The sequence below is a fragment of the Candidatus Hydrogenedentota bacterium genome (assembly GCA_019637335.1).
Lineage (GTDB): Bacteria > Hydrogenedentota > Hydrogenedentia > Hydrogenedentales > JAEUWI01 > JAEUWI01.
Genome location: JAHBVV010000006.1, coordinates 172,337 through 262,918, shown reverse-complemented (window position 1 = coordinate 262,918; position 90,582 = coordinate 172,337). Strand labels below are relative to the sequence as shown.

The 90,582-nt window shown below is 63.8% G+C and carries 60 protein-coding genes, 1 tRNA gene and 1 pseudogene; 34 read left to right on the top strand and 28 right to left on the bottom strand.

Annotation, left to right across the window (positions count from 1 at the left end):
• The first annotated feature begins 1,471 nt into the window (after positions 1–1,471).
• Positions 1,472–3,124, top strand: a complete 1,653-nt coding sequence (locus tag KF886_09980) for a CehA/McbA family metallohydrolase (GenBank protein ID MBX3177678.1) — start codon at positions 1,472–1,474, stop codon at positions 3,122–3,124.
• Between the two features lie 261 nt (positions 3,125–3,385).
• On the opposite strand, the gene KF886_09975 is transcribed toward KF886_09980, so the two are convergent.
• The gene (locus KF886_09975; GenBank protein ID MBX3177677.1) at positions 3,386–5,008 is read right to left on the bottom strand and encodes a mechanosensitive ion channel family protein; all 1,623 of its coding nucleotides are present in this window, start codon (positions 5,006–5,008) and stop codon (positions 3,386–3,388) included.
• A gap of 174 nt (positions 5,009–5,182) precedes the next feature.
• Between KF886_09975 and KF886_09970 the strand changes: the two genes are divergently transcribed.
• Positions 5,183–5,737, top strand: a complete 555-nt coding sequence (locus tag KF886_09970) for a hypothetical protein (GenBank protein MBX3177676.1) — start codon at positions 5,183–5,185, stop codon at positions 5,735–5,737.
• A gap of 50 nt (positions 5,738–5,787) precedes the next feature.
• On the opposite strand, the gene KF886_09965 is transcribed toward KF886_09970, so the two are convergent.
• The 3 genes from KF886_09965 to KF886_09955 form a co-directional block, all read right to left on the bottom strand.
• On the bottom strand, positions 5,788–8,388 hold the full coding sequence (locus KF886_09965) for a TIGR03960 family B12-binding radical SAM protein (protein MBX3177675.1): 2,601 nt from the start codon (positions 8,386–8,388) through the stop codon (positions 5,788–5,790).
• A 158-nt stretch (positions 8,389–8,546) separates the two neighbouring features.
• The gene (locus KF886_09960; GenBank protein MBX3177674.1) at positions 8,547–8,759 is read right to left on the bottom strand and encodes a hypothetical protein; all 213 of its coding nucleotides are present in this window, start codon (positions 8,757–8,759) and stop codon (positions 8,547–8,549) included.
• Positions 8,760–8,973: 214 nt separating this feature from the next.
• Positions 8,974–9,633, bottom strand: coding sequence for a nucleoside monophosphate kinase (locus KF886_09955; GenBank protein MBX3177673.1), 660 nt, complete (start codon positions 9,631–9,633; stop codon positions 8,974–8,976).
• A gap of 258 nt (positions 9,634–9,891) precedes the next feature.
• On the opposite strand from KF886_09955, the gene KF886_09950 reads away from it, so the two are divergent.
• From KF886_09950 to KF886_09935, 4 genes are all read left to right on the top strand, one after another.
• Complete coding sequence (locus KF886_09950; protein ID MBX3177672.1) at positions 9,892–10,500, top strand: CPBP family intramembrane metalloprotease; 609 nt, start codon at positions 9,892–9,894, stop codon at positions 10,498–10,500.
• Positions 10,497–11,144 (top strand): alpha/beta hydrolase, encoded by a 648-nt coding sequence (locus KF886_09945; protein ID MBX3177671.1) that lies wholly within the window; start codon positions 10,497–10,499, stop codon positions 11,142–11,144. Before KF886_09950 ends, KF886_09945 begins: the two co-directional genes overlap by 4 nt.
• A gap of 55 nt (positions 11,145–11,199) precedes the next feature.
• Positions 11,200–13,146, top strand: a complete 1,947-nt coding sequence (locus tag KF886_09940; protein MBX3177670.1) for a hypothetical protein — start codon at positions 11,200–11,202, stop codon at positions 13,144–13,146.
• A gap of 110 nt (positions 13,147–13,256) precedes the next feature.
• On the top strand, positions 13,257–14,360 hold the full coding sequence (locus tag KF886_09935; protein ID MBX3177669.1) for a hypothetical protein: 1,104 nt from the start codon (positions 13,257–13,259) through the stop codon (positions 14,358–14,360).
• 346 nt (positions 14,361–14,706) lie between these two features.
• Here KF886_09935 and KF886_09930 read toward each other — a convergent pair whose 3' ends face one another.
• Both KF886_09930 and KF886_09925 read right to left on the bottom strand, forming a co-directional pair.
• Positions 14,707–17,085 (bottom strand): hypothetical protein, encoded by a 2,379-nt coding sequence (locus KF886_09930; protein ID MBX3177668.1) that lies wholly within the window; start codon positions 17,083–17,085, stop codon positions 14,707–14,709.
• A 721-nt stretch (positions 17,086–17,806) separates the two neighbouring features.
• Positions 17,807–18,846, bottom strand: a pseudogene (locus KF886_09925) (IS4 family transposase).
• A 464-nt stretch (positions 18,847–19,310) separates the two neighbouring features.
• Between KF886_09925 and KF886_09920 the strand changes: the two are divergent.
• Positions 19,311–20,504 (top strand): hypothetical protein, encoded by a 1,194-nt coding sequence (locus tag KF886_09920; protein ID MBX3177667.1) that lies wholly within the window; start codon positions 19,311–19,313, stop codon positions 20,502–20,504.
• A gap of 88 nt (positions 20,505–20,592) precedes the next feature.
• Positions 20,593–22,419: a hypothetical protein gene (locus KF886_09915; GenBank protein ID MBX3177666.1), complete on the top strand. Its 1,827-nt coding sequence runs from the start codon at positions 20,593–20,595 to the stop codon at positions 22,417–22,419.
• A gap of 639 nt (positions 22,420–23,058) precedes the next feature.
• Here KF886_09915 and KF886_09910 read toward each other — a convergent pair.
• Complete coding sequence (locus tag KF886_09910) at positions 23,059–24,450, bottom strand: RtcB family protein (GenBank protein MBX3177665.1); 1,392 nt, start codon at positions 24,448–24,450, stop codon at positions 23,059–23,061.
• Between the two features lie 209 nt (positions 24,451–24,659).
• Here KF886_09910 and KF886_09905 point away from each other — a divergent pair, with 209 nt between their 5' ends.
• Entirely contained in the window at positions 24,660–25,988 is a 1,329-nt protein-coding gene (locus tag KF886_09905) for a hypothetical protein (GenBank protein MBX3177664.1), read from the top strand.
• A gap of 439 nt (positions 25,989–26,427) precedes the next feature.
• Here the strand turns inward: KF886_09905 and KF886_09900 are convergent, their stop codons facing one another.
• A complete protein-coding gene (locus KF886_09900) occupies positions 26,428–27,078 on the bottom strand; it encodes a hypothetical protein (GenBank protein ID MBX3177663.1) in 651 nt (216 codons plus the stop codon).
• A gap of 177 nt (positions 27,079–27,255) precedes the next feature.
• Complete coding sequence (locus tag KF886_09895; GenBank protein MBX3177662.1) at positions 27,256–27,900, bottom strand: MOSC domain-containing protein; 645 nt, start codon at positions 27,898–27,900, stop codon at positions 27,256–27,258.
• Between the two features lie 75 nt (positions 27,901–27,975).
• On the opposite strand from KF886_09895, the gene KF886_09890 reads away from it, so the two are divergent.
• Together KF886_09890 and KF886_09885 are read left to right on the top strand one after the other, a co-directional pair.
• On the top strand, positions 27,976–29,391 hold the full coding sequence (locus tag KF886_09890; GenBank protein ID MBX3177661.1) for a neutral/alkaline non-lysosomal ceramidase N-terminal domain-containing protein: 1,416 nt from the start codon (positions 27,976–27,978) through the stop codon (positions 29,389–29,391).
• A gap of 804 nt (positions 29,392–30,195) precedes the next feature.
• Complete coding sequence (locus KF886_09885; protein MBX3177660.1) at positions 30,196–30,720, top strand: hypothetical protein; 525 nt, start codon at positions 30,196–30,198, stop codon at positions 30,718–30,720.
• An 8-nt stretch (positions 30,721–30,728) separates the two neighbouring features.
• On the opposite strand, the gene KF886_09880 is transcribed toward KF886_09885, so the two are convergent.
• Together KF886_09880 and KF886_09875 are read right to left on the bottom strand one after the other, a co-directional pair.
• Positions 30,729–32,207, bottom strand: coding sequence for an FHA domain-containing protein (locus KF886_09880; GenBank protein MBX3177659.1), 1,479 nt, complete (start codon positions 32,205–32,207; stop codon positions 30,729–30,731).
• A 137-nt stretch (positions 32,208–32,344) separates the two neighbouring features.
• Positions 32,345–35,080 carry a hypothetical protein gene (locus KF886_09875; protein MBX3177658.1) on the bottom strand — a complete coding sequence of 912 codons (2,736 nt, stop codon included), beginning with the start codon at positions 35,078–35,080 and terminating at the stop codon, positions 32,345–32,347.
• 158 nt (positions 35,081–35,238) lie between these two features.
• Here KF886_09875 and KF886_09870 point away from each other — a divergent pair, with 158 nt between their 5' ends.
• The 4 genes from KF886_09870 (at position 35,239) to KF886_09855 (ending at position 40,401) form a co-directional block, all read left to right on the top strand.
• On the top strand, positions 35,239–35,844 hold the full coding sequence (locus KF886_09870; protein MBX3177657.1) for a hypothetical protein: 606 nt from the start codon (positions 35,239–35,241) through the stop codon (positions 35,842–35,844).
• A gap of 76 nt (positions 35,845–35,920) precedes the next feature.
• Positions 35,921–36,781, top strand: coding sequence for a sugar phosphate isomerase/epimerase (locus KF886_09865; protein MBX3177656.1), 861 nt, complete (start codon positions 35,921–35,923; stop codon positions 36,779–36,781).
• A gap of 28 nt (positions 36,782–36,809) precedes the next feature.
• On the top strand, positions 36,810–37,349 hold the full coding sequence (locus tag KF886_09860) for a hypothetical protein (GenBank protein MBX3177655.1): 540 nt from the start codon (positions 36,810–36,812) through the stop codon (positions 37,347–37,349).
• A 589-nt stretch (positions 37,350–37,938) separates the two neighbouring features.
• Positions 37,939–40,401, top strand: coding sequence for a hypothetical protein (locus KF886_09855; protein ID MBX3177654.1), 2,463 nt, complete (start codon positions 37,939–37,941; stop codon positions 40,399–40,401).
• Positions 40,402–40,852: 451 nt separating this feature from the next.
• Here the strand turns inward: KF886_09855 and KF886_09850 are convergent, their stop codons facing one another.
• Positions 40,853–42,454 (bottom strand): peptide chain release factor 3, encoded by a 1,602-nt coding sequence (locus KF886_09850; protein MBX3177653.1) that lies wholly within the window; start codon positions 42,452–42,454, stop codon positions 40,853–40,855.
• Between the two features lie 288 nt (positions 42,455–42,742).
• Here KF886_09850 and KF886_09845 point away from each other — a divergent pair, with 288 nt between their 5' ends.
• Together KF886_09845 and KF886_09840 are read left to right on the top strand one after the other, a co-directional pair.
• Complete coding sequence (locus tag KF886_09845) at positions 42,743–43,183, top strand: hypothetical protein (protein MBX3177652.1); 441 nt, start codon at positions 42,743–42,745, stop codon at positions 43,181–43,183.
• Positions 43,184–43,523: 340 nt separating this feature from the next.
• A complete protein-coding gene (locus KF886_09840; protein ID MBX3177651.1) occupies positions 43,524–44,270 on the top strand; it encodes a hypothetical protein in 747 nt (248 codons plus the stop codon).
• An 82-nt stretch (positions 44,271–44,352) separates the two neighbouring features.
• Here KF886_09840 and KF886_09835 read toward each other — a convergent pair whose 3' ends face one another.
• On the bottom strand, positions 44,353–45,681 hold the full coding sequence (locus KF886_09835) for a DegT/DnrJ/EryC1/StrS family aminotransferase (GenBank protein MBX3177650.1): 1,329 nt from the start codon (positions 45,679–45,681) through the stop codon (positions 44,353–44,355).
• 568 nt (positions 45,682–46,249) lie between these two features.
• On the opposite strand from KF886_09835, the gene KF886_09830 reads away from it, so the two are divergent.
• Both KF886_09830 and KF886_09825 read left to right on the top strand, forming a co-directional pair.
• Positions 46,250–46,720: an IS3 family transposase gene (locus KF886_09830; protein ID MBX3177649.1), complete on the top strand. Its 471-nt coding sequence runs from the start codon at positions 46,250–46,252 to the stop codon at positions 46,718–46,720.
• A 499-nt stretch (positions 46,721–47,219) separates the two neighbouring features.
• Positions 47,220–47,969: a hypothetical protein gene (locus tag KF886_09825; protein ID MBX3177648.1), complete on the top strand. Its 750-nt coding sequence runs from the start codon at positions 47,220–47,222 to the stop codon at positions 47,967–47,969.
• Positions 47,970–48,045: 76 nt separating this feature from the next.
• Here KF886_09825 and KF886_09820 read toward each other — a convergent pair whose 3' ends face one another.
• The 4 genes from KF886_09820 to KF886_09805 form a co-directional block, all read right to left on the bottom strand.
• Entirely contained in the window at positions 48,046–48,912 is an 867-nt protein-coding gene (locus KF886_09820) for a hypothetical protein (protein ID MBX3177647.1), read from the bottom strand.
• On the bottom strand, positions 48,909–50,348 hold the full coding sequence (locus KF886_09815; protein MBX3177646.1) for a toll/interleukin-1 receptor domain-containing protein: 1,440 nt from the start codon (positions 50,346–50,348) through the stop codon (positions 48,909–48,911). The genes KF886_09820 and KF886_09815 overlap by 4 nt, the downstream gene beginning before the upstream one ends.
• 241 nt (positions 50,349–50,589) lie before the next feature.
• Positions 50,590–53,277 (bottom strand): valine--tRNA ligase, encoded by a 2,688-nt coding sequence (locus tag KF886_09810; GenBank protein MBX3177645.1) that lies wholly within the window; start codon positions 53,275–53,277, stop codon positions 50,590–50,592.
• Positions 53,278–53,450: 173 nt separating this feature from the next.
• Positions 53,451–54,119, bottom strand: coding sequence for a site-2 protease family protein (locus KF886_09805; GenBank protein ID MBX3177644.1), 669 nt, complete (start codon positions 54,117–54,119; stop codon positions 53,451–53,453).
• 373 nt (positions 54,120–54,492) lie between these two features.
• On the opposite strand from KF886_09805, the gene KF886_09800 reads away from it, so the two are divergent.
• Positions 54,493–56,001 (top strand): hypothetical protein, encoded by a 1,509-nt coding sequence (locus tag KF886_09800; GenBank protein ID MBX3177643.1) that lies wholly within the window; start codon positions 54,493–54,495, stop codon positions 55,999–56,001.
• A gap of 1,089 nt (positions 56,002–57,090) precedes the next feature.
• Here KF886_09800 and KF886_09795 read toward each other — a convergent pair.
• From KF886_09795 to KF886_09780, 4 genes are all read right to left on the bottom strand, one after another.
• A complete protein-coding gene (locus tag KF886_09795; GenBank protein ID MBX3177642.1) occupies positions 57,091–59,145 on the bottom strand; it encodes a redoxin domain-containing protein in 2,055 nt (684 codons plus the stop codon).
• Positions 59,146–59,813: 668 nt separating this feature from the next.
• Positions 59,814–61,034, bottom strand: a complete 1,221-nt coding sequence (locus tag KF886_09790) for a type II secretion system F family protein (GenBank protein ID MBX3177641.1) — start codon at positions 61,032–61,034, stop codon at positions 59,814–59,816.
• 515 nt (positions 61,035–61,549) lie between these two features.
• Entirely contained in the window at positions 61,550–61,798 is a 249-nt protein-coding gene (locus KF886_09785) for a hypothetical protein (GenBank protein MBX3177640.1), read from the bottom strand.
• A gap of 115 nt (positions 61,799–61,913) precedes the next feature.
• A complete protein-coding gene (locus tag KF886_09780; protein ID MBX3177639.1) occupies positions 61,914–62,843 on the bottom strand; it encodes a TIGR01777 family oxidoreductase in 930 nt (309 codons plus the stop codon).
• 144 nt (positions 62,844–62,987) lie between these two features.
• Here KF886_09780 and KF886_09775 point away from each other — a divergent pair, with 144 nt between their 5' ends.
• From KF886_09775 to KF886_09760, 4 genes are read left to right on the top strand one after another with little or no spacing between them, the layout of a single operon-like run.
• Positions 62,988–63,458: a MarR family transcriptional regulator gene (locus KF886_09775; protein ID MBX3177638.1), complete on the top strand. Its 471-nt coding sequence runs from the start codon at positions 62,988–62,990 to the stop codon at positions 63,456–63,458.
• Between the two features lie 60 nt (positions 63,459–63,518).
• Positions 63,519–67,076 (top strand): MFS transporter, encoded by a 3,558-nt coding sequence (locus tag KF886_09770; protein MBX3177637.1) that lies wholly within the window; start codon positions 63,519–63,521, stop codon positions 67,074–67,076.
• A complete protein-coding gene (locus KF886_09765; protein ID MBX3177636.1) occupies positions 67,069–68,028 on the top strand; it encodes an alpha/beta fold hydrolase in 960 nt (319 codons plus the stop codon). The genes KF886_09770 and KF886_09765 overlap by 8 nt, the downstream gene beginning before the upstream one ends.
• Positions 67,997–68,434, top strand: coding sequence for a GNAT family N-acetyltransferase (locus KF886_09760; protein ID MBX3177635.1), 438 nt, complete (start codon positions 67,997–67,999; stop codon positions 68,432–68,434). Before KF886_09765 ends, KF886_09760 begins: the two co-directional genes overlap by 32 nt.
• A gap of 160 nt (positions 68,435–68,594) precedes the next feature.
• Here KF886_09760 and KF886_09755 read toward each other — a convergent pair whose 3' ends face one another.
• A complete protein-coding gene (locus KF886_09755) occupies positions 68,595–69,209 on the bottom strand; it encodes a superoxide dismutase (protein ID MBX3177634.1) in 615 nt (204 codons plus the stop codon).
• A gap of 414 nt (positions 69,210–69,623) precedes the next feature.
• On the opposite strand from KF886_09755, the gene KF886_09750 reads away from it, so the two are divergent.
• A complete protein-coding gene (locus KF886_09750; protein MBX3177633.1) occupies positions 69,624–71,030 on the top strand; it encodes an HDOD domain-containing protein in 1,407 nt (468 codons plus the stop codon).
• Between the two features lie 31 nt (positions 71,031–71,061).
• Positions 71,062–71,943, top strand: a complete 882-nt coding sequence (locus tag KF886_09745; GenBank protein ID MBX3177632.1) for a ThuA domain-containing protein — start codon at positions 71,062–71,064, stop codon at positions 71,941–71,943.
• A gap of 247 nt (positions 71,944–72,190) precedes the next feature.
• Here KF886_09745 and KF886_09740 read toward each other — a convergent pair whose 3' ends face one another.
• Together KF886_09740 and KF886_09735 are read right to left on the bottom strand one after the other, a co-directional pair.
• Positions 72,191–73,099, bottom strand: a complete 909-nt coding sequence (locus KF886_09740) for a CHAD domain-containing protein (protein ID MBX3177631.1) — start codon at positions 73,097–73,099, stop codon at positions 72,191–72,193.
• Between the two features lie 46 nt (positions 73,100–73,145).
• Positions 73,146–73,337 (bottom strand): hypothetical protein, encoded by a 192-nt coding sequence (locus KF886_09735; GenBank protein ID MBX3177630.1) that lies wholly within the window; start codon positions 73,335–73,337, stop codon positions 73,146–73,148.
• Positions 73,338–73,511: 174 nt separating this feature from the next.
• Between KF886_09735 and KF886_09730 the strand changes: the two genes are divergently transcribed.
• On the top strand, positions 73,512–74,648 hold the full coding sequence (locus KF886_09730) for a DegT/DnrJ/EryC1/StrS family aminotransferase (GenBank protein MBX3177629.1): 1,137 nt from the start codon (positions 73,512–73,514) through the stop codon (positions 74,646–74,648).
• A 72-nt stretch (positions 74,649–74,720) separates the two neighbouring features.
• On the opposite strand, the gene KF886_09725 is transcribed toward KF886_09730, so the two are convergent.
• Positions 74,721–76,061, bottom strand: a complete 1,341-nt coding sequence (locus KF886_09725) for an HlyC/CorC family transporter (GenBank protein ID MBX3177628.1) — start codon at positions 76,059–76,061, stop codon at positions 74,721–74,723.
• A gap of 168 nt (positions 76,062–76,229) precedes the next feature.
• On the opposite strand from KF886_09725, the gene KF886_09720 reads away from it, so the two are divergent.
• Positions 76,230–76,304: transfer RNA gene (locus KF886_09720), tRNA-Arg, on the top strand.
• A 42-nt stretch (positions 76,305–76,346) separates the two neighbouring features.
• Here KF886_09720 and KF886_09715 read toward each other — a convergent pair.
• Complete coding sequence (locus KF886_09715) at positions 76,347–78,362, bottom strand: hypothetical protein (GenBank protein MBX3177627.1); 2,016 nt, start codon at positions 78,360–78,362, stop codon at positions 76,347–76,349.
• Between the two features lie 216 nt (positions 78,363–78,578).
• On the opposite strand from KF886_09715, the gene ychF reads away from it, so the two are divergent.
• Positions 78,579–79,679, top strand: coding sequence for a redox-regulated ATPase YchF (ychF, locus tag KF886_09710; GenBank protein MBX3177626.1), 1,101 nt, complete (start codon positions 78,579–78,581; stop codon positions 79,677–79,679).
• Positions 79,680–79,689: 10 nt separating this feature from the next.
• On the opposite strand, the gene KF886_09705 is transcribed toward ychF, so the two are convergent.
• Positions 79,690–81,972: a DUF4838 domain-containing protein gene (locus KF886_09705; protein ID MBX3177625.1), complete on the bottom strand. Its 2,283-nt coding sequence runs from the start codon at positions 81,970–81,972 to the stop codon at positions 79,690–79,692.
• Positions 81,973–82,570: 598 nt separating this feature from the next.
• The gene (gene rpoN / locus KF886_09700) at positions 82,571–83,989 is read right to left on the bottom strand and encodes an RNA polymerase factor sigma-54 (GenBank protein MBX3177624.1); all 1,419 of its coding nucleotides are present in this window, start codon (positions 83,987–83,989) and stop codon (positions 82,571–82,573) included.
• Positions 83,990–84,130: 141 nt separating this feature from the next.
• Between rpoN and KF886_09695 the strand changes: the two genes are divergently transcribed.
• The 5 genes from KF886_09695 (at position 84,131) to KF886_09675 (ending at position 90,560) form a co-directional block, all read left to right on the top strand.
• The gene (locus tag KF886_09695) at positions 84,131–84,907 is read left to right on the top strand and encodes an MBL fold metallo-hydrolase (protein ID MBX3177623.1); all 777 of its coding nucleotides are present in this window, start codon (positions 84,131–84,133) and stop codon (positions 84,905–84,907) included.
• Entirely contained in the window at positions 84,904–86,178 is a 1,275-nt protein-coding gene (locus KF886_09690; protein MBX3177622.1) for a helix-turn-helix domain-containing protein, read from the top strand. Before KF886_09695 ends, KF886_09690 begins: the two co-directional genes overlap by 4 nt.
• Complete coding sequence (locus KF886_09685; protein ID MBX3177621.1) at positions 86,175–86,345, top strand: hypothetical protein; 171 nt, start codon at positions 86,175–86,177, stop codon at positions 86,343–86,345. Before KF886_09690 ends, KF886_09685 begins: the two co-directional genes overlap by 4 nt.
• 160 nt (positions 86,346–86,505) lie before the next feature.
• Positions 86,506–88,233 (top strand): hypothetical protein, encoded by a 1,728-nt coding sequence (locus KF886_09680; GenBank protein MBX3177620.1) that lies wholly within the window; start codon positions 86,506–86,508, stop codon positions 88,231–88,233.
• 14 nt (positions 88,234–88,247) lie between these two features.
• Positions 88,248–90,560 carry a beta-galactosidase gene (locus KF886_09675; GenBank protein ID MBX3177619.1) on the top strand — a complete coding sequence of 771 codons (2,313 nt, stop codon included), beginning with the start codon at positions 88,248–88,250 and terminating at the stop codon, positions 90,558–90,560.
• The last annotated feature ends 22 nt before the right edge of the window (positions 90,561–90,582 follow it).

Below are 90,582 nucleotides of genomic sequence, written 5' to 3'. Positions count from 1 at the left end.
ATTGCGCCCCCGGCGCAAGACAACCATGGAGCGCCGGCGGCCCGCCGGCATTGCGCCCCCGGCGCAAGACAACTATGGAGCGCCGGCGGCCCGCCGGCATTGCGCCCCCGGCGCAAGACAACCATGGAGCGCCGGCGGCCCGCCAGCGTTCCATGCACACCGGCTCCATCAGTAAAAACAAATACTGTTCCGCACTTCAGATCGCTAAAGTGTTACCGAAATTCAGGGCCGAAGGCCTGCTTCAAACCAGCCTGGGCCATCGGCCCAGGCCAAGGGATCCAACAGGTGATGAGGGCTGAAGGCCCGCTCCATAGCGCTCGTAATTCATCGGTAATCTCAGAACTGCACCCCGTTTTCCGTGCAAGATCTTCCGGCGCGCCAAGGCACAAGTTGTTGACGGGAATCGTATAGCCGATCGGCTACCTGGACGCCCTATTCGGGCTCACATGCACACGATCACCCCAGCTGCGCTGTCCGCCATCGGTGCATCATCAAGCCTTTCAGGGCGAATCCAAACCGCGCCAGCCCTTCGGGCCGAAGATACCCGCTCAATCCCGCGGTCATCAGTCAATTTCCTTGTGTTCTTTGCGCGCTTTGTGGCTCCAAATCCAATCCCCCGCCCGATCAACTCCGCTACCAGTCCGATTCTGAACAATCCGAACAGGCCGCGTCGGATATAACACGCAACCGCCTGCATACCCTACGAACGAAATTATTCTCTATCCGTGTCATCAGTGTAATCCGTGGGCACAAATCCGGATCACGGACTGCGGCCGCTCCCAAAGCATTCGTGTGCATTGGTGTCCATTCGTGGCTAAAAATTCGCGCCGCCACTCAACCACCCACACCATCCGCACACAAAAACAACCCTTTGCGCTCTTTGCGTTCTCTGCGGTTAAAGCCCTTCTCCATTTCTCTTCGTGCCCTTCGCGCCCTTCGTGGTGATCATCTCTTAAGTTGCGGCCAGAGGCTGCCCTGCGTTCTTTGCGCTCTTTGTGGCTCCCAATTCAATCCGCCGCCCGATCAACTCCGCTACCATTCCGATGCTGAACAGTCCGAACAGGACGCGTCGGATATAACACGCAACCGCCTGCATACCCCTACGACCGAAATTATTTTCTATCCGTGTCATCAGTGCAATCCGTGGGCACAATTCCGGATCACGGACTGCGGCCGCTCCCAAAGCATTCGTGTGCATTGGTGTCCATTCGTGGTCAAAAATTCGCGCCGCCACTCAACCACCCACACCATCCGCACACAAATAATCACCCTTTGCGCTCTTTGCGTTCTCTGCGGTTAAAGCCCTTCTCCATTTCTCTTCGTGCCCTCCGTGCCCTTCGTGGTGATCATTTCTTCCGTTGCGGCCCAAGGCTGCCCTGCGCCATCCGCAAAACCGCCGCAAACCCCTACCAACGCCAACCCCCAATCGGCTACCATGCCTTGGAAACCACCCCAACGACGAGATCGCGCCATGAAATCACGCTTCATCCTGCTCGCCTTCCTCTCTATCGCCGCGCCCCTCACCCGCGCCCACGACGGCGTCCACGGCCCCCTTGAACCCGTCTCCCCCGAGGCCGAAGCCCTCATCCACACCGCCCCCGGCGCGCCCTCCCCGGGCGAACCCCGCATCGCCGACGGCGCCGATACCGCCACGCTGCGCCTGCGCGTTGTGGACGCCGCCACCGGCGACCCCACCTTCTGCCGCGTGAACGTAATCGGGCCCGATGGCCACTACTACGAGCCGGACGCTCATCTCCTGCGCCCGTGGAGCCTGCATCGCCTCGGCAATCGAAAGGAAAAAGGCCCCTTCCGCTACTACGGCTGGTTTTTCTACTGCGACGGCGACGAATCCATCCGCGTTCCCGCCGGAACCGCCACCATCGAGGTCTGGAAAGGCCTCGAATACCGTCCCGTACGGGAAAGCATCACCCTGGAAGCCAGCGCCGCACGCGACGTCACCGTTTCCATCGCCCGCACCCTCGACATGGCCGCCGAAGGCTGGTTTTCCGGCGATCCGCACATCCACCTGAACCGCCGCAACGCCGCCGAGGAAGAGCGCGCGCTCGATCTCGTCGCGGCGGAGGACATCCGCTACGGATTCCTCCTCGGTATGAACGACGCCCGCACCTTTAACGGCGTCCCGGCAGATCAGGAATGGCCGCAATTGCGGGGCATGGGGGAGAGCTCGGAGGTCTGGCGCGGCGCGCACGGCGTCAGCTCGGGCTATGAATACCGAAACTCCACCTTCGGGCATATCCTCCTGCTGATGGCCGATGATCTCGTCTTCAAACATCAGGTCCTGCGGGTCGACGAATGGCCCACCTTCGCGGAAGTGGCGAAGGAGGCCCGCCGCCTCCATGGCGTCGCCTTCCACGCCCACGGCGGCTACGAGAAGGAGATCTACGCCGACTACATCCCCGGCGCCACCGACGGCGTCGAGCTCCTCCAGTTCGCGGTCTACCGGGGCATCGGCCTCGAAGGCTGGCGCCACATTCTCAATGCCGGCTTCCGTTTTCCCGCCATCGGCGCCAGTGACTTCCCCTACTGCCGCGCCCTCGGCGATTGCCGCACCTACGTGCGCCTCGGAGAGGACAAATCCATGCGCGCCTGGATTGACGCCGCGGTCGCCGGCCACAGCTTCTTCACCACCGGCCCCATGCTCGAACTCACCGTGAATGGCGCGGGACCGGGGGAGACCCTAACCGTCGATTCCAGCGTGGCGGAGGTCGCGGTGAGCGTACGCGCGCGTTCCGAAGTCGCCCCAATCCGCGAAATCCAGATCATCGCCAACGGCGCCATCGTCGAGCGATTCGCGGCCAGCCCGGACCGGCTTCCGCAGGACCTGACCCGACAGGTCAGCGTCCCGATCAACGGCTCCACCTGGATCGCCGCCCGCGCCCACGGCGAGCAGGTCGAAGGCCTGCCCGACGCGGAAGCCCACACCAACCCGGTCTACGTCCTGCGCAACGGCGAGCCCATAACGAACGCGGACTCCGTCGCCTGGCTCCTCGACCGCCTGGACGCCCAGATCGCGGTGATAGAAGCGCTGGAGGATTTCCCCCGCAAGCAGGATGTCCTCGCCTACTACCAGGAATGCCGCGCCCTCCTCGCCGCCCGCCTGTAATTCCAACAAAGTAGGATAGCCGTCCCGGCTGTCCACCGCGCCGAAAGGCGCGACAGGCTCGCGAAGCTTCCCGCACGGGAAAAAATGTAGGATAGCCGTCCCGGCTGTCCACCGCGCCGAAAGGCGCGAACGAGCGGAACCCTGGGTAACGCCACCCCGCAACATCGAGCCCTGAAACGGCGACGCTCCTCCCCCATAAGCCGAAAATGGCCGCCCGGACACGCGCCCGGACGGCCACCGATTCATACATTCGCCGCCCCCTCAACCCGTCTCCACCGCCTCCCGCTCCGAATCCACCCGCGCAACCGTCTCGTGGTACACATGCACATCCCGCTGCGGGAACGGGATCGAAATGCCCTGCGCGTCAAACTCCTCCTTCACCTTCCGCGTAATATCCCAATACGTTGGCCAGTAATCCGCCGTCTTCACCCACGGACGCACGATGAAATTCACCGACGAATCCGCCAGCTCGTTCAGCCGGATTACCGGCTCCGGACTCGCCAGCACCGCCGGATGTTCCGCCACGATCCGCTCCAGGATCGCCTGCGCCTGGTTCATATCATCCGCGTACCCAATGCCGAACACCATGTCAATCCGGCGTTGCGTGGTGCCCGTCGCATTCGTGATCACGTCGCCCCAGATCGAATTGTTCGGCACGATCACCTTTTTGTTGTCGCCCGTCGCGATTGTCGTCGAGACCAGGTTCAGTGAAACCACGCTGCCGGATATCCCCGAAACCTCCACCCAATCGCCCACGTCAAACGGCTTGAAATACAGGATCATGATGCCGCTCGCGAAATTGCTCAGCGACCCCTGCAGCGCAAATGCCACCACAAAGCCCGCCGCGCCAATCATCGCCAGAAGCGGAGCCGTGTCAATCTCCAGCGCGGACAGCGCCAGAATCACGCCGATCCCGAATACGATCCGCCGCACCGTGACGGAAAGGAAATCCCGCATCAAGGTCGTAAGCCGGCGGTTCACCCGGAGCGCCCGCAGGGCGAGTCCGCCGGCAATCCGGGATACCATCCACGCCGCCAGAAGGATCAGGATGAACTGCACCAGGTTCCACGCAATGCGCAGCCCGCCCTCCTCCGACGTCAGCCAGCCGATTACCGCCGCGCGCGTCGCGTCCTGGTCGGATACGTCAACGCTGATGCCCGACACCGCGCGGAGGTAGTAGCGCTCCTCGTGCGCCGCGCCGCCTTTTCTTTCCAACTCGTCCAGGACCAGCCGCAAACGCTCCACCAGCGCCGCGCGTTCCGTGCGCAGGGTGGAGATTTCCTTAAGGGCGGCCCCCTTCTCCTCCTGGGCCGCCTCGATCGTCTGCGTGACCGTATCCGCCACCTGGGCGAGGGCGTCGCCGCCCGATTCGGAAGCCCCCCGAATATCCGCGGATATCTCCGGGGCGCCCGCCGACGCTACCGCCCTCTGGATCTTGGCGTCCGCCTCCTCAACTGCGGCGCGCGCCACGTCCGCAGCCGACGCCGGCGCCGCTGTCCCTGCGTTCCCCGCCTTCTCGATGGCCTTCTGGGCATCTGCGACTGCATCCACAACCTCCTTCTTGGCCGCAATTTGTGCGTTTTGTCTGCGTACCGCAATTTCCCGGCCGGAGATTTCCGCCACCTTCGCACGCACCAGCGCCATCCAGGCGTTCTTCTCGCTCGTCAGCTCCGTCACCGTCAACGGCCTGAGTTGCAGCGCCAGCACCTCGGCCGGGATCTGCGGATCGCTCGCCGTGACCGGCTCCGGAAGGTCCGCGCCGGGCTCAATGACCAGACGGTCCTGAGCGCCGGCCGCCAGGGAACCGCACAGCAGTATACACGCGGCAACGGCATACAAGCGCCAGCGGCATCGCGATTGAGGTGATTCAAGGGTCTTTCGCATCGGTTTTCCTTTCGTGCCTCCCGCCCGCTGCTGTCCCGATGGTGACCGTGTTATTCTAACGCCTCATGGACCCAAATGGAAACCCGCGTAATTTATTGCGTGAATCCGCCCGCCACGGATTGCTAGGATACCGGCTGCATTGGAGCCGCCAGCCGCGGCGAGAGGAAGGTTGACGTGAACTACAGCCGCCGTATGTTTGGGGTTGCGACCTTGATGGCCGCCGCCGGCGCCCTGCTGCCCGCCTGCGAATCCACCGGCAGGAAGTCCAAGCCCGCCGCGAAAACGCTCGACCGGCAGGGGGTCCAGACCGTCGCCGTGCTCGCGCATTACCTGTTTCCGCGCGGCTGGGACGAGGCCATGCAGGTCTCCATGGCCCGAAGGATGTATCCCCTTGAGTACCATGGCAATGCCCATCAGGGCAGAGTGCTCATTCAGTCCAAGGTGGAGTTCGACGCCGCCGCCCTCCAGCGGCTGCTCGCCGACGCGCAAAAAGTCGCGCCAGACTTCCGCGCCGGCGCCAGCGATCGCGACACCTTCGACAAGGGCGGATCCGGCGAATCCGGCGTGATGCGCCAGCTTTCCTGGTGGAAACCCGCCAGGCAAAAGGACGCCAAATACTATTTCTGGAGTACAAACTGGGCCGGAGAGCCGGAGGCACGAATCTGGCTCCAGGTTTCCGACGCCGAAAAGGGAAAGCGACTCGTATACATCCGGATCGAATCCGATTAGCGGGGAAACACGCATCCCCGCCCGTTTTTACGCGCCCCGCACACCAATCCTCACGCAAGCGCCCGCGCACGCTCTTCCCGCAACAGCGTGTTCTCCTTCGTCACCTGCGTGTGCTCCGGAGGAAGGCCCAGCAGCGCCATGATATCCTTCGGCTTGGCCAGCCGCCCGTTCTCGTCGCGCGTCGCAAAGGAAAGCACCGCGTGCGCGCCGTCCTGCCGCGTTACCGCGAGCGACTCCAGCATCGGCCGGATATCGATCTCCGCCGTCGTTTTCTCGCGCCGCTTCCAGCCCCGGCCCTTCTTCGGCTTGCGCTGTTTCACCTTGCGCTCGACCAGGATTTCCTCTTGCGCCAGCAACGCCGCCACCCGCTCGCGCAAGTCCGCCGGAGCCGCCACCGTCCGCAGGCTGTACTCAAAGCCGTCCACCAGGCTCATCAAGGACTCGCCGCGAAGCGGAAGCGATTCATACGCGAATACATGCAGGCCCGGCGGAACCCGTTCCTGCAGGCGCGCATACAACGCCTCCTCGTCGACATACTCCTTGAGCATGACGTCCATGTAGTCGCCCCGACTCGCCTCGCCCACCGGGCACGCCGTGGAGAAGGTCACCCGCGGCTGTGCGTGAAATCCCTGTGTGTACGCAATGGGAGCCTTCGCCCGGCGCAGCGCCCGGAACCACGCATCCTTCAACTCCAGGTGGGAGAGAAAGCGCGCCTCGCCGCTCCGCCCGATCCGGAAGCGCACCCGCTGAACCGGATCCGGCTGCTCCGTAAACGCCGGCGTGTAGCCCTCCCACGTCGCCTCTTCCTGCTGGTGACCCGCCTTCTGGCGCTTCAGCATTGTCTTGCACAGTTCGCGCTCGCGATAGATCACGCCACACAAATGGCATTTTCCCGCGCGGCAGTCCTGCGCATACTTCAATTCCATCGCGTTCCGCCAGTCCTTCTGGAACCAGTCCTTCGGAATCAAAATGTCGATGTGGTCCCAGGGCAGCCGCTCGTTCACATCCCGCTCGCGGAACTGCCCCGCCACGTCGTAATCGACATCCGCGACCGCCTTTTCCCACGCCGCGAAATTGACATGCTCCTCCCACGTCTCCAGTCGTGCGCCATTCTTCCACGCCGCCTCGATCAGGTCCGCCGCCCGCCGGTCCGCCCGGCTCAAAAGCCCCTCAATGAACGACGTCTTCGGGTCATGCCGACCGAACTTGATCCCGTGCTGGCCCCGGAACTTCTGAAAAAGGATCTCCTGGCGCCGGTGCGTCTCCTCGATCGAAATCTGCTCCGCCCACTGAAAAGGCGTAAAAGGCTTCGGAATAAACGTCGATACGCCCGTGCGTACCGCCGCGCGGGGATTGATCTGCTTCCCCTCCCGCACCGTGCGGATCGCCAGATCCGCGATCGCCTCCACATCCTCGTCGCGCTCCGTCGGCAGGCCAATCATGAAGTACGTCTTCACATGGTCCCAGCCCCGCCCGTACGCCTCCGCCGACATGTGCAGCAGCTCCTCGTCCGGGATAAACTTGTTGATCACCGCGCGCATCCGGGGCGTCGCCGCCTCCGGCGCAAACGTCAGCCCGCTGCGCCGCACGCCCGCGACCATGTCCGACAATTCCACCGCATAGGAATCCAGCCGGAGCGAGGGCAGCGAAATCGATACGTTGTCCTTGTGCCCGCGCTCCGCCGCCATCTTCACCAGGGTTCGCGGCATCGAAAAATCGCACGTGGAAAGCGAAATCAGCGAAACGGCGTCGAAACCCGTGTTCTCCAGCGTCTGCTCCATGAGCTTGTCGATGTTCTCGATCGAGCGCTCGCGCACCGGCCGCGTCACCATCCCCGCCTGGCAGAAACGGCATCCCTGCGTGCAGCCGCGGAGTACTTCCAGGCCCGCGCCGTCGTGCACCAGCGCCGCGTTTGGAACGATGTAATTCGTCGGGAAAGACGCGCCGTCCATGTCCTTCACCAGGCGCTTCACGATCTTCGGCGCGTCCTCCTTGGGGAGAATCTGTCCGTCCGGCATCGTCTCGAACGGATAGAGCTCGGGTACGTAGACGCCCTCCAGCAGGGCCATCGCCTCAAGCTGTTCCCGGCGGCTCACCCCCTTCAGCCCGCGCATCGTCTCCGCGATCTCCATCATCGCGTCCTCGCCGTCGCCAATCACAAAGAAATCGATAAACGGTGCGATCGGCTCCGGATTAAACACGGCCGGACCGCCCGCGAAAATCAGCGGCATCGAATCGTCGCGCTGCGCGCTGCGGATTGGCAGCCCCGCAAGATCCAGGGCATTGATAATGTTCGTAAAGGTCAGCTCGGACTGAAGCGTGAAGCCGATCATGTCCGCCGAGGTCAGCGGATCCTTCGATTCCAGCATGAACAGCGGCAGCCCGCGCTCCCGAAGGATCGCTTCCATATCCGGCCCCGGCGTGTAGCCCCGCTCCGCCCACACCCAGTCCAACCGGTTCATCTGCGCGTAGAGAATGTGCAGCCCGAGATTGCCCAGCCCCAGCTCATACAGGTCGGGGAAGAAAAAGCAGATGCGGAGTTCCACATCCTCCGGGTTCTTCCGGGTGCTGTTCAACTCGTTGCCGAGATAGCGCGAGGGCTTTTCAACCCGGGCGAGGATTTCGTTGTCCAGAACGTCGCGAAGATTCATGGCGCGGGCGTTAACCTTTTGAAAGTGGGGGAGATTCACGGCTGTTAACGCATAACAGCCGGGATGGGGACGGTATTCCACCGCTGCCCCCACAGTATACCCCGCGCGGGCCGCCAAAGGCCAGCCCGGAGCCGCGCAATACACTGGCGCAAAAGCGCTTAGAAGCTCGATCCCTCGCTCTGCCAGAGCAGCGTCTCTTCCGGATCATACAGCAGCGCGCGCCGGCAGCCCGCCTCTTCCGCTGCTTCCTGAACCTGGATGATCAACTCCTCCTGGTACCAGTCCCGAAGCGGGCGCGCCGGTTGGTACCACATCCTTCGCTGGCTCTCGTCCATGACGTGAATGTGCAGCGATGTGTTTTTCGAACGCACAGCCGTTCTTCCCCTTGATTCGGCGTATCGCCGCGCTCTTCCGCTCCAGTCCTGCGCCCTGGAGCTCCGCCTCGCGGCAACACGTTTTCCTCTCGCGCCCGGCGCGCCGTGGGCACGTCCCGCTTGGGCGCCTCACGCCCTGCATCATAGCAGGAGACGCCCGAAATTACGAGAGAAATCTTCTGGCCGGACGCAACCGGGCGCCCATTTTTCGTCACGCTTCCTGCGCGGGCGCCATGGCCGGAAGGCGCAACTGCGATCGGATCTCCGCCTGGATGTCAAGGGGATCCGCGGCCCCGTTCACCTTGATGACCAGTTCCTTCCGCCGGAACAGATCCAGCAGCGGCGCCGTCTTGTCGTGGTAATCCGCAATCCGCTTGCGAACCGCCGCCTCGTTGTCGTCCTCGCGCGTGATCAGCCTGCCCTTGCAGACATCGCACTGGTCCTCCACCTTGGGCCGGTGCTGGATAAGATTGTAGTCCAGGCCGCACTGGCTGCAAAGGCGCCGCGAAAGTACCCGCTGCATCACCACCTCGTCCGGCACGTCAATATGGATCACCGCGTCGATGTCGTAGCTCTCCAGGAAAAACTGCGCCTGCTTCCGGCTGCGCGGGAATCCATCCAGGATAAATCCGTAGTTCCAGTCATGCTCCTGAAGCCGCTGCCCCACCACGCGCTCCACCACATCGTCCGGAACCAGATTGCCCGCGCTGATTATGCGCCGAACCTGCGCCGCAAGTTTCGTGTGGTTCTGGATGTTCCAGCGAAAGATGTCCCCGACACTGATGTGGACGAGGTTGTAGTCGTGGGCAAGCAGGTTCGCCTGTGTGCCCTTGCCACAACCCTGCACGCCCATAATGACGTACTTATGCATGACAGTTCTTCTATGGTTGTTGCCCCGCCGGGGCAGACAGATTGAAAGGCGGGCGCGATCGGTTCCCGATTGCCCCGAATTCCTGGCGCGCCGGCGGGCGCTCCACCCGCACTTCCGCGAGCGGGGCCGGGGCGCGCAATCGATGGCGTTCGCCCGCCACGTAGACAAACAAACTATGCTATGCTGGGGCCTGCGGAATCAAGTTTTTCACCCGGGAATGACCGCGGCGTCGCGCCGCCGAGGAGACAGCCGATACCCATGGGCCGTTGGGCGCGCACTTCAACTTACCCGCCGCCGGGACGCGCGGGCCTCATAAGGATCACCCTCTACGTCGAGGGCGGGCTGCTCGCCGCCGCCCTGGCCGCCGGCTGGCTCTTTCAGCGCCCCTTCTGGGCCGGATACAGCATGGCCCCGGGCGCGCTGCTCGCCGGTTTGCTCGCCGGTCTCGCCTTTCTGGCCCTGGCCCTCTTCGCCGTCGATGGGCCCTGGCCCATTACGGCGCGCCTCCGCGAGGATATCGACCTCCTCATGCCGCTTTTTCGCAACGCCTCCCTGCCGGAATTGCTCTTGATTTCCGTCCTGGCCGGCGTGGGGGAGGAGGCCCTCTTCCGCGGCGTACTCCAGCCCCTCCTCACGGAGTACATCGGATTGCCCCTCGCCCTCATCCTCGTGTCGCTCCTCTTCGGTCTGCTGCACTGCATTTCCATCCCCTACGTCGTATTCGCCTCCCTGCTCGGCGCCGCGTTTGGCGCGCTATACGCCTCCACCGGCAACATCCTCGTTCCCGCCGTCGCCCACGCCAGCTACGACTTCGCCGCACTCGTCTACGGCGTGTACTGGCGCCGGAACGCCGGATCCGCGCCATGAGCGGCGCGCCGGGAGAAAGCGTCGTGCTCCTGCATGGGCTGGGCCGCAGCCGGGCCTCCCTCTGGCGCCTCAAGAGCCGGATCGCCCGCGCGGGCTTCGATACCTTCAATTTCCCCTACGCCCCAACCTTCCACCGCTTCGACACCATCGTAGGCGACCTGCACGACTACCTCGTGAAACACGTCAAGACGCCTCGCTACCACCTCGTCGGGCACTCGCTCGGCAATATCGTTATCCGCGCCCGCTTCCGCTTCGGCTACCCACACGAACTCGGCCGGATCGTCATGCTCGCGCCACCCAATCACCCCCCCGAACTCGCCCGGCGCCTGCGTGGCTGCCCGCCCTATCGCCTCTGGGCCGGCGATTCCGGACAGCGCCTGGCGTCGGCCGCTTTCTACGAGTCACTTCCCGTGCCCGATGTCCCCTTCGGAGTAATCGCCGGAAACAAGGGCCTCGGCATCGGTTTCGGCGAACCAAACGACGGGATCGTCACCGTCGCCGGCACGCGCCTGCACGGCATGGCGGACCACATCGTGCTCCCGCTCGCGCACACCTTTATCATGAACAGCCGCCGCGTGGCCGCGGAAACGGTTCACTTCCTCCAACACGAAAGCTTTACACTGGATTCTGAGAACGACGAATAAAAAATGGCAATTTACCCGTTCCAAAGGGTATAAAGATGGGCAATATGGAGGTAGTATGGCTGTAGTCGACACGATACGCCGCGGATGGCACCTCGGATTTCAATGCACCCGCATCGTATTTCGAAATAAATCACTCTTGCTCTTTCCGCTGATCCCGTTTTCGGCGGCCATGACCCTCATTATTCTTTTCCGCCTGATACTGGGCACCGACGTGCTCTTCTGGGCCCTCTTCATTATCGATACGCTCCAGCACGCGCGCTTCTTCTTTGTGGGCTACCTCGTGGTCGCCGTCATTTCCGTCTTCTTTTCTTTCGGCCTCGTCGCGGCAACACGCATGTCGATCGACGAACAGGCTTCCGACTTGTCCGTCGGGCTCGGCGCCGCGGCCAAAAACATTCACTGGATCGCTATCTGGGCAGTCTTCGGCTGGACGGTGGGCCCCCTCCTGAGCCTCATGGAACAACACCGCATCACCGCCCACTGGTTGCGCCGCATCACGCGCACAAACTGGTCGCAAATGCGCTATTTCCTGCTCCCCGTGCTCGTCGTCGACCGGCTCGACATTGTCCGAGCCGTGCGCCGCTCCGTGGAAGCCGTGCGCGATCAGTGGGGCGAGGCCGCCGTGCCGCGCACCGGCCTGCTCTGGTTCTTCTGGCTCCTGAATCTGCCCGCGCTCGCATTGGCCGGATACGCCTACTTGCAGGAGGGTCCCTGGCCAAAATCGGTGACCTTCGTCATTCTTCTCTTGGTCTACGGGGCCATCGTGGCGCACCAGTCAATCAGCGCCGTCCTCAGCGTCGTCCTTTACAAGTTCGCCACCGAAGGAAAACCGGTGCCCGGATTCGACGCGGAATACCTCCGAAACGCCTTCGTACAACGAAAGGTGTACGTCTTTGTTAACGAGGCGCCCGAACCCAGGGCAAAGGCCCAACCAGCCCTCTTGCCAGAACCACCACACGAACGCGCGGACGTGCCGGGCGCACACGAAGTGGTTGTCCACGACGATAAAGACCCCTCGGACACGCCGCCCGCGGTGGATGAGCCCGCCGCGGCGGACGGGACAGATCCTGCGGTTGAACCGCCCACAGCGAACAAGCCTGCCACGGCGGACAAGCCTGCCACTGCGGACAAGCCTGCCACTGCGGACAAGCCTGCCACTGCGGACAAGCCTGCCACTGCGGACAAGCCTGCCACTGCGGACAAGACACCCACAGTGGAGAAGCCAGGCACTGCGGACAAGGCGCCCACCGCGGAAAAGACACCCACTGCGGAGAAGCCTGCCGCCGCGAACAAGCCAGCCACTGCGGACAAGCCAGCCACAGCGGACAAGCCTGCCCCTGCGGTCAAGACAGCCCCTGCGGACAAGACAGCCCCTGCGGTCAAGACAGCCCCTGCGGAGAAGCCTGCCACAGTGGACAAGCCTGCCCCTGCGGTCAAGACAGCCCCTGCGGAGAAGCCTGCCACAGTGGACAAGCCAGCCACAGCGGACAAGCCAGCCATCGGCGAAAAGCCAGCCACTGTGGAAAAGCCAGCCACTGTGGAAAAGCCAGCCACTGTGGAAAAGCCAGCCACTGTGGAAAAGCCAGCCACTGTGGAAAAGCCAGCCACTGCGGACAAGGCGCCCACCGCGGCCAAGCCAGCCATCGCCGAAAAGCCAGCCACTACGGCCAAGCCAGCCGCCGCAAACAAGGCGCCCGCCGCGACTAAACCCGTCACTAAGGCCAAGCCAGCCGGCGAGGCCAATGCATCCGCCACGAATAAACCAGCCGCGACGGCCAAGCCAGCCGCCAAGCCAGCTGCTATGAATAAACCGCCGGCCGCGGCCAAGCCACCCGCCGCGGATAGCGCTCCTCGGGGAAGCAGCGGCAAACCGGGCTCCCCAACTGCGCCTCCGGAATCCGAAAAACACAAGTCGCCCCCTCCGGAAAAGGCGGAGCAAGGCGAGAACAAGGCTTCGGAGGTTCCCCCCGCGGAACAGAAGGACCCGGCCCGGCAACCGTAGTCTCTCGGGAGGGGACGCGATCACGCTACGCCCGCCCGGCTCCCAGGTGAATAAAAGCGACGCCCGGCGGTAGAATAGCGGTGCATCGAACCCAACGAAGAGGAGAAACGATGTCCGCCTTCAAGCGTATAAGCCTGGGCTGGAGCCTGGGCTGCAGTAGCCTGCGAATCGTATTTCACGACAAGACCCTGCTCCTGTTCCCCATGATTCCCATTACGGCAGCCCTCGCCGTGATATTGTCCTTCCTCGCCATTATCGGAGCCGACCAGCTCTTCTGGGCCCTCTTCGTCATCCAGTCCGTCAAGCACGTACGCTACCTGGCCATTGGCTACGCCATCGTCGCCATCATCTCGGTCTACTTCGCCATGGGCCTCGTCGCCTGCACCCGGATCACCCTCGAAGAGCGCGATTCCAAACTCGCCGACGGCATGCTCGCCTCGGCGAAAAAATTCCACTGGGTCGTAATCTGGGCCCTGATTTCATGGTCCATCGGGCCGATCCTCAATCTCCTCGACCACCTGCGCTTCACCTCCCAATGGGTGCGCCGCATCCTCAAGACCAATTGGTCGCAATTGAGCTTCTTCCTCCTCCCCATTCTCGTCGTGGACAACGTCAACGTGTTCAGCGCCATCAAACGCTCGATCGAACGGAGCTCAAGTACCTGGGGCCGCGGCTCCGTATCACAGCTCGGCCTCCTCTGGTTCTTCGCCGCCCTCAACCTGCCCACGCTCGCCCTCTTCGCCTACGGGCACATCCTCGAAGGGCCCTGGCCGCGCTGGATGACCATCGTCGTCCTTGCCATGGTGTACTTCACCGTCGTCATCTACCAGACCGCCACCGCGGTCCTGAGCGTCGTGCTCTACAAGTACGCGCTCGACCGCTCCGTCGTTTCCGGCTTCCGCGAAGAATGGCTCAAGGACGCCTTCGTCAAGCCAAAGGTCCACGTGCTGGCGGGTTCCGCCGAGGAATCCCTGGATGATATGCCGCCCCCAGACGGCGTCGAACCCGCGGACGGCGAGCCGAAGGCCGCCCCCAACCCCGAAGACGCCTCGGCCGCTGAAGCATCCGGAGCCCCGGAAGACACTGCCCCGGAAGACACTGCCGCCCCGGATGATTCACCGTCAGCCCAGCCCGAAACGGACCACGAATCCGGCGCCGAAACCACCGACGCCGCCCACCACGATCAACCAGACCCCGGCCCGCGATCCCAGTAAGGAAAAAGCCCCCCCAAATACACCCGCCACACCTCCCCTCCAGAAAAATCACCGCCCAAAGAACGTGGCACAGGCGTCCCGCCTGTGCTCGCGCGCCGGAAGGCGCGCCGTTCAGTTCACCGCGATTCCGTATACGCACCGTCCGTACGCAACGAAACCAAACCGAAGCGCCACCCGGAAACACCGTCGGCTACGCGACAGCCACGGAGTGGCGCCGGAACTTAGCCCAGGGTGAAGCGGCTTCGCGCCCCAGCGCGAAAAAGCGAAACCCTGGGTGACGCGCCCGACTCCAGAATAAAGCCCTGAAAGGGCGACGCAACACCCACCAACACCACCACGCCCGCTCTCACGATCCCGGCTCCAGGCCCAACCGCGCGGCCAACCCCGGCAAGATCTCCGCGAGCTCCTGCTCCAATAACCCAATCTTCGCATCCAGCATCTCCTCCCCATGGCTGAAGATATGATCGCTCCCGAAATAAAAATCCAACCGCACATCGCCCGCCATCACCGGCTGCGCGGCCCGCGCATTCTCCAGTTCATCCTCCAACACCGCCCGCCACCGCGCGTAATCGCGGCCCAGCGCAGCCAGATCCCGATCCGGCGCCTCCAGCGCTGCCCACAACCGATCGCGCAGCTGGCAGCTCTCATAAAAGTTCGCCTCCGTCCGCGCCGTATGGTAGAACCACCGGATCGGCGCGTCCTCCGCGTCGAACATGAGCTTGTGGCGTTCGCCCACCAGCAGCCGCGCCCGGTCCATCGCCTCCACCGCCGCCCGGAGCCGCTTCTCCATCTCCCGGTAAAAACGCCCGAACACCGGCACATTCCCTGTCGGTTTCCGCTCGTACGTCGGCAGCTTCTTGAGCCCTTCCGCGTCCGCAATCTCCGCCAGAAACAGGTAATACCCGTCGAACAGCGCAGGTACCTCCGCCGCCGGATCGGCAATCATCGGGTGCGCCGGACCCAGGTAATACGGGCCCTTATAATAACTCGGAATCTCCGGCGACCACGGAATCGCGTCCGAAACCGCCTTCCACGCCTCGCGCACATGCGGCCCCGCTTCCGGCCCCGCGATGCGCGCCGCAAATCGCTGGAGAAACGTCTCCTGGTCCACGCCCGCGTCCCACCAGAGAAACTTGTTCACTTCCGACGCGCTCGTGCCGAAATTGGATCGGAACGCGGGAAAGACCCAGGCCCCATCCGCCCCGCACGACGCCAGCGCCTCCGCACGCTCCACCCACCGGTCCATACACGGCACGTGCGGCAACCGGGGCGCCTCAAACGCCAGTTCGGGCTCGCTCTTCAGATAGATCGGGATACCAGCCTCCCGGCACGCCGCAATTTGCGCCGCGCAACGCTCGCTCGGACCGATCAGGTCGATGCTGTAGTCCCACAGATGCTTATTGACGCCGTCTTCCTTCTGCACGTACGCATCCTTCTCAATTTCCGTGAAGATGCCCGTGCCCGGCTTCAGTTTCGCGATAAATGCCTCCTGCGTCTTGTCGCGCGACCACACATGCTCCGCGGAATACGGCCACGCGATGATCTCGGCCTCGGGGTTCACCGTACGCGCCGCCTCGGCCATCAGGTTGCAAAGATTGGCCACCACCGTCTCGGCGTCCAGTGCATTGCAGCGCTCGCAGTTCGTCCGGCCCTTCTCCACCCCATACGGCCGCATGTAGCAATGATAAAACCCCTCTCCGCCTATGATGACCACCACCCCATCCAGCCCCGGCGTGCCCTCGAACAGCCCGATCATCGATTCCCGCAGGAACCGCTTCATCAGCGGATGTTCCGTGCACAGCACGAACTCGCCATCCGCCTTCCACGTCCGCGCGCCGCGCAGATCCGGGTGCGCCGCAAAAACCGGATGCTCCTCCGCGTACTTCTGGCGCGCGTCCAGGAAGGCATAGGTCTTCAGGCCCATTTCTTTCGCCGCCGCCACGCCCGCCGCGCCACCCTCCAGCAACCCCGGAACCCGACGCTCCGCCAGCTCCGGAATGGCGTCCGAAGTCGAAAGCGCATGCAGGTTCCCGCCACCCGCGAACACCGCGTTGTACCCCGAGAAGATCAACTCCCGGTAGCTCCCGCCCCGGGGCGTCGCGCCCAGCCGCACCCGGAGGCGCGGCGCCGCCTTGCGCACGCCCTGCGCGACAATCGGAGCGCCTCGGAACCCCATCTCGTCCACCAGCCACACGATTCCATCCCGGAGTCCCGCCGCGTCCACGCCCTCGACCCGAATCTCATCCGCCGCCACACGCACGGTGTAGCTTTCGGCGTTCCCCGGCATGCCGCCGCCCGAAGGGCTCAGGATCAGGCGCTTCTCTCCGCCCGAATCCGCCGCCCCGCCGGGCGCGACCGCCAGCTCCACGCCCATCACCTCGGCAAGAAAGGTCCGCAGATGCCCCGCCATGGCCTCAGTCAGCGGATCCGGGTCCGACGGAATGCAAATGCGCCACGCCGCGGTGATCTCCGTCTCAACCGCACCCGCCTTCGCCTCCGGATCCCGGGAAAAGCGCGAGAAATAGTTCGTCGAGAGCGCCGAATACGGGCTTTTGGCGTAGGCCTCCGCAAATTCCTGGCCCACGCGCCCCGCCAACTCGCCCAGGCTTTCCGCGGCCCCCGACGCGCCCGCCACCAGCAACAGCAGCGCCGGAACCGCCAGGCGCAAAGCGCGGGTCGGCATTCCCATGAGTTTCTTACCGTGGGCATTCAGATAGGCGGCCATAAATCGATCTTCCCGGTTGGCGTTCCATGCCGGCGCGGATCATCCCGAGAGCGCAACAAGCCCGCTCGGGCCCACACCGCCAACGATGGTAGCCCCAAACCCCCACCCGGGACAAGCGCACCCCGCCGCCGCCACGCAGTCCCTGTAGTCCCTGTAGTCCCTGTAGTCGTTTCAGTCCTATTTGTGGCTCATCCGGTTTGAGCGTACGGGATTATTCATAGGCGTTTCTCCGTGCCCGAACTATCCGGGACCGCGAATGTATGCCGGTTGGGGCCTCCGTTGGAGTAATCGTATCGACTGTTCTTTCGGCCCGAAGGGCCAGTGCAGCTCCCAGCCCCGGGCAACGCCCGGGGAATACGGGGGCACCACCTTCCCCGCCCTGAAAGGGCAGCGCAGTGAGCCAGTCCAGCGTTTCCGAAGTTCAACTGCGCTGCCCTTTCAGGGCGTATGAGAAACCCACCGCTCAATCCCTGGGCGTTGCCCCATAAGCGCTAACTTGTTTTATGGAAAATATTGTTCGGTCTGGGCACGCCGCTTGCGCGGCCGCTCGGTCAGGGCGTGTGCGATCTCGCCCCAACGCTCGATTGTATCGCGAAGCGACAGAGTAGGCTCGAGCGCGCACCTGACCCGATGAAACGCGTATGAGAATTCACGCCACCGACTCCTGGGGCGGTTGCGTGACGATTTCGTAGCCCCAGGGGGAAATAGACGCCGCATGAAGCTACAAGTTTTCAGTGATCAATGCGATGAACAGCTTGCCGTAGAGCCTGCCTCGGCGCTTTCATCGTCATTATGAGCAGATGCCCCAGTTTGTGATCTGCTTGAATCGCTTGAAAACAAGCTCGATTTGCCAGCGGATTCGATACTACTCCATCACGACGCTGGGCGGGAACTTTCTTCGGGAAATGTGGTGAAGACGATGATGTGCTCGGCGTACACGAGCGTCTGGGCCCTGAGTTTCTGCCCGTTTTTGCTCTCGCGCCGTCTGAGCTTGCGGTGGGCCTGGCGGATGGCTTCTTCGCTCTTCCTCACCACGCATATCCGTCCGGAGACGGCGTCCTTGCCTTCACACGGGATAAGCACAGGCCAACTCCGCACTTCGCCCGCTTTCTTGAAGCGTTTCAGGTGAGCCAGCAAGTCGAATTTGTTGCCCGCGCGGTCTGTTGCCGGTACATTGTTGGGGTTGAACCGCACCGTAACAAAAGCGCCGCTCGAATTCACGTACTCGATTCCGCTCGCCAGCGAGTAGCCGCGGTCGGCCAGAATAAGGTCGCCGGCATTGACGGGAAAGCGCTGAAAGGTTTCGCCCGTCCCCTCGCCCTTTATGGGGGTTATCTGGAAGTAGTCGCAGCACATCGAAGGGGCCTGGATGCTATAGTGAACGCGCCATATGCTGCCCGTTTTCCCAGGCTCCGCCACGTGGGTTGCGTCGAAAAGCCGGACGGGAGACTGCGCGGCTTGCCCGGGCGTCGTGACGCGTTCGGCCAGCAGCGAAACACACAGTGCGTGCAGCCAGCCCTTGCACTTCTTCAGGCGCTTGAACAGCGCCACATCCGACATGTCCCCAAGCCCGGACTGCCTCGCGCACACCACCGTCTCGCGAAGCGAATAGCCGCATCCAAGGTGAATCAGCAGGGTGCGGAGAAGATTCTCCGCCGACTTGTCCTTGCGCAAACCCTTGAGCGCACCGCTGGTCGCCGCAAGCTCTTGCCAATTCGCCGGAAACAATGTTGTCAATACCTTCCAATCTTCGTCCATCATTGGCCGTCCTCGCTTCCTGATGGGAAGTATAGCACGCGGCCTGCGGCGGATTGCAAACAAGTTAGCGCTTATGGGGCGTTGCCCAGGGCTGAAAACTGCGTTGGCCCTTCGGGCCGAAGGCGTGCGTTGGCATCCGGTTCTGCTGCCGAATACACGGTCTGCACTACAGAGAAGGCCCAAGGAATCCCGTATCCGGTCTTGGCGTCGCCCCCCGAAAATGTGAACCGAGCAATCGACTCCTATTTGACTTCATCGTTGCCGATGTACCTTCAAACCGGATGAGCCCTATTTGTTCTTTCCCCGCGCCTTCCCGCGTGACAGGAAGCCCTTTCTGCGGTATGATTCAGATATAAATCGGGGATCACCCCACAAAATACTTGACAATGCCCGCGCCATCGGGTAGTTTGCTCCCGCCCCCAGGGGCGTCGGGACAGCCGTTGTCAATTTGAGGAAGCGAGCCAATTATGCAGCCCATCTATCGCAGCCAATGCCTGTTTACCCTGCTCGCCGCGCTCCTCTGCGCCGGCGCAGCCCACGCCGAACCCATCGTCCTCGTGCGGCCACACGGCGAAAACGAGCTCTTCGACGCCACCAAAGGAGCCGAATATTATCCGAAAGGCGGCGGGACCACGGAACAATTCATCGCCAGCGGGATCACTTTCAACATCACCTACGAGGATGTGAACCAGGGCTTCACCGACCCCGTGGACGGCCCATCCTTCCGCGCCCGCTTTGAGGATGTCCTCGCCTACGTCGCCGATACCATCAATATCCCCGGCCGCACCCTCGATATCGTCATGGAGCCCAGCCAGTTCGACGGAACCGGAGCCCTCGCAACCGCCGGAACCTTCTATCCCGTGGCCCCCGGATTCCACACCGGCAGCACGCTCCAGCGCCTCAACACCGGCATAAAGCCCTTTCCCGGTTTCCCCGAAATCCAGGTCCAGGTGGACAAGGGCTTCGACTGGAACGTCACCGAGGCCCCGCCCGGGCCCGGCGAGGCCGATTTCTTCTCCGTGCTCCTCCACGAAGTCACCCACGGTCTCGGTTTCACCTCCCTCATCGAACCCGATGGCTCCAGCAGCATCGCGAGCGGCGTCTACACCGTCTACGATTCGCTCCTGTTCGACGCAGTAAGCAGTCTGCGCGTCCTCGGCAATCCCGCCAACCCCACCCTCCAGACCGGCGCGGCAAGCCTCAGTAACGAGGACATCTGGTTCGATGGCCCCAACGCCTTCACCTTCTACGCCCAGGGCTCCCGCCCGCCCATCTTCGCCCCGAATCCCTACCAGCCCGGCAGCAGCATCAGCCACTGGGATATCGACAATCTCGTCGGCCCCGCCGTCATGACCCATGTTATCATCCTCGGCGTCATGCAGCGTGAATACGCCCCCGTGGACGCCGGCGCCCTGATCGATATCGGATACGCCAACGTCGAAGCCGCCGAAGGCGAAGGCGAGGGCGAAGGGGAAGGGGAAGGCGAGGGTGAAGGCGAGGGTGAAGGCGAGGGTGAAGGTGAAGGTGAAGGAGAGTTACCCGGATGCCCGCTCCTGGCTGGCGCCAAGTCGCCCGCCTCCCGGGCCGGGGGAGAAGTGGTATTATTCGCCGGTATGCTTGCCCTCCTCGCGGGATGGCGCGACGCCGCCCGGAAACCATAGCACGCCAATATCGTGTGACCATTTTCATAACTCGGAACAGGGAAGGGGAGGCCCCAACGGCCCCGCTGTAACATTGAGGAATAAACGCTTGTACAAGACAGCCAATTCTCGCATCCGCGCGTATGCCCGCGCATCCGCCCTCGGCCTGGCGCTCGCCTCGGTGGGGCTGATCATACCGGGCCCGGCCCGCGCCGCCGACACCATCTACAAAGTCACGGCCCACTCCATCGAGGCCGTGTCCGCATCCGCCAAAAACGTGCCCGACGGCGCGCCGACCATCGTGCTGACCCCCGACGGCAGCACCTATAACATCTGGTACCTCGATATCATCAACGATACGGGCGCGGGCTTCGACGACCCCGCGATCGGGGCCGATGCCCGAACGCGTCTGCAGGAAATTCTGCTCTACGTCGCCGATGTCCTGAATCAGCCGGGTACCCTCGACATCGTGATCGAAGAATCGCAGACGGACGGCGCAGGGTCCCTCGCCACCGCCGGCACCTACTTTTTCGGAAGCGCCGGTTTCCAGAACGGCACCGCTTTTCACCGCCTGACGACGGGGAACAAGCCCTTTGCGACAGTGGAGGAGCTGTTCGTCACCGTTGATTTCGGTCACAACTGGAACGTCAGCGCGGAGAACGCCACCGGCGGTAATTTCGACCTGGCCTCCGTCCTGCTCCATGAAATTACACACGGACTCGGCATTCTCTCCCTGACCACCGGAAACATGGGAGAGCCCGATCCGGCCGGCGACTCCTTCTCCGTGTGGGATTCCTTACTGGCCACCCAGGCCGGCGCAAACCTCTTCGCCGGCAATCCCCCGGGCTATGTCTTCGGCGTAGACCTCAGCCCGTTCACAAGCAACGCCCTCTTTTTCGCCGGCTCCAACGCCATCGTCGCCTACGATCAGGGCGGCGTCCGACCCGGTATCTACGCGCCAAGCCCCTACGAACCGGGTAGCAGCACCTCCCACTGGGACACCGGAAACATCGTCGGCGGCGCCGTGATGGAGCATGCCTTCCCGCCCGCGAAAACTGTTCGCACATACGCAGATTTCGAGATCGCCGCCCTCGTGGATCTCGGCTGGTCCAACGCGGCAATCCCGGGTGAGGGCGGTGAAGGCGAGGGAGAAGGCGAGGGAGAAGGAGAGGGTGAAGGCGAAGGTGAAGGCGAAGGTGAAGGCGAGGGAGAAGGCGAGGGAGAAGGAGAGGGTGAAGGCGAAGGTGAAGGTGAAGGCGAAGGCGAGGGTGAAGGCGAGGGAGAAGGCGAGGGTGAAGGCGAGGGCGAAGGTGAAGGCGAGGGTGAAGGCGAGGGTGAAGGCGAGGGCGAGGGTGAGGGCGAAGGTGAAGGCGAAGGAGAGGGTGAAGGAGAGGGTGAAGGAGAGGGTGAAGGAGAGGGTGAAGGAGAGGGTGAAGGAGAGGGTGAAGGAGAGGGTGAGTTGGCAATTATTGCCGAAACCTTGATTGCCTTGTTCGTCGACGTGGATGTAGATTTCGACGATCGATTGAGCTTTGCCGAGGCTTCGTTCGCTTTTGCCGGCCTGACCCAGGCGCAGTTTGACGCAATGGATGCGGACAACGACGGTTTCCTCACGGCAGCTGAATTGGCGGATGTCGTGGAGGGAGGCGCTGAAGGTGAGGGCGAAGGCGAAGGAGAAGGAGAAGGAGAAGGAGAGGGTGAAGGAGAGGGTGAAGGTGAGGGAGAAGGCGAGGGTGAAGGCGAAGGCGAGGGCGAAGGCGAGGGCGAAGGCGAGGGAGAGGGCGAAGGCGAGGGAGAAGGCGAGGGTGAAGGCGAGGGCGGCGGCGGATTCCAGTGCAACTTCAAGTCCGTCGGGAAGCGTCTCGGTGACATCTTCCTGCTGGGCCTGGCCATGGTGACGCTCCTCGGCCTCTCCGCCGTCGGTCGCCGCCACTAATCACATCCCAATAACGCAACCGGGCCTGCCTGTCCCCCCGACAGGCAGGCCCGAATCTTTACCGGGGACTGGCTCCCGCGACAAAACGCACCCAAGCCGCGAAAGCGCCCCAGCCACCCCAAAATCGCGGGCGCCGCCAGGGGGACTGGCTCCCGCGACAAGAACCACCCAAGCCGCGAAAGCGCCCCAGCCACCCCCAATTCGCGGGCGCCGCCAGGGGGACTGGCTCCCGCGACAAAAACCACCCAAGCCGCGAAAGCGCCCCAGCCACCCCCAATTCGCGGGCGCCGCCAGGGGGACTGGCTCCCGCGACAAAAACCACCCAAGCCGCGAATGCGCCCCAGCCACCCCCAATTCGCGGGCGCCGCCAGGGGGACTGGCTCCCGCGACAAAAACCACCCAAGCCGCGAAAGCGCCCCAGCTACCCCCAATTCGCGGGTGCCTGTACCCGCAGAAAAAAGCCACGGGCGCCACGTTCAAGCTCCGCGGCTCCGCCGCGAAGGCTTGAGCGTGCGAGTCGCCAGAAGAGCGCCAACCGTCAGGAGCAGTATTTCATCCTTAATGAGTGACGCGAAGCGTCATGAAAGCCTGTACCCGCAGAAAAAAGCCACGGGCGCCCATCCGCCCCCACCCGCACCATCAATCCTCCGCCGGCCCCCCCTGCACCATGCGCACCAGTCGCGGCTGGAAACGCGCCACCGGCTCCACCAGATCCCGCTGCGCGCGCATCACCGCGTCAATGTCCTTATACACCCCCGGAACCTCATCGAGACCTGCCGAGATCAGCGAAACCCCGCGCTCCGCCAGAAAGGCCCGGGCCTCCGCCCACCGCATCGTCCGCTTCGCCTGCTTCCGGCTCATCAAGCGCCCCGCCCCGTGTGCCGCGCTGTGCATCGAATCCGGCTCCCCGAGCCCCCGCACTATATACGCCGTCGTCGCCATCGTCCCCGGAATAATACCGAGCACGCCCGCGCCCGCCGGCGTCGCACCCTTCCGGTGCACAATTAATTCCTCCCCGCCATGCTTTTCCTTCCACGCGAAATTGTGGTGGTTCTCGATGTCCAGCAACGCCTCGGCCCCCAGCGCCTCCCGGATATGCCGGTGGATACACGCATGGTTGGCCGCCGCGTACTCGCCCATCAGGTTCATCGCCGCCCAGTACTCCCGCCCGTCCGCGCTCTTCAGATCGAGCCACGCCAGGTGCTTCAACTCGGGCGGAAGATTCCGGCGCCGGTCCATCGCGCGGCGGCTGTACTCCTGGCACACCGACGCGCCCGTGCCCCGGCTCCCGCTGTGGCTCAGCAGCGCGAGATACGCACCCGCCGGGATGCCCAGCGCGCCGTCGTCAACCGAGAACACCCCAAACTCCACAAAATGGTTCCCGCTCCCGCTCGTGCCCAGTTGCGCCCACGCCTTGTCCCGGTTGCGCGATGTCACCGGCGAAACCGACCAGTCCCGGTCCATCACCGCGTGCTCCCGACGCCGCCTGAACTGTGCGCCCACGCCAAACTCGGTCTCGCGGATCAATACATCCCGCAGCAGCGCCGCGCGGCTCTCCAGGAAGGACGGCGGCAGATCCAGCACGCTCAGCTTCACCCGGCACGCAATGTCCACCCCAACCGCATACGGGACAACCGCGTCCCGCGTCGCCAGCACCCCGCCGATCGGCAGCCCGTAGCCCACGTGCGCGTCCGGCATCAGCGCCCCACGCACCGCCACCGGCAACGCACAGGCATTCCGCATCTGCTGAATCGAATTCTCATCCAGATCCCGCCCCCACTGGCGCCACGGCGCAGGCCCTTCCCGATCGCCAACCTCCTCGGGCGCCGGCCGATAATCCCGCAGCGCCCGCGCCAGCGGACCCGCCCACGGATCGTCGATATACGCCTCGGGGTCCTCCACAATCGATCGGACAAAATCCGGCAACGCGCGCTTCTTCACGCCCTGCGTAGCCGCCGACCGCAACGTCTGCCGGGCAAGCGGAACCAGGTGCTCCGGAATGCCAAGCTCATGTAGCTCTCGCGGTTTCATACAACAACGTCTCCAACCAACAATGCCCATCGGTCATCGCCGTCACGCCTCGCGACAACGGCCCCCGCAATTCCATTCTATCCCAGATTGCCGCCCGCAATCTGATACACTATCGCCACAAACGCCCCCTGAACAGAACCACGGATTAACCTTCCCATGCATACCGCTCAATCCCAACCCCAAGATCCGCCCCAACCGGACCCCGCCCCATGGGGATGATGCTCTCCCTCGCCGAAGCCCTCCCGGCCCTAAAAGATACCGCTACCACCTTCGCCCGAATCGAGAATCCCGAGGGCGTCTTCCCGCCCTGCGAGATCGTGCCGCTCGGCCCCATCTACCCGCGGCTCGACGCCCCGCCCACAGCCATCCTGCTGGATATGGACGGCACCATCACCCAGACCGAACCCCTCTTCCTTCACGGCGTTGAGGAGGTCGTGCGCCGCGTGACCGGCTGGGAATCCCCGGCGGCCTGGGCCGGCCTTGACCCGGCCCGCGACTACCCGAAGATCGTCGGATTCAGCACGCTGCGCAACCTGGAATACCTCTACGGCGCCTGCGCGGACGCGATCCAGCCCGAGCGCTTCTTCCGGGAGGCGCTCCGCGGGCTGGTCTATCTCCACGCGCATGATGCGCCGCGCGAAACGGTGCACTGGCTCGATACCCTCACCACCGCCTACGGACTCGAGGCCTGGCGCGCCTTTGCGGACCGCCCCGGCGATGCCCCGCGCCAGCAACAGCTCATCAACGAGGCCGTCGGCCGCTTCGCCCACATCGGGCGGGACCTGTTCGCCCGCCTCGGCCTGATCATCTTTCACGCGGGCTACATCGAGACCCTGGAAAAAGTGAATAGGGGGGAGGGCGCCGAGGTCTCCCGCGCGATCTACGGCGATCCGTCGGTCCCCGCCATTGCGCCCATGGCCGGCATCCCCCTCCTGTGCGCCCTGGTTAAGGGCTGGCTGCCCGCCGACGCCGCGTCCGGCCTGGCCGAAGCAATCCCCTTCGCCGAAGCGGATACCGATACCCCCGACAGCCGCGCCGCAACCCTGAAAAGCCTCTGCCGCCACTTCGAAACCGCGCCCATCCCCGTCGGCCTCGTCACCTCCTCCGGAACCCACGAGGTGGCCCTCGTCCTCCGCGCGGTCTTCCGCGCCATGACCGACGAAGCCCGGAGCTGGCCGCTTCCGGCGCCCGCGCGGGATCGCATCCTCGAAGGGTTCGCCCACCCGGATCGCCTCTTCGAAACCATGGTCACCTGCGACGACGTGGCCGGAGGCCGCACGAAACCCTTCCGGGATCCCTACTCCCTCGCGCTGAACCGGCTCGGCCTGGACGACATTCGCGCCCGCTACGTCATCGGCTTCGAGGATACCGAAGCAGGCATCATCGCCCAGCGCGGCGCGGGCATCGGCGTTCCCTGCGCCGTGCCCATACCCCACACGCTCCACCACGACTTCACCGCCGCCGCCCACCGCCTCCCGGGCGGCATCCCGCAAGCTATCTTCCAGCACAGCCTCTTCTTCCAACCTCAGACCACATGAGGACGCTGTAAACCCCGCAAAATAGGAGGTTGGGCATCCCGACATGCCACCCGACCAACACCCCGCCAGGCCGTCCACGTGTTCAGTCGCCCCCAAGCCCACGTGCCACGCGATGGCGCCCCAGCGCCTTCGTGTGCCTGGAGCAAGAGGCGCCCAACCAATCCAGCGCTCCCCCACACGAGCGAATTAAGATCCGGCTCACCACAGGAGTTTCGGCATCCTGCCCGACATGCCACCCGACCAACACCCCGCCAGGCCGTCCACGTGTTCCGTCGCCCCCATCCCCACGGGCAAAGAGGTTGGCCTCCCCCCCGAACCAACACCAGCCCTCATCCAACGAGATCCGTCCCAATTACGCCCCAAAATTAAAAAAACCGCGGGCATTCCGCCCGCGGCTCGAATAAACGCGACCCTCTCTACGCCACCACCCCGAAGACAATCACTTCTGATGTCGGTTACGGCACGCCGAACATTCCACATAACGCGCCGTCTTCGCCGATTGAAGCGTCATCCGCGTCGGATTGATGCCCGTCAACATCGGGCAATCCTGATCCAGATGGTATTCATATAGCTGGCGAGAACAATACACAATCGTGCTCCCGGCTATCTCCGATCCACCGCGCACCTCCTGGCTCTCCGGCGTTCCAGCCGCGTCACCCGCATCCTGAAGCCGTGCGCGCTCCTCGCCAGAGTCCCGCGACTCCGCGGAGACACGCTCGCCGGACTCGCCCGATTCCCGACCGGAGCCCTCGCCCTCAGGGCGCGACCCATCAGGATACAAGCGGTTCACCTGCGGCTCATACGGCTCCGTCTGCGGGTTGCGCTCAAAGGGCGCAGTGTCCGTGCGACGGCCCGCGCGGCTGCCCGAACGCGGAGGCGCCGTGCGCTTGACCGAATAGACATTCAGGCGCTCGCCGGGCGGTAGCGTCTGGCTGAAACTCCGCTCCGGTACGGGACGGCGATTGGCCCGCATCCGCTCCCCCTCCATACGGTCATAGCCGCCGCTTGGCACGCCAGCCAGCACGGGATGCGCCAGCAGGATCGTGAACACAAACACCACGGTGAAAAGTAGACTGCGTCCCATTGACATCGCACCACTCCTCTCGTTGCCGCCCCGGCCCCAGGCCCCCGGAACATGGCAAGTTTGTCATCCAACATTATGAATTCTAAGAAGAACGCGCTGTACAAATATATTCTAAGCGGATTTGCTAACGGTGTCAATCGAATTCGACTGTTTTCCTCACGGCAACACCCAAAACCGCTTCAGTTACCCGCCTGCGGCAATTAAATCCTCGAAATCCGCCCTCCACGTTGCCGAAAGTGCCGGGTTTTCAAGAATTCGGTTGATTTCTGCGTGATTTGCCCGATCAAAAAAACGAAGGTCGCTTACCCGCGACACCGATAGCCGCGGATACGCCGACGGCGTCAAGATGATCGGATCTCCCGCGCACAGGGTCCCCTCCGAAAGCACCCGAAAGTAAAAGCCCACGCGGCCGCTCCGCAGGAATTGCTTCGGGAAACCCGGCAGTTTCATCCGAATCCCCAGCTTGAAACACGGCATCCGCGGCTGGCTGACCTCCAGGCGAACCGATCCGATCTCCAGCTGATCGCCGATGCACACCTCCGTTTCCAGCAAACCCTCCGTCGTCAGGTTCTCGCCAAACTGACCCGCCGCAAAGTCATCCCGGCCAAGCGCCGCGCCCCACGTTGCGTAATGCTCCCACGGATACCCGTAGACCGCCTTGTCCGGACCGCCATGGTGCCGCAGATCCGCCTGCTCGTCGCCCGCGATTTGCTCGCGCCCCACCGCCACGGAGCCTTCCACGGGCCGCTTGAAGATGCCCGTGCTCACCAGCTCCCCCTCGTGAAATACCTGCGTCACCCGCGATACGTTGACGGAACGAACTCTCATCGTGCTGGTTTCCCGATAGCCGCGCTTGGTGCGGGCCCGCAATCGTGCTATGCTGGCCCCACGGAGAACAATAACATGCGCACCCTGTCCAGACGCCACTTCGTGCTGCAATCCACCGCGGGAGCCGGTCTTTTCACTGCGGGCGTCCGCGCCTCCGCCGAACCGCGACGAATTCAATCGGACACCGACGATGACGGCGCACTCGAAGCTGGCGCGGCGCTCGCGGACCTGACCCCGCCCCCGGGCATCCCGATGTGGGGATACAGCAACCCCGACCAGATAAGCACCGGCACGCTGGATCCGCTCTTCGCCCGTGCGCTGCTCCTTCGAACAGGCGGCGTTGCGATCGCAATCATCAGCATGGATTTCGGGCGCATGCCCATGCCACCCATCTGCCAGCGCGTGCGCGATCGGGCCCGCGCGTTCGGTGTCGAAGAAGTCATCTTCTCCGCCACCCACACCCACAGCGGCCCGATCATGGAGCTGCCCGATCTCCCGCACAACCAGGGCATGGAATCGGCCCTCGTGGATCTGCTCCAGCGCGCGGCCAATGCGTTGCAGCCGGTTCGCGTCGGCGTGGGCCGTGCGCCTCTCGATATCGCCCACAACCGGCGCGTCGTGCGCGAAGGACAATGCTGGATGCGCTGGCGAAACCTCGATCGCCTGCCCTCCGGCCCGCTCGACCAGGAGCTCACCGCGCTTCACTTCGAATCCCTCGCGGGGGACGCCGTGGCCACCCTCGTGCACTACGCCTGCCACCCCGTTATCCTCGCGTCCGACAACACCCGCTACTCCGCGGACTGGTGCGGCGTGATGGCGCGCGAAGTCCAGGAGGCCACCGGCGCGCCCTGCCTCTTCCTCCAGGGGGCCGCCGGCGACATCAACCCCTACTTCGACAAAATGTCGCTGGCGGAAGGCGCGGAAGAAGCCGTGCACGCCGAAGGCCGCAAAGCCGCCGAAGCGGTGTTCGCCGCGCTGAAAAACCTGGATTGGCGGCCGGCGGATCGTAACCGCATCGCGCACGAGCGCGCCATCGTGGACGCCGGCCTGCGCTACGACTTTACTGACCCCGCCCAGACCGCCATTCTCCGCGAGGCCTACGGCCTCATGTTCGAGAAATACATGGCCGGACTGGGGGAGAGCCTCCCCCTCCCCGTCGACACGCTCCTGCTGCAAGATACCATCGCCCTGACCTTCCACCCAGGCGAGCCCTTCGTCCAATTCCAAATCGATTTCAAGGCGCGCGCCACCGCCCCCTGCAGCCTGCTATGCGGCTACGCAAACGACTTCCACATCTACTTCCCCACCATAGAGGCCGCCATAATCGGCGGCTACGGCGCCTCCAACGCAACCTACGTCGCCGTCGGAACCGGCGAACGCCTCCTCGCCGAATCCCTCACCCAGGTCGGACGCCTCCAGGGAGCCATCGGCCCCCTCAAGGGCCCCGGCGACCTGGCCTCACAGGATTGGACCCCCGACCAGGCGGGATGAACTGCGCCACCGGCGCAAGACAACTAAGGAGCGCCGGCGGCCCGCCAACAGATTGCGCCACCGGCGCAAAACAACTATGGAGCGCCGGCGGCCCGCCGGCATCTTGCGCCACAGGCGCAAGACAACTATCGAGCGCCGGCGGCCCGCCGACATCTTGCGCCACAGGCGCAAGACAACTATGGAGCGCCGGCGGCCCGCCGGCATCTTGCGCCACAGGCGTAAGACCACTATGGAGCGCCGGCGGCCCGCCGGCATCTTGCGCCACAGGCGTAAGACAACTATGGAGCGCCGGCGGCCCGCCGGCATCTTGCGCCACAGGCGCAAGACCACTATGGAGCGCCGGCGGCCCGCCGGCAACTTGCGCCACAGGCGCAAGACCACTATGGAGCGCCGGCGGCCCGCCGGCATCTTGCGCCACAGGCGCAAGACCACTATGGAGCGCCGGCGGCCCGCCGGCATCTTGCGCCACAGGCGTAAGACCACTATGGAGCGCCGACGGCCCGCCGGCATCTTGCGCCACAGGCGTAAGACAACTATGGAGCACCGGCTCCATTAGTAAAAACACATCCTGTCCCGCACTTCAGACCGCTGAAGTGTTACCAATTGGGAAAAAAGGCCGAAGGCGCGCCGTGGAGGACAGCACGTCCTCGAAGCGCCAAAGGCGCATTACATACCAGCCTGGGCCAACGGCCCAGGAATTCCGGGCAATTGACCTCAAAGGGCTGAAAGCCCGTATCATAATCACCGGATATGTAATACTAACCCTGCCTGCCCGCAAGCACCCCCCAAACCCCGGAGAACACCATGCCCCGTAAACCCCTCCTCACCGCGTTATTCACCACGGCCGCATTCCTGCTCGCCGGCTGTCCGGAACTCATTGTGGGAACAAATGTCTCCGGCGAATACACCGGTTCCTGGAGCACCACCGCGGAAGAGGGCGCCGAAGTAGAAACCTGCCCCATGGCCTTCGAACTCGTCCACTACCCCAACGCAAACAGCATCGAAGACGCCACCCTGGTCACCGGCTACGTCACCCTCGACTTCTCGTGCTTCACCATCCTCCATTCCATCCTGCGCTTCCAGAATATCGCCGTCGGAGAAATTCCAGTCGAGGGCTACTCGCTCGCCGGAGGAACCTTCCTCCTCCGCTCCCGCGACCTGATAGGCGGGTGCAACGGCGACCTCTGCATAAGCCTGATCCTCAGCGGCACGGCAATAGACAGCGACGGGGACGGGCGCGCGGATACCCTCTCCGGGGATTGGACAGCCCTGTTTCCGTTTCCAGCAAGCGGATCCTTCTCCGCGGAGCTCGATGCCGAACCCGCCTGAAAATACGCCTAATGCGCTACCGAAACGGTGTTTCGGCCCGCCGCCACCGCCGTTCGCAGCGCGGACTCCATCGCCGAAAGGCAGGCCGCGGGCTCGCTGCCCGGCGGGATGGATGTCAGACCCGCGCTGATCGTAGCTCGAAACGACTCCTCCTTGTAGTGGAAGACAAACGCCTCCACCGTCCGCCGCAGGTCCTCCAGTTTCGAAAACACCGCCTCCGGCGGTTTCTCCTCAAACAACACCGCCACCCGGCCCCCGCCCATGTCCCCCGGAAGATCGTTCCGCTCCAGGTAGCGTTCCAGTAAGTCCCCCAGATCGGTCATCACAATCACGCTCGCGATCTGGCCCCGCGCCTGGACTATCGCCGGCAGATTGTCGATCTCGATCAGGCACGCGCAGAGCGGGGTCGTCCCCTTCTGGAGGAAATTCCCGAGCGCGCGGCTCCACGCGTCCGGAGGCAGCAGCCCCGTGCCCTTCTGGATGCTGTACAGGTGGTGAACATCCTTGTGATACCGCGCCTCGATCTCGTCCAGCAACACAAACTTGAACAGCACATTCCCCAGCATCACCCGATCGCCATGCCGCAGGATCGTCGAGGTCACCGGAATATTGTTGACGTAGGTCCCGTTGCTGCTGTGCAGATCCGTGATGACAAAGGTCTCCTGCCCGTACTCCTCGTTCCGTGTGATCCGAGCGTGTTCCCGCGACACCAGCGGCGATCGCACCGTCGTGTCCGCGTCCGGGGAACGGCCAATCAGGTGCTCCTGACCCGTAAGCTCGATTTCCCGGCCCAGATCCCAGCCGTCCAGGCAGATGAGGCTCGATCGCAGCGGCAACCCCGATTTCACCGGCTTGTGCATTTTGTTGTCGAAGAGCTGGGTTGCCGTGACATCCTCTTCCTCCGCCGGAGGCTCGGGCGTCGGAGCCGGCGGTACGGTCTTCGGGCGGGCAGCGGGCTTCGGCGCGATACCCAGGCTCGCCAGGCTCATCTCCGCGCCGCCGGCCGGCCCGCCCGCCGAAGCCGTGAACAAACGCCGCGCCACCAGCTGAAATTCCGACAGCGAGCAGACAAACGCCTTCAGACGGTACCCCGGACACGCCGCGTGCAGGGCCGCGATGGCCGCGTCGTCAAGCGGGTTCACCATCGCCACGGTCAAATGCGTGCCCAGCACGTCAATCGGAAGCACAAAGTGGCGGCGGCACAAGTCCTGCGGCAGCACATCGAGCGTGCCCTGGTTGATCTGGTAGTCCTGAAGGCTCAAGTGCGGGATCTTGAGCTGCTTCACCAGCAGCGACGTAATATCAGGCTCCTTAACGAACCCCAGCTGGACAAGCGCCTGAATCAGGTTGGGCGTCTCGGGTCCCTGAAGCGCCCGCGCGGCCTCCATCTGCTTCGCGGTTATAACTCCGGTCCGGATCAGCAGGTCGGCCAGACGGTCTGGTGCGGGCGGGCGCCCGCCGGCGGGCTTTTCGGGTGCATCGCTCATAAGAAGCTGGGACTTGGTTTCCTCGTCGTGGGGGGGGCTGCTATTCCAGTCTCGGCCCGCAACGGCCAAGTTTCCAGAATTCTAGCATGATCCGCCCGCGCCGCACGAACGGAAACCCCGCGTTGAGCCGGGCCGCCTTAATCCGGCAACACACCCAGCATCGTGCGCCCTTCCCACCCCGCCTGGGACACCGCGTACTCGCCGCCATCGCGTTCGGATTCCGGGCGGTACACCAATCCGCGAAAGCGCCGCGGGTGCGCCGGCTTCATTTCCGCCAGCTGCGCGACATTCAATGGATTGCTCCGCGCCGCGCCCAACGTGCCGAATCCAAACTGGTCGAAATAGCGGATGCCCTGCTCCACACGCCAGACATCGTAGTAGGAATTGCTCCGGTAGTGCCAGTCAATCACCGTAATGTCCCGCGGCAGGTACTCCGGGGCCTTCAGCGCGTCAAGCGCCAGCGCCGACTGCATCGGATTGAAATGATCCCCCCAAATGTACACCGTGGCCTTCCGGTCCAGCTTCCGCACAATGTCGAAGCCCTTCTGCACCGCGTCCGCCAGGATCAAGTCATTCGGCAGCTCCCGGTCCAGGCAGCGGCTGTCCCGGTTCAGGTAGCCCGCACCCGTGTGGCCCAGGTGCGCGCCGCGCGGTTGAAGGTATTCGAAGATATCTCCGAGCACCCGCTCCGCGATCAGCCACGTCTCCGAATCCGATGGGCACGCCGCCGCGGTCGGAGCCAGCGACCGATCCACAAGATCCGCCGATACCAGGATTTTCTCGCCCGTCTGCACCGGGGCCTGACCCTTGAGTTGGATGACCGGAGGCGACAGGGAGTGGATCTCGTAATCCCGATCCAGCCGGAGAATCTTGTATCCCTTCTCCGTGCGCAGTCGCGGCCGCGTCGTGGCCGCGTTGATCAACCGGTCGTAGGGAAGGTTCAGCCGCCGGAGGCTATCCACTTCAACCGCCAGCTCCTCGTGGTAGACGCCCTCCAGCAGGTTCGGATCGATCCGCGCCGCCAGCGTGTCCGCCCCGAAGGTCTCTACCAACGGGATCGGCTCGATGAAGCGCGCGCGGCAGTACGCATACGCCGACACCAGCATGGGCTGGATCTCGCTGTCCTCCAAATCCGGATACAGCGGCGAAGCCAGAAAAAGCGTGTTGTAGCGAAGCCGCGCCAGGTGATCAACCCAGTCGCGAAAAGCGTCGTCGAACGCGTCGAGCGTGTACACCGCCGCCCGCGTCTCATACAGAGGCGCGTCGATGATCGTGCCCCCCGCCAGCGAACGCTGGTTCGACGCCGAAATCGGCGTCTGTCCGATGAGCTGCAGGAAGGTGTCGAGGCCATAGTAGGCGCCCGCCGCCGTCCGCCCCGCAATGATGGCGCCGCCGCCGTCAAGGCGGATCGCGTATCCCTCGGCGGCCTCGGGAACCAGCTCCAGCAGCGAAGCCGAGTCTTCCGGCAGCGCAAGCGCTTCCCCGCCGGGGACCGCATCCCCGGGTGTCATCGCGATCACGCGCACAACATGCGCCGCCGGACCGGCGTCAAGGGGGCCCGTCAGCTCCGCCCACGACGCCGCAAGAGACGTTTCCAGTCCCTCGGCGAACAGGCCGGGGGCAATTTGCAGCGTCCAGTTGCCGCCGATATCCACCTGCGCGTGACCGCTCGTGCCAAACTGCCGCGGGGCCGGGAAAAGCCGCGCGTACGGCGGAGCGTCCGGCCCAATCGCAATCGAAGTCTCAATCGCCTGGGTAATACCCGTCTTCAGCCGCCGGTAGGCCCGAGGCTCCCCGCCAAAAGCCTGGTGCGCGTCCAGCCGGACGATGCTCGACACCAAATCCGCAATCGCCTCCGCCGGACGGCTCTCCGGCGTGGACGGCTGGCCGGGGGACACGAGCGCCTGCACTTCCGCCCGTAAATCCCCGCGATACAGCATTCCCGGCACAACAATCCGTCCGCGAAAGGGCCAGAGCACCGCCCCCTCAAGCCGGTACTCGTTTTCAGGGTAATCGCTGAACGGCAGGGCGACCGGGTGGCACAGCGGAGCCTCGAAACGCGCCACCGCGTTGCCCTCCAGATCAAACACGGTAATGCGCGCCTCGGGAAGTTCCGCGATATTGCCGATTACCGTCGGATCGCCCAGCGTCAGCGCGAAGCCCGTCTCGTTCAGACGATAATCGAACCGCAGGACCTGGTTGAGGCGGGTGATCACCTCCTTCTTGGCGTGCTCATTGCTCACGGGGCGCATCATGAACCCCCAGCGCCCTTCGCAATTGTCCAGCTTCACCAAAATCTGGTTGCGGCCCGACTGGAGCGGGAGCCGCAGGTAGTGTTCGTCCGGGCGGATGTAACGCCCCGTGTGGTAGCGAAACACCTCCTGCCCGTTCACCCAAATTCGGATACCGTCATTGCTCCCCACGCTAACCAGGCGATCCTCCGCCGCGTCCGCATCGATCCAGCAGACCGCGTAACCCGTCTGATACGCGGCGGGGGAGAGGTAATCGTCGAAATAGATGCGGTCGCCCAGCGCCTGAACCCCCGTCCAGCGCCGGTAGCTATCGTCCGGACCCGGTACCTCCAGCCGCTCCTGCGGCGCGCATCCGGTCTCTCCGCCGATCGGAACCAGGTAGTCCGTGAAGAACCCCGTGCACCCCGCGTCGTGCAGGCACGCCCCAAGCCCCCCATCGTCCACCGGATTCGGAAAAGGCCCGCAGATCAGCCAGTTCCGCAGAAAAACCCCGTCTTCCAGCGCCTCCGCCCGATACGTCCAGGGCGCGCCCCCCGTTTCCGCGCGCGATACCGGCGCCAGGAACAAGGCCCCCGGAAGCGCCAACGCCGCGAGCAGCAATCGAAATGATTTCGTCATCATTGCTTGTAGCGCTGCCCTCGTATGGCCCTGGTTGCGTTCCGAAATTGCCAGCCACTATGATGCCTCACACTCTATAGCGCCTGTGGTCGCCGCGTCAAGCCATCCGCCGGGGACCCCGCGCGCTATATATGCCAATACATGTCCGGGAACCGATTCGCATGATCTTCATTTGCCCCCACTGCGAGGAGCATCTCCAAATCCGCCCCCAGTTTCTCGGGTTTCGCGGCTACTGCAAGAAATGCGGCGGGCGCATCGCACTCATCGGAAGCCGCAATATCCTCACCGCACAGCTCGCCCAGAAGCTCGGCCCGCGGGAATTTCACACCCCGAACCCCGAGCCCGAAGGCCCCGGCTACGTCGGCGGCGGTATCGAGGCCGCCCTCGACGGTATCTCCGACTGGGACGACGAGGTCGTAACCGATTTTGAGGACGCCTCCGAAGCCGAGGCCCCGCCGACCCCCGAACAGATCGCCCGAATCCGCGATCTCGGGGCCACCGAGGCCCAGATCGCCCGTGTCGCCACCAAGGGCGACGCCGTCCGCCTCATCGAAGTCTTGCAGCCGCCGCCGACCCGCGAACAACTCGAAATCCTTCGAGCCTACGGGGTAACCGACGACGAGCTGACGTTTCTTACAACCGCCGGTGTCGCCCAGGCCATGATCGACGAATACGAGTCCGACAACGACGCCTCCGCCGAAGATGAGGAGGAAGAGGATATGGACGCCCTTGAGGACTTCGACGACCTGATGGGCGACAGGCCTTGAACGGGTGCCCCCACGCGCGGGAAACTGGGAGCCAGGCGCCCGGGGAGTCCGCGAAACGGAACAGGAGAGAAAGTCCATGAAGCCATTGAATTACGCCGTCCACGCTTACGCCTGGACCAATAGCTGGAGCAACGACACCCTCGACATCATCGACCGCGCCAATGGGCTCGGTTTCGACCTCGTCGAGGTGCCCCTGATGGAAATCGAAAAAGTCGACGCCGGGGCCATCCGCGATCGCGCCCGGGCGGCGGGAATGAACCTCTGCACCTCCACCGCCTGCGGCGAGGCCACCGACCCCACCGCGGAGGACGGCGCTGTCCGCGCCGCCGCCCTGGACTACCTGAAGCAGTGCATCGCCGCCACGGCGGACATGGGAGCCACCGTGTTCACCGGCGTCACCTATTCCGCCATAGGCGGGAAGATTACGGGACGCCCCGGCGAGGAGTACTGGGACCGCGCCGCCAGCGTCCTGCGGGAGGCCGCCCGGTTCGCGGCCGACCGGGGCGTCATTCTCGGCATCGAAGCCATCAACCGCTACGAAACCTTCCTTATCAACACCGCCGACCAGGCCCTCGCCCTGATGGACCGCATCGGCGAACCCAACGTCCGCGTCCACCTAGACGCCTACCACATGAACATCGAGGAAAACGACTTCTACCACCCCGTCAGGAAAGCCGCCCCCTGGCTCTGTCACGTGCACCTCAGCGAAAGCCACCGCGGAACCCCGGGGACCGGCACCGTCGATTGGGACGCCATCTACCGCGCCCTCGGCGAGTCGGGCTACCAGGGCATCGTCGGGCTCGAATCCTTCGAGAGCGTGTCGCCAGCCATGGCCGCCGCCACCTGTATGTGGCGCTCCCTCGCCGAGTCCAGCGACCAATTGCTCGGAGACGGCCTGCGCTACCTCAAGTCCCTCGAAGCGCGCTATTACACTTGACCGGCGCCCGCCGGGAGAACCCTGGAACATGCTCCAATTCATATGCCCCAATTGCAGGCAGGTGCTGCGCGTAGCCCCCAAATACCTCGGCCAGCGCGGCCAGTGCAACAAATGCGGCCAGAAGATCGCCCTCATCGGGAGCAGCAGCAATCCCGCCCCCCAGATGGCCAGCCGCGTCGAGAATACCGCCCGCGGGCCCGCCGGCGCCCCCGCAACCGAGGCACAGAAGGAGTATCTCCGGCGGCTGGGCGCCAGAGAGTCCGAAATCGTGAGCCTGGATCGCGCCGCGGCGTCTGATCGCATTGATGCGCTGCGCCGCTTCCACCAGACCCAGGCCCCCGCCACCCCCAAACAGATCGCGCACCTCGAACGGCTCGGAGCCTCCGCCGCCCGTATCCAGCAGGTCGTCAGCCAGGCCGACGCCTCCGCCCTCATTGAGGCCCTCCACCTGCGCCCCACCCCCATGCAAATTGATTTGCTCCACAAACTCGGCGCCACCGGAGCCCAAATCGCCCGCCTCAAAAACAAGGCCGAAGCCTCCGAACTCATCGAACAACTCGAAGAATAACCCTGCCCATCCCGGCAATCCAGGCTCTCAGACATTCCCGAGAAAAAGGATCGCGGACATTCCGCGGCAACCTGAGCTCACCCCCAAGAGTTCCCCTACTCCAACAAGACCACCTCGAAAGGAAAGTGGCACAGGCGTCCCGCCTGTGTACCGCGCCGAAGGGCGCAAAGGTAGGATAGCCGTCCCGGCTGTCCAAAGCGCCGAAGGCGCGCCAGGATCGCGGACATTCCGCGTCAAAACAACCGACAAAACTCGAAGCACCCTTCACCCTTCACCCTTCACCCTTCTCACTTCACCCTTCTCCCTTCCCTCGCCACCCGGAACTCGTTCCCACGGTCCCCCGTGGGAATGCATACCGTTCCGCTCAGCGGAACAATCCCCACACAAAACCCAAATCCCCCATAATTTCTCGTTTACAATTCCACCAATTCGGTCCATAATATTAGTAGACAACGTCGCGCGCCCATACGCGCGACCACCGATCCAGGCGGCGCGGGGAAGCCTGGGGCGGGCTGGGGATTCGCCTGCCGCCATGGGGTCTGGGATCCGTTTCTGACTGCTGCGAAGTATCGCAGTCGAGGAGATCGCCATGGCGCCCCGTCCTGCCGCGCACTTCTTCACGCGCGAACACCACCCCCATTTCCATCTCCCCATTTCCCTGCGACACCCGCATCTCGCGCCCTGGCTCGTGCGCCTGCTCGTGATCCTCCTGGCGTTCCTCTTCCTGGCGCTCGTCTGCGGCCCCGCCTACAGCGCCGAGACCGCGCCCCTGCTCCGAAGCGGACACTACACCCAAATCAGCGATGTCGTGGCCAACGATTACCGCATCCTCGATTTCCACATGTCGGGCGACGGCGAGTGGGTCGTCTTTCGGACGCAGCAGAACGCTGAATTGATCCAGACCCTGCGCCTCATGCGCACCGACGGAACCGGCGAAGTCGTACTGTTCTCCGGGCCGGTATTCAACATCCCGCTGCTGTACGCCACATACGGCATTTCCGACGACGGTTCGCGCGTCGTCTACGCCATCGGGGAGAAAGACTACGGGAGGCCTTCCGATACAATCCGCCGCTATGATCGCGCGTCGGGTATGACCGAAGATGTCCTCTCCCAAATCTCTCACACCGCCTACGGAGAGACCAACCTCCTGGACCTCAATCTCTTCACCGCCCGACAGAACTTCGCGCTCTCCGGAAACGGTGAGGTGGCCCTGTTCATTAACCGCTTCGGCCCCTACGGCGGCTCCTCCGACCCCGAAGCACCGCCCGCCTCGGGATTCACGGTCTACGCCGTTGAAATCGATTCGGGAGCCTACACCCCGATGCAGGAAGCCGCGCGTCTACAGGAGATCCCCGGCATCGCGCCAACCGCCGTCGAAGTCACCGCCGCCGGTGGCGTACTCGCCATCGACCACGCCGCGACCGTCGCCCTCATCCCCGTCGGCGGGAATTACCCCTCGGCCAACAACCCCGCAAGCCTGCTGCTAAAAGACCCCCGGACCCCCGCGGGCGACGCGTCCGTCCTGACGAACCTGAACGGGATGAGCTTTCGCGGTCCGAGCATTTCGGACGACGGATCGACCGTCGCCTTCTGCCGCTGGGCCGGGACCGCGCCGGATCCCCAGGGCCTGCTTGTGGCCCCGCTCGATGACATCGACAACCCCATCCTGGTCGACCCCGGCGTGCCCGGGGCGGGCCGCTGGCCCACGAATCCAGACTTGAGCGGCGACGCGACAGCCACCTCGCATCAATTCGACATCGGCGGCGGCAGCAACCCAACCATCCGGTGGGCCGCCGCGGACGGCTCGGGCGTCGTCCCGCTGAGCCTCGCCGGGTTCACGGTGGGCAGCCCGCTATCCGCGATTTCCGCCGACGGCCAGCGCGTGCTCTTCGTCGGCGGGATCCGCCATGGCGCGGACTACCCTCCCGGAGACCTCCTCGTCATGGATTTCGGCGATGGCGCCCCCGCGGTCACCGGCCTGACGGGCGATCCCCGAATTACCCTCATTCGCCAGGAGCGCGCGACCGCGCAGATCGTGGATACCTGGTTCTTCACCGCGACCGGATCCGACATTACCCGGATCTACCCGTACATCTACAGCCCGGTGAACGGCGTGGACCCGGGCGGCGTCGTGGGCCTCACCACGGCGGATTTCGCAATCTTCGACAATGGCGTAGTCCCCGACCTCGTCGCGGGGGATGGCGTCTTCACCGACGGCGGCATATGGGCGCAAGGACCCGCCGCAATCGGCCCCGTCACCGTCCGCGCGACCGTGACCGCTTCCAATGGCGCGGCCGGCTTCGCCGATTTCCAGGCCGCTGTCCGCGAAAACGTAATCCCGATACCGGACTTCACCGCGGAACCACGCGCCGGCGCCGCACCGCTGACCGTGACCTTTCAGAACGCCACCACCGGCGACGTGATTGGCGCCCTGTGGGATTTCGACAATAGCGGCAGCATTGACGCGGAAAACCCCGAAGGCCCCATCACCTTTACCTTCAACAATCCCGGCGAATACGCCAGCCGCATCGTGGTAACCGGGATTCTCGGCGTCTACACCGAAATCAAGGAGGCCTTCATCACCGTCACGGAGGCAGCGGAAGGAGAGGGAGAAGGTGAAGGAGAGGGAGAAGGTGAAGGAGAGGGTGAGGGAGAAGGTGAGGGAGAAGGTGAGGGAGAGGGTGAAGGAGAAGGTGAAGGAGAGGGTGAAGGTGAAGGAGAGGGTGAGGGTGAAGGTGAAGGAGAGACCCTGCCCGAAATCGCGCAGCAACTGCTGGACCATTTCGCAACGGCCGACTTCGATGCTAACGGACTGTTGAACTTCGGCGAGGCCCAGGCCGCGGCAAGCAACCTGACGGCGGCCATGTTCAATCAGATCGACACCAACAACGACGGTCAGCTCTCCCAGGAAGAACTTCGCGCCGCCGCCAATCCGCCCGCGCCCGGCTGCGCCTGTCCACAAGGCCCCACCGGCATCAAGGACCTCCGCCAGCGCGCCAGCGACCTCTTCCTGCTCGGACTTTCCCTCATTACCCTGACACTATGGAGATAAGGGGGACTGGCTCCCGCGAAAAAATAACCTTCGCCGCGAAAGCGTTCCAACCACCTTGAATTCGCGGGTGCCTGTACCCCCAGGGAAATGTGTCCCCAGGGACTGCGGCGCCCCATCACCCCACGTACCAACAGCCCGCACACGACCCAAAGCGACCCCAACCAACGCACGACACAGCCAACCGGCGCGGCTGTCCCGTCGCCGACCGAGCTCCGCGGCTCCGCCGCAAAGGCTTGAGCGTGAGCGACTCCAGTACATCGCCAACAGTCCGGGTCAGTATTTCAGCCTTAACGGGTGACGCGAAGCGTCATGTGTCCCCAGGAATTGCGGCGCCCCATCACCCCACGTACCAACAGCCCGCACACGACCCAAAGCGAGCCGAACCAACGCACAACACTGCCAACCGGCGCGGCTGTCCCGTCGCCGACCAGGCATCCCCCCAAACGTCCCCCTACGCGTCAAACGGCAGTTTCGCCAACGGCACGTCCGCATTCTTCTCCATGAAGTAATTCAGCCCCCAGTTCGTCTCAAACAACAGCACCGCCCGCTCGTGCCCGTCATACGCCCGCTTCACCCCCGGCGGAATCGGGACCTTGTCCAGATCCACCTCCGGATGCACCCACCGCGTCTGGGTCCACGGCGCATGCTGGAGACGCGTCTCCGCGCCATACTCGTCCTGCAGCCGATACTGCACAATCTCGAACTGAAGCGGGCCCGCGGCGCCGATCAACGGAACATTCCGCGCCGCGTCGTGAATCCGGTAGCGCTGATACACCCCCTCCTGCAACAACTGGTCCAGCCCCGTGCGGAAACGCTTCGCCTGAGACGGCTGCGTATTCTCGATATACGTAAAGCACTCCGGCGCAAAGAACGGGATCTCGTCAAACGCTACCCCATTCTCCTCCGCCAGCGTGTCCCCGATCGCGAAAAGATTGTTGCCCACAATCCCCACCACGTCCCCGGCGTACGCTTCCTCAATCGTCTCCCGGTCCTGCCCGAAAATCTTGCTCGCGTTGCCCAGCCGAACCTTCCGCCCCGTGCGCGTGTGGATTACGTTCATGTTCCGCTCGAACTTCCCCGAAACCACCCGGATAAACGCTATGCGATCGCGGTGGTTCGGGTCCATGTTCGCCTGGATCTTGAACACAAACCCCGAAAACGCCTTGTGTTGCGGCGTGATCGCCCCGTTCGTGGCGCTCCGCCGCGGCGCCGGGGGAGCGGAATACTTTAAAAACCCGTCCAGCAACAGCTGCACCCCGAAATTGTTCAGCGCGCTGCCAAAATACACCGGCGTCGTCTTCGCATCCAGCACATCCCGCGGGTCAAACGTCGCGCCCGCGCCCTCCAGCATCTCCACCTCCTCGCGCACCGCCTCGTAAAGCGCCGGGTTCAGCTGCTTGCGCACAAACTCATCGTCCAGGCCCGCCGTCTGCACCGGAGCCCGGTGCGCGCCGCCGCTTGTCCGCTCAAAGATGTGCGCCATCTTCGTCTGCCGGTCCCACACCCCCCGGAACTCCGGCCCATTGCCCAGCGGCCAGTTCACCGGATACGGCGCAATCCCCAACTGCCGCTCCAGCTCGTCCAGCAACTCAAAGGGATCCCGCGCCGGGCGGTCCATCTTGTTGATAAACGTAAAAATGGGCACCCCCCGGTGACGGCACACCTCGAAAAGCTTCAAGGTCTGCGCCTCGATGCCCTTACCCGCGTCAATCACCATAATCGCCGCGTCCACCGCCGTCAGCACCCGGTACGTATCCTCCGAGAAATCCTGGTGACCCGGCGTGTCCAGCAGATTCACCCGGTAGCCGTTGTAATCAAACTGCAGCACCGTCGAGCTGATCGAAATGCCGCGTTTCCGTTCCAGTTCGAGCCAGTCCGACGTCGATTGCCGCTGGTTCTTCCGCGCCGTCACCGATCCCGCCAGGTGCACCGCGCCGCCATACAGCAGGAATTTCTCCGTTATTGTCGTCTTGCCCGCGTCCGGGTGCGACACAATCGCAAAGGTGCGGCGGCGGGCGACTTCATGGGCCAGGGCGCCAGGGGCGGATGACATGGGGCATTCTCCAATGGGGGCATAGCGTGGGGGAGAGGGGAATCAGCACAGACAGCGCGCAGGCGCGCGCCCGAAACTCAAATCGGCGCGGAACCAGCCAGCCAGAGCCCGTCCGGGCGTGGGGCAAGTATAAATCGCGGGTGCTGCATGCCCGAATTGTACTCGCGATACCCCCATCCGGTCAACAACAGACTCGGCCTCCATTTGAAAAACCACACGCAAACGCCGTAAAGTCCTGGAAGGTGGCAAGGGCCTTTCAGCAGTGGCCCTCCTGAGGAGAATCAGGACGTGAGTCTCGATTACAACACATCCCGAACCGTGTCCGGCGTGCGCCGCGGCGCGTGCGCGGCATGGGGCGTTTCGGGCTTCCTGGTGCTCTTCTACATACTTGCGTCGTGCCGGGCCCTGATTCCCGGCCTGTGTGCAACGCAGGCGGCGATGGATGCGCATTGCGGCCCGACCGGGGGGAGCACCCCCGCGCCCGCCGGTATCTGCTGCTACATGCCGCCGGATGACGATGGATCCAGCGCCCCTGCCCCCGATCCCGTCACGCCCGAGCAGTCGCGCTGCGCATTCTGCAACTTGCTTATAGCGAAGACGGATCCGCCGCTCTTCTTCACAGCCCCGCTTCCCGCCCCGGCCCATTTTGCCGGCGCCATACCCGTGGCGGAGCAGTTTGTCGGCGCGTTCTCCCGCGGCGCGGCCCCCAACCGCGCCCCGCCCGCCTGATACCCCTTCATACCTGCATGGGCGCCGATTGCGGGCGCTCCACATTCGCCCGCGCTTGCGCCGCATCCGGGCCGGCATTCCGCCGCGCCCTCCCCCCACCACTGCATATCGGGGCCGATGCCCCGTTTGAAGGAGTACCATGATGCCCAGAAAGGGATTTACCCTGATTGAACTGCTGGTTGTAATCGCCATAATCGGCATACTCGCCGCCATACTGCTGCCCGCGCTATCCCGCGCGCGAGAAGCCGCCCGCCGCGCAAGCTGCCAGAATAACCTCAAGCAAATAGGCCTCGCACTGAAAATGTACGCCGGTGAGAGCCCCGGAGAGCGCTACCCGGCAATGGGCGTGCGCGGCTGCAACGATGATTTGTTGGTCTGGAACGCCATGTTCGACGCGGCGCGGGTATTCCCGGAATACTTGTCGGACTACAACGTGTTGGTGTGCCCGAGCAATGCCGCCGCCACGACCGCCCTGGAACTCTGGGACCAGGGCCATACCAATCACATGATGCACCAGCCCTCCCCGCTCTCCAACAACGGCATCGTGGAACCCTGCGAGGTCGTCACGCACCCGTACTACTACAACGGGTTCGCGATGAGCCAGTCCATGTGCGACGCCGCGGACCTGGCCCACAATATGTCCCACTTCAACGAGGCCGTCGGTATTTTTGCCGGCGAACTGGAACACGAATTCATGCACGGCGGCTTCGATGCCGCCTCGGCCTACGTGGATAAGGATTGGGCCTTCTTCTTCCACGGACACCATGGCGCCATCGGCAATGTGAGCACCGCATTTCGCCTGCGCGAGGGTATCGAGCGATTCTTCATCACCGATATTAACAATCCCGCCGGTTCCGCCCAGGCCCAGTCAGACATCGTCCTCGCCAGCGACACCGTCGCCCCGCATCCCAGACATCTCAACCACGTGCCCGGCGGCGCGAATGTGTTGTATATGGACGGGCACGTCGCCTTCATCCGATGGGCCGGGAACGCCCTCAGCAATGAATTCCCCATGAACGAAGCCGGCTTCGTCCTGCACTTCGGAACCATGGGTATGGCGGGCGGGGGCGGCGGCCACCACCCGTGAAGCGGGAAAGCTGACTTTCGCACAACCGCGGGCCGCCACCGGCGGCCCGCGGTCCCACGCTTCTCCCGATCGCCCCCCGCGATCAGGCCAATTCCTTCCGGTGCGCCCACACCTTCTCGAACGCCTTTACATACTGCTCCACCAATTCCGGCGCATCCTCCGTGAAATACGGCAGCGCCACCGACGTCGCGTTCGCCTGTTTCGATCCCGGCAGCTCTGGAATCTCCGGGAGATGATCCCAGAACTCCGCCTTCCGGTACAGCGGCTGCTCGTGTTGCAGGCGATACGCAAGCGGATCCGCCTGCACCCCCTCCGCCTGCAACGCCGCAATCACCCGCTCCCGCGAAACCCCCGCCTCGCCCTCATCGATAAACAGCATGTTCCACGAATAATGCAGGCGCTTCACATCCTTCCGCCCGCTCGTCTGCTCATAAAGCCCAGGCAACTGCAACAGCCGATCATTGAGCGAACGCACCTGCCGAACCCCCGCCTCGTTCCGCGTCTCCAGATGCTTCAGCTGCGTCCGCGCCAGCACCGCCGCAATCGGGTGCATCCGGAACTTCAGGCCCAGCCCCGTCCCGTTATACTGCGCATACGCGCTCTCCGCCGGCACCCCCGGAACCTGGTAATGCCCGAACGCCGTCGCCCGATCATAGTCCTCCTGCAGCTGGTACGTCCCGATACCCCCCTCGATCGCCGGCAGCGGCTTCGACATCTGGTAGCTGAAAATCCCCATCCGCGCCCACGCGCCCATGTACTTGTCCTTCAGCTTCGCTCCATGCGCGTGCGCCGCATCCTCCAGCAGGATCAGACCCTTCTCCTCGCACCATTCCCCGATAAGATCGATGTCCGCCGGCAGCCCGATCCAGTGCACCGGCAGCACCGCCTTCGTCCGCGGCGTGAGGCGCTTCTTCGCGTCTTCCAGGTCAAAATTCAACGTGCGCGGATTGATATCCACAAACACCGGAACCAGCCCGAACAGCCGCATCGGCACGATCGTCGCAAAAAACGTGTAGCTCGGCACCATAATCTCGCTGCCCGGAGGCAGGTTCAGCGCGAAAAACATCGACGCCAGCACGCTCGTCCCGTTGCAATGCGCCTTCGCGTGCGGCACGCCGATAAAACTCCGCCAGTCCTCCTCCAGCCGGTCAATCGGGTCATAACCCGGCGCCCGCATCAGCTCCAGCACCGCCTGCTCATCCGCCGCGTCATACCGCGGCCAGTGCGCCGCGTCGCTGCTCGAAAGCGTCACCGCCTTCGGCCCCCCATTCAGCGCCAGCGTCTCCAGCGATCCCCGCGCCGCCGGAGCCCCCGCCAGCGTCGCCCCCGCCGCCAGCGCCCCCGAAGCCACCAGAAATGCGCGCCGCGAAGGTTTCAATGCGTTCGATTCGGAAAAATGTCGTGTCGTCATGCGAATTCCCCTTGTACTTCAATTCCCACCAGACAGGGGCCACAACCCGCGGCCCCTCAAATCGATTATAGACCCGAACCACCCACCGCACAAGAACTAAACCAACCACCACCCAACACACCAACCCTCAGAATGATCCAGGCGTGCCAAGCTCAAGCCCATGCAAGGGACGTACCGCCGCACAACACCATCCGCCACCCCAACCAGCATCCGTCCAAAACCAGCCCGTTTCCCCACCCAATCACCCCCAACGCGGGGGTATGTCCCGGCTCGGGTCACCAAGATGCGCCACGTTCCCCACCCCAAGACCCCAGGTGCGCCACGTTCCACAGCCCAAGACCCCCGGCGTGCCACGGTCAAGCCCGACAGGGCTTGCCCGTGCAAGGGACGTACCGCCGCACAACACCATCCACAACCCAAACCACCACCCGTCCAAACCCATCCCGTCTCCCCACCGCATCCACCCCAAACGCGGGGGTATGTCCCGGCCCGGGTAGCCCCAACCACCACAGGCGTGCGACGGTCAAGCCCACCAGGGCTTGCCCGTCTGCGGAATCTCGTCATATCCGTGCCAGACGCGGTGTGGTGCGCCGACATCACGTACATTCCGATGTACAGAGGCTTCATGTACCTCGTGGCGGTCATGGACTGGTTCAGCCGCTACGTGCTGACGTGGGAACTCTCCAACACACTGGAGGCCAGCTTCTGCACGCACGCGCTGGAGCGGGCCCTGGAGGGCGCCTGTCCGGCCATCTTCAACACGGACCAGGGCAGCCAGTTCACGAGCGCGGAATTCACCAGCGCGCTGCTGGAGCGGGATGTGCGCATCAGCATGGACGGGCGCGGCCGGGCGCTGGACAATGTGTTCATCGAGCGGCTCTGGCGAAGCGTAAAGTACGAGGACATCTATCTACGCGAATATGCCGACGGCCGCGCGCTGCACGATGGCCTGTCGGCGTACTTTCAATTCTACAACCACGAACGGCCTCACGCCGGGCTGGGCAAGCGGACGCCGGCCTATGTCTACCACAATGGCTGACCCCATGGAGAAATCGCGCGCTTATTTGGGCCGCTCCGCTCCGGCCTTGCCCTTCGGGCATTCCGCCTTCGGCGGAAACGGCCTCCGCTCCGCGGCCCAAATAAGCGTTCCCCTCGGGGGGCATTGCCCCAACCCCGGGGGGACTGCTACGATGTCCGGAGGTAGACCGTATCTGCCACCGTACTAGGACATCTTAATTTAACCCGGTACCTGTCGAAGGATGGGGGTAAGCTCAGCCGTCCTCAACGCAGATACACTGGCCGCAATGGATGAGCTCAATCAGGGCGGCGGAATGTAGTTTGAGGCAACCGACGATTTCTACCGAGACCTGGGCCTGTGGCCTGTGTACGAAATCAGTAGATCGACACATTTAAAAAGGGATGTTCGACGCTGTAGGTACTCGGGCTGGTCGAAGTAGTGGGACGCTCTAATTCTGCCCATATTGCGCGACGAGCGATGAGTAGCGCCAAAAAGTCAACAGCTCGGAGAATCATAAAAAATGCAGGGAAAGAAGTACCTGGAACTGGTGGATGCATACCGTGCAAGCAGAGGCTTCCAAATCTATACACTCAAGCAAACGATTCAGGTCTCGTTCAGCACTTTCAGAGTAAACTTCGTCGAACTCGAAAGGCTCCTGCAAAAACACTCCAGATTCGACCCGCGATTTCACGGAGTATTAAATCGTGATAAACTCCAAGTGGACTTTATCGAGATTATTCGCCTGCTCCACAACTATTGCGCATCAGTGATGTCACTAGTTGAACACACCCGCCGTGTGGCGAGAGAAATATTGCCTGCGGATGCACTGAAGACCTACCAAAATGAAATAGATCTTCGTTTCAAGCAAAGCCCACTACACTGCTTTCTCCAAGACCTTCGCAACTATTTTCTGCATCATTCCAACCCTCCTGTTGCGCACGTGATACGCTATGCATCCACTGAGAGCGCCGGTGCCGGCATCGAACTTCCAAATAAGTCACTTCTCGAATGGAAAAATTGGAACAAAGCGTCACGAGACTTCATTTTGCAGCAGAATAACGGAATCCTCCTGGAGGTGATCGTTACAAAATACACTGCGAATGTTGATGAGTTCATGCGGTGGCTTGACGACCACATTGAAACCGTATGCAAGCCGGAGCTAGACGAGTTGTGGCAAAAACACGATGAATGGGCCGATTTTTGCAAGAGCGAGGGAATTCCCACGACGCACGCTGAATTCCAAGAGGCTGCCGAGAAGGGAATCCTTTAAGAAATGTACCGAATTTTGGAATTCTGAAGAGACAACTAAGGGAAGCGCCAAATGGGTTGTCAACGATCTTCACAGGCTAATCACTGGCGCTTACGTGAATGTGGAAGCCCTCATCTTCGCTAGCTATCTCGCGAACGAGCGCCTGACAGATGAGGGGATAAGGAACGACACGAATGTCGTGTTTGCTATCCTCACGTTGCACCAAGTTCTCAATCCGTTCACCTTCGACGTCAGTCGGCAGAGAGAAATTATCATGAAGTCGATCCATCAACTCTTTGTCGAACGAACGGACGCTCTTCGTCTTGTTGACCAAGTTTCTCGCAGCGCCACCGGTTGTCTCGAAAGCGTAAATCCGACTGTTGGAACAGACTTCCCTGAATAGCTTTGCTTCTTCTTCTACCCCCTCCATACCACCGATGCAAATCATGGCGATTGGACTCGTCCGCTCAAGCATTTCACGACGCATTCTCGTCAGCGACAGCGTACATTGAGGTTCGCTGCGAAGCTCCGGGTTGAAGCGCTCATTTGCTACAGCCGGTATCCACTGCACTCCGGCAAAGCCTCGACGGAAAAGCTGCCAAGACTCATCCGGGAGATAGCCGCGGAATGCCTCCGACTGAAAGATTTGGATCAACTCAGTTCGCTCTCCATCGTTGTGTCGAACATGAGCTGAATGTTCGTCGCCTTCGGGAGATCGTGACAAGGCATATTCAGCCGCAACTAGCCCCACCAGAGGAGATATCGAGGGATGGCCGCCGAATACGAGGCGGCCGTCTTCTGCCAGCACAGCACGAGTGAGACTGACCACCGCTTCTTCTATTTGTATCTGCGCGTCTTGAATCGTCTGAAACTGATTACTTCGCTCAGACCTTGGGACACTGGCGGAAAGAAACACCGTTTTCCCGCCAAGTCGCCGTGTATCACCAATACCGTGATCGTTCACAGTGCGCCTCCCTTCAGCGCTCTTGCCAGCTCCGCCATCTTCCCCTCGTCAAAACATCGAACACCACTTACATCGCCCAGCCAGTACACCCTCTCCTGATTCGAGGGTTCTTGAGAAGCAAGCGGCCCCACAACCAATCCGCAAGATGAAGTCAAAGAATTGGCTTGCAGATATGTATCATGAAAATCGCGTAACACTGGTGGCCGCGGCGTTAAACTAATCGAATAGTCTCTCTTCGCACTCCCGCCGCCCGTGACGTGAATCACGCCCGTAGGGCCTATACGATAGGTTGTCATACCTTCAAGGGCGAGTGCTTGACACATCGATTCTCTCATAAGTCGCCGTCTCCAGACCAGTTTGCGGCCGTGCTCGACTTTGATTATGCCGACGATATCCTTGAGCGAATTCGGGTCGAGAACTTTCCCGCAGGGTTCCAGTTGAGTTGTACCCAGGCGCAGTCGGGAGCCGTTTTCGATACCTGCTTGATCCTTTCCATCGGGCATCTGGATCGCGTATAACCCGAGACGATGTTTCACGGCGAATTCTATTTCGTAGCGCGTCCACTCTGACTGATCAAACGTTCGAGACTCGAGAACGAGCACCATGCCCTTGTCTGCCAATTCTGTGGTCAGACGGCGCTGAAAATTTAGTGCGGGCGGAACACGAAAGCGGTCCAGGAACACCTCGAAGCCTTCATGCGAAAGGGCATCAAAGAGTTGATCCGCAAGGTCTAGGGTATCGTCACGTCGATAACTTATAAAGATACGATTCTCATCGGTCGTTAAGCCGACCGAAGAAAGCACCGCCGGTACAACCTCCCTTATATCGTGGACATAGTAAACCGCATTGCTAGCAGAAAAACTAGGTCGCAAGTATTTGGAAATGCGGCCTATTACTGCTTTGGGAACAACCGGAAGCGCTACATAGGAATCGTCTCTCCTCATCCAGTGGTCAAAGCGGCTAGCCGAGGGCAGAGTTGCACTACCATCACCGATTAGAACGAGCAGTTTTTTGCAACGGTCGGTGGCGTGCGCGTGGCATTTTTCTGGATTGGGAATTGCGCCACCGCACGGGACATAAGGCGAAGAAACGCTCGGATCCAGATATTGAAGCTCCTCCCAGATGAAATCTCGCAGTTTCAGAGCGTTCCGCAGCGCCCGAGGTGTTCCATCAGTTGCCAAGACTATATAGCATGGATGAATCACCGGGATGCCTGAGAAGCCCTCACATTTGAAACTACCGTCAGATTTTTCAGTCTGGAGAACAATTTGAAGTGAATCATCCTGTGACATTCGACCTTCCATCCCTTCTGCGCGTTTCCTTGAGCTACTGGTTCCATCTTTGAGTTGTCCGTTAAAGAAAAGAACGCCACATGGTCTATGCTTTTCACCGATGAGATCATTGTCAACGACGTTACATCCGTATTCACGCAGCACTGATCGAACTCAACCGACGTCCACCGCAAGTGTCATGGACACTCATAAAATAGTATACTGCAGACAGGCCAAATATACAAGAAGGCACCATATATCGCACTTGACATGCCTCTTCCTCCACTCTTTCGATTGCCATCCAACGCACCACACTTGATTGCCTAAAAAAATGGCCTCGCAACGAGGTTGAAGGAACCGATGCGAGGCCGGGCTTAATTTGTGTTAGGCAAGGATGCCTTACCCCCTACGCCTCGGCGGGCGGCGCCATCCTCGTCTCCGCGCTCGCCAGCGCATTCTCCACCGCGCCCACGCGCACCGTCGCCGCCTCGATCTTCAGCATCCGCTGGATATCCTCCAACGTCGCCTCCAGGCCCGGCTGCGCCTTCTCCACCACGGTAAACGCCACATGCCGCACCGGCGCCGCCATGCTCACGTTGGCGTCGGCCTTCGCCTTGCGCACGGCGTCGGCCGCCGCAATCGTCACGTTGTAGGTGTCCGCGTGCGCCGGCGCGGGAACGCCCTCGAACTCCGCCAGCGACGGCCAGGGGCTCCGGTGAACCGTATTCGCCATGCCCGCGTCGCCCGCGTAGGCCCAGCTCCAGACCTCTTCCGTGATGTACGGCGTAAACGGCGCCAGCAGCCGGATGAGCGCGCGGTGAACCAGCCGCAGCGTCGTGCACGCGGAGAGCCGCCCCGGCGTCAGGCCCTCGTCGTAGGTGCGCTGCTTCGCCAGCTCCAGGTAGTTGTCGCAGAACACGCGCCAGAAATAGTCCTCTACCAGGCTCAGCGCCTGCGCGTAGTCGAACTGCTGGAACGCTCGGGTCGCCTTCTCGATCACCGGGCGTAACTCCGCGATAACCGCGCGGTCGAGCTCCGTGGTGATTTTGTCGGGCGTCATCTCCGCCGCCGGCACATCGGCAAAGCGGCCGATGGCGAACTTGCTCGCATTGAAAACCTTCGTGACCAGCTTCTTGCCCACCTTGAACACCTGCTCGTCGTACGCCGTGTCCACGCCCAGCCGCGCGCGGGCCGCCCAATAGCGCACCGCGTCCGCGCCGAACTCGTCGATAAGCGGCTCCGGCGTCACCACATTGCCCTGGCTCTTGGACATCTTCTTGCGGTCCGGGTCGAGAATCCAGCCGCTCAGCACCACATTCCGCCAGGGCACTTCGCCCTCGTGCAGATACGCCTTCACGATCGTGTAAAACGCCCAGGTCCGGATGATGTCGTGCGCCTGCGGCCGCATGTCCATCGGGAACAGCTTCGCGTGGCGCTCCCCGTCCAGCACCCATTTCGACGCGATCTGCGGCGAAAGCGAGCTCGTCGCCCACGTGTCCAGCACGTCCGGCTCACCGGTGAAGCCGCCGGGCTGATCGCGCTGCTCGGCGGCGAACCCGGCGGGCACATCGGAAAGCGGGTCGATCGGTAACGCGCCGGCGGGGGGGAGGATCCGCTGCTCGTAGCGCACCTCGCCATGCTCGTCAATGCGGTACCACACCGGAATCGGCACCCCGAAAAAGCGCTGGCGGCTCAGGCACCAGTCCTGGTTGAGCCCCTCCACCCAGTGGGTGTACCGCTTCACCATGTACTCCGGGTGCCACTGGATCTTCTGGCCCTGCGCGACGAGCGCGTCCTTCTTGTCCATGATCCGCGTGTACCACTGGCGCGTCGGCACCAGCTCCAGCGGACGATCGCCCTTCTCAAAAAACTTCACCGCGTGCGTGATCGCCTCCGCCGGACGATCAATAACGCCCTCGCGGCCCTCGGCAATCTCCAGAATGATCTTCTGCGCCTGTTTCGTGTACTTCCCCTTCATCTGGCCGTATACCGAATTGGCCGCGTCCGGGTTCAGACTCGGAACCGTCCGCGCCGCGCCCATGCTCACCACCACCTCGCGCCCGTCCTCGAGTTTCTCCAGGTGCGTGGCCTTCTCCGAAGTCTCCTCGCCCGCCTTCACAAACAGCACCGGCAGCAGGTGGCCGTCGCGCCCGATGATCTGGCGCAGCGGCAGCTTGTACGCCTGCCACCACTCCACGTCCGTCTGGTCCCCGAAGGTGCACACCATCACCACCCCCGTGCCCTTTTCCGGGTCGGCCTTCGGGTCCGCCATAATCGGCACGGGAACCTCGAAAAGCGGCGTAATCGCGTTCTTGCCCACGAACTCCCGGTAGCGCGCGTCGTCCGGGTGCACCAGCACCGCCACGCACGCGGGCAGCAGCTCCGGTCGCGTCGTCGCAATCACCAGCTTCGCCTCGCTGCCCTCCACGCCGAAGCGCAGGAAATTGTAGGCGCTCGGGCGCTCCTTGTCTTCCAGTTCCGCCTGCGCGATCGCGGTCTGAAAGTCCACGTCCCACATCACGGGCTTTTCGTCCTGGTAGATCTCGCCCTTTTCCAGCAGATCCAGGAAACTCAGCTGCGAGATGCGCCGCGAGTGCTCGTTGATCGTCGCGTACTCCTGCTCCCAGTCGTAGCTCATCCCCAGCCGCGTCCAGAGCTGTTTGAACGCCTTCTCGTCGTCGACGATGACCTCGTCGCACAGCTCCACGAAATTCTTCCGGCTGATCGGCGTCGGGTCGCCTTTCTTCCCGCGCGCCGCCTTGAAATCCGGGTCGTAGGGGAGGTGCGCCTCGCACTTCACGTTCAGCAGATTCTGCACCCGCCGCTCCGTCGGGAGCCCGTTGTCGTCCCAACCGATCGGGAAGAAGATGTTCTTCCCCATCATCCGCTGAAACCGCACGATGAAGTCCTGGTGCGAATAGCTGAAGAGGTGCCCCACATGCAGCGACCCGCTCACCGTCGGCGGCGGCGTGTCCACCACAAAGGTCTCCTCGCGCGACCGCGCCGGGTCCCACCGGTAGACGCCCTGTTCCGCCCAGGCGTTCAGCCAGCGGGTTTCGGATTCCTCGGGCTGGTATTTCTTCGGCAACTCCATGGAATGGCTCCTGCAATGCTCGGCCGCATGCGCGCTATGATCGAAAAAATGCGCACCCGCGCCCACCGGATTCGCCCGGCGGCCCGCGGTGGGAAGGCGGCAAAACGCCCCCGGCGCGCAATGGTTGGGAAGCCCCGATTATAGCAAACGGGGCGCGAGGATGGGAAACGCGATCAGGCGACCTGCTGGAAATCGAGCCCGTACGTGATGATGAAGAACACCGCGCGCTCCGCGATCGGCATCGCCGTCCGAAGCCACGGCCCGGCGACAAACAGGATCGCGATAATAATCCCGAAAGGCCCGATCCGCTCCATCATCTCCTTGCCCCGCGCCCCCAGGAAGTAATACAGCACGTGATGCCCGTCCAGCGGCGGCAGGGGGATGATGTTGAACAGCGCCAGCACCAGGTTGATCACGATCATCCCGTACAGCAGCGCCAGGATTGCCTCCGCCGCGGGTATCGTGACCCCGCCGAGCTCCAGCATGAAAAAGATCCGGAGCAACACCGCGCAAGTCAGCGCTATTGCAATGTTGGAAAGCGGACCCGCCAGCGCAATAAGCACCGGATCCCGCCGCATGTTGTTCAGGTTGCGCGGGTTAAATGGCACCGGCTTCGCCCACCCGAACAGGTACGGCACATTGGTCATCATCATCAGCAGCGGCAACACCACCGTCCCCAGCGGATCGATGTGCTTGCGCGGATCGATCGACATGCGCCCCAGCAGCCGCGCCGACGGATCGCCACACCAGTTCGCCGTCGCCGCGTGCGCCGCCTCGTGCACGCACAGCGAAAACAGGAGGCAGAAGTACTTCATCAGAACAACGCCGGGTTCTATCTGCATCGGTTACGGAAGTCCTTTCGGCCGCGCGCAAGGGAGAATTCACCCGCAACGACATCGGCGCCAGCGGGGTGGGGGGCGGCCTCAAAATACACAAAAACGCCGCCCGCACGGGTCCCGGAAGTATAGATAAAACCGGCGCAACGTATCAATCAGAGCCGCACGCCCCAATACCCCCCACCACGCAACGCCACTCGCCGACCACGCTTTCCCTGCCGGTCCCTTCAGGTCCTTCAGGTCCCTGCCGTCCCTGAAGTCCCTGCCGTCCCTGAAGTCCCTGCCGTCCCTGTAGTCCCTGCAGTCCCTCGCCGCACCACCCAGATCTTGAAGGCGCGCCCCGCCTCCCGTAAACTTCCCCCGAGAAGGAGCAGTACCCATGGCCATCCCCGCCTTTTCCCGATCCGCGTTCATCGAAGCCCTCGAACCCATCCTCGCGGACGCCGTCGAACACAACAACCCCGCCAACCTCCACGCCGCGCGCGATTTCGCCACCCTCTTCACCGATCCCGACCTCGACCTCTATCGCCCCGACAACATTTTCCAGAACTTCGTCGTCCATTTCCCGCCTTCCAGCTTCGATGTGAACGTCGATCACGTCCGCGAAGAGCTCGTCGGCGACACCGCCCGCATGTCCGCATGCGTCGGAGCCCTCGTCAAGGGCATCGAGCGCGCCCCCGGAACCACGCTGATGGTCGAAATCTTCGAGCAGGAAGAAAACAGCCTCATGATCCCGCGCATGGGCATCGGATTCAGCGGTGCCGGCCGCATACCCGATCGATTTCCGGTCCACGGGGTCTTTTCCATGTCCCTCGACGTCATCAGTGACTGCTGGACCCTCGCCACCTCCGGCGGGCGCATCGATCGCACGGAAAACGGTGTTGAATTCCGGCTCCACGGCATGCGCATGCCCCCCGAGCCCCTCGAAATCGCCGGACAGGTCGCGGCCTGCCTCGGGCGCGCGCCGGATCTCGCCGGCGCCGCCGAAGCCCTCGCCCTCCTGGAGGAGACCGGACCCCGTGACATGGTCGACCTTGATCGTCTCTTCGCCGAGTGCCGCGAAGCGGCGGAGCCGCGCCTGGTTGAATCCAGCGTGACCTGCGCGGTCGCCTTCAGCGATTCTTTTCCCCAGTTGCCCCTCAACCGCGACCGGATGCGCCGCGCTTTCGCAAGCCTCTTCCGCTGGGCCACCGACGCCCTCCCCGAAGGCGGCGCGCTCGATCTGCTCCTGGAATACGACCCCGCCACCCGCGAGGCCACGGGGATGATCGCTATCGGCGCAAAGACCGGCGCCATCGGCTCCTCGCCCAGCGCCGCCGTCTTCTCCCGCGCCATCGCCTTCCACGGCGGCGCCGTGCTCGTCGAGGAAGCGGGGGAGACCTGCACCGCGACCTTCACCCTCGCCGACACCGTCGGCCAGGCCCTCGACGCCTGGATCCCCGGCTGGGAAGTCTTCGGGGAAGAGTCCCGAAAGTACCTGCGCCTCCTGAAGAGCGGCGCCCAGGCGCCCCCGGAAGACTTCATCCTCGGCGGCGTCCTCGAGCAGGAGCTGGAGCGCTGGCTCCTGCCGCGCCTTCAGGATCCCGCCACCGTCAATCTCGTCAACGAAGGCGGATTCAAGAACGACGGCCTCAAGGGGAGCATCAAAGAACGCATGCAAAAGGCGCTGGAACAGGCCGGCCGCGGCAAGCCCAAGAAGGAAATCTGCCAGCCCCACTACGCCGGTGAACTATTCTGGGCCTTTCGCGCCAGCATGCGCCACCGCGCCGCCCTGGGCACGCAGGTCCTCACAGACGACGAACTGCGCGCCCTCGCCGAAGGCCTCCTCCAGAAACCCGTCGACGCCCGCGCCTGCCTCGCCCTCCTCGCCGCCCTCATCGGACGTTGATCGACACGCCGTGGCCAGCCATTCAAGATCGACAAACGAAGTATGCACACCACCCCGGGACCGAGCATCGCATCCGTCCAAAGCAAGTGAGCGCGATGGAGCGCTGGCATCCCTGCCGGCACGGCTCGTCGCTTGCGCCGCGCGATACGAAAGAGACTTCCGGTTCACCCCATCGCCCCGCAGTGACATTTCCTGACGCTACGCGCCATCTACGGCGGTGCCCACACAACGTGCCACGCGATCGCGCCCAAGGCGCGTTCGTGTCCCTGGAGCGCCAGCAACCCCACACCGCCAACACCACCCCGCACGAGCGATTATCCCCACGGCGACCCACAACCGCGACGCCACCCTCCCCGGCCCCCGGCGCAAGTTTGAAACCGCCCCAGCCTATGCTATACTTCCGCCGGTCTCCGGAGCCCGCCCCCGCAAGGCGGCGGGCCCGGTTAATCCGTTGCATCCAATGGGAGAGAGCCATACAGGCGTATTGGGAACAGTGCGCGGGCTTGGGGGAGAACCAATTCCGTTGTTCCCGCCGGAACGGCTCCCCCGGATGCGATCACGCCTCCAGCCGGAGGCGTTTTTTTTGACTCATCGGGTTTGAAGGTATACCGGCAAATATGGCGGCAAATAGGAGTAGTCTGCTCGGTCCACTTTTCCGGGCGTCGCCATAGGCGGATACAAGATTCCCTGAACCTTGTCTGTAGTGCAGACCGTATATTTGGCAGCAGAGCTGGATGCCAATGGATTTTTTCGGCCCGAAGGGCCAACGCAGTTTTCAGCCCCGGGCAACGCCCGGGGTTTGAGCGGTGTGTTTCTTATACGCCCTGAAAGGGCAGCGCAGTTGAACTTCAGAAACGCTGGACTGCCTAACCACTGCGGCTGCCCTTTCAGGGCGGGGAAGATGGTGTCCCCGTGTTCCCTGGGCGTTGCCCAGGGCTGGTAGCTGCACTGGCCCTTCGGGCCGGAAGACCAGTCGATACGATTACTCCAACAGAGGCCCCAACCGGCATACATTGGCGGTTCCGCATAATTCGGGCACGGAGAATCGCCTGTGAATAATCCCGTACGCTCAATCCGGATGAGCCTTTTTCAGACCTCGCCCTCCGCTTTCTCCTCCGTAACCCGCGTCAGCGGACGCCCCTCCACGTACAGCCCGTCGAGCACCACGTCGAGCGCGAAACTCCGCAATGGCGTCGTCAGTTGCACCTTCTGCCCCTCCAGCGACCATTCCCCTTCTATTTGATTGTTTACCACCAGCTTGCCCGCGGGCTCGAAGCGCAGCTCGAAACGCCGCCCGACCCGCCATGTGGTCCCCGCTAGATACTCCGCGGTCAGCGGCTTGCCGTAGCCCGGCCAGCTGTCGGGATTCTCCTCGCGCGGCGCAAAATCCTCCGGGCGGTACGGGTGGCTGTACGTCACGTACCCGATGAACATCTCCTCGTGGGACTGCTCGCCAAAGCGAACTCGCTGGGTCGGATCCGGATTCCGCGGGTTAAACGCCGAATTATCGAACGCGCCCGTGCAATGGATTCGCGCGCCCTCCTTCACCGCAATCGGTTCGCTGAAGTAGTACATCGGCTGCCAGTCAAACTGGTACCACGGCACCGAAAGAAGCGTCTCCTGACGCCCGTCCGCAAATGTCGCGTCAAACCGGAAGCGGCTGCCCCGGTAGTGCATGTGCGGCGACAGGCCCAGCAGGGTGACGTCCTCCCGAAAACGGTACGTCGCCTCCGTGGCAAAATCCCGCGCGTGCGGGGGAATCTCGAAATCCGTTTTCGCCGCCGCCCGGATACGCAACACTTCACGCGGCGGCCCATCATGGAAATACAGCCCCATGCGCGTCTGGTCCACCTCCTCCTTCCCCGTCGAGTTGTAGTGCATCTGGAACACGAACGACGAACCCGCCGGTACAAATTGCGCCGTCCCCTCCGGGAATGGCTGAATATTGCCGCCCGGAAGGTAGCTCGCGAAGAATCCGTCCAGCCCGCCCCGCGCGTCCGGCTCCAGATGCCGGTACCGCGCCGGGTATTGGATAAACACCAGCGCGTGGTGCACCGCCTCCACCGCCGTCGGCAGGACCTCCACCGCCCGCAGCCACCTGTCCTCCGTCAACCCCGACGGCACCGAAATATAGCGATAGTCAAACACCCCGCTCGCCGGCAGCGTCTCCGGCTCGGGCAGCTGCACAACAAGGTCCGGCGTGCCGAGGGTCCAGCTCGCATCCAAGGCCGGAGGCGCATCCGCAAGCGGATCGCGGTCGCCATCCTGGCGCGCGCCCTGCTCGACCCAGGCAAGCAGCGTCCGGCGCTCCTCCACCGTCAGATCGAGCGAATTGTGAAACGACTGGTACTGCGGATCCGCGTGCCACGGCGGCATCCGATGCGTACGGAGCGTCTCGCGTATCATGTCCGACCACCCCCGGACGCGCCGGTAACTGTCCATCGAAAACGGCCCCACCCCGCCAGGCCTGTGGCAAGAAACGCATTTAGACTGAAGAATCGGCGCCACCTGCGCGGCGTAGGAAACAGGCTCCTCCTCCGCAAGAAAATTGATCAGGCAGCCCTTCGTATCGGCGGCCTTCGCCGGAAGGGGAGTGCCCGCCAGGTGCGCCTGCAACACCGCCTCCAGGTAGCGGTTCTCCGCCGTCTCCTTCTGGGTCCCGTAATCAAACCGATCATCCACCGGACCCCGGTAAATCATCTGCCACTTCGACGACGGATCAAGCACAATCACCTCGGCCGTGCGGCGGCTGCCCAGGCTATGCACAATCCGCTGCGTCTCATCCTTCAGCACCGGCATCGTGATGCCATACTCCTGCACCTCCCCGGCAAGATCCGCACGGCTGTCCTGGGAATTCGCATTGATCATGAAGAACTGCACCCCCTGCGGCGCAAAGTCGTCATGAATCCGGTTCAATTCTGGAACGCTTCGCCGGACAATCGGGCACCCAACACCATGGATATACAGCACCACCGCGCGCGCGTCGGCCGTATGGAAAAGCTCAAAAGAGCGATCGTCATGCGCGATCAGGCGGAAGTTCTCTACCGATTCAAGCGCCGGAGGAGCCGGCTCGGCGGGGTGATCCGACGCAACCGCCGACAGGGCGGCGAGCAGACACACGGCGGGAACAGCTATATACTTCATGGTGAGACCTCAGTTGCGGTTTGGGCGTTAGACCCGGCCTCGCGCGCCGCCGGTTTCGCTGCGCCCGTGATTGGGCCGCGCATCCGCCAGCGAACAAGCCCCCTCCCAAAAACCCGGGCTATCAATTCGCGAAGCCACCAGGACCGTGTAAAGGTTCCAGCCATGACACCCTCCGCATGTTCTGAATTTTCAAAGGGAGCCGCGGGTGCCACGTTCAAGCTCCGCGGCTCCGCCGCGAAGGCTTGAGCGTGCAAGACTCCACAAGAGCGCCATCAGTCAGGAGCAGTATTTCATCCTTAACGGGTGACGCAACGCGTCATGCAAGGCTGTACCAGGAAGTCCGCCTCGGGCGGATTAGGCATCCTTGCCTGACCCGCGATGACGACTCGGCATCCCGCGCGCCGCCGCCGCCCATGTCAGGGGGCTCCCGCCATAGCCGACCAGCCCCAAAAAAAGAAGGCCGGACCCATCGGCCCGGCCTTCGAAAGTTGACTGCTCTGAAAAGAAGCGCCCTGGCATTACCACAACCGCCTCATACAAACCAGATCACAGCATCTCTCCCAGGGAAGCGGCAAAGGCTGGGAGCGCAGGCGTCCCCGCCTGCCAGGCGGCGAAGCCGCCGTCAGTTTTCATCCTTAATGGGTGACGCAACGCGTCATGAACGGCTGTCAGGAGACCAGCTGCGACAGCATCAGGATCGGCATGAACAACGCAATCACGATACCGCCCACCACGAGGCCCATCAGGCCGATAAGAATCGGCTCGATAAGGCTCGTGAGGCTGTCCACAAGCGCCTTGACCTCGGCGTCGTAGAAATCCGAGATCTTCTGGAGCATGATTTCCAGCGCGCCCGTCTTCTCGCCCACGCCAATCATCCGGGTCACCATCGACGGAAACACTTCACTCCGCATAAGCGGATCCGCCAGCGTATCGCCGTTCCGGACGCTGTCCGCCGCCTCCCGCACCGCCCGAGCAAACACCTCGTTGCCCGCCGTGCGCTCGGTGATTTCCAGCGCCTGCAGAATCGCCACGCCGCTGCGCGTCAGCGTGCTCAGCGTGCGCGTAAAGCGGCTGATCGCCACCTTCCGCCAGAGCATCCCGAACACCGGCACCCGAAGCCGCGCCTTGTCCAGGTTGTAGCGCCCCGTCTCCGTTTGCGCGTAGGCCTTCAGGCTGAAATGGATCGCCAGCGCCACTGCGACCATCGTCGGGATGGCGTACCATGTCCGCAAAAAGTCACTGATCGCGATAAGGATTCGCGTCGGCGCCGGCAGCGTGCCGCCCATCTGCTCGAAAATCGTCGCGAACTGGGGCACCACGAAGATAATCAACCCCGAAGCGATCAGGACAATCATGCTGAACGCCACCACCGGATACGTCATCGCGGATTTGATGCGGCGCTTCAATTCCTCCGAGGCTTCCAGATAATCCGCCAGCTGCAACAGCACCCCGTCCAGATCGCCGCTCGCCTCGCCCGAACGCACCATGCTCACGTAGAGATCCGGAAACGCGCGCGGATACTTCCGCAGCGCGTCTGAAAATGTCTCGCCCGATTCCACATCCTGCGCGATCGCGTCAATGACCGCACCGAAATTCGGGTCTTCCGTCTGATCCGCCAGAATATCCAGGCCCTGCATCAGCGGCAGGCCCGCGCTGACAATCGTGGAAAGCTGGCGCGTGAATACCAGCAATTCCGCCGTCTTGACGCGCTTGTTCAGCTTCGCGCCCGCGCCGCCAAGGGCGAAGCCACCCTTCTTCTCCGTCAGCTTGTCCGCGATAAGGCCCTTTTGCTGCAACATTTGCGCCGCGGCCTGGCGTGTGGCCGCCGTCAGGGTGCCCGTCTGCTTGGTCCCGTTCTTGGCGCGTGCGGTATAGGCATAGGTCGGCATCCGCGACAATCTCCTCGTTGGGCGGGCCGCCGCCAGGCGGGAACCGCATTGCTTGTGTCCTGCGCGTGACGCTATACGCCACGATAAAAAGAGTATAAGCACTTCTTACGCGGAAGACAAGTGTTTTCTTGGTAAATTCTTTACAACGCCGCCGAAAGAGAAAGCCGGGCGAACGATATTCGCGCCGGCCTCGGATTCTTCCTGACCTGGGTCGCGAAAACAGCGCCCGGGGCTGGTTACCGGCACACCCATCTACGGGATGGCGTACCGCAACCCGGGCTTGGTGGCAGCGTCAACATGGTTACATGTTAGCCTGGCCCCGGGGGCTGCTTCCGTATACCCATTGCCGAGGTAAAAGCAAGCGCAATGCCAAAACAGCCACCGGGGCCAGGCGAATCTGTAAGTAATTCAAAAAATGAGACTTACGATCACGAAGTGAGATTAGGAGAAGGGGAGAGGCATGACAAACTTCTGCCCCGCTGACCAAATCCTGACAACCCGACGGATCGTGGGCGTCAACCGCCCGCGTACCACGACCACATACGGTAGACCACCAACGCCAGGATGGTGCAACACGCAATCCCCAGCACGAACGCCGCAAGCATGCCACGCCAGCCGAATCCCGGACCATAGTCCGGGCCCTTCAGCTTCAGAAAGAAACGCTCCGTCTGCGTTTCCATGGAAGTGCGAAAGGCGCGCATCCAAATCAGCGCGCCGATGATCGCCACGACAAGAATGATTTCCTTGAAGCTTACACTGAGCACCCGGAGCGTCTTCCCCATGTTAAGGCCGAGCGGCCAAGCGACCGCCTGCTATCAGTATACGAAGCCCAATAAGCCGCCGCAACCGCGCCCCCTCGCATTCCCGCCAGACGTTTCGTTACGCCTTCGCCTCCGATCCCGAAAGCAGATCACGCAGCGCCGCCTCGACCTCCGGAAATTTAAATGCGAACCCCGACCCCTCCAGGCGGCTCGGAACCGCGCGCAGGCTCGAAAGAACCAATTCCTCCGCCATCTCCCCGAGCGCAAATTTCAGCGCGGTCTCGGGCACGGGAATAACCGCCGGACGCCGCAGCACCGATCCGAGCGCGCGCGTGAAGTCGCGATTCGTCACCGGATTGGGCGCAAGCGCATTTACGGGACCGGCCAGTTCTGGAGTCTCTATCATGTGAATCAAGGCCCGCACCAAATCCTCCAGATGGATCCAGCTCATCCACATGGCGCCCCGGCCAATCGGCCCGCCCATCCCCATCCGGAAGGGGGGGAGCATCTTGGACAGCGCGCCGCCGCGCTCCGAAAGCACCATGCCGATGCGCGGGTGGACAACCCGGATCCCGGCGTCGGCGGCGGGAGCGGCGGCCGCTTCCCACCCCTGGCAAACCTCCGCCAGAAAGCCCTGGCCCGCGGGCGTATCTTCGGTCACCACGGCATCGCCCTGATCGCCATAGAATCCGATCGCCGAAGCCGAAACAAGTACCCCCGGGCGCTGCGAAAGCCCCGCCAGCCGCTCCGCGAGCAACTGCGTCCCCGCAACCCGGCTATCCCGGATGCGGGCCTTCCGCGCCGCGTTCCAACGCCCCGCCGCGATGGGTTCCCCCGCCAGATGCACCACCGCGTCCACGCCGTCCAACGCCGCGCCGTCCAACTGGTCCCGCGCCGGATCCCACGGTATCGACCCGGCCGGGGCCGACGACGTATCGCGGACCAGCGGGCGAACCGTGTGTCCCGACTTCAACAGTTCCTCACAGAGGGCCCGTCCCACGAGCCCCGTCGATCCGCTCACGACAACCTGCACGGTGCTATCCTCCATGTTTCAATCGCGCCCATGGTAGCACGCCTTTCCGGCGTCTTCCCAAATAAGCCGGACTAACGTTTCGTCGCCGCCACATACCGATTGACTTCTAACAATGATGTGATTTACAATCGCTATACATTCCGTTTGAAGGAGCAGATTATGTCACTCGAAAAAGAGTTGCAACTCGAACGGCCCATGGAGGATATTCGGCACGAAGCCGTGCTCAGCATTATCCGTACCGCCGGGCTGCTTTCCCTCAAGGGAGCCGACTTGTTCCGGGACTTCGGGCTGACCGAGGCGCAGTTCAACGTGCTATTCTCCCTCAAGTATAAGGAAAAACGCTGGACCCAGTCGGACCTGGGAAAGCGCCTCGTGGTGACGCGCGCAAGCGTGACCTCCGTGCTGGACAAGCTAGAAAGCAAGGGCCTGGTTCAGCGCCAGGCGGTCGAAGGCAACCGCCGGATTTACCATGTGGACCTGACTCCCGAAGGGCGAGCATTGATTGACGAGGTGGAGCCGCTTTACCGGAGCAGCATTCAGGCGGTGATGGAGGGCGTGGACGAAGCGGGTTGCCGCGCGATGATCCGCAATCTGGAAAAGGTGCGGGCGCGCTGCGCGCGCGAGGCCTAGCCGCCTCCCCCCGCCAGGCATGGACCGAGAAACAGGCAATGGGTTGGAGGACGTTTTGAAATGACCGACACGCAACAGCCAACCGGCGCGGAGCGCCCCTACCATCCCCGGGGTTTCTGGGCCCTCGTGGTCACCCAGTTTCAAGGCGCCTTCAACGACAACGTCTACCAGTGGGTCATTGTTTTCAGCCTGCTGGCCATCATGTCGGGCGGCGCCGCCGGCGGCGAACTCATGTTCTCCATCCTGGGCTGGGACCTGACCCTCTCGCGCTATGACTACGTTTCGGGCGTCTCCCGTTTCCTGTTCTCCCTGCCCTTCATTATCTTCCCCAGCCTCTTCGGGGCGCTCGCGGATCGGTACAGCAAGGGCCGCGTTTCCACCTGGACCAAGTTCATCGAAGTGGGCATCATGATCGCCGGCGGTATCGCCTTCATGATGGGCAATCCCTTCATTATCTGGGGCATCCTCTTCCTCATGGCCACACAGAGCGCCATGTTCGGCCCGGCGAAATACGGCATCATGCCCGAGATCGTTCCCGAGCAACGCCTCTCCTGGGCGAACGGCATCATTCAAATGGGGACCATCGTCGCCGTGATCCTCGGCGTATGGGCGGCCGGCGAACTCTTCAGCGCCTTTAAAGACGACCTCTACATCGTCTCGATGTTCCTCGTCGCCCTTTCCATTCTCGGGCTCGTCACCTCCTTCTTCATTACCCGCCCGGAACCGGCCAACCCCGCGGCGCGCCTCCCCTTGAACCCGCTCATGCCCTGGGCCGGCATGGGGCGCTATTTCCGCGCGATCTGGTCGGACCGGATCCTTCTCAATGTGGTCATCGGATATGTCTACTTCTGGTTCGCCGGATCCCTCGTACAGCAAAACCTGATCAAATTCGGCGGCGACACCCTGCAACTCGCAGAGAACGCGCAGTCGGCGCTGCTCGCCGCGGTGGGCCTCGGCATCGGCTTTGGCGCCCTCGCCGCCGGATTCCTCTCCCGCGGAAAAATCGAGATGGGCCTCGTGCCGATCGGCGCGCTCGGCATGGCCATCTTCGCGGTGCTCCTGGCCATCCCGCAGGTCCTCGACAGCGAGGCGCTCGCGGCCAGCGCGGCGGCCGGAGCCCGCGCCCATGCGCAGCTCGGCCCATACTTCTACTACATCGCAATCAGCAGCTTCGGGCTCGGCTTCTTCGCCGGAATTTTTGATGTGCCGCTCGCCGCGGCCATTCAGCACCGCGCGCCCAGGGGCGCGGTGGGGGGCGTCATCGCCACCACCAACATGCTCACCTTCGTCGGCATGGCGTTCTCCGGCATCCTGTTCATGCTGCTCGGCCTGGCGGGCCTGTCAACCTACCAGGTTTTCCTCGTCACCGGAGTCCTGTCGCTGGCCATCGGTGTCTACATCGTTTTCCGCCTGCCCCACCTGTGCCTGCGCGCGGGCCTCTGGTTCCTCGCCAATACCGCCTTCCGCGTGCGCGTCGCGGGTCGCGAGCACCTCCCGGATACCGGCGCGGTCCTCTTCACCGGAACCCATATCAGCTTCATCGACTGCCTCGCCTTCTTCGCCGCAACAGACCGCGACATTCACTTTGTAATGCGCGAGGACGTTTACCAGCGGCCCCTGATCGGGCGCCTGGCGCGCATGATGCGCATTATCCCCGTGAAATGCGGCCCCACCGAAGCCGACCAGGCCGCCGTCGCCCAGGCCGTGCGCGACGTGCTGGCGACGGGGGGAGCCGTCTGCGTCAACAACGAGCGCAGGGCGGAACCGGATGGCGCGCTGTTCCCCTGGGCGGACGGATACGCCGCGCTCCTCGAAGGGCTCGACGTAACCGCCATTCCCTTCTACGCGTCGCGCACCTGGCAGTCCCTGTACATCTTTGAGGACGACCGCTTTCAATGGCGTCTGCCCAAGCGCATCCCCTATCCGGTGGATATCCGTTTCGGCGCGCCGCTCCCCGCGGATTGCGGCTCCGAAACCCTGCGGAAATCCCTCCAGGCGCTCGGGAATGCCGTGCATACCGCGCGCCCGCTCCGTTTCCAGAATCTGCACCACGGCTTCGTCAAGATGGCCCGGCGCAACCTCCGTAAAGTGGCCGTGGCGGACGTGCTCTCCGGCCAGCTCAACTACTTCAAGGCGCTCGTCGGCTGCATCGTGTTCGCGCGCAAACTACGCGCGCGCCTGGACGGCCGCGAAATCGTGGGCGTGCTGCTTCCGCCTTCCGTCGGGGGCGTACTCGCCAACACCGCCCTCTCCCTGCTTGGCCGGATCCCGGTCAACCTGAACTACACCGCCAACAACGAAATGATCGCGTCCTGCGCTTCCCAGTGCAATATCTCCCAGGTCCTGACCTCGCGCAAGCTCCTCGAACGCCTCCCGCTCGAAGTGCCCGGGGAAGCCGTCTTCCTGGAGGATATCAAGGAGACCGTTACCGGCAAGGACCGCCTGATCGCCATACTACTCGCCCTCCTCTGCCCGATTCCGGTCCTCGACAAGCTCCTGGGAGCCCCCAGGCGCATGCCGGACGACCTCGCGACTATCATCTTCTCCAGCGGCAGCGAAGGCGACCCCAAGGGCGTCATGCTCACGCACCGCAATATCATGACCAACATCGACGCGGCATTTGAGGTATTTCCAAATCACCGCGATAGCTGCCTCGTCGGTTTCCTGCCGTTTTTCCACTCCTTCGGCTACATGGCCACGCTCTGGCTGCCCCTCATTCACGGGCTGCGCGGCGCCTACCACGCCAATCCGCTGGAGCCAAAAATCATCGGCAAATTGATCGAACAGTATCGCGGCACCATCATGATCGGCACCTCGACCCTTCTCCAGGGCTTCATCCGGCGATGCGAGCCCGATCAACTGGCAAGTCTCGAATTCGTGGTTTGCGGCGCGGAAAAACTCGCCCCGCGGGTGCGCCTGGCCTTCAAGGAACGCTTCGGAATCGAGCCACTCGAGGGCTACGGGACCACCGAGTGCGCCCCCGCCGTCGCCGCCAACATCCCCGACTGTATCTCGCCCGGTTTCTACAGCCCCGGCACGCATCACGGCAGCATTGGCCGCCCCATCCCCGGCCAGGAGATCAAAATCGTCGACAGCGACACGGGCGCGGAGTTGCCTCCCGGCCAGGACGGCCTGCTGCTCGTGCGCGGGCCCAACATCATGCAGGGCTACCTGGGCAAACCGGAGAAGACGGCGAGCGTCCTCAAGGATGGCTGGTACACCACCGGGGACATCGCCCACCTGGACGAAGACGGATTCATCACGATCACGGATCGCCTCGCCCGTTTCAGCAAGATCGGGGGGGAAATGGTGCCGCACACGAAAGTGGAGGAGACCCTGCACGGCCTCCTCGATCTCACCGAGCAGCGCATGGCCGTGACCAGCGTTCCAGACCCCCAGAAAGGGGAGCGGCTCGTCGTCTTCCACACCCTGGCCGAGGACGAACTCGATCGCCTGTTGAAGGCAATTCCCCAGTCGGACATACCAAATCTCTGGGCGCCCCGCGCCAGTTCGTTCCACGCCATCGCGGAAATACCGGTGCTCGGCACGGGAAAAATGGATATCAAGACGGTCAAGAAAATGGCGCAGGAGATGAATCCGGAGGCCCAGGGTGGCTAAGCCCGCGGCGCGGCGGGGGCGCTGGAAAGCCCGGGCCGCCTATGGCCTCATGGTCACGATTGTCGGAGCCGTCCTCATGAACCTGATTACAGACGCCCTGGTCTCGCGCTACGAGCGGAACGCCCCCCGGGACCCGGGCGCCGATTTCCTCCAGGGCGCCACCCCGCGCGAACTGGGGCCGCCCGATGCCGGCCGCGCCGTCCTTTTCATTCACGGGTTCATTGGCGCCCAGAGCAATTTTAACGACCTGCCCGACCGCGTGGCCGAAGACGGGTGGTTCGTGCGGACCATGCGCCTGCCCGGACACGGGAGCAGCCCGCGCGATTTCGAGCGCACCTCCACAGAGGACCTCATCGCGGGGGTGCGCGAGGAGGTGCGCGCACTGCGCGTGCGCTTTCCCGATGTCGTCCTCGTCGGCCATTCCCTGGGCGGCGCGCTGGCCGCGATCGTCGCGGCGGAAGAACCCGTCCAAGGGCTCGTGCTCTGCGCGCCCTACTTCGAATTGACCTGGTCCGACACCCTCGGCTTCCGGCTCGAACGCTTTGCCCCAACGATTGCCCCCATCATCCGCTGGTTTCCGGGCCGGTCGGGCGGAGGTCCGGTAAACTTGAAGGAAAACCGGAAGCGCATCGACTTTTATCGCTGGATTCCGGCTCAGGGCATGATCGCGGCCGCCGGCGTGGCCCGCAGGGCGCGCGACAAAACCACCCTCGGCGCGATCACCGCGCCCGTGCTCGCCATTCATTCACGCATCGACACCATCACCTCTCCCGAGGCCACCGCCGCCGCGCTGCCCGCGATCGCCAGCGCGCGGAAGGCAATGATCTGGCTTGAGACCTCGGATCATGTGGTATTCTGGGATTACGAGAGCGACCAGGTGACCGCCGCCATACGGGCGTTTTTAGAGGAGGTCAAGAGCCATGACGCTAATCAGCCGGGTGTCCGCGAGTGAGGTCTATCCCATACGAGAGCAAGTGCTGCGGCCAGACCAGCCCCCAGAGGCCGCAGTGTTCCCGGGGGATGAACTGGAAAGTACGGCCCACCTCGGAATCTACGAGGAGGGCTCCCTGGTGGGGATAGCCTCCCTCTACCAGGAAGGCCCCGAGGGCTATGGCCTCGACAACGCCTGGCGCCTGCGCGGCATGGCGGTCCTGCCCGAACACCACGGCCACGGGCTCGGGAGTAAGCTCGTCCACGCCTGCATGGCCTATGCCGCGGCCCACGGCGGCGAACAGCTCTGGTGCAACGCCCGGGTAAACGCGCGGCCGTTCTACGAGCATCTGGGACTCAATATCGAGGGCGAGGCGTTCGACATTCCGGGCGTAGGGCCGCATTACCGGATGATCTGCCCGCTCTAATCGGGCCGGAATGCGCGGGGGCCTCGGGGCGTCGCCGTCTTTTCCGAATTGGGAATACGCACCCGCGGTTCCAGCGGACCGCGCGCAAAAAAAAGCCGGATGCCAGCGCCCCGAAGGACAAAGCCGGCATCCAGCCCATTAGTCGTTATTCAGTCGGGGATCAGCCCTTCGCCGCCGCGTACAGCGCCGCCACCTTCGTCCAATTCACCACATTCCAGAACGCGGACACGTAGTCCGGGCGCCGGTTCTGGTAATTCAGGTAGTACGCGTGCTCCCACACGTCCAGCCCCAGAATCGGCGTCTTGCCATTCATGAGGGGGGAGTCCTGGTTCGGCGTGCTCAGCACTTCAAGCTGCCCCGCGCTGTTTACCACGAGCCACGCCCAGCCGCTGCCAAAACGCGTCTTCGCCGCGTTCGAGAACTGCTCCTTGAAGTTATCGAAGCTGTCGAACGCCGCGTCGATCGCCGCCGCCAGATCGCCCGATGGCGCGCCGCCGCCCGACCCGCTCAAAATGTTCCAGAACAGCGTGTGGTTCGCGTGCCCGCCGCCATGGTTGATGACCGCCTGGCGCTTGGCCTCCGGCACCTCGCTGATCGCGGCGAGGATCGCTTCCACGGACTTGCCCTCGTACCCGTCCAGGCCCTCCAGCGCGCCGTTCAGCCCCGCAACGTACGCCGCGTGATGCTTGTCGTGGTGGATTTCCATCGTCTTGGCGTCAATATGGGGTTCGAGCGCGTCGAATGCGTACGGTAGGGGAGGTAGCTCAAATGCCATGGGGAATTCTCCTTCTCTTGGTTCTCGAAGGGCCGGATACACGATGGCCGGCCAAACGTCGAATGGGTCCTGCGGGAAGCCCGCGCGCGCGTGTGCGCCCGCGGGGCCATGTTCAATGGGCGGGGCGTTCGTATAAAGCAAGTACACCCCGCCCCTCAAGATCGAAACACAAGCAGCCCGCCCAATATTCCTGCTTGGAAAAGTATAACAGAACGCGTGCGCCGTCGCGAAGCCCGCGCTCCCCCTTCAATCGTTCCCCTCCCATACAACCGCTGGTATGATTGACACGAAAACGCCCAGTACGTAAACTTATCGAATCGGTGGGAGATCCGCGCCCGGCGCCTGAGCAAAGTCCAGGCGGTCAGCACCGCGCGCCCCTCCCGCGCAAACTGCCACCGTGAGAAAGAGGAACGTTTGTCACAGGATAGAACCACCACTACCCGGTCGCCCGCCGCCCCGCGCCGTATTGGCGAACTGCTGGTGCGGGAGGGCCTTATCACGCCCGGACAGCTTCAGGAGGCCCTGGAAAAGCAGCGGAGCGAAGGAGGCAAAATCGTCGAGAACCTCATCGCCCTGGGGCACATGGACACCGGCGCCTTCGTGCGCTTCCTTTCCCACCAACCCGGGACCGTCAGTATCGATCTCCTGAATTACACGATCCCGCAGGACGTCATCCAACTCGTCGATCGCGATTTCGCGCTCAAGCACGAGGTGTTGCCGATCGACAAAATGGGGAAGAACCTCTCCGTGGGCATGGCGTGCCCGCTCGACGCCGCCACCGTCGCCGAACTCGAGCAGAAAACCGGATTGCGCGTCCGCCCCTTCCTCGTGGCGGTATCCGACGTGCGCACCGCGCTCAAGCGCTATTACAACGTCGAAGTAGGGTCCCCGGATAGCTACACGATCGACGGCGACAAGAACGTGGCCCTCTCCGCCCGGGTCGTGGCGGCGCCCGCCGCCCCGATCTCGCTGGTGGAAAGCGGCCTGAAGTTCGAGAAAGTCGTACACCTGATCCGAAAGGTGAGTTCCCTGCCCGCCCTCCCCGAGACCGTTTCGAAAGTCCGGGAGGCCATTGAACATCCCGACACCTCCACCGACCAGGTCGCCGCGATCATCGGGCAGGACCCTTCCCTCGCCGCGAAGGTCGTGAGCCTGGCGAATTCCGCCGCCTACGCCTTCACGCACAAGGTGCAGACCATCGAACGCGCGACGGCGCTCCTCGGGCTGCGGGAAGTCTATTCGGTGGTCCTCGCGTCGGCGGTCATCGAGTACTTCGACAAGGGCTCCGGGTTCGACTATAAGCGTTTCTGGACCCGCTCGATGACCTGCGCCACCGCGTGCCGCGAAATCGCGCGCATAAAGCGAAAAAACGGCGCCAGCGCGCTCTTTGCCGCCGGGCTCGTGCACGATATCGGCCGCGCGGCCCTGGCGACCATTGCGCCGAAGCCCTACACGCAGGTCGATCAGGAATTGCCCGACGACCTGCTGATTGTCGAGGAAAACGAGCACTTCGGGATCGCCCATCCCGAAGTGGGCTACATGCTCGCCGACGGATGGGGGCTGCCGCGGGAAATCAAGGAACCCATCCGTTTTCACCACGATTTCAAGAGTGCTCAGGCCGCCCACGCGCAGGTTGCGGTGGTCGCCCTCGGCGCGTGCATCGCGGATCTCCCCGCCGGGCTCGATCCGGCCGCGGCCGCCCGGGCAGGCGAAACACACGCGGAATTGCTGGAAATTCTTGAGATGGATGGCGGCGCGTTCGCGGTTCTGTATCAGCGAACAATGGACTTGATGAGCGAACAGCAGCAAATCGGCGGTTGACGCCGGTGTTGCATGAACAGGAGAAGTAACAATGCGAACGTCGTTCGTGGCTATGGTGGCCTTTATGACCCTTGCAAGTTTTGCCGCGCGTGCGGAGGCGGACCCGCTCCGGGTCCTCTTTTTCAGCAAGTCGGCGGGTTTTGAGCACGATGTGGTCAAAGTGAAAGACGGCCAGCCCTGCCACGTCGAGACCGTCATCGCCCCCCTGATAGAGGGTATGGGCGGCACGCTGGTCTCCACGAAAGACGGGGCCATCCTCACCGCCGAAAAGCTGAAGGACTTTGATGTCGTCATCTTCTACACCACCGAAGACCTCTGCAAGACCGATGCCGCGGATGGCTCGCCCCCCGCGGGCCCGGACGCCATGCCGGCCCTCCTGGAATGGGTAGAGGCGGGCGGCGGCCTGGTGGGCTTCCATTGCGCGAGCGACACGTGGCACCGAGAGCGAAACCAGTTTGCGCCGGAATCCCCCTATCTCGACGTGATCGGCGGCGAGTTTCGCGGCCACGGCGCCCAGTTCGTCGGCACGCTGCGCGTGGTCGACCCGGAACACCCAACGATGGCGCGGCTCAAGGACGGCTGGAAGATCAATGACGAGTGGTACCTCTTCTCCCACCTTCAGAAGGAGACGATGCGCGTGCTGGCCCTGCTCGATCCGGCGGAGGAACGCGAAAAGCAGGAGATGTATCGGGTGCCGGACTACCCCGTCATCTGGTGCAGCGCCTCGGGAAAGGGCCGCGTGTTCTACAACGCGATGGGGCACCGCGACGACGTCTGGACAAACCCCGACTTCAAGGCGCATTTCGAAGACACGATCCGGTGGGCCGGCGGCGAAGGCGAAACCCGCGCCGAACCGAACTGGAGCGAGGTTGTGCCCCCCGAACTGGATCCCCTGACCGGCGCAGCCCGCTGATATAAGGTATTCCGGCGGCGTTTCCGGTGTCGGGCCCACGGTCCGGCCGGAAGCGCCGCCTTTTTATGAGGTAGGAGAGGGGACGTAGTGTGCTGATTGGCCGGTATGCGATTCAGTCTTTTTTTTGTTCGTTTGTTGAGCCCCAGTGTCAAAAACGGAAGCGTTGACCAATGGGAGCGCAGGCGGCCCGCCTGCATCGCGCCGAAGGCGCGCATTTCCGACGTCGGCGGTTCGTCTTCCGCCGCCGCTACATCCCCGGGTTGCAGCATGCCGCGGCGGGATGTTTCACCAGCCGCTTGAATTCCCGCGCCGCGCGGCGTCCCAGCAGCGCTTTTCCCGCCTCGCGGAATTGCTCCGCGAGATCGCCGGCGCGGTTGCCGTAGGCCTCCGCCACCAACGGCGCGCCCTGCGCCAGCCGGTAGTCGGCCGCGTTGCCCAGCGTGAGCACCATGTCCTCCAGCAGCCGGCACTCGTTCCATTCGCCCAGCAGGTTCTGCGCGCCCTTGACCCGGCCGATGAATGCCGCCATCGGCTCGCCGAAGAGTCCCGCGTGAAACTCGCAGGCGTAGCGCAGGTGCTTCAGTTCAATCCGCACCTGATGCAGGTCCTCCGCGTCGCCGCTCTGCTTCCACGCGCGCCGCGCATGCCGGGCAAGCTGAAACGCCACCCGCAATTCGGACTGGGCAAGCGAAATGAGGCAGCCCCCCGCCTCCGGCGCCCCGCGCAGCAAGCCATCCAGCCCTTCCTGCCCCGCCAGATCCGCCGCCAGCGCCACCGCCTCCTGACAGTAGGGGGCCTGGGCTTCCCGCCGCCGCTCGATGACCTCGATCGCGTGATCCATGAAACGTCGCCAGATCGTCCGTGTTTCTTCCCGATGTTCCCGGAGCATGGCGGCCATAACATCCAATTCCCGACGTATTCCGAGGGCGCCGGTGATCTTCTTCGCCTGCTTGCGGAGTTGCTTGCCGTCGCGCGGATCGAGGTACGGCTGGTAAACGCGGATCGCCATGCGCAGCCGGCGCGACGCCACCCGCATGTCGTGGATCGCCCCCGGATCGAGTTCGGAAACCCCGGGGGCCATCGCGTGGATGATCGCCACCTGCGCGCGGATGGCGGCGATAGCCGCCTCGGGGCCGGTGTGGCAGGGTTGGGTCATGCGCCGAACTCCGCGGTGGTCACGCGCCGGCATGCGGCGGAGCCAATCATTCTTCCTCGGTCGTGTCGGGGAGTTCGGCCAGATGCGCCAGCGCGCGGAGAAGGTCGCGTTCGGCCCGCGACTTGTCCTCGCCGCGCGAGCGGCTCCAGATGCGGGCGGAGTCGCAAACGCCCTGCATGGCGTTCAGGCGGGCCGCGTCTACGATAAGAACGCTTTCGCGTCTACTGCGTGAAGGCATAGGGGAACTTCCTTTGCTGGCTGTGAGGCCGCCAGTATACGGCATTTCAATGCGCCGTCCCAAGCGGGCCGCGTCGATTGAGGCGCGTGGAAAGTGCTATGATCGGGGCGTGCCGATGACCCGCACACCCTGTCCTGAAGGGGGCTTCGCCCCACGCCCGTCCGGAGTATTCCCATGAATGTCCCCCTGCTCGACCTGCAAGCGCAGCTGGCCCCCATCGAAGCCGATATCAAGCGCGCGGTCCTCTCCGTGGTGGAGTCCGGCCGTTACATTATGGGCCCCGAGGTGGAAGGGCTGGAAGCGGAAATCGCGGCCTATTGCGGCTCCGCCCATGCCGTCGGCGTCACCTCCGGCACCGATGCGCTGCTCGCCGCCCTCATGGCCTTCGACGTCGGCCCGGGAGACCTGGTGGTCACCACGCCCTATTCCTTCTTCGCCACCGCGGGGGTCGTTGCGCGCCTGAATGCGACGCCCGTGCTCGTCGATATCGACCCGGTCAGCTACAACATCGATCCCGTCGCGCTCGAAGCCTGGTTTGAAGCCAATCCAGACGCGGCGGAGCGGGTGAAAGCCGTCATGCCGGTGCACCTGTACGGCCAGTGCGCGGACATGGACCCGATTCTGGCGGTGGCCGCGCGCTACGGCGTGCCCGTCATCGAGGATGGCGCCCAGGCCATCGGCGCAACGTACCCGGGCGCGGCGGGCGTGAAAAAGGCCGGCGCCATGGGCGCAATCGGCTGTTTTTCCTTCTTTCCGAGCAAAAACCTCGGCTGCCTCGGCGATGGGGGCATGCTGGTGACGGACGATGGGGATCTGGCCGAGAAGCTGCGGCGCCTGCGAAACCACGGGATGGAACCGAAGTACTACCACGATCTTATCGGGGGTAATTTCCGGCTCGACGCCATCCAGGCCGCCGTGCTGCGGGTCAAGCTGAAGCATCTCGAACGCTGGCACGGGATGCGCCGGGAAAACGCGGCATTCTACGACGCCCATTTCACCCGCCCGGAAATCGGTCTGCCCGTGACCGTCTGGGGGCGCGAGCATCACATCTACAATCAGTACATTGTCCGCATCGCCGGCGGACGGGACGGGGCGAAGGATCACCTGCTGAAGAACCAGGTGGGCTGCGATATCTACTACCCGATACCCTTCCACCTGCAAGCCTGCTTCCGCTACCTCGGCTACCGCGAAGGCGATTTTCCCCATGCCGAAAAAGCCGCCCGAGAAACGCTCGCCATCCCCATCTACCCCGAACTCGACGACAACATGAAACAACGCGTGGTGGACGTCCTGGAAGGCTACTTCGCCTGACCAGGGACTCGAAGCGAGGGGTGGATACGCCTGTTCCGGCAATGCCTGCCGGTTTGGCACGCCTCCACCGCGTTAGTCCTCGGAATTCGAATCTCCCGCCGACCCCTTCGCGTCCGGCCGCGGCTCCAGCAGGATCTCGCGCACCCGCCGCACATCCGCCGCTGTTACGGTCCACGTATAGGGGCCCACGTTGACGCTTTCACCAGGGACAGGAACCTTGCCGAGCAATTGCGAGATGTAGCCGCCCGCGGTGTCCACATCCTCTTCGGTGTGGTCGATACTGAGGTTGGGGATGTGGTGCGCCATCTCGTGCAGCGGAAAACGCCCGCTGATGCGGTAGGCGTCGCCCTCTTTTTTCATCATGTCGCCCGCAAACAGGTCGAACTCGTCGCGGATGTCGCCCACCATCTCCTCGATGACGTCCTCCAGCGTGACGATCCCCATGGTCGAGCCGTATTCATCCACGATGACGGCCAGGTGCAGGCGCGCCTCCTGAAACCGCCGAAGCGCCTCCAGAACATTCGTATGTTCCGGGAGAAACAATACATCGCGCTTGATGGCGTCGAGATGGATCACGCCCTGGCCGATTACATGCAACTCGCCCTCGCCCGTCGGCATGGCTTCGGATTCTCCGGATCGCGACGCCCTCCGGGGCGAAAGATCCAGCACCTTCACCAGATCCTTTACATGGACCATCCCGATGACGTCGTCGATCGACTCCCGGCAAAGCGGCAGCCGCGTGAAGGGGCAGCGCTTCATTGTCGCGAGAATTTCGTCCATCGGATCGTCGATGCACAGGTAGAGCACCTCCGTTCGCGGCGTCATGATCTGCCGGACACGGATGCTCTCCATTTCAGAGGCGGCGCGGATCATCCGGGCGAGGTGCGGGTCCATCAGGGGCGCGCTCGCGGCCAGCGCGGCGATCTCTTGCAACGTAGTGTCCTCGCCGCTCTGCTGGCGGCTGGAAAAAGGCCGGTTCACCAGCTGGATAAACCAGAGCACCGGCGCCATGACGCGAATGAGCAAATCCAGCGGCGCGGCGATGAACGGCGCCAGGGCGGCGTTGTAGCGGACCCCCAGGGTCTTGGGGAGAATCTCCGTGAATTGAAGCATCAGGTAGGTGAAGATCCCCGAAAACACGAGGACGCCCCCCTGGAACGTGAAGATCTTCTCCGATTGCGATCCGGCCAGCGTCGCGCCCACCGTGTGCGCCGTGGTATTGACCACCAGGATCACGGCAATGGGCTTTTCGACATTATCCTTGAAGCGGCGCCAGATCCGGCCCGTGCGCGGACGCCTTGCCTCCAGGGCGGCCACCTGGCTGGAGGTATAGCTCAGGAGCGTGGCTTCCAGCAGGGAGCAGATTGCGGAAAGGCCCAGTGCGAAAAGGACACTGAAGACGAATATGGCCATGGGAGAGGGAAACCTCGTTCGTGATGTGGAGTGAGCGCCGTTCGCGGAGATAATACGCGAATCGCGATTCAACGCACAAAGGGGGGAAGGGATCTGGTCCCGCGCCCCTGGGGATTTCGGCCCCCACTTGTGCCGGGGCGCGGAAATTCAGTAGACTTCGCCCTCCGGGCCCCGATAGTTCAACGGATAGAACGTTCGCCTCCTAAGCGAAAAATACAGGTTCGATTCCTGTTCGGGGCGCCATTCTCCGCTACTCCCCGCACTTTCGCGCCCATCCCTTCCCGCTCAATCGGGGCCAAGCCGCAGGATGACGCCGTCGCGCAACACATACGCGGCCAGCCCGTTTTCCGGCGCCGGGACCACGATCAACCTGTTCCCGGCCGGATCGCGGTCGCTTGCCTGATACTCGCCGGGATGCAGCCGGACATCCCCCCCGAAACGCCCTTCAACCCGGGCTTCGGCCTTTTGGGCGGCCAGATCGAGGTGATAGCTGGCGTGCAGGCGCTCTCGAATGCGATTCCATTCGCCCTGGTTTTCCCGCGCCTCCGCGTCGTAGCGTCCCGCCCAGGCGTTGCGCTTCTCCAGCAGCCCGATCATCCGCCGGATGAATGGTGCTTCGAGCCGCTTCGCCACGGGATCCGCCGGGCCGCGTTCCCGCGCCGCCCGCACGATCTGTAACAAGGCCGGCTGGGCGGCCCCCGCCGATTGCGCCCGGCTCAGGAGCTCCTTTCGCACGGCGCCCTCGGCCAGATCGGACTGCCGCGCCGCAATAGCTTCGTCGAGCTGCATCACTTCTTCCTGCCACGCCTTGCGCGACTCGTGAAACCGCAGGATTGCGCGGGAAAGCGCGTCCTCCGCCGCGGTTTCCACCGACCCCGTATGCAGCGCGACCAGCTCCTCCCATTCGCGATTCAGTTCCTGCGGATATTCGCCCTCGTCCATGAACTCCGCCAGTTCCCGGGTAACCTCCAAGAGGCTCCGCTGGATCGCGCGTTGCACCTCCTCCTGCGCTTCACGCGCGGCGAGCGTTTTCCGGTTGGCGATGCGCATCCGATCGGCCACCGATCGCGTCAGCAGGTGCAGGCCGGTCATGATGCGCAGAAGAAAGGACCGCCGGCGTTTCAGCTTCTCAATCGCCTGGAGCGCCGCCTGGGCGCCGCTGCCGCCGAATAGGCTGGCCAGGGCCGCGCCGGCGTAGTGCTCGGCCTCGGCGGTCTGGCGATCCCGGAGTTGCTCGAGATACTCGATGCGACCCTTGAGGCGGTTCGCGCGGCGCAGGAGCGTGTGCGCCTCGCCCGGAAGCCGCACGCCAAAATCCTCGAAGCCGATGGACTCCCGAAGCACGATGTCCAGCGGCGTGTGCGGCGCGCCAACGAATTCGCGCGCCCGCATCGATTCGTTGACGTGCCACCGCCCGCCCGCGACAACGCCGTCCACCTCCGCGCGCGACGCGAAGAAGGTCCCGAGGCGCGTTCCCTCCCGAAGCTTCAGCCCCCCGGCCGCGTAGACCAGCGCCGGGTCCTGCGCCGAACGGCAGGTGACGCGGCCGCGCTTGGCGATGGCCCGCGCCCGATTGACCAGCGCGCGCGCGCGGATATTGCCCTTCTGCGAGATGGCGAGACCGCCGATATTCTCGGCGACCTCGATGTTCGCGCCGCCCAGCACCCGCCCCAGCACATACCCCGTGACATGGCACGCCCCCGTGGCGATCACCGTGGCGCCGTCCGGAACGTCGCCGACGACCTTGAGAACGCCATCGTGCTCGATCACCGGCCCCCGGACCGCCTCCGGCAGGCCACCGCAGGCCCGGATCTCGCGGGGACGCGCCGTAGCAATGTCCTCCTCGGTCACGATGCGGACCTGGCGCGCCAGGTTGGGTAGCGCCGACAGGGGGGGGAGCGCCCCGCGCGCGGTTTCTATGGCCGCGATGTGGGGCTGCAGGCGGGCGAAGGCGCGCTTGTGCAGACGCGGCAAGCGCGACCGTGCGATCAACCCATGCGCCGCGCTCAGGAACTCCAGCTCGTCACGGGCCAACCCTTCAGGGCCGCGCGTGCGCAGGGCGTCGAGCAGGCGGCGGAGCAGGGGTTGCTGGCGCGCGCCCTCCGTCTGGATATCGATCTGCGACTTGTCGGCGGTCCACGCCGCGATGCGCGCGGGCAGTTCCTCCAGCCCGTCGAGCGGCAATCCGGCCTCCCGGTGTTGCTGATACCAGGCCTGGCAATAGGCCAGATCCTCCAGCGACAGCGCCAACAGGGACTCCGGATCCGCCGCGAGGACGTGGCGCACCAGGCTCTCACTCATAAGGGCCTCCTCCCGCCTCACTATAGCGAAATCCCGGGCGCGCGCGCACCTGTCGTATTGAGGGGGGCGCCGGGCCCGTGCTACACTACCGCCTTCCGTGGGCCGCCCGGCGCCTGCCGCGCGCGCGCCCCACTCCCAGGCAACTACCCGGCTTTTTCCAACCCGCCCCGCGTGCGCCCGCGCGGGTTAGACCCACACGTCTTCACGAGGACCCCCATGGCACTGAGTATCGGTATCGTCGGCCTTCCGAACGTCGGCAAGAGCACCACGTTCAACGCGCTGACCAAAGCGCAGAATGCGGAGGCCGCGAATTATCCCTTCTGCACGATCGAACCCAACAAGGCCATTGTCCCCGTGCCGGACCGGCGCATCGACAAGCTCGTCGAGATCGTCAAGCCGCAACGCGTCCAGTACGCCACCATCGAGTTCGTCGATATCGCGGGCCTGGTGAAGGGCGCGAGCAAGGGGGAGGGCCTGGGCAACCAGTTTCTGGCGAACATCCGCGAAACCGAGGCCATTGTGCACGTGGTGCGCTGCTTCGAAGACGAAAACGTCGTTCACGTCCACGCCAAGCCGGATCCGAAGGATGACATTGAGGTCATTCAGACCGAACTCCTCCTCGCCGACCTCCAGCAGCTGGAGAAGAAGATCGAGAAGCTGAAGAAGCAGGCCAAAACGGACCGCAAGCTTCAGCCGCAACTCGATATCGCGGAGTCGCTCGCGAAACACCTGGAAAGCGGCGCGCCCGCGAGCAACTTCGCCGAGCGGGAAGGCGACGCCTACATCGCGCTCGAGCAGGAGATGAAGTTCATCACCGCAAAGACCGTCATCTACGCCGCAAACGTGGATGAAGCGGGCCTCGGCGCCGACAACGAGTACGTGACCGCCGTGCGTGAACTGGCCGCCCGGGAGAACGCCGAGGTGGTGAAGATCTGCGCGAAAATGGAGGAGGAGATGGTGGACATGAGCGAAGAGGAACGCCACGAGTTCCTGGCCGACCTGGGGGCTGCCGAGAGCGGCCTGGAGCAGGTCATCCACCAGGGCTTCCGCGCGCTCGGCCTCATCTGCTACTTCACGGCCGGCGTCAAGGAAGTGCGCGCCTGGACCATCCACAACGGGTGGACCGCGCCCAAGGCCGCCGGGGTCATCCACACCGATTTCGAGCGGGGCTTTATCCGGGCGGAGGTCATCGCGTACGACGCCTACGTCCAGCACAATGGGGAAAACGGGGCCAAGGCCGCCGGCGTCATGCGCGTGGAAGGCAAGGACTACGTCGTGCGCGATGGGGACGTGATGCACTTCCGCTTCAACGTTTAGCGCGCGAAATTCACTCCCCGGCGGCGGGCGTCCACAAACGGCCCGCGCCCGGGCGCAGCCGGGGCAGCCCGGGGCCCTCGACGAAGAATTCGAGATGCTTGCGCCCGGCGCTCTGGAAGTATTCTATTGTGATGGGGTGAAAGCCCGCCTCCAGCGCCACCGGATTGCCGCGGGGCACGGCCATGTAGCGCACGTCGTGGTCGATGATGCGCTCGTCGCCAATCCACAGCCGGGATCCGTCGTTCGACACCAGCGTGAAGCAGTACAGCCCGGTGGCCGGCGCCTCGAAGTAGCCCGTGAACCGGAGCGCGTAACTGATCTCCGCGGGGGAAACCTCCAGATTAACCGTCGCCGCCACGCCGCTTTCCGCGGGCGTCAGCGCGCCGAAGTCCGGCAGGGCGATCCAGCGCCCCTCATAGAATTCATAGCGGAGGCCCGGCTGGAGCGGGGGCGGCGTCACCGCCGGCCGCGCGGGCGATTCGGGCGCCGCAATCCAGCGCTCCCACCCGGCGCGGTATTCCGCCACCGTATCGCCATGCTCGCGGATCTGGATCAGGTCGCTCGCTTCCGCTGCCTCGAAGAACCGCGCAATCCGTCCGGCCAACGCCTCGGGCATCCGCAGCCCCCACCGCGCGTCCGGATCCCTTTCCAGCGCGCCGAGCCCCAGAAAGCGCGCGCGCTCGAGCATCGCATAATCGACCGCCATCCGGTCCGTCCGCACGCGCTGGAGCAGCGCGCCGTCGCCCCGGGCCAGATCTTCGGCGCTGTTCCACAGTCCATCCGCGCGGGCGAGGAACGCGTCCGTCATGTAGGGCGCGTCCGGGCCGTCCCAGATCTCCGAGTGGACACCGGCGTCTCCCGCGAGCTTCTCGAGGGCCGCCAGGTACTGGCGCACGGCGGGCGCGGCGGGGCCGTAGACCCCAGTCACAAATTCCTCGATGATCTCGCGGGGATTCGCGCGCGGGTTCCACAGGAGCTGCGCGTTCAGGTAGCCGCTGAGCCCCGAAAGCTCGCCGTCCAGCGTGTTGTACACGTCCTGCGCGAAGATGCCGCGCACGTTGTGATCCGCCAGGAAACGGATGTTCGGGCCGCGGACGTGCAGGTTCGGGAACGGCATGAGGTAGTGGCTGAAGGAGGTGACGTAGTCCCAGACCCAGACACGGTCGCATACCTTCGCCCAGCCCTTCAGATCGGCCACGAATTCCTTGTTGCGAAGGGAGGCGCAGGTATTGAAGGGGTGATTGAAACAGCACTCAATGCTGCACAGCCGCACGATCACGTTGGGCTCCGGGCGCATGGTCCGGGGCGGCTTGCGCGAATATTGGTAGGCCAGGGTGTCCACCAGCACGTCCGGAAACTCGTCGCGCAGATCCCGCGCCACCGCGTTCACCAGAAAGAGGATGGGCGCGGCCTGCGTGCCTTCGGCGTCGGCCAGCGTGGTGCAGGGCGCGCATTGGCAGTAATTGTGCCAGTCGTTTTGAGACACCGAAACGACGCCCGCCCCGGGATTCTCCCGCAGGCGCCGGCGAAGCTCCTCCGTGACAACGCGCGCCACATCCGGATTGGTCGCGCACAACTGGGACCGGTGGCGCAGGCGCTCGCCGTCCACCATGGAAAAGTACTCGGGGTGCGCCTCGAAATACTGGTCGGGTGGAACGAGGCTCTCAAAGGTATGCACAAAGCCCTCGTAGGTAATCTTACCGCCCCGGTCCGCGTCCAGGTTCATGAACTGCCCGTTCACCCGGTTCCGCGCGGCCCAGTCCGGATCCAGCATCTCCATGACGAACGGCTCGCGGTACGCCAGCACCGGCACAACCGTCTCGCCGAGGCGCGGGAAGCGTAAACGGTCCACGCGCGGGATACGGCTGACTTCGGGGGTGAACCAGCGGCAATCGAAATGGTCCTGGAGCAGGCCGTACACGCCGTACAGGACGCCCCGGGGCATGCCGCCCAGGATCTGAAAGCTCCCGGTCCCGGCGCGGAGGATGTAGCCCTCCTCGCCAAGCGCCGCCGGGTCCGGCCAGCTCCGGGGGACCGCCCGCTCCGCAATGCACAGCGCGCCGGGCAGCGCGATGTGCGGATCGCTCTCGATGGGCAATTCGATGCCGGTCATCTCGCGCAGGAAATGCTGGAGTTCGCGCGCGGCGTGCGCGGTGGACGGCGCCGCGTCCGGTCCGTGGTATATCCTTAGGGCCGACGGCTCGCCGCGAACAAGCTCCACGGCGGTTGCACTCTGGGCAAGGGCGATCAGGGCGGCGGCGAGGAAAAGACTCCGGACGCGAGCGGGGATCATGGCGGCATACCTCCGCGCCCGAGTGTACGAAAGGGCGGGCGGAAGTGCAAGCGGAATGCGGCTGTTTAAGGCGCGCCGTTTGGTGTGCGGATGTGGTATCACTTGAGCGGAATGAAGCACCCACCGCCTTGGAGGCGAATCGTGATCAAGGCGGGCGTGAATAGCCGGATCGCGGACATTCCTGTCCGCGGCAGGACGAGCGCAAGACATCTCGTGATCGATGTGTATGTGAAGAGGCGCAGGTCCCCCATGCCTTCCGCTCCCGGGGACGCCGGGAATCTATTCCAAACCACTTACGTCACTTTATTTCCCGGGCTCACTTTGCCGCGGACAGGAATGTCCGCGATCCTTTGCCGCGCTTTCTCGTATTGTAAACGGTCCCTTCGTCCTGTTTCCGCGCGTTGCTGCTTCAGGCGGCGAAAATGTTGCAGCCGACCGAAGTACAGTGGCCAAACCAGATCGACTTGCGGAATAAGGGCTCCATGCACACCGGCTTCACTAGCAAAAACACATACTGTTCCGCACGTAAGAACGCTAAAGTGTTGCGACTTTGCTTACTTCCCCGCAGTCCGGACGCGGTACTATCCGAACTTCACCCCTACTTGAACTGCTTGCGCTTCGTGGTCGCCGGTATATTCAGCGCTTCCCGGTACTTGGTCACCGTGCGCCGCGCGATATTGGTGCCCTCTTTCTTCAGGATATCCGCAATGCGCTGGTCACTCAGCGGCTTGTACGGGTTTTCCTCGTCGATGATCTTCTGGATACGCGCCTGCACGGCCTTGGAGGCCTGCGCGTCGCCCGTGTCCGAAGATACGCCCGAGTTGAAGAAGTACTTCAATTCAAAGAGGCCCTGCGGCGTCTGCATGTATTTGCCGCGCGTGGTGCGGGCGACCGTCGACTCGTGCACCCCTATCTCGTCGGCGATGACCTGAAGCGTCAGCGGGCGGATGTGCTCGATGCCCTTGTCCAGAAAGTCCTTCTGGTAGTTCACGATCGCCTGGGATACCTTCAGGATGGTCTGCTGGCGCTGGGCGATATTGCGCTGGAGCCATTTGGCGGCCTCCAGTTTCGATCGCACGTAATCCTTGTCGTCCTTGTTCAGGCCCGAACGCTTCACCGCATCGCTGTACTCGGTGTTGATATTCAGGTCGGAAAGGCGCTCATCCGCCAGACGAACGATGTACTCGCCCTCCACCTTTTCGACCACCACCTCGGCCGCGATGTACTGCGGGGGCTCGGAGGAAAACTCATGCCCCGGCCACGGGTTCAGCGTCGCGAGCTGCTTCTTCAGGTTCTCGACATCGTCCGGGGAGATCTTCATCGCCTTGGCGATCTTCGGGACCTGCCGGTTCTTCAGATCGTCTAGGTGGTTCGACACCAGGTCGATGAGCTGCGCGTGATCGGGGTATTCCGCCTGGATCTGAAGCAGGAGGCATTCGACCACGTCGTGCGCGCCCACGCCCGTCGGCTCGAAGCGCTGGATCTTGTGCAGCACCCGCTCCACATCCGACTCCGAGACCCGCAATTCCTCGGCTATGGCCGTCTCGTCGCCCGTGAAGTAGCCGCGGCTGTCGATATCTCCGATGATGATCCGCTCGCCGATGAGGTAGTCTTTTTCGTTCTCGGTCGACAGCGCGAGCTGGGAGAGCAGATGCGCGCGCAGGGACTGCCCCTGGGTGATGGAATCCTCGTAGAACTTGCGCCGGGCGTACAGATCCGTGTTGTGGCTCAGATCCTGCCCCTCCCGGAACCGGATATCCCAATTATCGGAATGCTGGTCCAGGTCGAAGGGCTGGTCGAAGGGATCGTCGATTGCCGGCGTGGGGGCCTCGGTCCGGGGGGCCTCTTCCTCCTTTTTCTGCTTCTGTTCGAGGAAAGGGTTGGTCTCGAGCTCCTGCTGGACGTATTGCTCGAGTTCAATGCCATTCAACTGCAAAATATGCAGCGCCTGCTGCATCTTCTGCGTCAGTACAAGCTGTTGGCGCTGGGTCTGAACCAGCCGGTGTTCCATATGCATTATTGAACAGCCTTATAAATCTAAGCAAGACACGTGCCATTATATCACCGACCCGGGGGCTTGTCAATTGATGAATCCCCCTGAAATTGTTATACTTACTTACCGTTCAAGCAGTTAGCAACCCTCGGGAATACCCCTTTCGTGCTTCAGTTCAGCCTTCTGGGAAGTGGCAGCAGTGGCAACGCCATCCTCGTGCGTTCGCGGACGACGATGATATTAATTGACAACGGGTTGAGTTTTAAGCAGTTATCGCTCCGCACCGCCGCCCTCGGTATCGCCCTGGAAGACCTCAACGCCATCGTCGTCACCCACGAGCACGGCGACCATGTCCTGGGCATCGGCGTCCTTACGCGCAAGGCCCCCGTACCGGTATACATGACCCGCGGCACCTATGAAAACCTCCCGCCCATTCTCGGCGCCCTCGGATCCGTGGATTTCTTCGAAGCGGGGGACACCCTGCGCATCGGCGACCTGGATGTGCTCAGCTTCAGCGTGTCCCACGACGCCGCCGACCCGGTCGGGTTTATTGTCCGTTCGCAGGGCGCGCAGTTCGGTCTGGCGACCGACCTGGGCCACGCCTCGCAGCTGGTCAAAACCCGGCTCGCGGGCTCCCACGCGCTGGTGATCGAATCCAACTACTGTCCCGAAATGCTCCGGCTCGGGCAGTACCCGCCGAAGATCCAGCAGCGCATCCGCGGACGTCACGGGCACCTCTCAAACGAGGACATGTGCTCGCTGCTGCACAGCCTGCTGCACGACGCGCTGCAATTGGTGGTGCTGGTGCACATCAGCGAGAAGAACAACACCCCGGAACTGGTGACGCAGCGCGTGCGCGGGGTGCTCAAGTCGCACCAGGCGGCCATCTACCTGGCGACGCAGAACGGGCCGACGCCGCTGTTTGAGGTGACGGCGCCATGAGCGCGCTGGCCTTCCTGCGCTCCGGGGAGGTGATGGCGGCGCTGGCGCGCGCGGCGGCGGCGGCGGGGACCCCCGCGAGCGTGCACTACGTGCAGCGGAACCAGGAAGGCCCGCGGCTGTACGGCTGGGGGCAGTGCGCGGCCTGCCGTCATGTGCACGAGGAGGCGGGCGGCGCGCGCGCGTGCCGGCTTTCGCGGACCACGGCGGCGTCGCTGGCGCAGCGGCAGGATCGGCCGATGCCCTTTGTGTGCCACATGGGCTTCGCGTGCGTGTCCGTACCGCTGATTCCCGGCGAGGGCTATATGCTCACGCTCGGCCCCTACTGTCCCATGGAAGAGCAGCGCTCGCTGGAAGACGACGTGCGCGCGGGCCTGGCGTCCCTTCTGGAGGCCCCGGTCGATGCGCTTCCGTTTGCGCTGGACGATATTCACCGCCCCCCGTCGGCGTCGGTTCCCGCCATCGCGGAATGGACGCTCGATAGCCTGCGGGCGGCCTGGGCGAAGTGGAATGCGAATGAGCCGGAGGCGGCGCTGCCCGTGCCGGAGCCCACCGCACCCGAAAAAGACAGCGGGAAGGCGGCGCGCTCGGGCGCCGCGCGGCGGGAGAGGCCGGACCGGGAATCCGAGACCGCCGCGGCCATTGCGGCGGCGCTGGCGGCGGGAAGCCGGCGGGATGCGCGCGCCCTGCTGATGGGCGCGATCGCCGAAACGCCTGGCCGGGGCCGCGCCGCCCTGGATGCGCGCCGCGCGCGGGTTTCCGCGCTGGCCTCCGCCGCGCTGGAGGCGGTGGCGCGCGCCGGACTCCCCACGGCATCGGCGTGGGAGGCGTACCCGGATTTTTCGGCGGCGGTGGCGCGGGCGGAAACCGACGGCGGCCTGGCGGACGCGGCGCTGGATCTTTTTGGCTGGCTGCGGCGCGGCGATGCGCGCGGGGCGGTGGAAACGCGCCTTCCGGACTACCCGGAGCTGTTCGAGCTCGTGCGCGATCGGCTCGTAGCCGGGATCACGCTGGAGGAAGTTGCGGCGAAACTGGGGCAGACCCCCTCGGCGATCAGCCATCGCCTGAAACGCAAGTTCGGCATGAGCTTTTCCGGCTACGTGGGCCGGCTGCGGGTGGAGCGGTCGAAGCCGCTGCTCCGCGAGACAAAACTCGGCATCGCCGACGTGGGCCGCCGGGTGGGTATAAGCGACCCGAGTAACTTTGCTAGACTGTTTCGGAAGGTCGAGGGCATGTCGCCCGCGGCATACCGAGAACGGTTTGGAAAGCAATGAAGCCGAAAAAGTACAGCCCTCTGGACCGGCTGCGGCAGTGGTGGCTGCGCGTCCGGTGCCCCACGGAGTTCCTGTGCGACAACTGCCACCTGGACTACGGCACGCTGTGCACGCGGCCCCAGCGCCCGAACGCCGTGAAGTGTCCGGATTACCAACCGAAGAAGTAGGGGGGGCGCCGCCGGCCATTGCCCGGCCCGGGCGCCCATTCGATCCATAGAAAGCTGGTGTATTGTGATTGTTTTTCGTTTCCGGCGACCGCTGCGTGCGGCGCTCGGATGGTTGTGTTTACTTGGGCTTGCGGCAGTACTGAACGCGGGGGCGTCTCCCTTGCGGCTTTCGGCCTACTGCACCGCGCACGATGCGCAGCGGCTGCTCGATCCGGAGCAACAGCAACGGGCTCTTGGGATCCTTCGGGATCTGTCGGTGGAGCGCGTAATCGTGGAGACGAACCGGGGGGATCAGGCGGTGGCCGAAGCCGATCTTCGGACGCTCCGGGACTTTTTTGAGGGCGAAGGGTTCGAGGTGATGGGCGGGATTGCGACGGTCCCGGGTGAGAACTGGGGCGTCGCGGCGAACGAGGGCCTGGCCTGGCTTAATTTCGAGCACCCGAAAACCCAGGCTGATCTGGAGGCGGCCATGCGCGCGGCGGCGCGCGTCTTCGATGCTTACGTGGTGGACGACTTTCTGCTGTCCGGCGATCGCAGCGCGATTTCGGATGCGGCGCGGCGCGGTCGGGACTGGCCGGAGTACCGCCGGGACCTCACGACCGCAATCTCGCAGCGCATTTTCATCGACGCGGCGAAGGAAGAGAACCCGGACATCCGGATGATCCTCAAGTTCCCGCAATCCTACGACCGTTACCACGTCTTCGGATACGACGTGGAGCGGCATCCCCAACTCTACGACGCGGTCTGGGTGGGCACGGAGACGCGCGGGCAGTACACGCAGCGCTTCGGCTTCACGCAGCCGTATGAGGGCTTTGTGAACTACCGCTGGATTGATTCGCTCTCCGGCGGCAAGTTGGAGGCGGCCTGGTTCGATCATGGGGATTGCGATGGGCCCGACTTTGTGGAGCAGGCGTGGCAGACGGTGCTGGCGGGGGCGCGCGATATCGTGCTGTTCAGCTACGCGGCCCTGGCGGATTCGCACCCGGGCCACGAGCTCCTGCGTCAGGATCTGGCGGGACTGCGGGCCCTGGCGGAGGCGGTGCGGGCGGCGCCGGTGACCGGGGTGGCGGGCTACAAGCCGCCCAACAGCGACCCGGTCAGCGACATGTATATCATGGACTTCATCGGGATGCTCGGTATTCCGGTTGTGCCGGTTTCGGAATTCCCCCACGCGTCGAAGCGCATCTTCGCGCCCGCGTACGGCGCACGGGACCCGGAGATCGCAAACCATATCGAGGCGGCCCTGCACGGGGGAAAGACGGTGATTGTCACGACTGGATTGCTCGCGAACGCGGTCGAGGGTGATCGCCTGGCGAAGCTCGCCGGGCTGGCGGAGGCGCCCGCCGTGGCCCACCTGCGCACGGAGTCCGTTCTGGTGGATGGCGCGGCGGTCCACGTGCCGCGCGGCCTGGATGTGGGCGGGCGTATCGCGCCGCAGGCGGCCGAGGTCCTGCTGGAGGCGCTCGACGGCGATACGCCCGTACCCTTCCTGACGGAGCACCACGTGGGCAGCGGGCGCCTGCTGGTCCTGAACCTCCACATGTTCACGCAGGAAGACTTCGACGCAGTAAACGAGGTGTTGCTGTCCCCGCGAAACCTGGGCTTGCTGGACCTTCCCGAGGCCTGGGCGTCGGTATTGCGGGACCGCTTCGGCGGCGGGGGCGAGCGGCTCGTATTGGCGCCAACCCGGGTGACCATCCAGCCGCTGGGCGAGTCTGGCTGGTTTATTCAGAACTACAACAATACCCCGGCAACCGTACGGCTCGATGTGTCGGGATTGCCGGCGGGTTCCCTGCGCGACGGTTTCACGGGCGGAGCGATCGAGGCTTCGGGGCATGTCATCGAACGGACAATGCCCGCGCGCTCGCGGTGGTGGGTGGCGCGATGAACGAATTCAAGACAATGTCGCTGATTCTGGCAACGATACTGATTGCATCCGCCGCCGCGACCGAAGGGGCGGTGGATGTCGTGTCCATCGCGTCCGATGGCGGCGTGGCCGGTTTCGTTTGCACGACGCCGGATTTCGAGATCGCGCAGCGGAACGGCGCGTGGAGCGTCAGTCCGCCTCCGGATCGCGATCCCTATAGCGTTCAACCGTTAGCGTTTCACGGGCGCGCTGACATTCCAGCGGATTGGCCGTCCTTCGTGCTGGAGGTGGCGCACCTGGACGTGGGCGCGGGCCTGATCGGGGCCGCCGTCAAGCGCGAGACCGGCGGGGGCTGGCGCGGCGCGAACCGGAGCGTTTCCTATACGCGGCTGAACACGGGCGCGGCGCGGACAGCGTGGTTTTCCTTCGATCGCGCGGCGCTTCCCGAGACCGACGCCTGGAGCCTGCAACTCACCGGGATGCGACATCTGACCGGCGTCCGGATTCTGCCGCCGCAGGCGGACGGTGCGTGGGCGGCGAAGTCGGCGTCCGTGCCGTGCGACGTGAAGCCGATGGTGACGCTGGAGCGCCCGATGGACCTGGTCTGTTCGGCAGGGGTGGATGTGCGCGGGGGGATAGAGGCGCTTGACAGCTCGCTGGCGGCCTTGAATGAGCTGGCGCCGCTCGCGCGGGTGCTGGGCTTCAACGCGGTGGAGAGTTATGTCTCCTGGAAGCGGGTCGAGCCCCGGGCGGAAGGGGAGTTCGATTTCTCCTTCTACGACGCGATCGTCGCGAAGCTGGCGGAATACGACCTGAAGTGGTTCCCGCTGCTGATTGTGGGATCGGCCTACGCGCTGCCGGAATGGTTTCTCGAGAGCGACGAGAACGTGGGCATGGTGTGCCTGGAGCACGGGCTTTCGAATCCGGTGCAGAGTATCTGCTACGAACCCCACCGCCGCCACGTGACGCGCGTGCTGGAGGCCTTCGGGCGGCATTACGAGCCAATGGGCGTGCTCCAGGGCGTGCGGCTTGGTCCCAGCGGCAACTACGGCGAGTCGCAATATCCGGCCGGCGGCAACTGGGGCGTGGACGGGGCCGATATGCATATCCACCTCGGCTGGTGGGCCGGCGATGCGCACGCCCAGGCGGACTATCGGCGCTATCTGGCCGATCGCTATGCCGATGTGGCCGCGCTGAACGCCGCGTGGGGGACGGACCACGCGTCCTTCGACGCGATCGCGCCGCGCCTGCCCGAGCAGATGCTCCTGCCGGCGGAGCGGATCGATTTCACGGCCTGGTACACGGATCTCATGACGGACTGGTGCGAGTGGTGGGCGCTGGAAGCGCGGAAAGCGATGCCCAACACGCCGATCTACCAGTCGGCGGGCGGCTGGGGCTTCCGCGAATCGGGGACGGACTACACGGCGCAGACGAAGAGCATGACCCTGATAAATGGGGGGATTCGCCTGACCAACGAGACGGACAGCTTCGAGCAGAACTTCTATGCCACGCGGCTCGCGGTGACGGCGGCGAAGCACTATGGCGTGCCGCTGGGCTATGAACCGGCCAGTTCACACACGGCGCGTGGGGTGGCGGGAAGGGTCTTCGGCACACTCGTGACGGGTGGGGAGCATTTCTTCACCTACCAGCAGAACATCATGAACGACACCTACGCAATCGACCAGTGGCTGGAATACGCGCCGCTGCTCGACGAGCGCGCCATGGGGCAGACCAGCGTCGCGGTGTTCTATCCGGAGACCGTGAACCAGCTGGAGGACAGCGCCTTCCGGTACCTCTACGCGTGGGGCTTCAACCCGCGCGCGGCCGCGGTGCGGCGGGTGACCGAGGTGGACTACCTCGACGAGCGCCTCATTGACGAGGGCTTTCTGGATCGGTATCGCGTCCTGGTGTTCGTCTGGGGCACGGTGATGCCCGACGCAACGCTCGCGAAGATCGACGCGTGGGTAAAGGCGGGCGGCACAGTGATCTATCCCGCGTTTCCGCGCGGAAACCTGACGGGCTTGTCGGGATCCGCCGAGATCTTCCAGGGGTGGAGCGGGGGCGAGACGGGCCAGGGCGCGTTTTACCGTTTTCGCGGGGACATGGAGCCGGAATCGCTCTACGCGGACTTCGTTCGCGGTGCGTTGGTGGAGAGCGATGCGTTGTCCGCGAAGGAACGCGCGCTTCTGGCGGTCGAGCGGCCCGAGCAGGTTTTTTTCAGCGTGCTGGAGAGCGGGCGGATCGCGGCGTTGAATTACAATCCGGAGGCGGTTACGCTGGCCGTTGAGGGTGGGCGGGAGATTCGTGTTCCGGGGTATGGGATTGCGTTGTTCGGGATGGGTGAATAGGGGGAGGTGGTGGTTGTGTATG

What these genes read in the sequence shown, in the direction of transcription:
- KF886_09805 (MBX3177644.1), bottom strand. Translation starts at nt 54,119, where the DNA reads ATGCAGATAGAACCCGGCGTTGTTCTGATGAAGTACTTCTGCCTCCTG.
- KF886_09770 (MBX3177637.1), top strand. Translation starts at nt 63,519, where the DNA reads ATGACCGACACGCAACAGCCAACCGGCGCGGAGCGCCCCTACCATCCC.
- KF886_09725 (MBX3177628.1), bottom strand. Translation starts at nt 76,061, where the DNA reads ATGGCCATATTCGTCTTCAGTGTCCTTTTCGCACTGGGCCTTTCCGCA.
- rpoN (MBX3177624.1), bottom strand. Translation starts at nt 83,989, where the DNA reads ATGCATATGGAACACCGGCTGGTTCAGACCCAGCGCCAACAGCTTGTA.
- KF886_09705 (MBX3177625.1), bottom strand. Translation starts at nt 81,972, where the DNA reads ATGATCCCCGCTCGCGTCCGGAGTCTTTTCCTCGCCGCCGCCCTGATC.
- KF886_09935 (MBX3177669.1), top strand. Translation starts at nt 13,257, where the DNA reads ATGTCCGCCTTCAAGCGTATAAGCCTGGGCTGGAGCCTGGGCTGCAGT.
- KF886_09965 (MBX3177675.1), bottom strand. Translation starts at nt 8,388, where the DNA reads ATGAATCTTCGCGACGTTCTGGACAACGAAATCCTCGCCCGGGTTGAA.
- KF886_09950 (MBX3177672.1), top strand. Translation starts at nt 9,892, where the DNA reads ATGGGCCGTTGGGCGCGCACTTCAACTTACCCGCCGCCGGGACGCGCG.
- KF886_09905 (MBX3177664.1), top strand. Translation starts at nt 24,660, where the DNA reads ATGGGGATGATGCTCTCCCTCGCCGAAGCCCTCCCGGCCCTAAAAGAT.
- KF886_09735 (MBX3177630.1), bottom strand. Translation starts at nt 73,337, where the DNA reads ATGCCTTCACGCAGTAGACGCGAAAGCGTTCTTATCGTAGACGCGGCC.
- KF886_09690 (MBX3177622.1), top strand. Translation starts at nt 84,904, where the DNA reads ATGAGCGCGCTGGCCTTCCTGCGCTCCGGGGAGGTGATGGCGGCGCTG.
- KF886_09855 (MBX3177654.1), top strand. Translation starts at nt 37,939, where the DNA reads ATGGCGCCCCGTCCTGCCGCGCACTTCTTCACGCGCGAACACCACCCC.
- KF886_09740 (MBX3177631.1), bottom strand. Translation starts at nt 73,099, where the DNA reads ATGACCCAACCCTGCCACACCGGCCCCGAGGCGGCTATCGCCGCCATC.
- KF886_09795 (MBX3177642.1), bottom strand. Translation starts at nt 59,145, where the DNA reads ATGAAGTATATAGCTGTTCCCGCCGTGTGTCTGCTCGCCGCCCTGTCG.
- KF886_09895 (MBX3177662.1), bottom strand. Translation starts at nt 27,900, where the DNA reads ATGAGAGTTCGTTCCGTCAACGTATCGCGGGTGACGCAGGTATTTCAC.
- KF886_09955 (MBX3177673.1), bottom strand. Translation starts at nt 9,633, where the DNA reads ATGCATAAGTACGTCATTATGGGCGTGCAGGGTTGTGGCAAGGGCACA.
- KF886_09975 (MBX3177677.1), bottom strand. Translation starts at nt 5,008, where the DNA reads ATGCGAAAGACCCTTGAATCACCTCAATCGCGATGCCGCTGGCGCTTG.
- KF886_09840 (MBX3177651.1), top strand. Translation starts at nt 43,524, where the DNA reads ATGGGCGTGCGCGGCTGCAACGATGATTTGTTGGTCTGGAACGCCATG.
- KF886_09920 (MBX3177667.1), top strand. Translation starts at nt 19,311, where the DNA reads ATGCAGCCCATCTATCGCAGCCAATGCCTGTTTACCCTGCTCGCCGCG.
- ychF (MBX3177626.1), top strand. Translation starts at nt 78,579, where the DNA reads ATGGCACTGAGTATCGGTATCGTCGGCCTTCCGAACGTCGGCAAGAGC.
- KF886_09980 (MBX3177678.1), top strand. Translation starts at nt 1,472, where the DNA reads ATGAAATCACGCTTCATCCTGCTCGCCTTCCTCTCTATCGCCGCGCCC.
- KF886_09890 (MBX3177661.1), top strand. Translation starts at nt 27,976, where the DNA reads ATGCGCACCCTGTCCAGACGCCACTTCGTGCTGCAATCCACCGCGGGA.
- KF886_09800 (MBX3177643.1), top strand. Translation starts at nt 54,493, where the DNA reads ATGGCCATCCCCGCCTTTTCCCGATCCGCGTTCATCGAAGCCCTCGAA.
- KF886_09745 (MBX3177632.1), top strand. Translation starts at nt 71,062, where the DNA reads ATGCGAACGTCGTTCGTGGCTATGGTGGCCTTTATGACCCTTGCAAGT.
- KF886_09870 (MBX3177657.1), top strand. Translation starts at nt 35,239, where the DNA reads ATGATCTTCATTTGCCCCCACTGCGAGGAGCATCTCCAAATCCGCCCC.
- KF886_09900 (MBX3177663.1), bottom strand. Translation starts at nt 27,078, where the DNA reads ATGTCAATGGGACGCAGTCTACTTTTCACCGTGGTGTTTGTGTTCACG.
- KF886_09730 (MBX3177629.1), top strand. Translation starts at nt 73,512, where the DNA reads ATGAATGTCCCCCTGCTCGACCTGCAAGCGCAGCTGGCCCCCATCGAA.
- KF886_09885 (MBX3177660.1), top strand. Translation starts at nt 30,196, where the DNA reads ATGCCCCGTAAACCCCTCCTCACCGCGTTATTCACCACGGCCGCATTC.
- KF886_09880 (MBX3177659.1), bottom strand. Translation starts at nt 32,207, where the DNA reads ATGAGCGATGCACCCGAAAAGCCCGCCGGCGGGCGCCCGCCCGCACCA.
- KF886_09755 (MBX3177634.1), bottom strand. Translation starts at nt 69,209, where the DNA reads ATGGCATTTGAGCTACCTCCCCTACCGTACGCATTCGACGCGCTCGAA.
- KF886_09780 (MBX3177639.1), bottom strand. Translation starts at nt 62,843, where the DNA reads ATGGAGGATAGCACCGTGCAGGTTGTCGTGAGCGGATCGACGGGGCTC.
- KF886_09825 (MBX3177648.1), top strand. Translation starts at nt 47,220, where the DNA reads ATGCAGGGAAAGAAGTACCTGGAACTGGTGGATGCATACCGTGCAAGC.
- KF886_09910 (MBX3177665.1), bottom strand. Translation starts at nt 24,450, where the DNA reads ATGAAACCGCGAGAGCTACATGAGCTTGGCATTCCGGAGCACCTGGTT.
- KF886_09940 (MBX3177670.1), top strand. Translation starts at nt 11,200, where the DNA reads ATGGCTGTAGTCGACACGATACGCCGCGGATGGCACCTCGGATTTCAA.
- KF886_09865 (MBX3177656.1), top strand. Translation starts at nt 35,921, where the DNA reads ATGAAGCCATTGAATTACGCCGTCCACGCTTACGCCTGGACCAATAGC.
- KF886_09835 (MBX3177650.1), bottom strand. Translation starts at nt 45,681, where the DNA reads ATGACGACACGACATTTTTCCGAATCGAACGCATTGAAACCTTCGCGG.
- KF886_09715 (MBX3177627.1), bottom strand. Translation starts at nt 78,362, where the DNA reads ATGAGTGAGAGCCTGGTGCGCCACGTCCTCGCGGCGGATCCGGAGTCC.
- KF886_09685 (MBX3177621.1), top strand. Translation starts at nt 86,175, where the DNA reads ATGAAGCCGAAAAAGTACAGCCCTCTGGACCGGCTGCGGCAGTGGTGG.
- KF886_09850 (MBX3177653.1), bottom strand. Translation starts at nt 42,454, where the DNA reads ATGTCATCCGCCCCTGGCGCCCTGGCCCATGAAGTCGCCCGCCGCCGC.
- KF886_09790 (MBX3177641.1), bottom strand. Translation starts at nt 61,034, where the DNA reads ATGCCGACCTATGCCTATACCGCACGCGCCAAGAACGGGACCAAGCAG.
- KF886_09775 (MBX3177638.1), top strand. Translation starts at nt 62,988, where the DNA reads ATGTCACTCGAAAAAGAGTTGCAACTCGAACGGCCCATGGAGGATATT.
- KF886_09760 (MBX3177635.1), top strand. Translation starts at nt 67,997, where the DNA reads ATGACGCTAATCAGCCGGGTGTCCGCGAGTGAGGTCTATCCCATACGA.
- KF886_09675 (MBX3177619.1), top strand. Translation starts at nt 88,248, where the DNA reads ATGTCGCTGATTCTGGCAACGATACTGATTGCATCCGCCGCCGCGACC.
- KF886_09930 (MBX3177668.1), bottom strand. Translation starts at nt 17,085, where the DNA reads ATGGCCGCCTATCTGAATGCCCACGGTAAGAAACTCATGGGAATGCCG.
- KF886_09810 (MBX3177645.1), bottom strand. Translation starts at nt 53,277, where the DNA reads ATGGAGTTGCCGAAGAAATACCAGCCCGAGGAATCCGAAACCCGCTGG.
- KF886_09945 (MBX3177671.1), top strand. Translation starts at nt 10,497, where the DNA reads ATGAGCGGCGCGCCGGGAGAAAGCGTCGTGCTCCTGCATGGGCTGGGC.
- KF886_09860 (MBX3177655.1), top strand. Translation starts at nt 36,810, where the DNA reads ATGCTCCAATTCATATGCCCCAATTGCAGGCAGGTGCTGCGCGTAGCC.
- KF886_09875 (MBX3177658.1), bottom strand. Translation starts at nt 35,080, where the DNA reads ATGATGACGAAATCATTTCGATTGCTGCTCGCGGCGTTGGCGCTTCCG.